95 protein-coding genes and 1 pseudogene (2 of these 96 only partly in view) are annotated in these 115343 nt (G+C 45.4%); 57 read left to right on the top strand and 39 right to left on the bottom strand.

The features are described from left to right. Positions 1-782 carry the 5' portion of an ABC transporter permease subunit gene (locus tag NZ043_RS01245; RefSeq protein WP_091028045.1) on the bottom strand. It extends 682 nt beyond the left edge of the window, so 782 of the gene's 1464 nt are visible here — the first part of the coding sequence; the start codon lies at positions 780-782; the stop codon falls past the left edge of the window. A 129-nt stretch (positions 783-911) separates the two neighbouring features. Between NZ043_RS01245 and NZ043_RS01240 the strand changes: the two genes are divergently transcribed. Beyond that, positions 912-2663 (top strand): ABC transporter ATP-binding protein, encoded by a 1752-nt coding sequence (locus NZ043_RS01240; protein WP_339310290.1) that lies wholly within the window; start codon positions 912-914, stop codon positions 2661-2663. Between the two features lie 111 nt (positions 2664-2774). On the opposite strand, the gene NZ043_RS01235 is transcribed toward NZ043_RS01240, so the two are convergent. The 3 genes from NZ043_RS01235 to NZ043_RS01225 form a co-directional block, all read right to left on the bottom strand. After that, positions 2775-3554, bottom strand: a complete 780-nt coding sequence (locus tag NZ043_RS01235; protein ID WP_091028047.1) for a hypothetical protein — start codon at positions 3552-3554, stop codon at positions 2775-2777. 114 nt (positions 3555-3668) lie between these two features. After that, positions 3669-4430 carry a LuxR C-terminal-related transcriptional regulator gene (locus NZ043_RS01230; protein WP_091028050.1) on the bottom strand — a complete coding sequence of 254 codons (762 nt, stop codon included), beginning with the start codon at positions 4428-4430 and terminating at the stop codon, positions 3669-3671. A 67-nt stretch (positions 4431-4497) separates the two neighbouring features. After that, positions 4498-5562: a suppressor of fused domain protein gene (locus tag NZ043_RS01225; protein WP_339310287.1), complete on the bottom strand. Its 1065-nt coding sequence runs from the start codon at positions 5560-5562 to the stop codon at positions 4498-4500. Positions 5563-5709: 147 nt separating this feature from the next. Between NZ043_RS01225 and NZ043_RS01220 the strand changes: the two genes are divergently transcribed. The 5 genes from NZ043_RS01220 to NZ043_RS01200 all read left to right on the top strand — a co-directional run bounded on the left by NZ043_RS01220 (position 5710) and on the right by NZ043_RS01200 (position 12490). Continuing rightward, on the top strand, positions 5710-6003 hold the full coding sequence (locus NZ043_RS01220) for an MbcA/ParS/Xre antitoxin family protein (RefSeq protein ID WP_289390025.1): 294 nt from the start codon (positions 5710-5712) through the stop codon (positions 6001-6003). Positions 6004-6294: 291 nt separating this feature from the next. After that, positions 6295-7752, top strand: coding sequence for a glycoside hydrolase family 1 protein (locus NZ043_RS01215; RefSeq protein ID WP_074096040.1), 1458 nt, complete (start codon positions 6295-6297; stop codon positions 7750-7752). Positions 7753-7938: 186 nt separating this feature from the next. Then, on the top strand, positions 7939-9369 hold the full coding sequence (locus NZ043_RS01210) for a glycoside hydrolase family 1 protein (RefSeq protein ID WP_339312615.1): 1431 nt from the start codon (positions 7939-7941) through the stop codon (positions 9367-9369). A gap of 233 nt (positions 9370-9602) precedes the next feature. Beyond that, positions 9603-10454 (top strand): PRD domain-containing protein, encoded by an 852-nt coding sequence (locus NZ043_RS01205; RefSeq protein ID WP_289390024.1) that lies wholly within the window; start codon positions 9603-9605, stop codon positions 10452-10454. Between the two features lie 128 nt (positions 10455-10582). Further along, positions 10583-12490, top strand: a complete 1908-nt coding sequence (locus NZ043_RS01200) for a beta-glucoside-specific PTS transporter subunit IIABC (protein ID WP_339310284.1) — start codon at positions 10583-10585, stop codon at positions 12488-12490. Between the two features lie 70 nt (positions 12491-12560). On the opposite strand, the gene NZ043_RS01195 is transcribed toward NZ043_RS01200, so the two are convergent. Continuing rightward, the gene (locus NZ043_RS01195; protein WP_339310282.1) at positions 12561-13466 is read right to left on the bottom strand and encodes a LysR family transcriptional regulator; all 906 of its coding nucleotides are present in this window, start codon (positions 13464-13466) and stop codon (positions 12561-12563) included. 184 nt (positions 13467-13650) lie between these two features. Here NZ043_RS01195 and NZ043_RS01190 point away from each other — a divergent pair, with 184 nt between their 5' ends. Both NZ043_RS01190 and NZ043_RS01185 read left to right on the top strand, forming a co-directional pair. Continuing rightward, positions 13651-14238 (top strand): ankyrin repeat domain-containing protein, encoded by a 588-nt coding sequence (locus NZ043_RS01190; protein WP_339310280.1) that lies wholly within the window; start codon positions 13651-13653, stop codon positions 14236-14238. Positions 14239-14288: 50 nt separating this feature from the next. Next, the gene (locus NZ043_RS01185; protein WP_339310278.1) at positions 14289-15632 is read left to right on the top strand and encodes a uracil/xanthine transporter; all 1344 of its coding nucleotides are present in this window, start codon (positions 14289-14291) and stop codon (positions 15630-15632) included. Positions 15633-15700: 68 nt separating this feature from the next. Here the strand turns inward: NZ043_RS01185 and NZ043_RS01180 are convergent, their stop codons facing one another. Further along, positions 15701-16078, bottom strand: coding sequence for a PilZ domain-containing protein (locus NZ043_RS01180; RefSeq protein ID WP_133385742.1), 378 nt, complete (start codon positions 16076-16078; stop codon positions 15701-15703). 188 nt (positions 16079-16266) lie between these two features. Here NZ043_RS01180 and NZ043_RS01175 point away from each other — a divergent pair, with 188 nt between their 5' ends. From NZ043_RS01175 to NZ043_RS01145, 7 genes are all read left to right on the top strand, one after another. Beyond that, positions 16267-16734, top strand: coding sequence for a DUF6386 family protein (locus tag NZ043_RS01175; RefSeq protein WP_206105776.1), 468 nt, complete (start codon positions 16267-16269; stop codon positions 16732-16734). A 28-nt stretch (positions 16735-16762) separates the two neighbouring features. Further along, positions 16763-17443 (top strand): hypothetical protein, encoded by a 681-nt coding sequence (locus NZ043_RS01170; RefSeq protein ID WP_133385740.1) that lies wholly within the window; start codon positions 16763-16765, stop codon positions 17441-17443. Positions 17444-17472: 29 nt separating this feature from the next. Continuing rightward, positions 17473-18120 (top strand): SMI1/KNR4 family protein, encoded by a 648-nt coding sequence (locus NZ043_RS01165; protein WP_133385739.1) that lies wholly within the window; start codon positions 17473-17475, stop codon positions 18118-18120. Between the two features lie 14 nt (positions 18121-18134). Continuing rightward, entirely contained in the window at positions 18135-18461 is a 327-nt protein-coding gene (locus tag NZ043_RS01160; protein WP_133385738.1) for a hypothetical protein, read from the top strand. A 104-nt stretch (positions 18462-18565) separates the two neighbouring features. After that, positions 18566-18751: a hypothetical protein gene (locus NZ043_RS01155; RefSeq protein ID WP_339310273.1), complete on the top strand. Its 186-nt coding sequence runs from the start codon at positions 18566-18568 to the stop codon at positions 18749-18751. Positions 18752-18931: 180 nt separating this feature from the next. Further along, a complete protein-coding gene (locus tag NZ043_RS01150; protein ID WP_133385736.1) occupies positions 18932-19480 on the top strand; it encodes a sigma-70 family RNA polymerase sigma factor in 549 nt (182 codons plus the stop codon). Then, positions 19470-20609: a DUF4179 domain-containing protein gene (locus NZ043_RS01145; RefSeq protein ID WP_133385735.1), complete on the top strand. Its 1140-nt coding sequence runs from the start codon at positions 19470-19472 to the stop codon at positions 20607-20609. The genes NZ043_RS01150 and NZ043_RS01145 overlap by 11 nt, the downstream gene beginning before the upstream one ends. A gap of 127 nt (positions 20610-20736) precedes the next feature. Here the strand turns inward: NZ043_RS01145 and NZ043_RS01140 are convergent, their stop codons facing one another. Further along, the gene (locus NZ043_RS01140; protein ID WP_133385734.1) at positions 20737-22722 is read right to left on the bottom strand and encodes a beta-galactosidase; all 1986 of its coding nucleotides are present in this window, start codon (positions 22720-22722) and stop codon (positions 20737-20739) included. Between the two features lie 114 nt (positions 22723-22836). On the opposite strand from NZ043_RS01140, the gene NZ043_RS01135 reads away from it, so the two are divergent. The 4 genes from NZ043_RS01135 to NZ043_RS01120 all read left to right on the top strand — a co-directional run bounded on the left by NZ043_RS01135 (position 22837) and on the right by NZ043_RS01120 (position 28207). Beyond that, the gene (locus NZ043_RS01135) at positions 22837-23679 is read left to right on the top strand and encodes an AraC family transcriptional regulator (protein WP_133385733.1); all 843 of its coding nucleotides are present in this window, start codon (positions 22837-22839) and stop codon (positions 23677-23679) included. A gap of 305 nt (positions 23680-23984) precedes the next feature. Then, on the top strand, positions 23985-25013 hold the full coding sequence (locus tag NZ043_RS01130) for a pectate lyase (protein ID WP_240768148.1): 1029 nt from the start codon (positions 23985-23987) through the stop codon (positions 25011-25013). 306 nt (positions 25014-25319) lie between these two features. Next, on the top strand, positions 25320-26798 hold the full coding sequence (locus NZ043_RS01125) for a methyl-accepting chemotaxis protein (RefSeq protein ID WP_165980242.1): 1479 nt from the start codon (positions 25320-25322) through the stop codon (positions 26796-26798). 185 nt (positions 26799-26983) lie between these two features. Beyond that, a complete protein-coding gene (locus tag NZ043_RS01120; RefSeq protein ID WP_133385730.1) occupies positions 26984-28207 on the top strand; it encodes a GNAT family N-acetyltransferase in 1224 nt (407 codons plus the stop codon). A 119-nt stretch (positions 28208-28326) separates the two neighbouring features. Here NZ043_RS01120 and NZ043_RS01115 read toward each other — a convergent pair whose 3' ends face one another. Both NZ043_RS01115 and NZ043_RS01110 read right to left on the bottom strand, forming a co-directional pair. Further along, a complete protein-coding gene (locus NZ043_RS01115) occupies positions 28327-28692 on the bottom strand; it encodes a VOC family protein (RefSeq protein ID WP_133385729.1) in 366 nt (121 codons plus the stop codon). A gap of 164 nt (positions 28693-28856) precedes the next feature. Beyond that, a complete protein-coding gene (locus NZ043_RS01110; protein WP_133386030.1) occupies positions 28857-30476 on the bottom strand; it encodes an alkaline phosphatase in 1620 nt (539 codons plus the stop codon). 754 nt (positions 30477-31230) lie between these two features. Between NZ043_RS01110 and NZ043_RS01105 the strand changes: the two genes are divergently transcribed. Together NZ043_RS01105 and NZ043_RS01100 are read left to right on the top strand one after the other, a co-directional pair. After that, positions 31231-33474: a carboxylesterase family protein gene (locus NZ043_RS01105; protein WP_133385728.1), complete on the top strand. Its 2244-nt coding sequence runs from the start codon at positions 31231-31233 to the stop codon at positions 33472-33474. A gap of 145 nt (positions 33475-33619) precedes the next feature. Then, a complete protein-coding gene (locus NZ043_RS01100) occupies positions 33620-33832 on the top strand; it encodes a hypothetical protein (protein WP_133385727.1) in 213 nt (70 codons plus the stop codon). Positions 33833-33966: 134 nt separating this feature from the next. Here NZ043_RS01100 and NZ043_RS01095 read toward each other — a convergent pair whose 3' ends face one another. Both NZ043_RS01095 and NZ043_RS01090 read right to left on the bottom strand, forming a co-directional pair. Beyond that, entirely contained in the window at positions 33967-35553 is a 1587-nt protein-coding gene (locus tag NZ043_RS01095) for a stalk domain-containing protein (protein WP_133385726.1), read from the bottom strand. Positions 35554-35782: 229 nt separating this feature from the next. Then, complete coding sequence (locus NZ043_RS01090) at positions 35783-36565, bottom strand: SDR family NAD(P)-dependent oxidoreductase (protein WP_091028098.1); 783 nt, start codon at positions 36563-36565, stop codon at positions 35783-35785. Between the two features lie 148 nt (positions 36566-36713). Here NZ043_RS01090 and NZ043_RS01085 point away from each other — a divergent pair, with 148 nt between their 5' ends. The 4 genes from NZ043_RS01085 to NZ043_RS01070 all read left to right on the top strand — a co-directional run bounded on the left by NZ043_RS01085 (position 36714) and on the right by NZ043_RS01070 (position 40848). After that, complete coding sequence (locus NZ043_RS01085; protein ID WP_091028101.1) at positions 36714-37607, top strand: LysR family transcriptional regulator; 894 nt, start codon at positions 36714-36716, stop codon at positions 37605-37607. A gap of 126 nt (positions 37608-37733) precedes the next feature. Beyond that, positions 37734-38693, top strand: coding sequence for an AraC family transcriptional regulator (locus NZ043_RS01080; protein WP_133385725.1), 960 nt, complete (start codon positions 37734-37736; stop codon positions 38691-38693). Positions 38694-39010: 317 nt separating this feature from the next. After that, a complete protein-coding gene (locus tag NZ043_RS01075) occupies positions 39011-40213 on the top strand; it encodes an MFS transporter (RefSeq protein ID WP_133385724.1) in 1203 nt (400 codons plus the stop codon). 191 nt (positions 40214-40404) lie between these two features. Next, positions 40405-40848: an Hsp20/alpha crystallin family protein gene (locus tag NZ043_RS01070; protein ID WP_133385723.1), complete on the top strand. Its 444-nt coding sequence runs from the start codon at positions 40405-40407 to the stop codon at positions 40846-40848. A 139-nt stretch (positions 40849-40987) separates the two neighbouring features. On the opposite strand, the gene NZ043_RS01065 is transcribed toward NZ043_RS01070, so the two are convergent. Together NZ043_RS01065 and NZ043_RS01060 are read right to left on the bottom strand one after the other, a co-directional pair. Next, positions 40988-41545 (bottom strand): DUF1697 domain-containing protein, encoded by a 558-nt coding sequence (locus tag NZ043_RS01065; protein ID WP_133385722.1) that lies wholly within the window; start codon positions 41543-41545, stop codon positions 40988-40990. 34 nt (positions 41546-41579) lie between these two features. Beyond that, positions 41580-42230: a hypothetical protein gene (locus NZ043_RS01060; RefSeq protein ID WP_091028114.1), complete on the bottom strand. Its 651-nt coding sequence runs from the start codon at positions 42228-42230 to the stop codon at positions 41580-41582. Positions 42231-42562: 332 nt separating this feature from the next. On the opposite strand from NZ043_RS01060, the gene NZ043_RS01055 reads away from it, so the two are divergent. Next, positions 42563-44197 carry a DUF1593 domain-containing protein gene (locus NZ043_RS01055; RefSeq protein ID WP_133385720.1) on the top strand — a complete coding sequence of 545 codons (1635 nt, stop codon included), beginning with the start codon at positions 42563-42565 and terminating at the stop codon, positions 44195-44197. An 85-nt stretch (positions 44198-44282) separates the two neighbouring features. On the opposite strand, the gene NZ043_RS01050 is transcribed toward NZ043_RS01055, so the two are convergent. Next, positions 44283-44846, bottom strand: coding sequence for a TetR/AcrR family transcriptional regulator (locus NZ043_RS01050; protein WP_047843882.1), 564 nt, complete (start codon positions 44844-44846; stop codon positions 44283-44285). Further along, positions 44839-46053 carry an MFS transporter gene (locus NZ043_RS01045; protein ID WP_133385719.1) on the bottom strand — a complete coding sequence of 405 codons (1215 nt, stop codon included), beginning with the start codon at positions 46051-46053 and terminating at the stop codon, positions 44839-44841. Before NZ043_RS01045 ends, NZ043_RS01050 begins: the two co-directional genes overlap by 8 nt. Before the next feature lie 219 nt (positions 46054-46272). Here NZ043_RS01045 and NZ043_RS01040 point away from each other — a divergent pair, with 219 nt between their 5' ends. Both NZ043_RS01040 and NZ043_RS01035 read left to right on the top strand, forming a co-directional pair. Next, positions 46273-47079, top strand: coding sequence for an alpha/beta hydrolase (locus tag NZ043_RS01040; protein WP_091028120.1), 807 nt, complete (start codon positions 46273-46275; stop codon positions 47077-47079). Positions 47080-47104: 25 nt separating this feature from the next. Next, positions 47105-48088 (top strand): sensor domain-containing diguanylate cyclase, encoded by a 984-nt coding sequence (locus NZ043_RS01035; protein ID WP_133385718.1) that lies wholly within the window; start codon positions 47105-47107, stop codon positions 48086-48088. Positions 48089-48222: 134 nt separating this feature from the next. Here NZ043_RS01035 and NZ043_RS01030 read toward each other — a convergent pair whose 3' ends face one another. Then, positions 48223-49710 carry a DUF5123 domain-containing protein gene (locus NZ043_RS01030; RefSeq protein ID WP_339310260.1) on the bottom strand — a complete coding sequence of 496 codons (1488 nt, stop codon included), beginning with the start codon at positions 49708-49710 and terminating at the stop codon, positions 48223-48225. A 102-nt stretch (positions 49711-49812) separates the two neighbouring features. Between NZ043_RS01030 and NZ043_RS01025 the strand changes: the two genes are divergently transcribed. Beyond that, positions 49813-50469: a DUF2625 domain-containing protein gene (locus NZ043_RS01025; protein WP_017687085.1), complete on the top strand. Its 657-nt coding sequence runs from the start codon at positions 49813-49815 to the stop codon at positions 50467-50469. A 153-nt stretch (positions 50470-50622) separates the two neighbouring features. Here the strand turns inward: NZ043_RS01025 and NZ043_RS01020 are convergent, their stop codons facing one another. After that, a complete protein-coding gene (locus NZ043_RS01020; RefSeq protein ID WP_339310257.1) occupies positions 50623-51963 on the bottom strand; it encodes an MFS transporter in 1341 nt (446 codons plus the stop codon). Positions 51964-52212: 249 nt separating this feature from the next. On the opposite strand from NZ043_RS01020, the gene NZ043_RS01015 reads away from it, so the two are divergent. Further along, a complete protein-coding gene (locus NZ043_RS01015; protein WP_339310255.1) occupies positions 52213-52596 on the top strand; it encodes a VOC family protein in 384 nt (127 codons plus the stop codon). Between the two features lie 63 nt (positions 52597-52659). Here the strand turns inward: NZ043_RS01015 and NZ043_RS01010 are convergent, their stop codons facing one another. Next, positions 52660-55311 (bottom strand): cation-translocating P-type ATPase, encoded by a 2652-nt coding sequence (locus NZ043_RS01010; RefSeq protein ID WP_339310253.1) that lies wholly within the window; start codon positions 55309-55311, stop codon positions 52660-52662. Between the two features lie 307 nt (positions 55312-55618). On the opposite strand from NZ043_RS01010, the gene hcp reads away from it, so the two are divergent. From hcp to NZ043_RS00970, 8 genes are all read left to right on the top strand, one after another. Next, positions 55619-56911 (top strand): hydroxylamine reductase, encoded by a 1293-nt coding sequence (hcp, locus tag NZ043_RS01005; RefSeq protein WP_091028135.1) that lies wholly within the window; start codon positions 55619-55621, stop codon positions 56909-56911. Between the two features lie 298 nt (positions 56912-57209). Continuing rightward, a complete protein-coding gene (locus NZ043_RS01000; protein WP_339310250.1) occupies positions 57210-58619 on the top strand; it encodes a PTS transporter subunit EIIC in 1410 nt (469 codons plus the stop codon). A gap of 226 nt (positions 58620-58845) precedes the next feature. Further along, entirely contained in the window at positions 58846-60471 is a 1626-nt protein-coding gene (locus NZ043_RS00995; RefSeq protein ID WP_133385713.1) for a helix-turn-helix domain-containing protein, read from the top strand. A 102-nt stretch (positions 60472-60573) separates the two neighbouring features. Further along, a complete protein-coding gene (locus NZ043_RS00990) occupies positions 60574-61590 on the top strand; it encodes an ABC transporter substrate-binding protein (RefSeq protein ID WP_249912063.1) in 1017 nt (338 codons plus the stop codon). Continuing rightward, positions 61591-62616 carry an NAD(P)/FAD-dependent oxidoreductase gene (locus NZ043_RS00985; protein ID WP_339310247.1) on the top strand — a complete coding sequence of 342 codons (1026 nt, stop codon included), beginning with the start codon at positions 61591-61593 and terminating at the stop codon, positions 62614-62616. It abuts the gene before it with no gap. 303 nt (positions 62617-62919) lie between these two features. After that, positions 62920-63657 (top strand): collagen-like protein, encoded by a 738-nt coding sequence (locus NZ043_RS00980; RefSeq protein ID WP_339312611.1) that lies wholly within the window; start codon positions 62920-62922, stop codon positions 63655-63657. A gap of 279 nt (positions 63658-63936) precedes the next feature. Further along, positions 63937-64143, top strand: a complete 207-nt coding sequence (locus NZ043_RS00975; RefSeq protein ID WP_143023550.1) for a hypothetical protein — start codon at positions 63937-63939, stop codon at positions 64141-64143. Positions 64144-64325: 182 nt separating this feature from the next. Continuing rightward, positions 64326-65096 carry a glucose 1-dehydrogenase gene (locus NZ043_RS00970; protein WP_091028148.1) on the top strand — a complete coding sequence of 257 codons (771 nt, stop codon included), beginning with the start codon at positions 64326-64328 and terminating at the stop codon, positions 65094-65096. 106 nt (positions 65097-65202) lie between these two features. Here the strand turns inward: NZ043_RS00970 and NZ043_RS00965 are convergent, their stop codons facing one another. Further along, the gene (locus NZ043_RS00965) at positions 65203-65835 is read right to left on the bottom strand and encodes a TetR/AcrR family transcriptional regulator (RefSeq protein WP_091028151.1); all 633 of its coding nucleotides are present in this window, start codon (positions 65833-65835) and stop codon (positions 65203-65205) included. A 164-nt stretch (positions 65836-65999) separates the two neighbouring features. On the opposite strand from NZ043_RS00965, the gene NZ043_RS00960 reads away from it, so the two are divergent. From NZ043_RS00960 to NZ043_RS00950, 3 genes are all read left to right on the top strand, one after another. Next, entirely contained in the window at positions 66000-66542 is a 543-nt protein-coding gene (locus tag NZ043_RS00960) for a CueP family metal-binding protein (RefSeq protein ID WP_249912067.1), read from the top strand. A gap of 182 nt (positions 66543-66724) precedes the next feature. Continuing rightward, complete coding sequence (locus NZ043_RS00955) at positions 66725-67726, top strand: iron-siderophore ABC transporter substrate-binding protein (RefSeq protein WP_091028155.1); 1002 nt, start codon at positions 66725-66727, stop codon at positions 67724-67726. After that, positions 67723-69771: an iron ABC transporter permease gene (locus NZ043_RS00950; RefSeq protein ID WP_091028157.1), complete on the top strand. Its 2049-nt coding sequence runs from the start codon at positions 67723-67725 to the stop codon at positions 69769-69771. The genes NZ043_RS00955 and NZ043_RS00950 overlap by 4 nt, the downstream gene beginning before the upstream one ends. 223 nt (positions 69772-69994) lie before the next feature. On the opposite strand, the gene NZ043_RS00945 is transcribed toward NZ043_RS00950, so the two are convergent. Together NZ043_RS00945 and NZ043_RS00940 are read right to left on the bottom strand one after the other, a co-directional pair. Continuing rightward, positions 69995-71167, bottom strand: a complete 1173-nt coding sequence (locus NZ043_RS00945) for an aminotransferase class I/II-fold pyridoxal phosphate-dependent enzyme (protein ID WP_339310242.1) — start codon at positions 71165-71167, stop codon at positions 69995-69997. Positions 71168-71261: 94 nt separating this feature from the next. Continuing rightward, a complete protein-coding gene (locus NZ043_RS00940) occupies positions 71262-73337 on the bottom strand; it encodes a methyl-accepting chemotaxis protein (RefSeq protein WP_339310240.1) in 2076 nt (691 codons plus the stop codon). Between the two features lie 257 nt (positions 73338-73594). On the opposite strand from NZ043_RS00940, the gene NZ043_RS00935 reads away from it, so the two are divergent. After that, complete coding sequence (locus NZ043_RS00935) at positions 73595-74623, top strand: hypothetical protein (protein WP_339310238.1); 1029 nt, start codon at positions 73595-73597, stop codon at positions 74621-74623. A 79-nt stretch (positions 74624-74702) separates the two neighbouring features. Here the strand turns inward: NZ043_RS00935 and NZ043_RS00930 are convergent, their stop codons facing one another. After that, positions 74703-75422: an SDR family NAD(P)-dependent oxidoreductase gene (locus tag NZ043_RS00930; RefSeq protein WP_249912069.1), complete on the bottom strand. Its 720-nt coding sequence runs from the start codon at positions 75420-75422 to the stop codon at positions 74703-74705. Between the two features lie 110 nt (positions 75423-75532). Beyond that, positions 75533-75895, bottom strand: coding sequence for a helix-turn-helix domain-containing protein (locus NZ043_RS00925; protein ID WP_091028164.1), 363 nt, complete (start codon positions 75893-75895; stop codon positions 75533-75535). A 204-nt stretch (positions 75896-76099) separates the two neighbouring features. Between NZ043_RS00925 and NZ043_RS00920 the strand changes: the two genes are divergently transcribed. Further along, positions 76100-76636, top strand: coding sequence for an NAD(P)H-dependent oxidoreductase (locus tag NZ043_RS00920; RefSeq protein WP_339312609.1), 537 nt, complete (start codon positions 76100-76102; stop codon positions 76634-76636). Between the two features lie 115 nt (positions 76637-76751). On the opposite strand, the gene NZ043_RS00915 is transcribed toward NZ043_RS00920, so the two are convergent. After that, entirely contained in the window at positions 76752-78815 is a 2064-nt protein-coding gene (locus tag NZ043_RS00915) for a family 43 glycosylhydrolase (protein ID WP_339310236.1), read from the bottom strand. 33 nt (positions 78816-78848) lie between these two features. After that, on the bottom strand, positions 78849-80783 hold the full coding sequence (locus NZ043_RS00910) for a carbohydrate-binding protein (RefSeq protein ID WP_339310234.1): 1935 nt from the start codon (positions 80781-80783) through the stop codon (positions 78849-78851). Between the two features lie 903 nt (positions 80784-81686). Here NZ043_RS00910 and NZ043_RS00905 point away from each other — a divergent pair. Together NZ043_RS00905 and NZ043_RS00900 are read left to right on the top strand one after the other, a co-directional pair. Then, the gene (locus NZ043_RS00905) at positions 81687-82046 is read left to right on the top strand and encodes a hypothetical protein (RefSeq protein WP_091028171.1); all 360 of its coding nucleotides are present in this window, start codon (positions 81687-81689) and stop codon (positions 82044-82046) included. Positions 82047-82079: 33 nt separating this feature from the next. Next, a complete protein-coding gene (locus NZ043_RS00900; RefSeq protein ID WP_339310232.1) occupies positions 82080-83675 on the top strand; it encodes an exosporium glycoprotein BclB-related protein in 1596 nt (531 codons plus the stop codon). Positions 83676-83855: 180 nt separating this feature from the next. On the opposite strand, the gene NZ043_RS00895 is transcribed toward NZ043_RS00900, so the two are convergent. Then, complete coding sequence (locus NZ043_RS00895; RefSeq protein ID WP_339310230.1) at positions 83856-85817, bottom strand: AraC family transcriptional regulator; 1962 nt, start codon at positions 85815-85817, stop codon at positions 83856-83858. Between the two features lie 330 nt (positions 85818-86147). Beyond that, complete coding sequence (locus tag NZ043_RS00890) at positions 86148-86501, bottom strand: DoxX family protein (RefSeq protein ID WP_133385702.1); 354 nt, start codon at positions 86499-86501, stop codon at positions 86148-86150. 140 nt (positions 86502-86641) lie between these two features. Between NZ043_RS00890 and NZ043_RS00885 the strand changes: the two genes are divergently transcribed. After that, on the top strand, positions 86642-87025 hold the full coding sequence (locus NZ043_RS00885) for a helix-turn-helix domain-containing protein (protein WP_133385701.1): 384 nt from the start codon (positions 86642-86644) through the stop codon (positions 87023-87025). A 24-nt stretch (positions 87026-87049) separates the two neighbouring features. Continuing rightward, positions 87050-88087 carry an FAD-dependent oxidoreductase gene (locus NZ043_RS00880; RefSeq protein ID WP_133385700.1) on the top strand — a complete coding sequence of 346 codons (1038 nt, stop codon included), beginning with the start codon at positions 87050-87052 and terminating at the stop codon, positions 88085-88087. 162 nt (positions 88088-88249) lie between these two features. On the opposite strand, the gene NZ043_RS00875 is transcribed toward NZ043_RS00880, so the two are convergent. Then, the gene (locus NZ043_RS00875; RefSeq protein WP_133385699.1) at positions 88250-89032 is read right to left on the bottom strand and encodes an ankyrin repeat domain-containing protein; all 783 of its coding nucleotides are present in this window, start codon (positions 89030-89032) and stop codon (positions 88250-88252) included. A gap of 73 nt (positions 89033-89105) precedes the next feature. After that, positions 89106-90086, bottom strand: coding sequence for a phosphotransferase (locus NZ043_RS00870; protein ID WP_133385698.1), 981 nt, complete (start codon positions 90084-90086; stop codon positions 89106-89108). A gap of 299 nt (positions 90087-90385) precedes the next feature. On the opposite strand from NZ043_RS00870, the gene NZ043_RS00865 reads away from it, so the two are divergent. Then, entirely contained in the window at positions 90386-92272 is a 1887-nt protein-coding gene (locus NZ043_RS00865) for an AraC family transcriptional regulator (RefSeq protein ID WP_339310228.1), read from the top strand. A 67-nt stretch (positions 92273-92339) separates the two neighbouring features. Next, entirely contained in the window at positions 92340-92927 is a 588-nt protein-coding gene (locus tag NZ043_RS00860) for a DUF1629 domain-containing protein (protein WP_133385697.1), read from the top strand. Between the two features lie 154 nt (positions 92928-93081). Here NZ043_RS00860 and NZ043_RS00855 read toward each other — a convergent pair whose 3' ends face one another. Beyond that, complete coding sequence (locus NZ043_RS00855; RefSeq protein ID WP_133385696.1) at positions 93082-93660, bottom strand: TetR/AcrR family transcriptional regulator; 579 nt, start codon at positions 93658-93660, stop codon at positions 93082-93084. 139 nt (positions 93661-93799) lie between these two features. Between NZ043_RS00855 and NZ043_RS00850 the strand changes: the two genes are divergently transcribed. Beyond that, positions 93800-94702 carry a CPBP family intramembrane glutamic endopeptidase gene (locus NZ043_RS00850; RefSeq protein ID WP_339310225.1) on the top strand — a complete coding sequence of 301 codons (903 nt, stop codon included), beginning with the start codon at positions 93800-93802 and terminating at the stop codon, positions 94700-94702. Between the two features lie 159 nt (positions 94703-94861). Here the strand turns inward: NZ043_RS00850 and NZ043_RS00845 are convergent. Beyond that, a pseudogene (locus tag NZ043_RS00845) lies at positions 94862-95011 on the bottom strand (sulfurtransferase); the annotation flags it as partial. A gap of 286 nt (positions 95012-95297) precedes the next feature. Here NZ043_RS00845 and NZ043_RS00840 point away from each other — a divergent pair. Further along, positions 95298-96857 carry an acetamidase/formamidase family protein gene (locus NZ043_RS00840; RefSeq protein ID WP_133385694.1) on the top strand — a complete coding sequence of 520 codons (1560 nt, stop codon included), beginning with the start codon at positions 95298-95300 and terminating at the stop codon, positions 96855-96857. Positions 96858-97212: 355 nt separating this feature from the next. Here the strand turns inward: NZ043_RS00840 and NZ043_RS00835 are convergent, their stop codons facing one another. Together NZ043_RS00835 and NZ043_RS00830 are read right to left on the bottom strand one after the other, a co-directional pair. Next, positions 97213-97659 carry an OsmC family protein gene (locus NZ043_RS00835; RefSeq protein ID WP_076332250.1) on the bottom strand — a complete coding sequence of 149 codons (447 nt, stop codon included), beginning with the start codon at positions 97657-97659 and terminating at the stop codon, positions 97213-97215. Positions 97660-98043: 384 nt separating this feature from the next. Then, positions 98044-103017 carry a discoidin domain-containing protein gene (locus tag NZ043_RS00830; RefSeq protein ID WP_133385693.1) on the bottom strand — a complete coding sequence of 1658 codons (4974 nt, stop codon included), beginning with the start codon at positions 103015-103017 and terminating at the stop codon, positions 98044-98046. Between the two features lie 697 nt (positions 103018-103714). On the opposite strand from NZ043_RS00830, the gene NZ043_RS00825 reads away from it, so the two are divergent. From NZ043_RS00825 to NZ043_RS00815, 3 genes are all read left to right on the top strand, one after another. Next, complete coding sequence (locus NZ043_RS00825; RefSeq protein WP_091028206.1) at positions 103715-104035, top strand: hypothetical protein; 321 nt, start codon at positions 103715-103717, stop codon at positions 104033-104035. Positions 104036-104425: 390 nt separating this feature from the next. Beyond that, a complete protein-coding gene (locus NZ043_RS00820; protein ID WP_133385692.1) occupies positions 104426-104737 on the top strand; it encodes a hypothetical protein in 312 nt (103 codons plus the stop codon). A gap of 11 nt (positions 104738-104748) precedes the next feature. After that, a complete protein-coding gene (locus tag NZ043_RS00815; protein WP_240768071.1) occupies positions 104749-105288 on the top strand; it encodes a DJ-1/PfpI family protein in 540 nt (179 codons plus the stop codon). A gap of 783 nt (positions 105289-106071) precedes the next feature. On the opposite strand, the gene NZ043_RS00810 is transcribed toward NZ043_RS00815, so the two are convergent. The 4 genes from NZ043_RS00810 to NZ043_RS00795 form a co-directional block, all read right to left on the bottom strand. Further along, the gene (locus NZ043_RS00810) at positions 106072-106218 is read right to left on the bottom strand and encodes a hypothetical protein (RefSeq protein WP_206105772.1); all 147 of its coding nucleotides are present in this window, start codon (positions 106216-106218) and stop codon (positions 106072-106074) included. 182 nt (positions 106219-106400) lie between these two features. Further along, the gene (locus tag NZ043_RS00805; protein WP_133385691.1) at positions 106401-108404 is read right to left on the bottom strand and encodes a hypothetical protein; all 2004 of its coding nucleotides are present in this window, start codon (positions 108402-108404) and stop codon (positions 106401-106403) included. A gap of 416 nt (positions 108405-108820) precedes the next feature. Continuing rightward, complete coding sequence (locus NZ043_RS00800; RefSeq protein WP_133385690.1) at positions 108821-109660, bottom strand: sulfurtransferase; 840 nt, start codon at positions 109658-109660, stop codon at positions 108821-108823. A gap of 63 nt (positions 109661-109723) precedes the next feature. Further along, a complete protein-coding gene (locus tag NZ043_RS00795; RefSeq protein WP_091028213.1) occupies positions 109724-110668 on the bottom strand; it encodes a DMT family transporter in 945 nt (314 codons plus the stop codon). Positions 110669-110889: 221 nt separating this feature from the next. Between NZ043_RS00795 and NZ043_RS00790 the strand changes: the two genes are divergently transcribed. From NZ043_RS00790 to NZ043_RS00780, 3 genes are all read left to right on the top strand, one after another. After that, positions 110890-111798, top strand: coding sequence for a polysaccharide deacetylase family protein (locus NZ043_RS00790; protein ID WP_256332208.1), 909 nt, complete (start codon positions 110890-110892; stop codon positions 111796-111798). Between the two features lie 37 nt (positions 111799-111835). Then, positions 111836-112489: a YkyA family protein gene (locus tag NZ043_RS00785; protein ID WP_133385688.1), complete on the top strand. Its 654-nt coding sequence runs from the start codon at positions 111836-111838 to the stop codon at positions 112487-112489. 142 nt (positions 112490-112631) lie between these two features. Continuing rightward, complete coding sequence (locus NZ043_RS00780; protein ID WP_133385687.1) at positions 112632-113522, top strand: hypothetical protein; 891 nt, start codon at positions 112632-112634, stop codon at positions 113520-113522. 259 nt (positions 113523-113781) lie between these two features. On the opposite strand, the gene NZ043_RS00775 is transcribed toward NZ043_RS00780, so the two are convergent. Then, positions 113782-114954, bottom strand: coding sequence for a mannitol-1-phosphate 5-dehydrogenase (locus tag NZ043_RS00775; protein WP_339310219.1), 1173 nt, complete (start codon positions 114952-114954; stop codon positions 113782-113784). Between the two features lie 47 nt (positions 114955-115001). Then, on the bottom strand, positions 115002-115343 hold the 3' portion of the coding sequence (locus NZ043_RS00770) for an HAD family hydrolase (RefSeq protein ID WP_091028223.1). The gene runs 327 nt beyond the window's last position; only the last 342 of its 669 coding nucleotides appear in the window; the start codon falls outside the window, past its right edge; it ends in the stop codon at positions 115002-115004.

Below are 115343 nucleotides of genomic sequence, written 5' to 3'. Positions count from 1 at the left end.
TCATTTCCTGCAAAAGACTTGCCAAGGTCGAAGAGAGCAACTCCCTTAATATTGTTCCAGAGCTGTGTAAGATAAGGCTGATCCAAGCCATACACCTGATTGAATGCTGCAATCTGTTCCTGCGTTGCTGTCTCTCCGAGAATGTTGGCTGCCGGGTTGAACGGAGACAGATACAAAATCGTAAATACGAGTGTTGCTACGCCCAGAATGACAAATACCGTCATCAGTATTCTTTCAAATATGTACTTTAGATAAGGATTTCCATACAAAAACAGGATGCCATACATCAGACAGCCGGGAATAATCGATATCGCGAAAAACCATGGTTTGTTAATCAGTGAGTGGAACGTATCAGCCATTGTAAGACGTTGATTTCCTTGTTCCTGAAGTATGCGGGATGTCCGCTCCTTCAACTCTGCCTGAACACTTTCTTCCAACCATTCCTCGGTCTGACGCTTGAATTCTCCCTCACTGACCTGCTGCTGGAAAAAACGATGTTTGCGACGCAGTTGTTCTTCCACTTCCAACTTCAGCTTGTTCCGGTAGGAAGAAGCGAGCAGTTCTTGCTCAGCTGCCTGCCTGGCAGCTACCCAGCCGTCATTTTTTCGATTCGAACGCCATATTAGAAACACGACCAGATTGATCGGTAATCCAAGAATGAACAGAACATATCGGTAGGAAGGATGAAGCAGCATTTTGCCATAAATAAAACTTAAATTGTGCACCAACCGCGAGAGTCTGCTGCCTTCTGCAAGATTCAAACCAAGCGTGCCTCCTTTCATTCAGGTTTAAATTGCATTATTCCGATTGATATAGTATATATTATTTATGGTCTAAACAATTGTCAAGGAATTAAATGGTATACATATGAGATGAGTGAATGTGAAAAATGGATGAGAGCTGGTGATGGCATGGAACCTTTACTGAAAGTTAATGATCTATCTGTCTCGTTTCACTCTGGAGAGAGTGAGTTTCAGGCAGTGCGAGAAGTGAGTTTTGAAGTACGAAAAGGCGAGACATTGGGCATTGTAGGAGAATCGGGCAGCGGAAAAAGTGTAACCGCACGTTCCATTATGAGGCTGCTTGCATCGCCGCCTTCGCAGATGAAAAATGGAGAGATTCTTTTTAAAGGGGTCGACTTGGCCAATAAAACGCAGAAAGAGATGGAAAGCATCCGTGGGCGTGATATTGGCATGATCTTTCAAGACCCGATGAGTTCTCTTAATCCGACCATTAAAGTGGGGAAACAGATCTCCGAGAGTCTCATCAAACACCAGAAGGTGTCCAAAAAGGAAGCCAAGAAACAGGCGATTGCCATGATGGAGCGGGTGGGGATAACTCGCAGCGAAATACGCTACAACCAGTATCCGCACGAATTCTCCGGAGGCATGCGCCAGCGGGTCATGATTGGTATTGCACTTGCTTGTCGTCCTGAATTGCTCATTGCCGATGAGCCGACAACCGCACTGGATGTTACAATTCAAGCTCAGATTCTGAATTTGATGAAAGATATGCAGGACCAACTGGGTACATCGATTATTCTGATCACGCATGATCTGGGCGTAGTGGCAGGCATGTGTGATCGGGTTGTTGTTATGAAAGAAGGACAGATTGTGGAAACCGGGACTACGACAGAGATTTTTGCTAATCCCAAACATCCGTATACGATTAGACTTCTGAATGCATTACCACGTCTGGATCAGAAGAAAAAGCCGAAACCGGTATCATTGGTCCCGAGAGATCTGGAGGATGATCAGCCGTTGCTTGAGGTGAAATCGCTCAGACAACATTTTAATCTGGGGAAAGGCAACACCTTAAAGGCTGTGAATGATATCAGTTTCCATATTCGTCAAGGAGAGACACTCGGCGTTGTAGGGGAATCCGGCAGCGGAAAATCAACCACGGGGCGTGCGATTCTGCGGTTGCATGAGCCAACAGGTGGAGATGTACTGTTTAAAGGAGTCCCGCTCAATCGTCTGTCAGCTTCAGAGATGAAAACGATGCGCAGACATATGCAGATTATTTTCCAAGACCCCTATGCATCTTTGAATCCCAAAATGAGGATTATGGATATCATTGGAGAAGCGCTTGATATTCATCAACTTGCAGGTACAGCATCTCAGCGGGAGAAGCGGGTGGAGGAACTACTGGAGATGGTGGGTCTTGATCCTACCCATGCGCAGCGTTATCCACATGAATTCTCGGGTGGACAGAGACAGCGGATCGGTATAGCGCGGGCTCTGGCTGTGGAGCCGGAATTCATCGTATGTGACGAACCATTGTCTGCACTGGATGTATCGATACAGGCTCAGATCGTACAATTGCTTGAAGAGTTACAGCAGCGACTCGGATTGACGTATCTCTTCATCGCGCATGACTTGTCTATGGTCAAACATATCAGTGATCGAGTGGCTGTCATGTATAATGGGAAAATTGTAGAGCTGGCCGAGAGTGAAGAACTCTATTCCAACCCGCAACATGCCTACACCAAGGCATTGCTGTCTGCTATTCCTGTGCCTGACCCGGCGGTAGAAGCGAAGAAAAAGAGACATGTTGTCAAAGAAACAACAAGAGAAAATGTTGAAGTAGAGGACCGTTATAATCTCGAACATTCCAAGTGGGTAGAAGTCACGGATGGACATTGGGTCGCAATATCTAGTTAGTTAGTGCAAGATATAGTCTTTTTCAAATACAAAAGAACCCCGACGATGATCTCCACAGATCGTTATCGGGGTTGAGTTATATCTTCGTATAATGGCAGTAATCAAAAGCGATTATTTGAATTGAACCGATTTTTTGATGGTATCAATCTCGGCTTTGGTCTTATCATCCATGTAAGTGAAGATGAAGTTGAAAGCATATCCTTCAATAATTGTACTATAGTAATCTTGAGTAACGGTTGAACCGTCACCTGGATCCATCGTGATTTGCATCAGATCCATCTCTTTACCACCGATGGTTTCCGTTGTCATTTCTTTATAATCGTAAGGGAACTGGCTATCCACCATGAATTTTTTGGTTGCTTCCAGGTAGTCTTTACCTGTACGAATGCCTTGCAACAAGCTTACTTTCTCAGCAATGGCCATAGCGGATGGGCCAACTTGACCTCCGTCCAATGGGTACTTTGAAGCCATAAGCAGATTCAATGTTTTGGTCTGGGACAGCTCAATTTGTTTTTTCTTCGTTTCATCATCACCAGCAATCGCTTCGGATGAAGCACTTGTCAGCTCATTCATGCCTGCAGCATCCTGAAACTCCCATGCTTCCGGGAATTTCAGAGATACGCCGAAATAGTCATTGGTGTAAGAACCTTTTTCCGTAGTCCCCAGCTCAACGTCTTGGGAATTATCAGTTTCCTTGGACTCTTCGCTTGCTGGTTCTGTGTTCTCTGTTTCTTCTGTATTCGCTGGTTCAGAATCAGTACCCGTCGTTGTTTCTGTCGGGGTAGGCTCTTCTGTTGCGGCTGTGTTATCTGCTTTGTCACCGCAAGCGGCGGCAACCAGCATAATCATAATGAGCATGGCGAATAAAGAAACTTTTTTTGGAATTGTCATATTACCCTCCTGAAATGTGTGTGTGTTTGTTTTTCTCTCTCTACATGTTACCTGTTTCCTAAATTGTAGCACAAACGTTCTCATATACTACCTATAGGAATCTATAGGGGTCTTCTATACATAAGACATTCGGCTGGCAATTGAAACAGCTTCTGTGCTGGATTGCACACCTAATTTGTTAAAAATCACTTTTTTGTGATGATTCACGGTGCATTCCTTGATCTTTAATTTCAAAGCAATGGCTTTTACCGTGAGGCCTCCGGCTATCATCTCCAGGATGGTTAACTGACGCTCGGTGAACTCCACTGCCGGTTTGTCGCACAGTTCAGCAGTCTGTTGACTCTGATAACAGTTCTGCATATATGCAGGAATCAACTTGGCAATAGCAATCAGTTCACCCTGCATATCCGCGTTAATGGTGGACACATCCAGATAACCAAAATGTTGTGATCCCATGGACAGAGGTGCGGCGTAACAATGCCAGCTTTGAAAATAAGGACTTTCATGCTGCTCGGGCAGCAGCAGTACAGGTTTATTGTTATCCATCGTTTCTGATATGGCGTTAACTCCACAGCTCTTTGCAGTGAAGAACATGCCCGGACGAATGGGGGAATGTTCTACTACAGCTTCAAGATCTGAACTGTAATCCATGGTGAGTAACACACCGTCCGTATCTGTGAGTAGAAAAAGATAAGTGCCCGTTAAATTCTCTTGGATAACCGAGATACTGTTCTGGAATGCATGAATCAGGAAATGATTGTTTTTACGAAGCCTGTCCAGACTGGATTTTGGTAAATAGTCGAACGGAGCCGTTCCTGCTGCATGCGAACAAGTCGGGGACTCTTCGTGTCTTGTAGAAAATCTAATGGCAGGCATGTTGTTCCTCCTTGCTGCACAGTCGTTAGATAGAAAGGTAGTTCTTATATCGAACTTGAGAATGTTCTCATCCAATCGTTTGAATGACGTGTCCTTCCTGGTCCTTGATTTCTGTTCTAACAATCTGAATGATAATATGATCCAATGAAGTTATCTCGAATGTTCCTTCAACCGGGCGAAGGTTCTTTGCCAGCTCCTCAACAATTTGTTTGTTCACCGTCAGGGTAACTTGTCTGTCCGATTCCAATACGGCTGGTTGTTCTCCTGCTTCAAACAGAATATTAGTATCAGGTCCGATCAAGGATAGAGAGGCACCTTTTGAAATTCGGCTACGAAGGATGGTGCCAACTAATACAGCTTGTTTGGCTCCGAGCTGGAGTTTGGCCGGAATCGCTTTTTGCAGCAATTTTTTGCGAGGAGACTCCCAGCCCAGTTGTTGTATGAATAAAAACGCTGTGCTGGACCCGTCCTGTTCAATTCCATCCTCAACCGCTTGTATAACCGAAGGAATATCTGCGTACGAATTTCTCATCAGATCAGTCACATATTTGGGCATGAACATGAAGGAGGCAGACAGGAATCCACGAGCATTCCAGCTTTGAATCATTTCCAGTTCCCGACTTGTAATGCCTACCATCTGAATAAATTGCACTGAACCATTAGGCGTAGAGATTGCGGGTAGATCCGGGTCTTCTATAAAGGAGAGCGCAGTCAGCAAAGTATCGGACTCCAGGCAGATGGGGCCATTAGCGTCCATGTAATCTCCTGGCTGAAAGATATTTCCACTGTTGAAGACGTATCGTCCTACATTCTGTAACAGATTCAGCGCCCAGGCTGGCGGTTCAGTTTCTTCTTCAGTGCGTGTAAGACGAAATGTGAGTTCGAATCCATACCCGCTTTTGGATGCATCCTGCATCTCTTTTTCATATAATTCAGAGAAACCATAGGTGACAAAATGCCAGTGAGGCATAGGTGTGTTCACTTCATAAACGCTAATGCCATCGAGTGGATCAGGACCACCGAGCATATACGGAAGGGCAGTGCCGTAGTGTTTTGGCTCTTGTTCCCCATACAATTCACGCATGGATTGATCAATCGCATCCCAACCAGCTGTGTTATCTTCATGAGTCATTATTGAATCCTCCTAGACTGTTCTTTCCCCCGAAAAACATTTAAAATTAAGTCTACCTGTTACTGAAGTGGTTTCAAGCGGCTTAAGGATGAATTGTGTTAAATAGGACCACAGGGTTACAAATGGCGATATGGGGAGTGAAATTACATGAGTATGAAAGGTATTTATTCAAGCGAGTTTGATCAGACAAGCTGGGACTCATTTTCCGAACTGTTTGAAGAACTTGGACAAAAGTTGGACCCCGCGTGGGTAGAACGTGCGCGATTACAAGGAATTCCGGCGGATATAAGTCGGGTGCTTTTGTGTGAAATGGGGGAGTACGCTTTTGAATGGATGGCGAAAGATATCCCGGCTTTAGGGGACCAAAGTCCCGCTGTTTACCTGGAAACGGAGGAAGGAGCGCAGGCATTAAGGGCAGCGATTATGCGTATGCCGCGTTGATTTTTTCGATGTTGAGAGTGTGCAAACGATTATATGATCCAGTGAAGTTGATTTTGCAAAATAGATATGTTACGCTTACATTACAAGAGCAAACACAACAGAATATGCAATAACATCTTTTGATGGATTGTAACTGTGAAGACAGGCAAAACCTAAACTGATGGTGAAATGAAGGCTCCTTTTTTTGGTGCTATTTTACCTTGAGTTTAGGTTTTTCTTGTTTTCTGCTCTAAATTACACAATGTTTTACCTGGAAAAACCAAAATAAATTTCGAAAAGAGGTTGTTGTTCATGACCACGGCAAAAAAAGGATTCCCCGAAAACTTCCTATGGGGCGGCGCTACAGCTGCCAATCAATTGGAGGGTGCATTCGATAAGGACGGCAAAGGCCTCTCCACAGCGGACATGATCGCTCATGTTCCCAAGGAGAAGCGTACAGGCGGACATGCCATGGAAATTTCCTCTTCCCGAATCGAAGAGATCCTCTCCGGCAAAATCGAAGAACGTTTCCCTAAACGTTTTGGTATTGATTTTTATCATCACTTTAGAGAAGATATTGCATTGTTCGCCGAAATGGGCTTCAAAGTATTCCGTTTGTCCATTCACTGGGCACGTATTTTCCCGAACGGTTATGATCAAGAGCCAAATGAAGCTGGTTTGAAATTCTATGATGAAGTATTCGACGAATTGTTGAAATATGGCATCGAGCCGCTCGTTACACTGTCTCACTATGAGACACCGCTTGGCTTGACGCAAAAATATAATGGCTGGGCTGGACGTGAAGTAATCCAGCACTATGTTCGATATGCAGAAACGGTGTTTAACCGTTATAAAAATAAAGTGAAATACTGGCTGACGTTTAATGAAATTAACGTCATGCTGTTCAGCCCATACACTGGCGGCGGCATTCTGATCGATAAAGTGGATAACAAGCTACAAACCACTTATCAAGCGCTGCATCATCAATTTGTAGCAAGTGCATTGGTAACGAAGCTTGCACACGAAATTATCCCTGGTTCCCAAGTGGGTTGTATGCTTGCTCGTATGGAAACCTATGCAGCAACATGTAATCCGGTAGATGTTCGTCTGGCTCAACACGAGAATCAGATCAACCTCTTCTTCACGGACATGCATGCTCGTGGTAAGTACCCGAACTACATGGCTCGTTATTTTGAAGAAAACGACATCGTGATCCAAAAAGAAGCAGGCGATGACGAGATCTTGCTGAACAATACCGTTGATTTCATCTCCTTCAGCTACTACATGTCCGTAACCAAATCTGCATCTGCAGACAAGGAAGAAACATCGGGTAACCTGACTGGCGGCGTGAAAAACCCTTATCTGGAAGCATCAGACTGGGGCTGGGAGATCGATCCGATCGGTCTGCGCGTAACCCTGAACAACTTCTGGGATCGTTATCAGAAACCATTGTTCATCGTAGAAAATGGTCTGGGCGCATATGACCGTGTTGAAGAAGACGGTTCGATCCATGACTCCTATCGAGTGGATTACCTGAAAAAACACATCGAACAAATGAAAGAAGCCATCAAAGACGGCGTTGATCTGATTGGATTTACAGCATGGGGCCCGATTGACCTTGTGAGCATGTCCACTTCCGAAATGTCCAAACGTTATGGTTTCATCTACGTGGATCTGGATGACGAAGGTAACGGAACTCTCAAACGTTCCAAAAAGGATTCATTCGACTGGTACAAAAACGTAATCTCCAGCAATGGTGAGCAACTGTAGAATTCTCGTTCCCAGGATTGTTACCGCATAAAAAGCGGGCAAAACCTAACGCGAAAGTTGGCATGGAAGGAATCTAATTTTCCTGATGGCCCTTTTAGTTGGAGATTGTCCGCTTTTTCCTGTCGGCAAAGGATAGAGTAGTGCATTTAGACAAAGAATGAAAATATCGTTAATTAGAGAGGAATGATTGATATGACTACACCATTTCCGAAAGACTTCCTATGGGGCGGCGCTGTAGCAGCCAACCAACTTGAAGGAGCTTATAATACAGATGGCAAAGGTCTGTCTGTTCAAGATGTAATGCCACACGGGATTACAACGCCTAGAACGGAAGCACCTACAGAAGATAACCTGAAACTGATCGGTATCGATTTCTACAACCGTTACAAAGAGGATGTTAAACTGTTTGCTGAAATGGGCTTCAAAGTGTTCCGTACATCCATCGCTTGGTCCCGTATCTTCCCTAAAGGTGATGAATTGGAACCAAACGAGAAAGGTCTGCAATTCTACGATGACCTGTTCGATGAGTGCCACAAATATGGCATTGAACCACTCGTAACGATCTCTCACTATGAGACACCGCTGCATCTGTCCAAAACGTATGATGGCTGGGTTAACCGTAAAATGATCGAGTTCTACGAGCGTTATGTAACAGTGCTTTTCAACCGTTTCAAAGGCAAAGTTAAATACTGGCTGACATTCAATGAGATTAACTCCATCCTGGAGGAGCCATTCATGAGCGGCGGGATCTATACGCCAAAAGCAGAACTGTCCAAACAGGATCTGTACCAAGCGATCCATCATGAATTGGTAGCAAGTGCGCTCGCAGTGAAACTGGGTCATGAAATTATGCCTGAAGCCAAAATCGGCTGTATGGTATTGAGCATGCCTACGTATCCGCTGACTCCTAACCCGGATGATGTGGTTGCAGCCATGCATGCTGAACAACGCAATGATATCTTTGCTGATATCCATGCCCGTGGTTATTATCCGAAATACATTAATCGTTATTTCAAAGCAAATAATATCAATATCAAGTTTGAAGATGGCGATGCCGAAATTCTGAAGCATACCGTAGACTTTATCTCGTTCAGTTATTATGTAAGTATCTGTGAGACAGGTGATCCTGAGAAACGTATCGAAGGCAAAGGAAACCTGTTCGCAGGTGTGCAAAACCCTTATCTCCAAGCGAGTGAGTGGGGCTGGCAAATCGATCCGCAAGGACTGCGCGTAACCTTGAACAAATACTGGGACCGTTATCAAAAACCATTGTTTATTGTCGAAAATGGTCTGGGTGCAGTAGATGAGCTGATCACGGACGAAAATGGCAATAAAACGGTGAACGATGATTACCGTATTCAATACTTGAATGACCATCTGGTACAGGTGGGCGAAGCTCTTGAGGATGGCGTAGAAGTGATGGGGTATACGTCATGGGGCTGTATTGACCTGGTAAGTGCTTCAACAGCAGAAATGAAGAAACGTTATGGTTTCATCTATGTAGACCGCAACAATGACGGTTCCGGAACATTGGATCGTTACAAGAAAAAATCATTCCATTGGTACAAAGAAGTTATTAGTACCAATGGCGCAAGTCTTAAGAACAACAACGCGTAAATGCTAGTTCTTAGAGCATAGTTCTACAAGCACCTTCATCTGTCACATTAACGCACATTAACCGCTTTCACAAAAACATTGTCATATGGATAATTATATGGTAAGATGGGCCTAAGGCTAATGAATACTGGATTGTTACTGTTCAATCAGGCAAAACCAGAGGCGGGGCATATTTCGTGACCTGCTTTGGTTTTGCCTTTTACTACTTTGACGGTGCAAGGTGATGTGAAGAAATGAAAATTGAGAAGGTGTTGAACAACAACGTAGTTACCGTAATTGATCCGGGAGGAAACGAACTGGTCGTTATGGGACGTGGAATTGCCTTCAAAAAGCATACTGGTGAATTGATAGACGAGAGTCTCGTCGAAAAAATATTCTCGCTTGAAAGTAAGGAAGTATCACAGAAACTTAAAACGCTTCTGTCTGATATCCCGGTTGAATATGTCGAGTGCTCGGATGAGATTATCCGTTATGCCGAGACGGTGTTAGGTGAGAAGCTGCATGAAAGCATCTACATTTCACTGACGGATCATATTCATTTTGCCATTGATCGACATCGTCAAGGATTGCAGATCCGTAACGCATTGTTCTGGGAGATCAAGCGCATGTACCGGAAGGAATATGCCATTGGACTCAAGGCGCTACAGATTATTGAGGAAACATTAGGGGTCCTGCTACCCGAAGACGAATGCGCATTCATTGCAATGCATCTGGTTAATGCCCAGATGAACGGTGAGATGAGGGAAACGATCAGTATTACAAACATTGTTAAGGACATACTTAACATCGTAAGACGTAGCTTTGTGATTGAACTTGATGAAGATTCATTGAGTTATTATCGATTTTTAACTCATCTGAAGTTCTTTGCCCAACGTGTGTTGCAAGGAACGGCGATTGAAGATAAAGAAGAAGATAATCCGCTTCATGACTTGGTGAGCAAGCAGTATCCGGAAGCACATGCATGTGCAGTAAGGATCAGTGATTATACGCGTAAGATCTATAATCGGGTGTTGTCCAAGGAAGAAATACTGTATCTGACCATTCATATTGAACGAGTTGTCAGAAATGAACAAACAATTGAATAAAGTTGGGATTGTTACTGCTAAAAAGGCAAAACCTAAACGTTGAATAATGATAAGCTTTTCTGCTTTGTCATTATTCAGTGTTTAGGTTTTTTTTTAACCTTCATTACACATAAAAGGAGCAAAACACAATGGATAAACAACAATTGTCCAAGGATATTTTGAAGCTTGTTGGTGGCGAAGAGAATATCGATCAAGTCACTCACTGTATGACAAGACTCAGATTTAACCTGAATGACAACCAAAAAGCGGACAAAGCGACGCTGAAAAATACACCAGGCGTTATGGGCGTGATGGAAAACGGTGGACAGTTCCAGGTTATCATTGGTAACGATGTGCCTATCGTGTATAACGCACTCGTTGGCAACATGTCCAAATCACCAACCGCAGATAATGCCTCATCCGGTGCTTCAACTGGAGAAAAGAAAAAGAGAAATCCAATAAGTGTGCTGTTCGACTTCATCTCAGGTATGTTTACACCAATTCTGCCTGCGATTACGGGTGCAGGTATGATCAAAGGGATCGTGGCCATCCTTGTCGCAGTTGGATGGTTGTCCGATACCAGTTCGACCTACATCATTTTGTCTGCAATCGGTGACGGTGCATTCTACTTCCTGCCAATCATTCTGGCGATTAGTGCTGCACGTAAGCTGGGTAGTAATATGTATATTGCTGCGGCGCTTGCTGCGGGTATTATGCACCCGACCATTACAGCATTGCTGGCCGATGGTCACAACTCATCCTTTATGGGGATTACAGTCATAGCGGCAACGTATTCTTCTACAGTTATTCCAATTGTTCTAGCAGTTTGGATTGCTTCATATGTAGAAAAAGCCGTTGATCGTGTTGTACATGCTTCACTTAAGTTACTCATTGTTCCAACAGTTACCCTGTTAATTATGGTTCCACTGACGTTGATGACTGTTGGACCACTGGGTACGGTTCTTGGTAATGGTTTGTCTGGTGGTATTTCATGGTTGTTCGACAATATGTCCATCTTCGCAAGTATTCTGATTGGTGGTACGATGTCACTGCTGATCATTACAGGTATGCACTATGCGTTGCTGCCAATCGTTGTAGGTTCAATGACAACACTGGGTTACGACTTTATTATTCCACTGATGTTTGCAGCTAACTTGGCACAAGGTGGTGCAGCATTTGGTGTAGGTCTCAGATCGAGAAATAGCAAAACCAAATCCCTTGCCTATTCCACAGGTCTTACGGCTATTATGGGGATTACGGAACCAGCGATGTATGGTATCAACATGAAGTTCAAAAAACCGTTTATTGCAGCGCTTATCGGTGGAGCTATCGCAGGTGCATTTATGGGGATCTTCAATGTTAAATCGTATGTTATTACAGGACTTGCGGGTCTGCCGAGTATTGCCGCATTTGTCAGTCCAGCAATTAGCACATTGATTTATGCTCTGGTTGGTGGTTTGATTGCCATCGTAGCAGCAGCAATCATTACGTATATCTTGGGCTTCCAAGAAGAAAATGCATCAGAGCCAGTAGCTGCACCAGCAGCTGAGCCAGCAACACCAGCAACAACTTCTGCTGCTGTAACTGAAGAAGCAAAAGCACAAGATGAGCAAGTATTTAGCCCGATCACAGGTGAAGTTAAACCGCTGAGCGAAGTGCCGGACCCTGCATTCTCTGAAGAGATTATGGGTAAAGGATTCGCGATTCAACCCTCTGAAGGTCGCGTCGTATCTCCGATCAACGGAACCGTGTTCTCGTTATCGAAGAGTGGACATGCCATTGGTCTGGTAAGTGATACAGGCGCAGAAATGTTGATTCATATCGGGATTGATACCGTGAAGTTGAAAGGTCAGTTCTTCTCTCCTAAAGTTCAAGCAGGTGCAAAGGTATCTGTAGGTGATGTACTGATGGAGTTTGACCGGGAACAGATCGAAAAAGCCGGTTACACAACCATTACACCAGTCATTATTACAAACATGCATCAGTATGAGTCCATTGAGTCTGCTGGTCGCACGACGATCAAAGAAAAAGACTTGTTGTTCACAGCTAAAGCTTAACCATAAAGATGAAACAGCAGCTTCACCGGAATGTAATCCGGTAAAGCTGCTGTTTTTTGCTTATAGCCTTTTACACCACGGGAAGCATACCCTGGACCAATTGCACAAAGTGTTGTGCAGGCTTGGACAGATAGCGGTTCTGCAGCCAGACCAGTGCCGAACCAACCGTGGAATGCTGATCCTGAATGCGATATACGTGAAATGGGTGCTCGTGATATAGCTGTAGTACCGTGTGAGGCACGATAGAACTGGCGAAGCCGAGTCGGACCAGCTCCAGCAACATATTAATGTCTGAGCACTCACCCATGATGGAGGGGGTAACCTGATGCTCCCGGAACTTGTCCAGAATCAACTCGAACATACCAAGTCCTTCTGTACTTGGAAGCAGTAGAGGGATACCTGTAAGCTGCTTGAAATAGGTCCGCATCTCCGCTCCAGGGGTCATCTCCGTTGGGCTATCCAGCGGTGTTGAAGAAATATAGAAGAGGGGCTCCTGTGGCAGGTGCAGCACCTCATAACGTTCGGTCTGGACAGGCATGCGTACACAAGCAAGTTCGACTTTGCCATCATCCAGAAGGCGGCATAATTGTGCGGACTCATTTTGCTGAATTTTATAAGTAACCTGTGGATGTGTAGTGCGGAACTGCTGAAGTGCTTGGGGGATCAGACGATCAGATATGGTATTAATGCCAATGGAGAGTTTGCCCCGTATGCCGTGACGGAAACTTTGCATCTCCATTAGAGCTTCCTCCATATATTTGGTCAAGGTGACCGCATAATCATAGAAGCTGCGACCCGCCTGCGTTAGCTCCATCATGCGCCCTTTGCGTTCAAATAGAATCACACCAAGCTCTTCTTCCATTAACTTAAGCTGCTGGCTTAAGGGCGGCTGAGCCATGTGAAGTCTCCGGGCTGCTGCTGTAATCTGTTTCTCCTCAGCAATGGCAATGAAATAGCGACATTGTTTGATATCCAAGTGGTTGTTCTCCTTCGCCTGCGATGTATATGTAATTCGTATGGAAAGCCAACAAAACATGTATTTTTAATATACTACGATCTTATGTTACTATACATTAGATTTGCATACCTGACTAACGGGACTTGGTTTTCATATAAAAATTGCTGCACGAGAAAGACCTTGAATTGGAGGATGAAACAACGTGGTTAGAACAATACATGATGCTGCTCTAGCGGGCCATACTGATGAGGTCATTCGATTTATCACACAACAGGGCAGCCGGTTGAATGAACGGGATGCATTGGGGCGAACACCTCTGATGGCAGCGGTGCACGGTAACAAGATAGACACGGCAAGGATGCTAGTGGACGCCGGAGCCGACATTAATCTTCGGGATGCACGATTGGACAACCTGCTGTTATACGCGAGTGCTGAGGGTATGTATGACATGGTCGAACTGGCCGTTGAAGCAGGTGCAGATACGAGGTTAACGAATCGTTTTGGTGGCACAGCCCTTATCCCAGCAGCGGATCGGGGCCATGTGGACATTGTGGAGCTTCTGCTGACACGCAGTGATGTGGATGTGAATCATATCAACAACCTGGGGTGGACAGCCTTGCTGGAAGCGGTCATTTTGGGAGATGGTGGGCCGCGTCACCAGCAGATTGTTGCCTTGCTTTTGCAATATGGTGCAGATCCAAAGATTGCGGATCGGGACGGGATTACACCGCTTGCACATGCGAGTCGGCATCGGTATGCCGAGATGGAACGACTATTAACCCAAGTCTGAAGAGACTTATACATTTATGATACAGAACAGTGAAAGGATATTCCGAACGAATGAACAGACATCAAGAGCATTTTTTACAAAAGAATATGAAGGACGTATCTTCACTGATTTTGGCAGGTATACAGTGGTTTTTCTTCCTGTTTACCAATACTGTTGTTGTGCCGCTATCCATTGGACATAATTTTCATCTGTCCCCGGATGCGATCGCTGCCTCCATGCAGCACGCATTTACCCTTACCGGAGCAGTGTGCATTCTTCAAGCTGTATTCGGTCATCGATATGCGATTATGGATGGTCCGTCAGGATTATGGTGGGGATTGACGCTAAGTTTGACGGTATCTGCTTCATCGGCCGGTATGAGTCTGGAGCGTATTGGCGGTGGACTGGCTGCAGGTTTTCTGTTAGCGGGACTAACGATGGTGATTCTGGGTTGGCTGGGAGCAGCGCAAGTGCTGCAAAAGCTGTTCACACCTATGGTGAAGAGTGCCATGTTGTTTCTAATGACGATTCAATTAACCATGAATTTTTTCAAAGGTATGATAGGATATACGGAGTTTGGTCGCTTCGATCTGCCTGTTGCCGCATTGTCCGTTGTCATTGCATTTTTGGTGGCATGGATTCAATTAAAGGGTAGGGGAAAACTGGGGAACTACGCGATCCTGATTGGGATTGTGGCAGGCTGGATCGCTTATAGTCTATTGTTTCCTGGACAACATGGAGGACAGCCTAATCAGGCCCCGGCTGGTCTCGAACTGTTTCCGTGGGGAGCACCCAGATGGGAACCCGGTATTGTCATTACTGCATTTTTCGTAGGGCTGGTGAATATGACGAATTCGATCACCACATTAAGTACAGTTGAGAAACTATACCGGACAGAAACAACAAGCCGTCAGTATAGGCATTCCTATGCGCTAACGGGTCTGTTCACGATGTTGTCAGCCTGTGTAGGTGTGCTGCCCTTTGGTTTATTTGCATCATCGATCGGGTTCCTGGAGAGTACTCGCATTCTGCGTCGTGCTGCCTTTATTATTGGAGCGGGGTTGTTATGTATGATGGGTCTTACACCTTCTGTGACAGCATTTTTTGCACAAATACCACCAAGCGTTGGCAGTGCTGTTCTGTTTGTGGCTTATCTTCAGATGTTCGGCACGGCACTAAGAACGCTTGAAGGTACAACGTTTAATTCTAAAACGATCTATCGTGTAGCGTTGCCGGTCCTCACGGGAGTTGCTGTAATGAATATTCCTGCTGAAGCATTTCAAACCTTGCCCATGTATCTTATTCCGATCATAAGCAATGGTCTCGTCATTGGGGTATTGGTCTCACTCGTTCTTGAAAAAACCGTGAACTGGTCCAAAATGGAACAACCAGCGACAGTTAGTAAAGCGGCATAAAGAGTTTCATCTTGCGACAGTCCAATTTGATTGGGCTGTTTTTTTGTTTTTGTTATCAGGCTATATGGCTATTTCACGATAATTTTGCCTTGGCCTGCAAGCATTCGCATCTCTCTGGAGAGGCGGTCCTGGTTTCCATCCTGCATTTCCAGTTGAACTCCATAGTGCCATGAGGTATTTTTTTCATGACCCCAGCGGAGAGTGCCTTCCATATATAGAGGGTCTTCAAAGAGCAGCATATTCATTCCAATCCGAATATCGTTATTCTCTACAGGAAGGGATAGCGGAAATGACAGCTGACAGCCGGATCGACTGATATCGCAGAGTTCGGCCTGAATGGGTTTGGCTGGTGCGTTAACACCGTTGATGCTGAGAATATAGATCTCAAAGTGAATCGGTTCCTTCAATGTGTAGCGAAAGGGTTCTTTTCTATTGTTAATTGACATGGCTTGGCTTCCTCCATCAGGTTCAAAAAAAGTCAGTTATGCTTATATCGACCATTTGGAGCGAGAAATGAAGAGTTGCGAAAGCAGAGATGGTCCATGGGTTCCTTTTACACGTGTATCAGGCTTGATATAATGATGGAATATATTTCTGAGGTCAGACCTGGATCAGATAGAAGGGACGTGTGAATATGAGAGGAACATTTCAAATGCTTACAGATACGGCAACATTGTGCCTGTATGATCTGGCAGCGTTAAAACATCGTGCCGAGGATACTTCGGACTGGTGGTCCATTCCAGTGGATGAGCTGGCTGAGGTGAATGCAGGTCATTGTCTGTTCCTGAATCTGGGTGCGGATGGAGTGTATGAGGTGGAATGGAGCCTGGAGGATGTAGAGGAGGATTCAGATCCAGATCACGGAGCGGAACGGGAAAAGGTGTATCATCTGCAAGTTCCGTCTGGGCACGTCTATCTGGGAGCGGCGGATAATGTCACTGGCGGTGAATTGGAGCCGGATGAGACGTGTGAAGGGGTTCTGTTTCAGTTAAAGCCGGGAAATTATGCGTGTATCGTCTCCAGAGAAGCTAGTCGGATCACCATTGTCATGACACCAAGTATTCAGGGAAATAACACGCTGGATGAATTGATCCGGATATAGTGTACAGATACAAACAGGAGGGATTCATATGCAGGATTGGAACGAGATAACGATGATGAATGCAGATGCCCTGCGTAAACGGATGAGAATACTCGCTGCTTTGGATATTATCTTTTCGGAGGAAGAATGGCTACGCGTTCATCATTATGAAGATAAACTTCAGCCAGGTGTGGCATGGGGAAGCATCAATAACGGCGCAGGGGATCATCTGCATGTCTTGTTTACGAACTTAGGCACGTTGATCAAAGGATTTGATCATGAGTCACCTTTAAGTCCGCATGCTCGTGAGGATGGTGAGATTTACCCGGGCATGTACGATGAAGTACCAGAGGCCTTGATGACTGTTCTGCGAGATCATGAGGAAACATTGGATATGGAGGATGTGACCATTTGCCTATGGCAGGAAGGGAACGACTTGTCATGGAAGGTTGGTAACTGGATTCAGCTGGCGATGACCGAGGAAGACGAAGTGGATGCCAGAGGTGGCGCAGAATTTTTACTTGGATATATAGAGAAGAACTCGGAAGATTACGTTGATTGGGCCAAAGGGTACTATGACTTGCCGGATCTGCCGTTGGAAGCCGTAGCTGAAATATATGAAGAAAAACCAGTGACCGCCAGCCTGATTAAGCAGTTGTGTCCTGAGCGAGATGTGGCAGCAGCACTGGATGAGTTACAGCAACGCGGGTACGCCGTGGAACAAACGTAATAGAGTAGCGAAGGGAGGAAAGGTAGATTATGTACACTGTACAACTGGAGCGGATGCGTGAAAAGTTGATCACTCTTCGAAGCCTGGACCCGGATCTGGACCTGTTTGGCGCAGAAAACCATGAATATGAAATGGAGCCTGTGTGGACGCAGGAGGATATCACGCAATTTGAACAGAAATGGCGAATTGAGTTGCCGGAGGAGTATAAGGCATGGCTTCTTCATATGGGAACGGGTGGTGCAGGACCTTATTATGGTCTGGAAAACCCGGATGACGGCGTATACGCTGTGCTTGGTTATGATGATGAGCTGAATGCAATCTCGGACCCTTTTCAATTCATGGAAGCATGGAACTGGAACTATGACTGGTTCGATGACAGCAAGGAAGAAGAGGAATGGGAGGCGCTGGAGCACGAATATTTTGATCCAAAATGGTCGGCAGGCATGCTGCGCATCAGTGATTTTGGTTGTGGCATCTCCATGAATCTGATTGTTAAGGGAGCCTCCCAAGGAGAGATCTGGGTTGATGACCGGGCTAACCGCAATGGAATCTATCCTGATCAGTATTGGGGCAATACGAATCGATTACATTTTCTGGACTGGTATGAGTTGTGGTTGGATCGTTCAATCCATCAAATGCATGAACAAAAGCAACAATCTGGAGCGAACGAAGTCTGAAGGAGGTTGTACATATGGGCTGGGAATATGGGATTAGGGCAACGGAGCCTGCGATTTTACCTGAAGTCGTGAAGCGTTTGGCAAGTTCATTAAAATTTACCGAAGTGTATAGTTTGGAACACCAAGCCAACGGCTTTGTATTGAAACGTGAAGATCCTTCCTGGCCTAGAGCACTTGAAGTGTGGATAGAAGAGGCTTCCGGGTTAGAAGAGATTGTGGATGGGGAGTTGTATATCTACTGTTTGTTCCATATCTGGGGTGAAGAAGGTCGGAGCTGGATGCATCAGATGGAGCGAGAAACCAGGCAGGTTGATGGTGGTTTAATCTGGTTTGAACTCTGATCGGTAAGAGGTTTGCCTGAAACATATATAATGAAGACTTTGACTATATTCGTTCCGCATTGGATCGTGCATTTCCCTTAACTGACCCGCGAACTGGAGAAGAGATGAAGGCACTTGATCCCTGCTGGGACAATCCGATTACGAAGGATGTGTGGGTGGGGATCTTATCAGAGCTGGATCAACAGGTGGTTGCAGAGCCAGAATTACGGAATTTTTTGAATCAGTTCACAGCTTGGGTGAGAAACCATCTGCAATTGGCTGACGGAATCGAAGTCACCGGCAACCTGTAAGTTAGTTGATCTTGAATTGTTCATGCGTGTGCGTAATTCTGTATACCGACGGCCGAAGTGCTATGTAATCAAGCTCCCTCATGATGATGGCGGAGCTTTTTTTGATGAACAAATATTAAAAACCGTTTGCTTCACTCACCCGTCTTATACTACAGAAAGAGAGAGAAGGAGGGATGCGGGATGGAAACAAAAGCAGGGATGAACCAGAGGATCTATGTACAGAGCGAAGATGAGACGGAATTTGTGCAATCCATTATGGAACATCAAGATACGCTCATGTCCATTGCCTATAGCTACCTGCGTAACCAGCAAGATGCGCTGGAAGCGGTACAGGAGATGACGTGCCGGGCTTGGATCAAGCGTCGGACGCTGAACAATGAGAAGGCGTTCAAGTCGTGGATCATTCGGATTCTGATCTATATCTGTATCGATGAGCAGAGGCGCCGCAAGCGGGCGACACCTCTGGCGAAGGAAGATCTGGAGGACAGCATTCCGGCATCTTGGATGATTAGCGTTGATGATAATCGAATCGCTATGGAATCTCTTTTGCAAAAGGTGAAACCGAAATATCGCCATGTATTATTGCTGAAATATTATAACGACATGACACTGACGGATATTGCCTCGATCCTCGGCAAACCAGAAGGGACGATCAAGACCTGGCAGCACAAGGGACTCCAGCAGTTGCGCAAGTTGATGAAGAACAGGAGGGATTGGCATGACCACTAACCGGGAGGAAAAAGCACTTCTTGCAGATGCATATCAGGTGAAGAGAGAGAAACAGCAATGGAATCCGGCGGATACGACTGTTGCCATTCAACGTGGTCTCGCGATGGCTAGAACAAAACGATCAGGTAGGACCGTTCGTATCAAATGGATCACGGCAATGCTGGTCACGGCTCTGGCTGCGGGTTGGTTTCTCTTAGGTCCGCTTGGGAGTTATGGTCAAGAGCAGGCAACATATACTGAGCCTGTGACCCATTGGGGAGTACTTGAACCCTTTCGTGAGTTGGCAACCGATGTGGAAAAAACCACGATAACATCAGCAATTAATAATGGGTATGTGCAACTTGTAGATCAGACGGTTACATCGGGCATATATGCGTTTACTGTGAATGCAGTTATGGCAGATGAGAATAGAATAACGGTATTGTATACTGCCAAAACGGATGCTTCGCAGGAGATGTATTCGACTGTCAATATGAAGGTGACGGACGCTTCGACAGGGTACTTGCTTGACAATGGCAGGGCAGGAGCTGTGCATTTTTCGAAGGATAAGCATACCTTATATGGCCGGAATACAATTGAGCGAAGTCGAAATAAACCCCTGCCTGAGCAAGTAAATATTCAGTTTCAGCTTTCCTCTGTTGTTCCAGATGGTGTGGAATATTCAGAAAATGGGGAAAAGGAACGGAAATATCAATTTTCCAAAAAACTGAATCTTTCTTTTGCGCTGGATCCCAAATTTTCTATCCCCAAAACGGAAATCATCAACGTTAATCGTACTTTTACCGTTGGGGGTCATGAAGTCATGTTGTCAGAAGTGGAATTATCACCGCTTGTGACTCAGGTTAGATTTGTTTTTGAGCCGGAGCAAGAGATCGATTACAAAACGAAGTTGTCAATCACTGAGGTAGTACAGCCTATTGAGATTATCACTGCTACTAAAGGCGGGAAGCAGACCAAGCTACCCATGGTAAGCGGGGGCGCAACAGGAGAAGGAATGGTGTATTCTTTCAGTAGCAATCTGCTGGACAATCCGGAGTCAATGATATTAATACTTCGTGGCAAACCAGATAAGGTCTATGATGATTTACAAGAAGCCAAGAAGGATGAACTGAAAATCAAAATCAAATAAGATGAAATAAGAGGCAGTCCTCTTATTCAGATTAGGTGGATGTTAGTGAAAGCAGAGAAGGGATGTCCCTCAAGGTCGTAAGCCTTGAGAAAAGACATCCCTTCTTAGGTATGAAAAACCGCTGATCTTATACAGTTAGAATATCTACTCCCAGAGCTGGAAGGGTCAACTTCTGATCCAACCTCGCGCTGGTCAACAAGCTGCGATAAGGAACGTCCAGCGTAATCTCTCGTTGCTCATTCGTCAAATTGATCAGAAACAGGAAGTTTTGCTCCCCCTTCGTTCGAATCGACAGCTCGACACCTTCCGGCAGCTGGATTTTGGGCGCCAATTCCTTTTCCTTCAATATGTCTTCAAACAGCTGATAGAAATACGATGGCTCGGGCCAAGTGCCGACATAATACACTTCACCTTCACCAAACTTATTGACAGTAACCGCCGGTACACCCTCGTAAAAGTCGTTGTCATACCAGGCGATCGGCTCTGCGCCTCGCAGTTCCAGTAAATCGCACCATTGCTTCGCAGCGAATGTCTTGCCCTCCGCGTTCCGTATCCGATGCTCACTGCTGCCGATGGCATCATATTCACTTACGACAACACCCCCCGCTTCTGCCAGTAGCCCCGGCAGAGGCAGCATCTCACATACATTCCTCATGTTCTTCACACCAGTCCGATTGGTGAGGACAACCGTCCCCCCTTTAGCTGCGAATCGCTCCAGTCGTTGTGCTACTTCTTCACTTAACAGGAAGAGGGAAGGGACAACGACCAGCTTGTACCCATCGAGCTCCTCGGTCCAATTGATAACGTCTGTACCTACGCCCATTTTTAGAAATGCATTATGCATTGAGGACAGGTTGTCTATATAGTGCATTCCTCCTTCCGCCTGCGGCTGAAGGGAAAGCGCCGTATGCTGATCATGCGAATGCAGAATCGCAACTTGGGTAACAATGGTCGAGTCGGCTAGCATTTCTCCTAACTGGTTCACCTCGCGAGTAAGCTCCGCGAACTCCCTGAACCTGCGTCCAGGAACATTGCTGTGGTCGATCAGCCCATGCCAGAATTGTTCGGCTCCGACGGTTGCACTCCGCCAGCGGAAATGGACGACCATATCTGCACCGCGAGCGATTGTCTGCCAGGAGCGAGCTCGGATCAGTCCAGGATACGGGGTGCGCTGAATCGGCATCCAGGCGCCCTGTGCTCCGCTGAGCTGTTCCATTACCCAGAAATTCCGGCGTTTGATACCGCGAACCAAGTCCAACGTAAGCGCTCCGTTCCTCGGAAACCGATCGCCATAATCGCGATACAGCTCATTCGGATAATAATCAACAGAGACGAAGTCCAATTCGTTGTGCATATCATAATAGTCCAGACTATTCGGATACTGCCACATGTTATGCGTCACAAATTGGCCTGGACAGTTACGGCGTAAAATCTCAAGCTGCCATCCCAGCAGATAGCCTACGCTGTCAGAACAAAATCGTTTGTACTCCAGAAGATAGGAAGGATTCATTGGTTTGCTGGCACCGAGTGGTGTTGTTACCTCAGCCCAGCTGCTGTACTCACCACTCCAGACGACCGTTCCCCACTCCCGGTTCAACTCCTCCAGATTGGAATAACGCTTTTGAAGCCAAGCGACAAATGAACGATTACATGTATCACAATGGCATTCCTGGTAGTGCATCTCGTTATCGATTTGCCAGCCTATGACGGCGGGATGCTTACTATAGCGCTGTGATATCGCTTCCACAAATTTGGAGCCCAGCATTCTCAAGGAAGGGCTGTTGTTGCAACGATGTCCACGCACACCTGGCCGAATGATGTGGCGTTGTTCATCCATGGGCAGCACATCCGGATAACGGGTTGTCATCCAGTTTGGCGGGGTATTGGTGGGGGTGCATAACACAATTTCCATGCCGCGCGAAGCGAATACTTCTATAGCCGCATCCAGCCATTTAAACTGATAATTACCCTCAGTCGGTTCCATTCGGCTCCAGGCGAACTCTGCCATTCGCACAACAGCAACCCCCGTCTGTTGCATAAGTATGGCATCTTTCTCCCATAACTCCGGGGTCCATTGCTCTGGATAATAATCAATTCCTATCTTAATTGTCATCCTGTGATCTCCTTTATTTATCAATATATTGCGATTATATGTTATATTAATTCGAGTGAATATCTTAAATAATTAATATGATATAACAATATTAAGATCAGGAGAGTTAGTCGTATGCCTCATCCCAATCGTAATTTCCCGGTGTTATCTGCCCGAGACAAGCTGCTCCCTTTTTATTTACTTGGCATCGGCCTGCATCATGAACAGGAGCATATCCGCCGAGACCAAGGCATTGAGGATTATCAGTGGATACAATGCCGCAGCGGTGTGGGTAAGCTCAAGCTAAGTGAAACGGAACATATCGTCAAGCCAGGTATGGGCATGCTGTTATTCCCTGGACAGAAGCACGAATACTATGCGCTATCCGACAGTTGGGAAGTCGACTGGATCATTTTCGATGGCAACGGGTCAGCAAACTTGTTTGAAACCGTGGGCATTGTCGACACATGCGTATACACGCTTGCACAGCCTGAATACCTTCTATCCCGAATGCGGGAGCTGCTGCAAGCTGCCTTAACACCACAAGAGCAGACATTAAGCAATTACGCCTGCTCCGCTGTCCTCTATACCTTATTGACAGAGATTATTCAACGCGTATCTGTCGAGGGCAGCGATACCGTCGGGCAGCAGTATGAGCGAATAAAGCCGGTTCTGGACTATATTGAACAGCATTATGCTGAAGAGATTACTTTGCCAACGCTGGCTGGATTGATCTGTGTCACACCAGAATATTTCTGTCATTTGTTTAAGAAGACGACAGGTCTTCGTCCCATCAGCTATGTTAATCAGGTAAGAGTCAACAAGAGCAAGGAACTGCTGCTCGACAATGTGCAGCGCGGGATGGAGGATATTGCTCGTCAAGTCGGTTTCGAATCGACCAGCTATTATGGAGCCATCTTCAAGAAGCTGGAACGACTTACACCTGGCGCCTTCCGACGCAGCTATCAGAAGTCGTGACATATTATTATCCGCAAACGAATGGTTTTTCGTCAGAGGCTTCAGGAACTGATCCGAGGGCAGATCAGTTCCTAGTTGTATCACATAGTACTCGTTAATAGAGCCGCTAATTAGCGGCTCTATTTTGTGTGAAAAAATGGCCTGGTTTTACGTTTTTTCACTATATCTGATCTGCTGTTGCATAAAAATGATAATAATTGTCTTTTTGCAATTTTTGTATTGTCACAGCCAAAGTTACACGATATAATCGAGTTGTCTTTGAGGATAATATTATAAAGGATGGTGAAATTTTGAAGAAATTTTCGATGCTTTTACTCGCTGTAACTCTATTGTTGTTAACTGTCTCCACAGCCCCGTCTACATATGGTGCGGCCAGTTATCCAAACACAGGTACGAATGGGTTGACTGGTTTTGCAGGCAGTGCCAAGAATGAAAATGGTGTGTCCAAGTCAGCTACGACAGGTGGCAAGAACGGCCAGGTGGTTTACGTTAGTAATCTTAATGACTTGAGAACACATATGGCAGGCTCTACAGCCAAGATTGTCGTCGTTGAACAGAATATTTCTTCCTCCACGTTACAAAAGGTTGAATTCGGAGCGAACAAGACACTTGTAGGTTCCTTTGGCAAACATACATTAACGAATATTCATTTCAGATCCACAAGCAGTTCAAGCAATGTGATTTTTCAGAATCTGACTTTTGAACACGCTTCCAATATTAATGCCAATGATGATATCCAGATGTATATCACTTCAGGCTCCAATTACTGGATTGATCATGTGACGTTTGCTGGTCACAGCTACAGCTCTGGCGGTAGTGATCTGGACAAACTTCTGTATATTGGCGATGGCGCCGACTATATTACGATTAGCAATTCCAAATTTGCGAACCATAAGTATGGCGTCATCTTGGGTCATCCGAATGATGGTAACAGCAGTTACAATGGAGTACCTCATGTGACGATGTCCAATAATTACTTCGAAAATTTATATGTACGTGGTCCTGGACTTTTAAGATATGGTTACTTCCATCTCAAAAACAACTATGCAAACAACTTTAATCAGGCCATCACAATTGGTGAAAAAGCACGGATTTATTCTGAAAACAACTACTTTGGTGCTGGCGCTGAAAAGGGTGGCATCTTAGATGACAAAGGAAAAGGTGAGTTTACGGATACGGGAAGTACACCAGCGCTTAATAGTCCGACTTCTCCTAAAACGAACTGGAGACCAAGCTCCAATTACAGTTATCAGGTAGAGAGTGCCAGCTATGCGCGTGAGTTCGTCACCAAGTATGCAGGTTCCTCCAATACAACACTTGTATTCGGAAAATAAGACCATGTATTCATGTTTATTAGCGTAACCAAGAAGCCTTTCTTGTACGTAACAGCGTATAAGAAGGGCTTTTTATGTTTTTTTTATATGGAAGCACATTAATTAAAAGTAAATATTTAAATTTATATCCGGAATACCGATATACATAATGTAGCGCTGCTTTCATGTTTGTGAAGTAACATTGTACTATGGCGGTGGCCTGAGCGTTGCGTCGAAATATGCACGGTAGAAAACCATAAAGAGGCCGGTGTGAGTGCGAGTATGCCCTACAATCGCAAGTTATTTTATCTAAAGGACGGGGTATGCATGAATCGTATTGACGAAATTATATGGAAACGGAACAAGATCATCAGCATCATTCTGTGGGTTGTATTAATTGTAGGATTTTCTGTAGCTTTAATTGAGCCCAAATTATTTATTTCCAACGGTGTTGTGATCTTGTATGGAATATGGCTCGCTTATGCAAACGCCAAAAAGAAGCACATCCATCTAATTCCTTGGGTGAACACTGTGCTGATCTCGTTGTGTGGGGTATTCGCCGGATGGGGAAGTGTTGAACCGCTGCTTGCCATTCTCATCTCTTCGATCCTGCTTATTTATCCAAATAAAAAATTATTTGTCATCGGATTTTCGGTTATGCTTGCGAACAACATTCTTCAACTTGTGATTATTCCTACAACGACTCAGGATCAGTTTGTGACTAATGCAATCAACGTAGGGCTGTTCGCCGTTACGGGCGGAATCATGTTCATGGTGTCCTATCTGAACCAAAAGCTCTTTCATGAAAGTGAAAAAAGATGGAGCGAGGTCGAAGCGTCGCGGACCCGGGTGGAAACGATGCTTGAACGGGTTAAGGAGTCTGTTGGCGGACTATCTCGTTATACGGATCAATTGAAGCAAAAGGTGGATTCAACAGGTTCCATTACCCATGAAGTGACCCTGGGATTCAGTGAAGTTGCCAAAGGCGTGGAGTTCCAGGCGACCAGTGTGGCCGACATTTCGGAATCCTTAGCTGTATCGGATCAGCATATTAAGGACGTTGCGTTGTATTCCCAACAGATGAAAGAGTTGTCTGCAAGTATGGCAACGAGCACGCAAACAGGAAGCGAACATATGGACCAACTGAATATTCAGATGCAAGATCTATATGAAACGATCAATACAACTGCAAATGATATGCGAAAGTTCAATGAGGAAAGTGAATCCATGACGCTTATGCTGAACAGCATAGCGGATATTGCAACTCAGACCAACCTGCTCGCACTTAATGCAGCCATTGAAGCGGCTCGTGCAGGCGAGCATGGACGCGGGTTTGCCGTTGTATCGGAGGAAGTACGCAAGCTGGCCGAGAGCTCGGGTAAGTCTGCGAATGATATTTCAACCATTCTGTCTCGATTAAAAGGACAAACGCAGGCACTGACAGATCGATTCGAACGTATTCGTCTATCGTTACAGCACGGAAGAGACAGTGTGCAAACGGCAGATGAAGTGTTCCGTACGATCAACAGCAACTCTCAGCATGTGTTGAATCAAGCGACAGATATTGAGATGAGTTCGGCTACAATGAAGGAATCTTCCACCAGAGTAGTGAATGAGGTTTCCGAGATTTCAAGTGTAACGGAGCAATCCAGTGCAGCGACAGAAGAGATTCTGGCGAGCATGGAAGAACAACGCAACCTGACACAGAAGATGGTGGAGAGTTTTGGAGAACTGGAGCAACTGATTGTGAACCTGAATGAGTTAGTCTCGGATCATCAGGCTTCTTCCGTTGAGAATAAACTTTAATATTAATTGTTGAGGGCCTGTCGGTGCGAATTTAGCGTACTGGACGGGCTTTTTTTTCATCTGCAAGACAGCTTGATGCCGACATTTTTTTCCTATACAGTGTGTTGTGTAGAGTATGAAGAGAGTAGAACTAAAAATGTAAATAGTAGTCAAAAGAAGACGTTACCTCATGGGGGAGTAAAAGCTTGAAGAATAAAAGAATGGAAGATAGCTCGGCCTACGATGACCTTACATATGAGCATAGGAATGATAATAGCGTTGCACGCGTGCATCTGTATGATCAGAATTCGTTTAAAGACATGGACTGGCCCAATACGGAGGATGGCAGATATGCCAGAGCTTATATGGAACCTATGATGCTGGACGGGACTCAAAGCTTTATGTCCAACGTGGAAACGACATTGTTGCTCGCCCGGATTGATGATCTTGTTGTTCCACTGACGGTGAATGATACAGAGTATGATAATGCTTACGTTTGTTCGCCATATACGCATTATGTGAGTTACGCCAAGCAAGAATTGACCATGTTGCAGAAGCCTGTGTTGGAAAAGGGTCTTTCTGTGCTGCTCAGTCTAATAGGTTGGGGAATGAAGCAATCGCAGATCAACAAAGTTGTGCATGTGAATAACTGGTTGTTGTCCACCAATCTGTATCCAGCCATGTCCGGTGAACAGGCAGAATGTTTACTTGCAGCGGTACAAGAGCGATACCCTGAGCATGTCATTGTGTTTCGCTCCTTGTGTCCGGGACTTCATCCCGATCTGACGGCGAGGCTAACGGAAGTGGGGTGTCGACTAATTCCGAGCCGACAAATCTACCTGTACCAAGCGCATGATCCGAATTTTGGCAACTCGAAGTCACGCTGGCTGTTGAAGCGGGATTTCGAGTTATTGGCCAAGCACGACTACGAATTCGTTTCCGAGTCAGATATGACGGATGCAGATATTCCGCGAATCGTTGAGCTGTACAAGCTGTTATACCTTGAAAAATACTCCTATCACAATCCGCAATTTACCGAGCGGTTCATTGCTGCTGCGATGGCATCAGGAACACTCAGACTCTATGGATTGCGAAAGGAAGGGCGCCTGAACGCGGTGATGGGTTATTTCTGCCGAAATGGAATCATGACAACGCCGCTGTTTGGTTACGACACAGCGGTGCCCCAATCCGTCGGACTATACCGCATGTTATCCGCTTGTCTGATCGCACAGGCTCGCGAGAACGGCCATCTGTTACATGAGAGCGCCGGGGCGGCGCAGTTTAAGCGCAATCGCGGTGCTGTGGCGGATTTTGAGTATTCGGCCGTGTATGAGCGCCACCTTCCATGGGGCAGACGCTGGTGCTGGCTGCTGCTTGATCGGTTGTTGAATCGCGTAGGTGTGCCGCTGATGCGCCGCATGAAGCTGTAAATAGATACAAAAATGTGCTTACGCTGCCCGATGCAGATATGAGCTTGCATCTGGTTTGACTGCACACTTGCACACCCAACCGGTCATCGTGATACGCACATTTGTGCGCAGTCGCCTAATTAGAAATGCTCTGCGAGTTGCACCTCGAAGCCGTCTGGATCTGTAATGTAAATAAACCGCAGATGCGGATTGGGCTGGATGGGGCCGCGCACAATCGGAATATTCAGCTCAGCCAGTCGTTCCATGGCTTCATCCAGCGAGTTCACCTCATAGCCGATCGACACGCCGGCCTCTGGTTTAAGAATGGACTCACTGCCCTCAATCAGTTCCAGCTTGGCTTCATTCTCCATGCCGAGCATGGCAATCTGCCGTCCACGGCTTTCGAATCTGCGCTGAATTGGAAGTCCGAGCATGTCGTGGTAGAACCCGAGTGAAGCTTCCAAATTACTGACCCTCAGCGTGATCCAGTTTAATTTGATCAACATGGGTGAATCTCTCCTTTTTCTTGCATGATATGTATTTTTGTTACGTTCATTATACGCTAGGCGTTAGCAGGAACCTACCCCTTATCAGTAAACAATAAAATAGCTGCCGAAATATTCGGCAGCCAAATGGTGTAATCTCTTGCAGTTCCGGTAGTGCTAACGAATTATTGAATCAGATCAATGGCCGTCTGTGGTACAAATGCCTCTACACCGTTATAGACAATGACACCCTCCAAAGTTGTCTTTTTGCCGTTTACTAGTGCAATATTTTTGTAGATTTGCAGTTCCAGCTTGGTATTGCCTTTTGTTACGAGGATCTTCGGATTTTTAGCGTCAGTCAGGTCCAGTTTGTACGTCGCACCTTTGGCTGTAAATGCCTGTTTGGCAGGTACAAACAATTGTTTGCTCACGCTGTCGAGATCCAGATCCAGTACTCGTGCCATATATTTGGCGACATCCGTGTTATCAATCACACCGAACGGACGGTCATTGTTCGGAGCATACGTGTACAGCACGACATCTCCACCTGTATGACCACCGGTTGTCCAGCCGATCCCTGCACGTTTGCTAATCATTGGACCAATTGCATAGTTAAGACTGCCTGGCTCGGCCGCTTTGATGGTGGCAATCTCTTCGGAAGTCAGGTCCGTAATGCCATAGTATTGTTTCATCACTGCTTTGATGTTTGTACGCTTCGCATTCAGCTTCGCTTCAACGCCTTCGCCTGTCAGCTTGGCCTTTTTCAAAGGTCCGATAAATGTGGACAACGGCTCTTTATCGTACGTGCCGCTAGTTGCGTTGTTACCAATGGTGAGTCCACCATTACCATGGTCCGTAACAGCCACAACGGCAGTCTCTCCATCCGCTTTGGCAAAATCCATGGCTACTTTTACGGCATCATCAAATGCCAGCACGTCACTGATAATACCAATCGGATCATTGGCATGAGCTGCCCAGTCCACTTTACTGCCTTCGACCATCAGGAAGAAGCCGTCATTGTCTTTGGACAGAACTTCAATGGCTTTGGATGTCATCTCGGCAAGGCTCGGCTGCTTGGCAGGATCACGGTCCATATTGTAAGCCATGCCTGCGGGTGCGAACATGCCCCATAATTTATTTGAATCGGATGCTTTCATTGCGGCTGGTGTAGTGATGTAATCGTAACCCAGTGCCTTGATGGACGAAACCAGATTTTCGCCGTCTTTACGTCCGGCCGGCTCAAGGTATTTGCTACCTCCACCCAACACAACATCCATGCCGTTGTAGACTTGTTGTTTGCTGAGTGCATCATAGTTTTTACGGTCCGGATAGTGAGAGGAGAAATCCGCTGGTGTGGCGTGCATAATCTCGGATGTAGCGATAATGCCAGTTGCTTTACCCGCCAGTTTGGATGCTTCCAGAACGGAAGCAACAGGTTTTCTTTCGTCTCCAGGAGCAATCGCCTTTTGCCCTGGCATCGTAGCCTTGTCCGGCAGTACACCAACAAATCCGGTATGAGATTTATAACCTGTTGCAAAAGCGGTTCCGGCAGGAGCTGAGTCGGCAATCGGCGCATCGGCGGAATGAGTCCGAACCATGCCGCTTGCCATGGAGTCCAGTGTCAGGGACGAGCCCTTATACCAACGAGCCAGAGCGGTAGCATCGTTAGCCATACCGTCAGGAATCAGAATAATCACATTTTTAATCGGTGATGCAGATGTCGTTGAGGTGGTGTTCTCCACAGCCCACGCTGCACTGCTTCCTCCGAGTGTAGCCGTAACAATTGTTGTCACCGCGAGCATCATTTTGGCTGCACGGACATTAAACCGGTTTAACATGAATGCATCCTCCTAGAATATATGTATAGTTGGTATCCCAAACCAAGTGTATACAACAATTGCTAAAATAACGTATGAAATGGATTAACTATATGTAAAATTTACGATTAGTGAAGGGTGCTGGAATTCCAGTGAACTGGACAAAATGAGGAGTTGACGAATTAAGAGACAGTATTTTAGATCATCATGATGTAAGTTGAGTTTAAACCCGTATGAGAATGCAGTTTTTATGTTGCCCTGTCAGAAGTCCTATGAAGACGATTAGAAAAAGATATTGCGAACGCTTACATTATGTGCTAACATCACCATAACAACAGGATTGTAACCGTGTTTAGGGCAATACCTGTGTCAGTTCATTCGTTGGTTCTTTGTTCATCAAACGATTGATTGCGTTTACATTTTCATATGGAATGAACCTCATTCCTCAGGGTTGTTACTGATTGCAGGCAAAACCTGAATTGAGGGCAATAGACCACGCTAAAGCGATGTCTGTTTGCCTTTGGTTCAGGTTTTTTTATATAAAAAAATGCCTGATGGCATGACCGCAAGCGCCGTAGCAGATATTTCGAGCAGAAAGGAGCGCAGCAGATATAATTTTTCATAAATAGAGATATAGACTCATCCAGACATTGGAATAATGATTCTTAGATACGCATCTCAAATGGACATTCCAATGAACTTATCCCATCACACACTATTCGACAGCGAGGAGATTTATGACATGAAAACCATTAAACGTTCGATTGCCGTAGCAACAATTCTGGGGTTATGTGTATCCGCTCTACCAGCTTATGCAGCAGGCAATACAGGACCTTCTTCTTCAGCAGCGATGGACAAGCTGATCCAATCTGAGCTTATTCGTGGCAGCGGTCAAGGCGTTAATGCGGCTTATCTGAACAAAAAAGCTACACGTATTCAGGCCGCAGTACTTTACTTGCGACTGGCCGGATTGGAGAAAGAAGCACTCGCTTATCAGGGATCGGAAACGTATGACGATGCGGCTCAGGCAGGCAAAGTGTTGAAACCGGTCGTTGGTTACTTGAAGCAGCATCCGTATGTGTCCGAGATCGTAACAGGAACGGAGAAGTTTGAACCTGATGCACCACTTACAGCGGAAGGTTATGCCGAAATGCTGCTGAAGGTGCTTGGATATGAAGCAGGTACGGATTACGAGCAGGGAGCGGCTTCCACCTATGCGGCTGGTAAAGGAATCAAGGTGCTTCAAGGGAAGGGCGCAAGTCAACTTACCAACCGCCTGATGGCAGAGGCAACCGCACAGGCTTTGCAGATACAGCTCAAGAATGGCAGTGGAACTTTGGAGCAGAACTGGTTGAAACATAAAGAAGCTGGGGCGTTCAAACCTCAAACGGTGCAACAGACCAAGTATGGCACAATTGATGGCAAAACCTATGAGCAATATGGCACGCTCGGTTGGCTCGGTGTTCCTTACGCGGCACCTCCAGTAGGGGAACTGCGCTGGAAAGCCCCGCAAGAACCGGAATCATGGACAGGAACGAGATCGGCTAAGGAATTTGCAGCGAACAGCTTGCAGATCTCCGGTAAAAATACAGTAGGTAGCGAGGATTCGTTGTATCTCAATATCTGGCGTCCCGACACAACCAGCTCGAAACTTCCGGTTATGGTGTTCCTGCACGGCGGCGGGAATATGACCGGATCAGGCAAAGATTTTCAGGGTGAACAGCTTGCACGGAGCACCAACAGCATTATCATCTCGGTGAACTACCGTTTGGGAGCTCTCGGATTCTTCGAGAATGCAGCGCTGAAAACAGGCAATGCCCTGGATGACTCAGGTAACTACGGTCTGCTCGACGCATTCCGTGCATTGGAGTGGGTACAGGATAATATCGAAGGTTTTGGCGGAGATACAGGCAATGTTACATTAGCCGGACAATCTGCTGGTGCACGTGATGTGCTGGCAACTCTGATCTCTCCACTCAGCAAAGGACTGTATCAAAAAGCAGTTGCTTTCAGCGGAGGATTGACGACAGCATCACCAGAAGAAGGCGCGCAAAAATCCGAGGATGTGCTTGTGAAGCTACTCGTGCAAGAGGGGAAAGCGGCTAATGCAGAAGAAGCCAAAACATGGATTGGCAAGCAATCTCAGGCACAGCTGGAGAGTTACCTGCGTGCACTGCCTGCGGACAAGCTGGTCACAGCATTTGGTGCAACCGCAATCCGTATGGAACCATTCCCGCATCTGTTCCGGGATGGCACAGTGATTCCAAAAGAAGGATTTGACGCCATCCAGAGCGGTAATTACACAAAAGTTCCTGTATTGCTCGGCAGCCTGGAAACGGAGTTCTCCGGATTTGCCTTCGGTGATCCAAACTTCTCTCCATCGATTACCGATGGAACCCTGTTTACCGATAAAACCAAGGCGGAACAATATGCTGCTGCGTTGAAATACGGTAGCGAAGCTTATGCAGGCTTTAATGCAGAGCGTGTAGCAGAACAATTGACAAGTGAAGCAGGTCTGCCACCGGTATATGCGTATCGTTTTGCATGGGGCACACAACCTGGGGTCATCTCTGAGCGTTTGCTCACATTACTGGGCGCACCACATGGTGCGGACATGGACTTTTATACAGGACACGCAGACGGAATTGCTGCCTACTTCCCTGAGGGGTACTTTAGCGATACAAACAAACCAGGACGTGATCAGTTGTCCGCCGCGATGGCAGCATACCTGAAGCAGTTCCTGTACACAGGCAATCCAGGTACGGGTGGATCACCTGAGCTAGCGGCATGGACAGCTTGGACGAAAGATGCCCAAGCCCCAATCATGCGTCTGGATGCAAGTAATACAACGGCAGAGATTGGCATGTCCACACAATATAATCAAGGCAAAGACGCCGTTATGGCAAAGATGAAAAAAGAATTGCCTGAAGAAACGTATAAACTGCTGACGGAAAAAGTGTTCGCAGGTCGTTTTTTCTGGGAATAAGGATCACCGGATAGGAAGGTATATATAGATAAATTGAAAGTCAAGGGAGCATGCTCTCTTGGCTTTTTATACTGTTCGTTATGCTTAAATATGGTATTGTTGTAAATATAAATTAATAGAATGTAGGGAAGGGGAAGCGTACATTATGGATGGAGCTAGTAATTTTGGTATTGCTGGGATTATAACGTTATTAATTTTCTTTATTATGATTGGTCTTGTATTATATCTGGTTTTCTATCTTGTGATGAAGAGGTCTGGCGTCAAAGAGGAAGTATCCGCATTAAGGATGGAAGTACGAGTGTTACAAGAGGAAGTAGAGCGGAACAGGCGGGAATTGGAAAATATGAAGCGTCGATAACCTTTGCAGCATTATATGTGGGTACGTGGAATAGCGCGTACAACAGTATGAGAGGACAGGGGCTCTACGCCCCTTCCTGCTCAATACAACGTGAAACCATTCATTTCACCCTTTGCATACAAAGGGTGCTCGAACTATTTCTTGGCAAAAAAACTAAGGGTTCCGGTACTTTCATCTGCACTCACAAACAGGCTTCGTCCGTTAACACGATGAATTCCCTCTGGTGATTCTCCGGCTGTAGGAATCAGACCCAGATAGTCCGGATTGACCGGATCAGCAAGATCAAAGAACAAAATGGCATCTGCCCGTTCGGAAGCTACCGCGGCATATGTTGTGCCGTCTACAGTAGCAACGGTCAGATTCTCCACTTCACTTCCCTTGTTGGGACTGCGATCATCCGGATACAAGCCTACCATAGCTGTTGCCTCGTCAATGAGGTTCTGGCTATCGTACATCCGCTGGCCTTGCAGATCCCAGACAGCAATATTACGTCCGCCTGCTTTTACACCATCCTCAAATTCATTCTTGCCCAAGTCCCCTTCATTAGCTGTCAGCAGGTATTTACCATCTGCCGAGAAAGCAATCCCATCCGGTTCATAACGAGCTGTCAATGTCTCTTTAAACTGAACGATACCATCATCTTTCAGATCCGCTTGATGTGAAGTGGTACCCAGAGCGAAGATTGAGCTAATTTTTTTTGTCTCCAGATCTACAATGGCAACAACATTGTTTTCCTGTAACGTGATGGCTGCTGTTTTACTATCTGGACTAATGGCAACATACTCTGGTTGTGGATCATGCGGATAGATGGCACCTTCTACATTGTCCAGAGATACTGGCAAGTTGGTGATTTCACCCTCCAATACGTTCCCGCCAGCAAAAGATACTACCATAATGCTACCCGGACGTTTGGTGTTGGCATAGTCAATTTCATCGGCAGCTTTATTCAGCTCTTCATCCTCTATCGCGATAACCGCATGCAGACCGTCAGGTGACAGTGCAATGGAGTCAGGACCAATGCCGAGTTCATACGTTTTGACGGTTTTGTAGGTTGTCAGATCCACAATGGCAAGCAATCCTTTGTTTGCTTCGCTATCTGTATCCCCTGTACGAATAACAGCAAGACCGTATTTGCCATCTTTGGACACGGTTACGCTCGTGACTTCAGCTTTGGCGGAGAGGTCATGGAAGCTTACCGTCTTCAATACGTTGATGTTTTTCAAGTCAGCAATGTCCAGCACGGAAATGCTGCCATTGTCTGCTTCGGTTACGAGCAGGCGCTGTCCATCTGGCGTAGAGGCTGATATTTCTGCTTTGCCACCGGGCATCTGAAACGATGCGGTCTGTTCAAAACCGGTTTTATTTTGATTCAGGATCAATTGATCCGTAATTAATTTTAGCGTTTGTGGAGTTACATACGTTGTACCTTTGGTGATGTAACTTTTACTGTCCAAAGGAGCTTTCACACCGTTGATGGTGGCTGAAGACGTTCCTATTGGAAGTTGTACTTTAGTATCTGCGATCTGGATATCAACACTGCGACTGCTTCCGTTCCATGTGACTGTACCCTGCATATTTTGGATGGCTGTACGCAGTACGATATGATCGTTGGCAGGTTTAGTTACGTCAGCGGCATGAATCATGGATGTGTAGCTGGTTGCTCCTGCGGTAAGAATGGCAGTCATCGACAGAACAGCAAGCCATTGATTTCTCTTTTTCAATGTTCCAGATCCCCTTTATCGTTTCGTGTGTAATGAGTTGTGCAATTGTTTTAGTATAGGGAGCTTATGTTAAGGAAAGGTAAGAGAAGTCTGCAATTTGTGTAAAATATGATGTTTTCCAGATATGAATGCAAACAAAAAGCCTATTGGCAGAATGATATCTGTCCAATAGGCTTTTACTTTACGTTAGTGTGGGGCAGAGCCCAGGAGATCTATACCTTTTGCTGGGTTAGAACCAGCGACTCAAGTCAGGATAACCGGTAGTCGCCCAAGCGCCATCCACGATCAGACTAGAACCCGATACATAACCCGCATCCTCACTCGCCAGGAACAAGGCAGGTCCTGTCATTTCCTCCGGCTGTGCAGCCCGTTTCATAGGAATGCGCTCCATATAAGCTTCTTTAATATCTGCATTGGAGAGCAGTTCCGCAGTTAAAGGTGTATCGATCAGGCCCGGAAGAATGGCATTCACGCGAATACCGTTGCGAGCCATTTCAAGCGCTCCGTTCTTGGTAAGCATTTCGACGCCAGCTTTGGCAGAAGCATAGGCCGATCCGGCATACATAGGTACCTGGGAGTTGAGAGAAGCTACGTTCACAATGGCTCCGCCACCATGTTTGGACATCTCAATCGCTTCGTGTTTCATGCTCAGGAAGACCCCCTTCATACATAGGTCCACGGTAAAGTCCCAGTCCTTCTCGGAGAGTTCAGTGATTACGCCTGCCCGGGATGCACCAGCCACATTAAAGGCCAGATCCAGCTTTCCGAACTGTTTAACCGAGGCTTGAACCATGTCCTCCACATCTGCTTCAACGGTCACATTGGCTTTAACTCCGACAAAACGTTCCCCAAGTTCGCCCTGAATGGCTTCCAAACGTTCCGTATTCAGGTCTGCGGCAAGTACAGAAGCCCCTTCTTGGACAAGTCGTCTGGCAATGGCGTAACCGATACCGGATGCACCGCCTGTAACAATCGCTACTTTACCTGCAAAACGGTTCTCAAACGTATTCATATGTAACACTCCTTTGTCTAATGAGATAACATGATTTCGCTTACATTTATCTTCCGTTCAAAGTATACTTAATTTTATGATTCATGTATATTTAACAAAAATGTAGTTAACTTAAATAAAATTAATGATAGAAGGATAGAGGTTGTCTATGAATTTGGAGCAAATGCAATATGTACTTGAAGTGGAAAAAACAAAATCGATTACGCTGGCTGCTTCGGCCCTGTCGGTAACACAATCCACCATCAGTCAGGCTATAACACGTCTGGAGAATGAGCTTGGCATGCCATTATTCAGTCGTTCCCGTAATGGTGCGTTTATGCTGGAGCAGGCCAAGCCAATTTTGGATAAAATGAAATCCGTCGTGGACATGGTACAAACGATCAGAGAGGATGCCCAATATATTGGGGAGTCCATCCGTGGAGAACTGCGATTGTCAGCCATACCCGGCGGTGTACCCGGTATTATACCTACGATCGCGAGTATGAAGAAGCGATATCCTGATTTGAAATTTGAACTTTCCGAGAGTGCTGCACGCAATATTATCAGAGATGTCCGTAACAAACAGGTGGATCTCGGCCTGATTGCCCTCTACCAAGACGATATGGAGCAGCACTTGGCAGGACTACACTTTGTACCGATTGATGAGGGCGTCATGCGTGCGTGCGTGAATCTTACGAACCGGTTGGCGGGTCAAAAATCAATCTCCTTGCACGAGCTGAAGAATGAGACGCTTGTGTTATTTAATGATGAGCTGGTGGATGATTTCATAGGTGAACTTTCACAAAGGGTGGGAGAAGTGGATGTACTTTTTCGAACCAACAATTCTGAAGTGGTCAATGCTGCGCTTGCTCAATTAAATGCTGTGACGATTGGGCATGAATACTCCTTCACACATGACAGAAGTGTACTGCATTATGACTTTACTACCCTTGAGATTGAGGGCATACAACGTGTTATTTCAATTGGCTGGGTCATGAGGGAGAGCAAATCCTCCAACCATATTATTCGACGTTTTCTGGATCGGTTTCAGTATAAAGGGTAACGATCTTGTCATGGGTCTGTTCGAACGGGAGAAAATACGCTAGAATTATAATTGAGAATCATTATCAATTAATTCAGGCTATCTTTACTGACGAGTCTGATCAAGTTATAGGCGAGGTGAATACCCATGCGCACGGATGATGCATTAGGCGTAGTATATCAGCATTACCTGACCCAGGAACCTTACAGTCAGCAAGATGAACACACGTATCTGCTCTCTCCCAAGGCGGGTAGCGGTAAGGTCAAAAGAGTGACAACATACAGTGGCATTGAGATTTTATATTCCCAGGTTGAATATCATCAGCCTTATCCAACGTATTTTGCATCCGAAACGCCCATTGTGGAATTGCAATTTGCCTTGTCAGGAGAGCGACATGTGGATATATCCGGTCAGGATTATTCATTATCGATAGGGCAAGGGGCCCTTATTTTTATGCATGATTTCGAAGCGTGGTTTCATCCTCCGGCAAGGGAGTTGTATACGTCCTTTTCGCTGGGGATTCCTGTTTCTCTGTTCAATTATGCGGCGGCGCAACTGGGCGGTTTCAAGTCGATTGCGTTTAATCAGGTGTTAGGGCGAAAAGTGTTCAAGCCGATTGTATTTCAATTGGATAACCGGATACGAACGATGATTGACAGTCTGATTGTAGAATTAAACAACAGTTATCGATCCTCCTTAATGATGGAAGCGACAGCCTTGGAAATCTTGAATCAATTTATGTTCCAACTGTTTGATCTGGTGCCAATCCCCGCGGGATTCTCCAGAGAGGACATCCGGAAGTTACATAGGGCACGGGAGATTATGGAGGCCTGTATGGTAGATCCTCCATCCTTGCTAGCATTGTCCAGACAAGTGGGTCTTAATGATTTTAAATTAAAAAAAGGATTCAAGGCACTTTTCGGAAGCACGGTCTTTGAATATTTGCGTCAGGTTCGTCTCGACAACGCCATGAAGTTGCTGCGCAATCAAAATAACAACGTCACCGAGGCCGCGATTGCGGTCGGTTACAGCAATGTCAGTGCCTTTTCACAGCAATTTTATCGCAAATTCGGCGTGAAGCCTTCCGAGATGAAAAAGATTTATTAAATAAGATGAACTGAAAGATTATACGAGAACGAAGAGTGCAGAACCAGTCTGGAGAAGCGGAGCGTTCGCCTTTATCAACGGATTTCTCCCTTTATATAGAAGGGAATCACGGAAATCCGGTGATAACACCGATCGGAAGATGGTACTGTAATCGTAGTGGTCTTGTGTAAAGTTTTAAGGGTTCATCTTTTTAAAAATAAGATTAATAAATCCGGCTTGCCGTGAATTGTTCCGTATAGAGGCAGTGGGGATTCTCTCAGCCTTGTATACTCCAGGTACAGTGGATACTGTACTGAAATATAGAGGAGTGTATGAGCATGAACCGAATCAGAGGAAGTATTTTTTTTAGCGTATTTGCAGCCATGCTGGGTCTGATGCTGATTGCACCCATCATGCCACCGCTTATTCGCGAGTTGGGCATGAAAGAAAGCCATTCCGGTCTTATTATCTCGCTTGGGTCCATTATGATGGCTGTTATGGCTCCGGTATGGGGCAGATGGAGTGATATAAGAGGAAGAAAACCAATCATATTGATTGGATTCATAGGCATGTCTGTGAGCTGTGCATTATTTGCACTGGCATTGTACGGGGGATTAAATGCATGGATCGGAGGGGGGCTCTTGTTAACCCTTCTGATTGTGACGCGCAGTCTGATCGGTATGTTTATTCCGGCTGTACTTTCTTCTGCCCAGGCCTATATGGGTGATGTGACAGAAGGGGAAGAGCGGGGAAGCGGGATGGCGATTATCAGCGCTGCGAATGGACTTGGCCTTGTATTTGGACCTGCGATTGCAGGAGCTTTTACCCTTATCGGTCTGCTCTGGCCGCTTTATTTTGGCATTTTTATAGCGATCGCTGCTTTTATTATCGCCTTGTTGTTAATCCCGGCAGCCAAACCGGTCCTTCAGGCAAAACCGCCTAAAGTCAACCCGTTCCAACGTGGTTTACGAATGTACCTTGCTGCAGGCTTGGTTACGATGATGGGCATCATGACATTGCAGGTTGTCGGAGGATTTTATTTTCAGGATCAACTGGCTCTATCCCCAGCGGCGACGGCCCGAATGGTTTCGTTTGGACTCATGTTCTCTGGAGCAGCGATGTTGATCATGCAGGTCATTCAGATGAAGTGGTTGAAATGGCAGCCACGCCCAATGATTTTGATAGGGTCCCTTTTCCTGATCGCAAGCATGATTCTGTTTTTGGTCTTCCATGTGTTATCCATGTATTATTTCTCATTCTTCCTGTTTGGTATGGGTTCGGGTCTGATGATGCCGGGGTTCATGGCAGGTGCTTCGCTGGCAGTTAGCAAAGAACAGCAGGGGGGTGCAGCGGGATTGGTAGCAGCGATTCAGGGGATATCCGCCGTCATTACGCCTTTGCTTACAACGACACTCTATCAAGTGGACAAACATGTCCCATTTATGCTCGTAGCTGTTCTGGTTGTCTTGTTGGCAATCATGATGCTGGGAATGCGGAAGAATCAATCCAATACTGTAGCGGACGCTATTCATTCGTTATAGTCAGACAAAGTCAGAAGGTCAAAAAAGGTCAAAATAAAAGAAAAAAGGATCTATTTTAAAATAGTGAACCATGATGAAATAAAATCGGTTTTTTTCGTCTTTTACGGACTTTGATCCTTATTTGCAAGGGTATTATAATAATCAATGTAAGCAACACCAATAAACCAACCACACAAAAGGAGCTGATTTTCATGTTTGATCTGATTCCGTTTCGTAAACGAAATGAAGACCCGTTCGGACACATGTTGAAATCCTTCAATGACATGGTTGAGAACTCATTCCTCTCCCCTTTTGGAACTGGCTCCCAGCCATTTCGCACTGACATTCGTGAGGAAGAAGACAAATACTGGGTAGAAGCTGAGCTTCCGGGCATTGCCAAAGAGAATATAGACATTCAGGTTGAAGGTAAAGAATTGATCATTCGTGCCAAACGCCATGACATGGTTGAACAGAAGGATGACTCCAATCGGATCATTCGGCAGGAGCGTCGTTCAGGTGAATTTATCCGGCGTTTCTATGTGGATCATATTGATGAGGAGAACATTAAGGCCAGATTGGAAGATGGTGTGCTGAAGCTTGAAATTCCGAAACGTCCTGGGGATGATCAATCTCGCAGACGAATTCAGATTAACTAATATACAGAGAAAAGATTTGTTCCCTAAGCTGGCAAAAAGCATGCAGGAGACATCCATAAGGATGTTTTCTGCATGCTTTATTTTTCATATGAATTGGACGAAATGAGACATAACTGAATATCCATTTTGCTGGTCCAATTTATTTCTCTGCTGCTGCTTGCATCAGGGCATATATCTTACGTGTGGTATTCACATTTCTTACTGTCATATAAGCATAGATTTTGGAACCCACAAGCTTGTTCATGCCACTTTTGGATGCATCTTCTCTGCTGACTGAATACAAAATGGCTCCAGGAACATAGATTTGTGTGCCGATTTCCGGTTTGATAGGCAGTTGGTCCAGCGCGGAGGGCTCATTGACCTCATCCCAGAGGAACATCACATCACTTTTGGCTGTGTCATCATTAACCCATTCTTCTGGCAGCGCCTGAATAACGCTATGGATTTCATCCATATTCCGCACCATTACCCTGATCTGTAAGCCAAAATCGGCGGCGATGGCCTGCTCTAACACATGGGATATCTCCACATTTGCATTGGCACGTTCCTGATGATCGGCAAAAATAATATTGCCAGAGTTGATGTAGGTAACAACATCCAGCATGCCTGCTTGTTCAAACGTTTCTTTCAGCTGCTTCATATTGATTTTATTGTTCCCGCCTACATTAATGCCTCGTAGCAAAGCCACATAGATCATATGGGCGCCCCTCCAATTCCTTCAATTTACCGTTTTAACATAATGACAGATATTCGAAAAGATGTGCAGTATACTCATCTCCCAACAGATCTTGCAATAAAGGTTCCACATGCTCCAGATACTCGGGCTTGGTTTCATAGGTTTCTTCATCTTTTACTTCTCCGGCATAGGTGCGCGCCGCCTCAATCAGGATGGCTAGTGCACTGAAAAAGTCTGACAGCGAATCAGCAACACGGTTTGGTTCTCCACCTGTAAAAGCGGCATATACGGGAGAGTTTGGTGCTTCCACATCTACAATTAACGGATCATCGTTAAAGTTTGCGATGACGACGTGATTTTTTGGCCAAGTGGAGGACTCCTCATAAGGTTCATTCATGCCAACCCAGCGGAACCCCAGTTGCTGACGAAGCAGATGTTCAGGTGCGACAAAGGAAATAAGTGCGGCATCACCGATTTCGACGGCGGCATTTTTCATTTTGAGTGTACCTTCCGCATCCGCATCCATCATTTCATAATGACTGTACAGATACTGAAGTTCTGGAGAAAGAGGTATTCGTGTATCCACTTCCGGCTGGTGATGTTGTTCGCGTGGACGCAGATCATGATTTTTGAAAAGTCCATAAGCTTCATTATATAAATCCTGCTGTTCCACAAAACGGCTCAAGGCCGCATCCAGTTGTTGCATGATGTCTGAGTCCTCCTAATAACATTGATATAATAACAGACCGATTCGTTTGATTCTTGGCTATAAGCATTATACTATATCAAAGATAAATTCAAAAAAATATTTGAATACGTTTACATTCATGAGAGGACATGATATACTTTCACTCAAATAAGGATTGTTACTGCTTCGGGCAGGCAAAACCTGAACATCACTATGCGTGGACTTTGTTCCATTCATAATGTTGTTCGGGTTTTTTTGCATTCTACGGTCCATATTAAGGATAGAAAAACAGAGGACGTACTTATTCCAACCCAACTAACATCATGCTGTACAGAAGAAAGGGGAGCATTATGAACAAGAGAAAATGGTTAAACGGTTTTGCCGCAGGTTGTCTCAGTATCATCCTGGTGATTAGTGGATGCGCATCCAAAGCGCCACAAACCGCGAGTGACACACCAAATCAGGCGACAGAACAGACAGAGAATGAAACCCAGGAACCTGCAAACAACCAAGCTGCCAAAGGCAGAACAGTGATTACAACCGACGGTGAAGTGGATGATATGAACTCGGTTATTCGTTTCCTCTTGTATTCGAATGAGATGGACCTTGCCGGAATTGTACTGACCAGTTCCGTGTATCATTATGCCGGAGACGAGGAAGCGGGAATCCAACCGTTCCGCTGGACAGGCACACAGTGGGTCTACGACATGATCGATGCCTATGGTGAGATTTATCCGAACTTGTCCAAACATGCTGATGGGTACCCGGAGCCGGAACAGCTTCGAGCGATGACCAAGATCGGTAATATTTCCGATAAAGGGGAGATGGAGAAGGAAACCGAAGGTTCCGAATTCCTCGAAACTCTTTTCCTCGACGATGATTCCCGGGATCTGATTGTTCAGACATGGGGTGGCACCAATACCACAGCCAGAGCGCTGAAATCGATTGAGGAACAGTACAAGGACACAGCTGAGTGGGATACGATTCGCAAAAAAGTCAGCGACAAACTGGTCCTCTACATCATCCTCGATCAGGATGACAGCTACAACGAATACATTGCGAAGAATTGGCCGGATATCCGCATTCTCAACGACCAATCAAACTTCTGGCATTTTGCCTATGCATGGAAGATGCATGCCGAAGAAGTGAACAGTAAACTTCATGGAGACTGGATGGTCAAGAATATCCTGAACGGACATGGCAAGCTGATGGATATGTATGCATCGATGGGTGATGGCAAAATGATCGAGGGCGAACTGGCCGAAGAACAACGGGGAAGTGCTGAATATCTGAAGAACAATCCGCAATATGACAAGTACGATTTTATATCTGAGGGTGACTCTCCATCCTTCTTTTATCTGATCGATAATGGGTTGCGTAGTATGGAAGACCCTTCCTACGGCGGTTGGGGTGGACGCTTTGGCGTTGTGAACGACAAGCTGTTTAGAAACAATGTGCTTGATTACGATCCATACACCAAACGATATGAAGCCGAATACTCTCTGATGAGATGGTTTGACGATATTCAGGATGATTTTGCAGCACGTGCAGACTGGGCAGTTGCAGACACTTACGAAGGTGCCAACCATAATCCGTCTTTAACGATTAAGGAAGGGCTGGATCTGAGTGTTAGTCCCGGGGAGGAAGTTACTCTTCACGCGGAAGGCACAGACCCGGATGGAGATCAACTGACGTATACGTGGTGGAGATATTTCGAAGCGGACACTTATGAGGATTCCAAAGTAACAATGAACAAAGTTCAGCCTGAAATGGCGGGTGATCTGCAGCTTGGATTGCATCGTGAACTTGCAAAGGATGAGCAGGTGGATACAATAAAATTGCAGGGCAGTGACACCGAAGCGGTGACATTTACCGTTCCTGACGATGCCAAATCGGGTGATACCCTTCATATTGTTGCCGAAGTACAGGATGATGGAGAGCATCAGTTGAAGCATTATCAACGTGTGATCCTAACCGTGAAATAAAGAAATAGAGGGGAAGTCCCAAAAGTCATCAACATGGCTGGTGGGACGCCCCTCTTATTTGTGTAGTCTGATCGTAATTGATCCTTTAACGCTGGATACCTGACCAGAAGACATTCCAGGTGATCGCCAAAGCTTGTTCATAGGATTGCCGTGTCTCATACACGAGCTGTACATCCAATCCATCCATCACGGTGACAAAAGCTACGGTGGCTTCTTCCGGACTCAGGCGTATATCGGAATGTCTGGTAAATACGGCTGCCAGCTCTTCCTTCAGTGTCCCGAGGTACGTTCGATACTGGGCCAGCACAAAATCATGCACCTCCAGCGGTGTGATAAAGGACAGGATATACATAAAAGCAACGTTTGGATGAGTCAGAAAGCGATTTTTGTGTTCATGCAAAAAGGCATATAACTGCTGATCCAGAGTTTGGGTAACAGATTCGCTGAAAAATTGGCGTACAAATTGTTGTTCCTCCTGCACAACTTCCTCATATAACTCCAGCAATAACGCTTTTTTGGATGAATAGTGATAAGCAAGGGATTGCTTGCGAATACCTGCCTCTTCGGCGATCTGCGCCATCTTGGTCCCCTCGTAACCCAGACGATTAAAATGTTGAATGGCAATTTCCTTGATTCGTTTTTTACTCAATGTCTACCTCCAGTTGGCGAGCTGTAAACCTCTGCTGTTTTTGGGAGTATACCAAATATAACAAGATATATACCACAAAAATGCCTACAGAGATAGCATACACCACCGTATAGGAAAATGCAGAAGCCACTACGCCCAGGATCAACGAGCCACCGCCAATCCCGAGGTCAAAAAAATTAAAGAAGGAAGCCATCGCATTTTCATGCTCATGTTCTTCTACAAGATTCACACACCAGGTCTGAATGGCCGGGAATATGGCACCAAAGCCAAAGCCGTATAACGCGCCGGCGATCAGGAATTGCACATCACTCTGGGCGATAATCAGAACCAGTAGCCCCGCGATTGCAAACACGGCAGAAGGTAACAACACGGAACCTGGTCCCCATCGATCAAACATTTTCCCCGAGAACAGTCGAACGGCGAAGCTGGCGATGGCGACGATGAAGAAAAACCAGGCTATATTCTCGAACCCTCTTTCGGCGGCGAATAAAGCCACAAAGGACATGATTGAACCCGCTGCAATACCAACGAGCATAATGAGAAGGGAAGGGAAGAGTACCTTCTTTTCAATCAGTTTCACCGAAGGGACATGAGTTTGCATAGACTCGCTACTACCTCCTGTTTTCGGCTTTCTGGATACAAACACTGTCATCAGGAGAGCTAACAGCAAAATGCACATACCTCCCATAAACAGGCTCTGGTAGTCGTACCTAAACAACAGGCTTGTTCCAATCAATGGACCGATGGATATGGCGACCGTTTCCCCTACGCCGAAATATCCCATGCCTTCTCCCCGGCGATCTCTTGGTATGTTTTCAGTGGCAATCGTTGCAAAATATGTTGTTGCCAAACCAAATCCGAATCCGTGGATTACTCGGAATACAAGAATCATCCAAATACCTGACGAAAGGTAGTATGCGCCTGTCATTAATGCACAGATAGTGATACCGATAATCAATAGATATTTTTTATCTATTCGAGCTGCCAAAACAGAAGTGAAGGGTCGAATCAAGATGGCAGAAAACATAAATACGCCGGTAACAAGCCCAATTTGGGAGGCTTCGCCACCAAGGCTTGAGACAAACAAAGGCAAGGTGGGAAGCAACATTTCAAATGCCATAAACAATAATGCGTTGGCTAACATGATAAATAGGAATGATCTTCCCCAGAGTTGCTGAGGTATAGAGCTATGTGTTGAAGTACTCATGGTTTTCCTCCGTAATGTTGATCTTTGTCGCGCGACATGTTGAACTGATTTTACCTGACGATGGTCAGATTGTAAAGCGTGTTTTCAGAGCAGGGGTTCATGACTTTTTGGTGGATGAGAGAAGTTATTAAACATTTTTAATCCATATCCCAACATTTTCCGGTATAATAATCAGATAAAATGATTCAAGTGAATACTACCTCGGAGAGGTGATATGCAATGACGGTTGATATACTTGTAAGAAATAATGTTAAGGTACTTGGCTCGGGTAGCCAAACGATTGTATTTGCTCATGGTTTTGGATGCGATCAGGATATGTGGCGTTACATTATTCCAGGTTTTATGGAGAACTACCGTGTGGTGTTGTTTGATTATGTTGGATCTGGCGAATCTCAAATTAACTATTATGATGCTGTCAAATATAGCAACCTTCAAGGATACGCCCAGGATGTGCTGGAAATTATGGAAGCGCTTGAGCTAAAGGACACCATATTTGTCGGGCATTCCGTCAGCAGTATGATTGGTATGCTGGCATCAATTCAGAACCCCAAATATTTCAAACAAATCATTATGTTGGGACCCTCCCCACGTTACGTGAATGATCTGCCGAATTATTATGGGGGTTTTGATCGGAATGATATCGATGAATTGCTTGAGATGATGCAGATGAATTTTATTGGGTGGGCGAGTTATCTGGCACCCATTGTGATGAATAATCCGGAACGGAAAGAGCTGACGGAAGAGTTGGAGAAAAGCTTCTGCTCCAGAGATCCGCATATTGCGAGACAATTTGCCGAGGTGACGTTTTTGTCAGACTGTCGAATTGATCTGGAGCAGGCAACTGTGCCAACATTGATTCTTCAGTGCTCCGATGACAGCATTGCCCCGGTAGAAGTAGGGGATTATTTACACGCTCATCTGAAGAATAGCAGGTTGCAACAGATGACGGCCAAGGGACATTATCCGCATCTAAGTCAACCGGAAGAAACCATCCGAATGATTAAGGATTATTTAACGAGCGCATAAAACGCGAAAGAAAGGCAGTTATTCCATGGATATACAATTAGATCTGGCTCCCTGTGGATACTTCTCTATCTCTGATTCGGGCGTCGTCCAGTCGATTAATCAAACTTTTCTTACGATGCTTGGCTATGAACGTGATGAGCTGATAGGGCAACATATTGAATCGACCATGTCGGTGAGCAACAAGGTGTTTTTCCATACGTATTTCTATCCCTATATCCAGTTATATGGACATGTGGACGAGATGTACTTCACGTTCCGTACCCGTGATCAGCAGGCTGTTCCTGTTCTGCTTAATGGTGTTCGCCAGACTCGTAACGGGGAAAGCGTGGTGGATTGTGTCGTTGTTGTCATGCGTAAGCGAATCGAACATGAGAAGGACATTCTGCATACCAAAACGAAACTACAGGAGCTGTATCAAGCGACGCAAGAAGCGAACAAGGAGCTTGAACGATTACACGAGGAATATAAGATCAAAGAGCAGGCACTCATTAAAGTGAATGATCAGTTGGAGACACTGGCCTCCACCGACCTGTTGACAGGATTGAAGAACCGCAGGTTCTTCCAGGAAAAAATGCTTGAAAGCTTGATGATGTTCCAGGAGAAACAACGTTATTTCTCCCTTCTTGTTGTGGACATTGATCATTTCAAAAGCATTAATGATACGTATGGGCATCCGATCGGAGATCTGGTGCTCGGTAATCTGGCAGGGCTGCTGCAATCGGTATCGCGAAGTACGGATGTGGTTGCACGTTACGGCGGGGAGGAATTTGTGATCATTCTTCCAGATTGTGAAGAGGAGCAGGCGATCGGTATCGCAGAACGATATCGTTCACAGGTTGCTTCAGCCGACTGGGGTGAATATAACATTACTGTGAGTATCGGTGCGGCCACTGTAGTAGAGGAAGATACGGAAAAGACCTTGTTCCAAAGAGCGGACAACGCCCTGTATGTCTCCAAAACCGGAGGACGAAACCGGGTGACACATGCAGCTCAGATGGTAAGAAGTTAAGGATTGGTTTGCATCAAAAAAAAGCGAAAAGGAGCCTGTGCACTGTGAGGGAGATGATCCCACATAGCACAGGCTCCTTTTATTTGTATGGAAATAGGCAGGGCTAATTCCGCTTGAGTAACATCAGATTAACTTTATCGCGGAGCAAGGTAACCATACGCCTTAGCCGGAGAGTTGGCCTGAGGACGAAAATCTTCGCTCAGTTCATCCATAAATGCCGGGTTCACATATATGGAGTGTGCATCATTGCCAGATCCCTTGATGTAGGCGGCGATGCCGGAGTAGGCTTTATTTTTCCAAACCCACAGGGCATCTCCCTGCTCACCTGGTGAGTAATAGACATTATGGTCAAACACATTGCCGGTATTGCTAGTGTATTCGTTGTATATCAGTACTTCCGAGCTGCTCGATACGAGAATGTTATGCATGAACGTATTGTTCTTTGTCCGTGACTGCATGAATAACTGTCCATTGCCAGCATTCAGGGTATCATTCCCCACAAGCGTATTGTACATAATCTTGCTATCCTCGGTAGCTCCTCGTTCCTCGTCATACCCTCCCATGGCAATGCCCGTCAATCTGTTGGAATAAATCAGGTTATCACGTACAGTAATGTTGCTGGTTGAACGTCCGGCATGCTCTGAGGCAATCTCAATTCCGATGTCGCTCAGGTATACCCGGTTCTGGTCGATGATATGATCTTTCCCGCCATCTACGTAGATGCCGCCCGCCGAGTTGGTATCATTGGGCAGGTCTGTACCGTAGGAGGGATTGTTATTGGATGTAATATCGTATACTTCGTTGCCTCGTACAATGCCGTTCCGAGCCTGATCGTACGTGTCGTCCTCGGACGTACCCTCGTACCCGATCAGATCAATACCAATATTGTCGGAATCATGGATGATATTGTCCTGTATGGCAAAGGTATCGACATTACCGTTGATTGCGAGTGATTCGCTTGAACCAAGTGTAAGATCATACAATTCATTATCCTTGATGATGATATTGCGTAATGCTTGAGGGTGCTCTGTGCCATAAATGGCAATACCGTGGGCATCCCTGCCCCGCAAATCGGGACCTTCAGGAGGTGCATAACTAGCAATCGCGTGTATGGTGTTGCCTAACAGCTGAATATGCTCACCTGCTCCGTGGACATAGATCCCGGTTGGAACTTGGCCCCCAAGTGTGGTTGTAAAATTACGAATTTCGAGATTCTGAATCGTGATATAACTGGCATTTTCAATTTCAATCAACCCTTCAATGCCCCGAACAGATAAACCTTTACCATCAATGATAACCTGCTCCTGAGGATAACTTGAAAATAGGGTTGGATTAGCGGAAGAATTACCGCTCTTGGTGATTTTGAATTTCTGATGATACACACCTTCACGCAAATAGATCGTGCTTCCTGGCGAAGCATGGTCGGCTGCGTGCTGCAACGTTTTCCACGGAGATTGAATCGTTCCTTTATTCGAGTCGTTTCCTTGGGGGGATATGTAATGGATGACCTGAGGATCAGACTTTTGAACAGAAGCGGGTTCCTTCATGGAAGATGTATGATTCTGACAACCGGATACGAGCACCATCAGAATCGGAATCATAAGTATAACTACGCGAATCAAATCGTTTCCCCCTTGAATTTAGCTTTGAAGATAGATTATAGCAGATTTGAACGGGTTAATAACCCATGATATGCTCTTATAAAATCAGCGAGGAGACTGCTCATGAATACATTAACGATAGCTGAATTAGTAGATCGGGAGAATCACGCATGGGAAGAACTCAAGGAACTCCTGGATAGTGGGCAAAATACATATGTGTATGTTCCAGCAAAACAAGAGGCTGGAGAGGATACCCTCTATCGTCTGCAAATAAGCACCAAATCCTATTTGGGGGCTGTTGCTTATGAGACAGAAGGTATTGTACTGGACCATGGCTGGATCACGCTGCTTGGTGCGGGTGGTGACAGTACATCGGGGAGTCTCACCAGTTGGAATGGTGTGAGTGAGCAACCTTGGGTAGATGTGCTGGAAGGTATGATGGTCGTTGCATATGATGCGGCAGGCGGTTTCTTCGGACTGGATACAGGCAAGTATGGCCGCACGGGACACATTTATTATTTTGCACCGGATACACTCGAATGGGAATCGACAGAACTGGCATATTCAGGTTTCATCAACTGGCTGGCGAATGGTGATCTGGAGCAGTTCTATCAGACCTTTCGCTGGAAAGGCTGGCAGGAAGATATGTCTCAACTACAGACAGGGCAAGTATTCGCGTATTATCCACCACTTTGGACGCAGGAAGGTGACGGCGAGAGCAGCAGTAAAGCCCCAATTAGCATAATGGAGGCCTGGAAGTTCGCACTGGACGGAAAATAGTTGGCATGCTGCTGTAGGAGGAAATAAGAAAAGTAACCTGTAAGTTCAAGTTCATTGAGTGATCCACTTTGAAAAAACGGCATTTCTGTTCCGAACTAAAACAGGCTCGCGCTTGGCGCGGGCCTGTTTGTTCTGAACTTTAAACCTCAATTATCAATTGTCCAATGTAACAGGTTCAATGCCTAAGCGTGAAGCTCTGCTATGCCAGACGGTCAGACCCAGTGAAACAACGCAGACGAGCAACAGACAAGCATACACCACATGATAAGCTTCCTCGACCGAGACTCCCGGAATGCTGTGTAGCAGCAGCCCACACACGGCTACAGACACCGAACCACCGAAGAACTGAATCAGTTGTAACATGCCCATACCGGAACCTATTTGCGCTTTGGGCAGCACTCGTGAGGCTTCATTATTCAATGAAGCCATGGAGGTAGAGAGTGCCGGGGAGAAAAAGAGATAACCACTGGTAATGATTAGGGCGGATTGATCCAGTCCGAGCATGAATAGGGCAAGCACAGCTGCGAGCAGGATGTGTCCGATGATCATAAATCGCATATTACCATAACGGTCGATCCAACGTCCGACGAAGCGGGTGCAGAATGCTGCAACAATGGCTCCAGGAGCAATCAGCAAACCAATGGCGAGCGAAGAGCGTCCATATAGATCAGCAAGCACAAGTGGCATCAAAAACAGATTGCCCAGATTTACCACCAGCACGCAGAATCCGATAAGGATTAAACGGGTGTATCCTGGTGTTTGGAACACTTGTGGATTTACAAACGGAAGACTTGCTTTCCGAATATACAAGAGGTGTGCAACAAGTGAAATAACACCAATGGCAAACCATAACCAGGACTGCTGGGTGATCGCGACGAGAAGTGTAGTTGCATTAATGACGGTTAGGATGGCGCCAATAACATCAAACGGCTGATCTGTTTTGACGGATTCACGTGGGAGAAAATAGAGTAATACAGGCAGGGCGAGCAGGACAAGCACGGTTATGGCAAAAAGTCCGTTCCAGCCCCAGTACTCGCTAATGAGTCCGCCTACAATGGGGCCAAGTCCAAAAGCCATGGCGCTACCTGATGAGATCAGTGCGATGGCAGCTCCGCGTCGTTCCACCGGAATGTAACGACTCGCAATGACGAGGCCCAGACCGGCCATCACCCCTGCACCCGCAGATTGCAGAATACGTGTCAGCAACAGGATCGCGAAGTTATGCGCGAACAATCCGAGCAATGAAGATAACCCCAGGATTAGGAGTCCAACCGTTAACAGTTTGCGTACCGGAATACGGTCTGACAATCGACTGTAAATCACCGTCGACAGGGCGTAACCAATCGAATAGCTTGAGATAACCCAAGACCCCAGATCTGATGTAATCTTAAGATCATGAATAATGACTGGCAAAGAAACATTGAACATGGTGGTGTTCATCACAACGATGAACAAGCAACACGTCCAGAGTGGCATGACAATTTTATCTTTCACGGTACCATTCCTGTCTTGGGTATGAATATGAATTCGGATTGAGCTTTGATGAAAATGTGATGAAAAGCAATATATCATTTTACACTTCATTTTAATATATGGCAATAATGTCATACTGTATATTGCGCAGTATAAGTGAGATTTAAGAGACGTGGAGTCGGAATTTATAGACTAGTTCCCTGAAATTGGGTAAGATGATGGTTGGATTACATAATCATGTTTTGAAGAGATTTTGAAGGAGACTACAGTATGACTCACTTATTATTAATGTCCCACAGCGTATTTCCGACTCTGGATATGAAGCGAACCGCGCAGTTTTATGAAGAAAAGATGGGCTTCCGGTTGGTCGAATATCTTGATGCCGCGGAACCCCATATCTGCCTGTATCGTGATCTTACCGAGATTATTTTAACCCAAAGCAATGGACAGAAGGTCATTCCCAACAGAGAATTATATGGGTATGGATATGACGCCTATTTTATTACCAAGAACCAGGAAGAGCTTCAACAGGAATTGATCAACGCCGATGTGAAAATCGAACGTGTCCTTAATCACACAGACTATAATAACAAGGAGTTTGTGATCGAGGATATTGATGGACGATGGATCGCTTTTGGCATTAAACAGGGATAATTAGATACAGAAACAGGCGCTCCGATAAGGGGCGCCTGTTTGTGTATACGATATCTGCAGAACTTATGCTGCAGTGACTTGCTTGCCGCGATTGCGAACCCACTTGATGACATCCATCAGAATGACGGCTGTAAGAGCGAGTCCGCCTGCAATGAAGAACTCATTCAAGCCGAATGTATCCGGGATGGCGAAGATGCCGCGAACACCTGGAATCAGTGTGATTGCATAGAGACAGAGACATACCAGAATGGAGCCAAGCACGAATTTATTGGTCATAAAGCCCACCTGGAAGATGGTTTGTGTGTTGGAACGTGCTGCAAATGTTTGCAGACTACGTGCCAGAATCAAGGTTGTGAATGCCATAGCCACACTGATTTCCTCCGAGATGCCAAGTCCGATATATTGGGACACAATAACAGCCGCACCAATAAGGACACCACGTGTAATCACAGCCTGCAGAGTTCCACCTGCGAAGATCCCCTCGTTAATATCACGCGGTTTGCGTCGCATGACATCCGGCTCGGGTTTCTCTGTACCCAAAGCAATGGCAGGCAGGGAGTCGTTCACCAGATTGATGAACAGCAGCTGTAGGGCCGTAAATGGATTAACCCAGCCGACGATCAAGGCAAACAAAATGGCGATAATCGCGCCGAGGTTACCGGCAAACAGGTAGGCGATGGCTTTTTTGATGTTATCAAATACCATCCGTCCAACACTGACCGCATTCACGATGGAGACAAAGTTATCATCCGTCAGAATCATGGCAGCCGCATCCTTGGCGACATCTGTTCCGCTACCCATCGCTACACCGATGTCGGCTTGTTTCAGCGCAGGCGCGTCGTTAACCCCATCTCCGGTCATGGCTGCAACTTTGCCTTTACGCTGCCATGCACGCACAATCCGGATTTTATTCTCAGGTGATACTCTGGCGTATACCGAGATGTGTTCAAGTTGTTGATCCAGTTCTTCATCGGACATTTTGTCCAGTTCGGCTCCGGTAATGGCGAGGTCATCCGGTTCGGCAAGGCCGATATCCACACCGATGGCCTGAGCCGTCGTTTTGTGATCTCCAGTGATCATGATGGTGCGAATGCCCGCTTTTTTGGACTCTTCAATAGAGCCGTATACCGCTTCACGCGGTGGGTCAATCATCGCTGTCAGGCCAACCAGTGTCAGATCATGCTCGTCATCAATGGTGACCTGGTTTTTGTCATCGAATTTTTTGTACGCATAGGCCAGCACACGGAAGGCGCGTTTGGAGAATGCCTCATTTTTCTCTTCAAACTGTGTGCGAATCTCGGGTGTGAGTGGCTGAACTTCTCCGTTGATAAACACATGGCTACAGCGACTGAACAGCACATCCGGTCCACCTTTGGTCAGCAAAGCCGTCTGTCCCTCGAAGGTATGCACCGTACTCATGAGCTTTCGATCCGAGTCAAAAGGAAGCTCAGCTTCACGCGGGAACTGGTCACGGATTTCATTGTAATCCTTGTTCACCCGGTTGCTGAAGGCAATGAGGGCCACTTCGGTTGGATCACCCAGTTCCTTGCCTTCTTGGTTAATATTCGAATCATTGCAGAGCACCGCAATATGTAACAAACGTCGTTCCTCTTCCGACCACTGATCGGGATCATCGGGGAATTCGTCTTTGGTGCCATGGGGAATGTAATAATCGACGACAGTCATCTTATTCTGAGTTAGTGTTCCTGTTTTATCTGTACAGATGATACTGGCAGAACCGAGCGCCTCCACGGCAGGCAGTCTGCGAATGATCGCATGTTGTTTGGCCATCTTATTTGTTCCAAGTGACAATACGATAGTCACAATGGAGGATAACGCCTCAGGAATGGCAGCAACCGCAACAGCTACGGCAAACATCAGTGCATTTACGATGGATGGCCCGATATTCTCCGTACCTTCGGTCAACCATACACGACCGGCTTCAATGCCAAAGATGAGAATCGACAAGCCGAGGATGAAAAAGCCCAGTTTTTTGCTGAAAGATTCCAACTTGCGCTGTAATGGCGTGTTTTTGGCTTCGGCATTTTCAATCAGTTCGGCAATTTTACCGATTTCGGTTTTGAGAGCCGTACCTGTAATGACAAGCATGCCCCGTCCATATACGACGAGTGAGCCACTGAAGGCCATATTGCGACGATCTCCAATAGGAGCTTCATCCGGGATGGTATCGGCGTGTTTCTCCGCAGCTTCCGATTCTCCGGTCAGCATGCCTTCGTTGATTTTCAAACTTCCTGATTCCAGGATACGCCCGTCTGCCGGGACATAATCACCTGCATCCAGCATAACAATATCACCGGGAACGAGTTCTCTTGCTGGAATGGTCTTTTTCTGCCCGTCACGAATGACCTTGGCTTCAGGAGCAGACATTTGTTTCAGCGCGTCGAGCGAGCTCTCGGCTTTTTTGGTCTGAACTACGCTGATTACCGCATTGAGCAAAATAACCAGGAATATGATCAACGATTCAATCAGGTGTCCAAGTACAACCTGTACAGCGGCTGCAATCAGCAGCACGATGACCATCGGATCTTTGAAATTTTCGAGGAACAATTTCCAGACTGGTGTTGCATCTTTACCTTTTAACTCGTTATATCCTTCCGTTTCAAGTCTCTTGGCAGCTTCGGATGTTGTGAGTCCCTTGGAGGAACTCTGCACATCCTGAAGGGTTTCCTCCGCACTGTGTCTGTAATGTTGCAATTGACCAGCTCCTTGAATATTAGATTTCTCTGTGTATTACCCTTACGGGCAAAATCTAGAATCGTTTCATTTCCGTATTTTTTAAAATTATGGATTTATACGTTTTTAGCTGTACACAGTATTTTTCATAATGATCCGAGATATGCCTTTTTTTGAATGTTATTATTTCCAGTTTGGATGATGGTCTAGAGAACTATATTTAGATGTTGGTCAGAAAGTGTGTGCACCATCACACTAGCTCATATCAGGGTCTGTTACGCTATTCCATAACGAACTGCGTTTAATCTAAGTTTGGAGGGGAATCCATATGTTTTGTTATCAATGCGAACAGACGCCGAGTGGCGGGTGTACTGTGGTAGGGGTATGCGGCAAAAACGAAACAATCGCAAGTTTGCAGGATACGATGATTTTTGCGTTAAAAGGCATTGCTGCTTATGCGACACATGCACGCCAGTTGGGATATTCTGATCCTGAGGTGGATCGGATTACACATGAGGCATTATATATGACATTAACGAACTCGAATTTTAATGTACAGGAACATCTGGAGATGGCGATGAAGGTAGGTAATGCAGCAATCCGCATTATGGATGTGTTGGATCGTGCGCACACGGACCGCTTTGGTGTACCGCAACCGATTACGGTTAGCCAGAACCAGATTGAAGGACAGTGCATTGTGGTGACGGGACATAATCTGTATGCATTGGAGGAGTTGCTGCGTCAAACTGAAGGGAAAGGAATCAACATCTATACCCACTCGGAAATGTTGCCTGCGCACGGTTATCCTGCGCTGAAGAAATACGCCCATCTCAAGGGTAATATCGGCAAAGCCTGGTACGATCAAAGAAGACTCTTCGAACAATTCCCGGGTGCTATTCTCGCAACAACGAACTGTGTTATGCCGATCAAAGGCACATATGCAGACCGCTTTTTCTCATACGAAGTGGCGGGTCTGGAGGGTGTTGCCAAAATTACAGAGGATGACTTCTCACCTCTAATTGAACGCGCATTGTCACTGCCTGCGGCTAATGTACAGTCCGAGCAAGTCTTAACGACAGGATACCATCATGAGACCGTGATTGGACTTGCGCCCGAGATTATTCAGGCGGTAAAAGACGGTCATATTCGTCGATTTTTCGTTATTGCAGGTTGTGATGCGCCAGGGAAAGGTGGCAACTACTATCGTGAACTCGCGACATCCTTGCCAAATGATACTGTAATTCTGACGACTTCCTGTGGTAAGTTCCGCTTCAACGATGTGGATTATGGTACGGTTGGAGACACGGGTATACCGCGTTATATCGACTTAGGTCAATGCAATAATTCCGGTTCTACGGTGAAAATTGCTATGGCTTTGGCGGATGCTTTTGGCTGTACCGTGAACGATTTGCCTGTCAGCATCGTCCTGTCCTGGTTTGAGCAAAAAGCAGTTGCGATCCTGCTCGGTCTGTTCAGCCTCGGCATTCAGGACATTCGGATAGGACCGAAACCGCCTGAGTTCATATCGGAAGGTGTCTTGGATGTACTCGTGGATATGTTTGGTCTCAAGTTAATTACAACGGCAGAAGAAGATATGAACGCGATGTTGGCACTGTCTTAGGATGAGGATGTATATTTACGTGCAACACCATCTGATGACTGCGAATGCCGGTTGTGAGTATGAAGAGTATGACTCATAAGTAAAGATGGATAAGAGCCTACATAAGAGTAGGCTTTTTTTGCTTTTTCGACCTTCATAGGTCAATATACCTTGTATAAATGAACATGCAATGTCAGGGAAATTAGTTTTTTTATCCTATTGAAGTTTTTTCATGGAAATGTGTATATAGATAGAGGCATATTAGATCATAACACATCACAAAACACGGGTTTACCGTAATATGAGGAGATCGTACATAATGCATGACACACAGATTGAAGATTGGTTGAAACTCGCAGGTGGCAAGGAGAACATCAAGCTTGTAGAACATGATAAGGGCACAACAACGCTGGTAATAAAGGACAGTACTCAATTGAACATGTCTATTCTTGCTTCCTCAGATGTTGTGGCAGATATTCGGATAACGGGTGAGCAGTGCCATCTGGCAATAAGAGATGAATCTTCACTTATCTACAATACGTTACTGGGTATGGACGCTTGGGAATCGACAAGGACAGCGTTGCAGGAAGCGGGACACACGAAGAAGAACAGATTCTCGATCTTACATTTTGTATCCGATGTGTTCAGGCCCTTGATGCCTGCAATTCTCGGAGCCGCTGTTATTAAAATTATAGTCGCCATTATTGCGTTAATGGATACGTACAGTTCTGCGGACTCTTCAGCATTGATGGACAGCCAGACCTTTACGATCTTCAGGATCATTGGAGACGGTGTATTTTATGTACTGCCTATATTGGTAGCAATCAGCACAGCGTATCGGTTGAAGAGCAACATCTATGTTGCTGCATCGATTGGCGGACTCATGTTTTATCCGGAGATGACGATGCTGATGTCAGGGGAAAAAGAGGTGCATTTCCTGGGTTTGCCACTGGTGTCCCAGCCTGCTTTTTACTCTACGCCCATCTGGGTCATTCTAACGATCTGTGTAGCCGCCTTCTTGGAAAGAGTTGTTGAACGATGTAGTCCAAAATTTTCCAAAGGGATGGTTGCTCCATTCCTGACGTTACTGATTCTTGTTCCGCTAGTATTGATGATTCTTGGTCCAGTCGGCACCTGGATTGATGAACATCTGCCGGAGGCATTGGATACACTAGTAACTAATGCTCCAGTGGTGTCGGTGATGTTACTGGGAGCGGTCTTCTCACTGATGTTAATTACGGGATTACACTACTGGATAATTGCCATCATCATTAATGAAATGGTTATGAATGGTGGTTCTATGGTGATTGCTGCCATGTTAGTGGCGATTGTAGGACAAGCAGGGGCTGCGCTTGCAAACGCTTTGCATTCGAAAGAGCCAGCATCCAGAAGACTTGCTTTCTGGGCAACGGGAACAGCCCTCCTTGGAGTTGTAGAGCCTGCATTGTATGCGGTCAACATGAGAAAAAGATCCTCTTTCTACGCTGCATTGCTGGGTGGAGCTGCGGGTGGACTGTATTTAGGACTGTTATCTGTCAAGGCATTTGCTATGGTGGGGAATCCGAGCTTGGTCAGCCTCCCTCTCTTCATCGAAGAGGGTAGCCTGAATCTGTTACACACATGCATTGGTGTGGTTATTGCTTTCGGTGTCTCAGGTGGACTGACGTATTGGATGGCAAGAAAAGGACAGAAACGGGGACAGGGGTCATCGAAGGCCAGCATTGAGTAATACGTAAAACGTACTTTTGAAAAAGTAGTGTTAAAGTTGTAAGAAAGAGCCTATACCTGATGGTACGGGCTCTTTTGAGTTTTATCTGAATAATACAAGTATGAAATGCTCAGTAGCTGTCCACCATTTTATTCAAGCCATAGCTTGTTGGTTATGGAGTTGTCATGTATTTTGATATAGTGAAACCTATAAATCTGGATTACTAATCCCTTTGAAAGGATAACCTATGTCTGACAACATGGAATGGATTGCGCAATGGAAGTCAACGAATGCACTAAGCAACGCATGGATAACAAAAGGCGAGCTGCATCACTTTCCCAGTCACACCTTGATATTTATCATTGATGGAAAAGCGATCTGGAATATAAATGGACACCGAGTTCACGTCTCCTATGGAGAATTAATTGCGCTTGAAGAGAACTCTGTAATGGAGGTCATTGAAGGTGGCAACCTGGATCTGGCAGGCTGGCATGTTCAGTTCGATACATATTCGGTGCTGCATGATCGACGGGAAGCTGAGAAGTTTGAATGGCGGTTACCGTCAGGAGAGGCGTATCAGAAAGTGCAACTGTCCGGTGGAGGTCTGGCAAGTATCATTCAGCATTGGAGTGAAGTACATACACAGGATCAGAGTGCAGAGAGGGTTGGCCATCAGCATTTGTTATATGAGTTGTTAAGTAATCTATATCGGAAACAGCCGGATAACGAGTTGAAGCCAGAACACGGTATACTTCGCTCCATTGACTATATGCAGCAGCATTATGATCAGGTCATTACACGTACACAGTTAGCTCAGATTGCCGGAATCAGTCCATGGCATTACTCCCGCAAATTTAGCGAGCGATATGGTAAGCCACCTCTGGATTATCTGGCACACTACCGGATCTACCGTGCGCAGGAAGAATTGATATTAACAGCTGCAACCTCACAGGATATTGCCAAAAAGACTGGATTTGAAGATGCTCATTATTTTAGCCGACGCTTCAAACAACTGACTGGCGTATCACCTAAGATATATAGGCAGACGATGACGCAGCGCAAGATCGTATCACTTTCTCCAATCTGTGCAGAAATTATGATTCATCTGGGTGTCATCCCCCATGCCGTAGTGGTCACCCCGATCCTGTTGTCCCCACATCATCATGAACAATTTACAGCGTATGGAGTAGAGATGCTGGAGGTAACACAGTATGAGGTGGAGATAGAACTTGTTCGACAAGTTCAACCGGAGATGTTGATAGGAAACGTATTGACGGAAGAGGTCAAAAGGGAGCTGCGCACAATTGCACCGATTCTAACTGGACTTCATCAAGATGTAGAACCAATGCTCGATCAATTGGCAGTCTGGTTTCTTAAAGAAGAAGAAGCTTATAGACTGCATCAGCAGATGAAACACGAAGTCAGCGTAGCTAAGCAACAGTTGCAACCCATCATCCAATCCGCGGCCACAGTCATGTTGCTGAGGGTAGAAGCGTTTGGTTATCGATATCTGGGTGGGCATTCACACGGGGTATCACACTTGTTATATGAACAGCTTGGATTAACACTGCCGCAAGCACTGGATTCAGGTACAGCCTGGTTTAATCCTTGTTCGCTTGAACTACTGACACAAGCCAATCCCGATTATGTGTTTGTGGAGAAGCGGATCATGCAGCACTTCAGCGCTGAAGAGAATATGAGGAAACTATGGGAGAGTCCGCAATGGAACGAGCTGAAGGCTGTGAAAAATAATCGGGTATTTTACGTAGATACTCACCTGTGGGTAGACGGTCACGGAATTACGGGTCACACTCTGATTCTAAATCAGATCGTTCGCCATCTTACGGAACCTTTTCATGAGAGAGCACAATAATCCAACCGAATACGCACGATATGCTATGGAAGCAACACTTCTTATTTGATACTATTTGATAATAATTATCATTATCAATGTACATAAGGGGCGAAGTATATCATGTCACGAAGATTTAAAGGGTTAGCCATCATGCTGTTGGTGATCAGTATGATGCTGGCGGCATGTTCCGGTGGAACTACTGAAGAGAACGCTACAGCTGGAACAGCAGGTACTCCAACTGAAGGAGCAACGAATACAACAGAAGAAACAGCGACTGAAAGTGGGACTAAGGTGGTGAAGGATCAGTTTGGAGAAGTAACGATTCCAACTCATCCTCAAAATCTGGTTGTGTTTGATTCGATCTATGCCGAGTATCTGATTGAAATGGGTGTTACACCTCAAATCGTTTTGTTAACTCCAGAAGTTGAAGCGGAATACCGCCCTGATTATTTGAAAGAACATGGAGTCCAGATCATTGAAGTTGAGCAATATCAATATAATTATGAGCAGTTGCTTGCGTTGTCACCGGATATGATCCTTGCAGCTGGCGAAGGTATGGAACAGGGCGTATATGATGAATTGTCCAAAATCGCTCCTACAGTGGCACTGGATGCCAACAGTGAAATGAAACGTGCTATGCCAAAGCTGGCTGCCATATTTGACAAGACCGAAGAATCTGCCAAAGTACTGGCTGAATTTGATGAGAAAGCCTCACAAGCGAAAGAGAAAATCGCGGCAGCCCTGGGAGACAAGACCGTATTGGTTCTCCGGGTAGAGCACAATCGTTACCGTTTCATGGGTCCCAAAGGAGGAAGCAGCAGTGTTTTCTTCTATGATATCCTGGGTCTGAATAGCCCTGAAGCGATCAAAGACTCTACAGATTGGTTTAGCCAGTTCTCACTGGAGTTTTTGCCTGAGATGAATCCGGATTATATTTTTCTGGAAGATAGAACCCTCGTAGGTTATGACACGAAGAAATCCATGGAAGATCTGAAAGCAAGCCAGGTGTGGTCGAATCTGGAGGCTGTGAAGAATGATCATGTCTTCCCGTTGAAGACAAGCCAATTCGTATCCGGTGTGGGTCCGATTGGATCTGTAAAATTGATGGACTATGTTGTTGAAAAGTTGGTGCCTTAAATGACAACGGAGACACAATTAGACATCTACGATATTACGATCATTGGTGGTGGGCCTGCTGGCATGTATGCCTCATTTTATAGTGGTATGAGAGCCATGCGTACCAAGATCATCGAAGCCAAGCAGGAACTGGGTGGATTCATGCGTACGTACCCGGAGAAGCTGATCTGGGATGTGGGCGGGATTGATCCGATTCGCTGTGAGAAGCTGATTGAATCGCTGGAGAGACAGGCGAGAACGTTCGATCCAACGATTGTATTTGGGCAGGAAATAGCCGAGCTTGAACGACGTGAGGATGGTGTATTTGTACTCATTTCCAAAACAGGCGAACGTCATTACACACGTACCATCCTGTTATGTGCGGGCAGAGGCATGACCCAGGTGCAAAAGCTGGATGTCGAGGGTGCCAATCGGTATGAGCTGACAAATCTGCACTATACCGTAACTGATCTATCTCGATTTGCCGGGAAGCGTGTTCTGATCTCAGGCGGCGGCGATTCCGCAGTCGACTGGGCGAATGAAATAGGCAAGATCGCAAGTGAAGTTACAGTAGCACACAGACGTCATGAATTTACCGGACATGAGTCGCCTGTTGCTCAGATGAAAGCTCAAGCCAACGTCATGACGCCATATACTATCTCTCGCTTATACGGTAAAGGTGATAAAATCGATCGTGTCGAGTTGGCCCATGTAGAAACCGATGAGATCACACATGTCGAAGTGGATGAAGTTGTTGTAAGCCATGGGTATGATCGTGATTTTGGTAACCTCGTGCAATGGGGGCTAGCGCGTGAAGACTACGGCGTATCTGTTGATCAGCGCATGCGTACCAACATTCCAGGCATATTCGGAGCAGGTGACTTTATCACTTATGGAAGCAAAGTCAGGCTGATCGCAGGTGCTTTTAACGATGCGGTGCTCGCCGTCAACAGCGCCAAGACGTATCTGGAACCTGCTGCTTCCGATATGGCAGGTGTATCCTCTCACAATGCCCGGTTCTATGAGAAAAACAAAGCACTATTGTAAAATAAGAAGAACCTGTGCGAAAGGGATAAGCATAGCAAAAGCCAGTCAAACATCGAGAATATCTCGTGTTCGACTGGCTTTTTTATCTGCATTTTATATTGAAAATGGGTCTATACATTCATGTTATAGACTGGATTCATAGACCGATTTTCTCATTATGGGCACTAAAATTTTCTAATTTATAGTTAATAGTCTATGCCCCTTGTGATGGATACACATAGTATGGGGAGAAATATCACGGAGGTGAGTTCATTGTTAAATCGTCATGGAAAACGCATTTGTAGACGTAAATTTAAACAAAGCATGCATTGTCGTGTTAAGGTTAAGGTGGTAAAGGTTAGACCTAAGGTTGTTGTTAATGCACCGCAAGGCGCTCAAGGAACTTCTGGACCAATAGGACCGATAGGTCCAAAAGGGGCAACTGGCGCTCAAGGGATACCGGGACCACAAGGACCGATAGGTCTCAGAGGAGCGACCGGTGCTCAAGGGATACCGGGACCACAAGGACTGCAAGGGATTCCGGGTATACAAGGGCCAGTCGGGCCAGCAGGCGCGCTCGGAGCAGTGGGTCCGGTAGGTCCCGTAGGTCCAGTAGGAGCAGTAGGAGCAACAGGTCCGGCCGGTCCAGTTGGGGCCGGAATATCCGATTTCCTAAGTGTTTTCCGAGCAGACCCTGGCACAGGCACAGACACAGTACCTGGCAACTCACCAATAACTTTAACCGGGGTTTTGGCTAATGTTGGAGGTGCATTCACTTTTGTGCCGCCGTCCTCAACGATAACAATCAATGAAACAGGAAGTTACTTGATCTCTTTTAGCATTCATAATCAGGGCAATGCGGATTTCAACCTCACGGTAAATGGAACGCCCATAACACCTGTGCCATTCACAGGTAATGGAGGTGGACCTATATCTGCTGAAGTTATTGTTACGGTTACAACGGTTCCGACGACGATCCAGCTGGTAAATGCGAATGCAACTCCTGCACAGTTGCATAACAATCTAAATACCACTGTGACCATTCTAAAACTGACTCCTTAATTCGGATTCTCAATATAGTCTATGTCAGCATAAAAATAAAAGTTTATGTGTTTTATCCAGTCAATAAGTCTATTTATTCAAAAAGATAGTCTGATTTATCGGGGGCTTGAGAGTGGCGGGACGATGACATTAAAGGGCATCGCCGCTACTCTCTCCGTTTTCGAAGCTAAGCTCCCCAAGTCTGGGTAAAAGAATCACGGTGCTAGTAGCTACCGAAGGTATGGGGGCACTAAGATTACGACCGTCTTTATGTTCAAGCTGGACAAGATACTTAAGCAAGTGGATAGTTACTTTTTAGCTCTGCATAAGGACGGATACGATTTTTTCATCCAAATTGATGAGGATGGCTATTCGGATGGAATGTTTGAAGAGTATGTCTTTGGTTATGGGGCACTGTACTTGCTTGCCAATTCAGTGAATGTAGATGGACAGATCCCATCGCCGGATTTTGGCAGTACTCGTAGATTGAAAATAAAACCAACATAAGTTGTCCATGTTGTTGATTAACATCTGGGGAATAAACAGATCCATACTTAGCTATCGGTTATCCCACAAAAGCCTGTCCATTTGCTGATTGAAAGAGCTTTCATTTCATCCGTATACTAAAGGTGTTAGCAGGTTGGGTGTCATAATGAGGCATTCATCGTAATAGGAAAGGATGATATGAAATGGGCAGATTAACTGGAAAAGTTGCAATTATAACCGGTGCCGCCAGTGGAATGGGATTGGCAGGTATTCAATTATTTGCAAGAGAAGGAGCCAAGGTAGTGGCTACCGATGTGGCGATCGAAGCTTTGGAGGAACAGGTTAAACAGATCGTAGCTGGTGGCGGGGAAGCCATTGCGTTGAAGCTGGATGTATCCAGTCCAGAGTCCTGGAACGCTGTTGTGGAAGAAACCGTATCGAAATTCGGAAAAATAGATATTCTGGTCAACAATGCCGGAATTCATATGGCCAAAGGCATTTTGGAAGCTGAGCTAGAGGATTGGGACAAGGTTATGTCCATTAATGGTACAGGTGTATGGCTCGGCATGAAGGCAGTCATTCCTTATATGCAGAAGAATGGACAAGGTTCCATCGTTAATACCTCTTCCATAGCAGCAATCATTGGTGGAATAGCAGATGCCCAGGGCGCAGCTTATAGTGCTTCCAAGGGATCTGTACGTTCATTGACCAAACACGGGGCACAGTGGTTTGCCAAAGACAATATTCGTGTGAACTCCGTACATCCGGGTGCTGTGTTTACAGGGATGGTGGAGAAAGCAGGCATCAAATCCCAGGTGGAGATGGGGGAGAATTACAAAAATCTTGCTCCACTGCCTCCACATGCTGGTGAATCTATGGATATTGCTTACGCCTACCTGTTTTTGGCATCTGATGAATCCAAATTCATTACAGGTGTTGAGTTGCCTGTAGATGGTGGCTGGATCAGCAACTAATTAAAATAAATGTTTCGACATGATAAAGAGGTACTGTATCTCAAGCTTCAGGGGAGACAGTACCTCTTTTTAAGAGCAGATCCCACTACAGAGTCATGGCATAACTTTATCTTGATGGACTCGTTGCAGAATGGAGATTAGACCGATAAATCTCTTGGGAACGGTTCATGCGTGTGAATTCCAACAGTTGTTCAGCCATATAGGAGGCGCTGTATTTGAAGTTGCTTTTCACCCAACTCGTAACTAAACCAAGAACGGCATTAGCCTGATAACAGGCGAGAAGTTCCTTATCCAACCGTGGATCAGGTGACAGATCGGTCACATCCTCCAGATACAAGTTCTTAAGTGTTATATAGAGTGTATCCCTGAAATCCAGTAGCACGTTAGAATTAACCAGCAATGTATAGAAGGAGGCATGAGCCAGCACATGGTCGAAAATTTGAATTGCTGAGGCGTTAAGGTCCTTAATATCGAAATCTCGGAAATGCTGATAGGGTGCTCGATAGGCTAATTTTAAATCGTCAATCACGTCATTTAACAATTCATCAAACAGGTCTTCTTTGTATACATAATGCTTGTAAAATGTGCTGCGGTTCAAATCGGCGGATTTGACAATATCGGTGATGGTTATACTGGCCAATGGCTTACGGGACATCCATTCCAGAAGGGCTGACTTCAGAGCATGTTTGGATTTGTGTACTCTTCGATCGGTGTCAGATACAGATGGAGACTTAAACATATACACAACCTCCCTTACTTATCAATGATACAGTGCACAGGCAGCAGATTACGCTTACTACAATACAAAAATGTGAATATATGGTGACTTTGGTGTCGTAAACTGTCCGTATCACTGTGTTCTACCTTATAATAAACCAAAACGGACGAGGAGATGGACTCCAGATGAAAAAACAAATATGGATCATTGCAGGTATTGCAGCTGTGATTGTAATCGGAACCTATCTGTTTGCAAGTAATACGGGCAAGGAAGAGGCGGGTACAGCCAATGCGCCCAACATCCGAAAATTGGTGGAAGATATCAGCACAGGAAAAGAGACACCCGAATCTGCCTCCATCAATGCCAAACAGTTAATCGTAACCGATCAAGATAAAAAGACCACTACATACGATTTGCCTGAAAATGAATTTTTCCTTTCCATTGCACCCTATGTGGATCAGACCCATCCCTGTGCAATTCATAGCTTGACCGGTTGTCAGGGGGAAATGAGCAATAAGGAATTCAGTGTTACCATTCACGATTCTCAAGGCAACACTTTTATGAAAGATGAAGTGATGAAGTCTGGTGCGAACGGATTTATGGATTTTTGGGTGCCTAGAGACAGAACCTATCTGATTCGTATTGTTCGAGATGGAAAGGTTGCGGAAACGCAATTGTCTACATACGAAAATGATAATACATGCATCACTACGATGCAGTTGAGTTAATGCAAACAGCAAACAGTAGAAGGGAAGGATGGCTTTTGAGCTCTCCCTTTCCTTTTTTATTTCATAAAAGAAAGGGAATAAGGTACTTTCCATTGACAAAAATCCATTCCTACGGCATAATCCAATAGTGATAATGATAATTGTTATCATATAAATACATATTAACAGGGGAGAATAGAGATATGAAAAAAGGGTTGAATGGACTGTTGATTATGCTGGCCTTTGTGCTGGTTTTGGCGGGCTGTGGTAAAACCACGACTACAACAGATACAAGTCAAGGTAGTGGCTCGGGTAGTGCTCCGGCTGAAGAGACAGCAGGTCCTGTTACTGTGAAGCATAAACGTGGAGAGCTTAAGCTGGACAAGCCAGCAGAACGTGTCGTTACGCTTGAATGGACATATACGGAAGATGTTGTTGCCCTGGGTGTTCAACCAGTAGGTAACGCAGATAACGCTAACTATAAAGTGTGGGTAACATCCGAAGCAGCACTGGATGACAGTGTAACGGATATCGGCACACGCAGTGAACCAAATCTGGAAGCTATTGCTGCATTGAAGCCAGATCTGATCATTGCTAATGCAGATAATAACACGGCGGTCTACGATCAGCTTAACGCGATTGCGCCAACGATTGAATATGATCCGTACGATGGTAACGGTTATGATTATGACAAAATGACAGAGATCTTTACTAACATTGCAACGGCTCTGGGCAAAGAAGACAAAGCAAAAGAAGTTCTTAGTGATCTCGATCAGCACTATGTAGAAGCCAAAGAAAAACTGGCTGCTGCGGGTAAAGAAAACTTCAATTTTGCGCTGACACAAGCGTTCACATATCAAAATGCAGTCAGCCTGCGTATGTTTACCGATAACTCGGTTGTGATTGGTACTTTGGACAAAATCGGACTGGTTAACGATTGGCAGCCGGACAAAGTTGAAAACTATGGCTTCTCTACAGTAGGCATTGAATCCTTAACCGATGTGAAGGACAGTAACTTCATTTATATTACACAACCAGACGATGACGTCTTTGGCACAGCCATGAAAGATAACTCGGTTTGGAACGGACTGAACTTTGTGAAGGAAAAACGCACATATCAACTCGATAGCACAACATGGACATTTGGTGGACCCATCTCCTCCAAAGTATTGGTTGATGGGGTAGTCGAGGCGATTACCAAATGAGTTCGGTTCAAGGATCTAAGCCAGCTATGAATTGGCGCACAATAAGCATATATGGGGGCGGTCTAACCGCTCTCATCGTGCTTTTTTTTGTAAGTCTGTGTTATGGAGAAGCATCCATTCCTTTGCATGTCGTTTGGGACGCTCTTACAGGCAGACAGGATTCATTAGAGCACAATATGGTCTGGGACTTGCGCATGCCGCGTACAGTGATCGGTATTCTTGCGGGTGGCGCACTGGCTGTTGCGGGCGCTTTGCTGCAAACGATTACTCGTAATCCACTGGCTGCTTCAGATACGCTGGGCATTAATGCGGGAGCATACTTTGTGGTGGTGCTGGGAGCTATCGCTTTTCCAAGTCTATTAAGTCAGTCGCCTTTTCTTTTCGCAGCCCTAGGTGGTTTGCTGGCAGCATTTGCGGCTTATTTCATGGGCGGCGGACGAACATCAAGCCCGGTTCGACTTGCGTTGTCCGGTATGATTGTATCGATGGTCCTTGGTTCATTTACGAGTGCATTACATATTTTTTTCTCCATGGAGACACAAGGGTTGTTCCTTTGGGGTTCAGGAACACTTGTCCAGAATGACTGGAGTGGTGTGTTTTATGCTTTGCCTTGGGTGGTTGGTATTACCCTTCTCGCGTTAATCCTGTCCAGACAGTGGGATATGCTGGAGTTGGATGAATCAACGGCCTCTTCCTTGGGACAAAAGGTTGCATTGGCTCGTGCAGGAGGGTTAATCCTCGCTGTATTGCTGGCCGCCGTGATTGTCAGTGTAATTGGACCGATTGGTTTCGTGGGATTGGTTGCACCTCATCTGGTTCGATTGAGTGGTGTACGTTCCAATCGATTACTTTTACCCGGTGTGTTCATATGGGGCGCAGCGCTCCTGGTTGGAGCAGATGTCCTCGCTAAGATGGTGCATAACTCCAGCATGGAACTGCCAACGGGTGCCGTTATGGCGATCATTGGTGCACCGTGGCTCATCTGGCTTGTTCTTACACGTATGAAGGCTGCAAACGGATCAGGCATGTCAACTTCAATGAGCACAGGAGGAGCTGCGCGTCGCTTTGCATTTGGCCCGATGGCTGTATTATTCTCAGTCATAACGGTCGTGCTTATCTTGCTCAGTACGATGTTTGGTGGTATGCGAATTCCGCTGGCCGATTGGTTACCAAGTCTGTTCCAATCGGATGGACTGTTCTCCGCGCTGATTCAGCTTCGGATTCCGCGTACTCTTGTTGCCGCAGGTGCAGGAGCTGCACTGGCAATCAGCGGTGTGCTCATTCAGATGGCGGTACGTAACCCGCTGGCAGATGCTTCAATTGTTGGTGTGTCCTCAGGTGCAGGGCTTGGAGCAATGATGGTCATCATCTTATGGCCGGGTCTTCCGATATACTTGCTGCCAATTGCGGCAATTATCGGTGCAGCCATTGCTGCAGTGGTTGTGTTCTCCCTCGCCTGGAAGAAAGGACTGAACCCTTCGGCGGTTGTGTTGCTGGGGATCGCGATGTCTGCCATTGCTGGAGCAGGTATTCAGATTCTGATTGTCCGTGGTGCGGTATACGGTAGCAGCGGATATATCTGGCTGACAGGAAGCACCTATGCTCGTACCTGGGAACAGGTGAGGGTTATCGGATTATTTTTAGTTATTCTGGTACCGGTGGCTTGGTGGCTGGCACGCAGATTCGAACTGCTGGTATTTGACGACAACAGTGCATCCGGGCTTGGTCTCGGAGTACGTCGCACACGATTATTGGCCATGACAGTTGGTGTATTACTTGCAGCAGGTGCGGTTGCTTGTGTAGGAACCGTTGGTTTTATCGGGCTGATTGCACCACATATGGTACGGCTACTGACGGGGAATAAGTTAAGACGATCCATGTTCCTATCCGCATTAGCGGGTGCAGTCATGCTGGTGCTCGCCGATACTATCGGTAGAACCGTCATGGCACCGACAGAGATTCCATCAGGCATACTCATTGCGATCATCGGAACACCGTACTTCCTGTATCTGATGTATCGTTCTAATTGGCGCAAGTCTGTATAAATCGTTGAAACAAGAAGCCTGCTCCCCGAGCAGGCTTCTTGCTATCACGTGGTACCATTCAGCTGCGATCTTAAATCACCCAATGAATGTTTAGTCCTCTGAAAATGAAAAAAATCCCCTTCACGTCTACGAGAAGTAGAGATCACGTTTTCAAACGTGAAACTCTTACTCCCTGTGGACCTTGAGGGGATTTTTGCTTGAGCACATTCGAATCGTACTCCCGTTAGCTGGATTTCAGAATCCCGCTGTCATCGACGGATTGTACGGCTTGCTGCAATATTTCATTATCCTGAACAAGCGCGAAGCGCACATACCCTTCACCTGAAGGACCAAAGGCACTGCCTGGGGTTGCAATGACACCCGCATGTGTGACCAGATCCATGGCAAATTGCTCTGAGCTGTCGTAGTGCGCCGGAATCCGGCTCCAGACGAACATCGTTGCTTCAGGTTTGGCAATCGGCCAACCGAGATTGCTGAAGCCCTCACAGAGGATGTCTCTACGCTGTTCATAAATAGCTCTGACCCGTTCAACCTCGGATTGATCACCGGTAATGGCTGCAATTGCTGCTTTTTGGATCGGTAGGAACATCCCGTAATCCATATTGGATTTCAGCTTTTTCAGCATGGAGACCATGGTTGTATTGCCCACACAGAAGCCGATTCGCGCTCCGGCCAGTCCGTACGTTTTTGACAGGGAATTGAACTCCACACCGACGTCCATGGCGCCAGGGAATGCAAGGAAGCTTCCACATGACTTTCCGTCAAATACGAGTTCACTGTACGCATTATCGTGGAGCACGATAATATCATACTTCTTGGCAAAGGCAATCAGGTCAAGATAGAACTGATCCGGTGCCATCGCGGTTGTTGGATTGTTGGGATAGGAGACCAGCATGAATTTCGCTCGATGAGCGATATCTTCCGGTATATCCTGAAGCTGAATAACATACCCGTTTTCTTCTTTTTGCGGCATATAATGCAGTTCTGCACCTGCCAGTAACGGCCCATCCGCGAAGACGGGATAACAGGGGTCAGGGACCAGCACGAGATCACCTTCATCGACAATTGAGAGGGATATATGTGCCAGCCCTTCCTGTGAACCGAGCAAGGAACAGATTTGTGTAGCCGGGTCTAACTCGACCTGATAGCGCTGCTTGTACCAATCGCTTGCAGCTTGCAGCAACTCACTCTGATCATTAACAGCATATATATAATTAGCCGGATCAGCTGCGGCCTCGCATAGTGCAGTTATAATATGCTGCGCAGGTGGGATATTCGGCGTACCCACACTGAGATCAATAACCGGCAGTCCGTTCTCCAGTCTGCGGCGCTTGATCTCCAGCAACCGGGTGAAAATTCCTTCGTTGAAATGATCCATTCGTTTAGCAAAGTTCATGATGATGATTCAGCCTCCAATCCTCTTCGTACGCATATTCATTAATAATAAATGGACAGCGACTAAAAGAGAAGAGCAGTGGAACGCTTGAGGATTATGACTTTACTTTAAACTGACTTAATTCGTCTTGCAGTTTGCCAGATAGCTGGTTCAACTGTTTCGACAGATCCGCTACCTGTTCGATACTATCCAGCTGTTCCTGCGTGCTGGCGCTTACTTCTTCCGTCGATGCCGAGTTCTCCTCTGTGGTAGAGGATATAATCTCCAGTGCCTGGAATATCTCATCTTTGTGCTTGTGTACATTGGAGGTATTGTTGGTAATCTGCATCATACGCTGCTGTAGATCTTTCAGGTCTTTGTTAATACTAAAGAATACATGTTTGGTATCTTCGACGGATTTGGCATTCTCCTCCGCAATCTTCATACCGCGCATGGTATGTTCAACCGACAGGGTTGTTTTCTCTTCAATAACATTTACCTTTTTGTTGATTTCCTCTGTTGCCTGAGCCGTCTGTTCTGCAAGTTTGCGGACCTCTTCGGCAACGACGGCAAATCCTCTTCCATGTTCGCCAGCACGTGCAGCTTCAATGGAGGCATTCAGTGCGAGCAGGTTCGTCTGAGAGGCAATCTGTTTGACTGTATCCACAAAACTGGATATTTCATTCCGACTCAGGTCAATCTCTTGGATAATAGAGGACATTGCTTGGGTGGACTGATGGTTTTCCTCGGACCATTTCGATAATTGTTCCACCACCGCCAGTCCTTGGCTGCTCTGATCAGCAGATGTCTGCACGACCGTTCCCATAGCCTGCGCATCGGTAGCAATTTCATCGATTTGGCTGGATAAAGAGCCTGTTTTGCGTAAAATATTTTCCGTTTCGATGGACTGATAATTCGTTGCATTGGCAATCTCGTTGATGGCTGTCGATGTGTCATTCATGGTCACAGCCGTTCGTGAGGAGATGGCTTGCAGATCATTCGACGACTGGTTCAGGATTTGCGCCGAGCTGCCGACCATTTGCAGCATGACCTGAATTTTCTGCACCATGGAATTCAAGCCTGTAGCGATCTGTCCAATTTCATTATTAGATTTGATATCCAGTTGGACAGTCAGGTCACCTTGTTCAATCTGTTTAATCTTAGCCAGCAGCTGTGGTATGGAGCGTAACAGACGGCGAAGGGTAATGTAACAGATAATCACAAGTAGAAGGGTGGCTGCAGCAAAACCGCCAAGCGTGATCCACGTGAACGTTTTTAATTCCGCGAGAACTTCTTCTTCGGATATGGTCAGACCAACGGACCATCCCGTATCCTTGCTGGTAGCGTAGCCGATATAACGACGTTCCCCATTGTCGTTCATAAGCTGTACGCCGTTTTCACCGGCAAGCATTTTCTTGCCGATGTTCCCCATGTCCCCCGTACTGTCCAGGATGTTCTCCTTCAATACCTTCTCTTGATCTGGATGGTACAGAATTTCCCCGCTCTTGGACAGCAACATGGAATAGCCCGTGCTTCCAAGGGAATAACTCTCCATAATTACCGGAATATCCTTGAATGCAATATCCGCTGCGGCAAAGCCGATCGTGTTGTTGTTGTCGTCTTTGATCGGATAAAAGATACCCATGAGTACATCGCCTGCTGCAATATCAATGTACGGATCGGAGAAATAAAGTCCGTCTGCGGCGGTAACCGGCTTGTAGTATGGACGCGACTGGATATCAAAGTCCGGTGCAGATACGACACCATCATTTTGAATCCAAAAGCCTTTTCCATCCAGACCCGCGATCCAGGCATCGGCAAACGAAGGCTCTGCCTTAACGATAGCGGCGAGTGTCGCCTGTGTTTCCGCAGCGTAGGTTGAACTTGCCGCATCCGCAGCAGATGCTGTTGTTTCTATGTATTGCTGAAATAATGTGTTGGTGGACATTTGCTTGACGAGTGCGCCCTTCTCCTTGAATAGTGCATCAAATTCACTAACAATGGCTTGTGTCTTGGTCTGGAGCATGGATTCCTGCTGTTTCACCAGAATGTTTCGTGTGCTTGCAAACATAAATGTTCCCAGCACGGCAAAGACAACTACGATAATGACCAGCAGCACAATGGACAACGTATTTGCCATACTGGATGTCCGTGCTCCCATTTTCCCCCACTTGTTCAACATGTTCGACATATTCCATCTCCCCAGATGATTAATAAAAAGCTCAAAACGCCTTAGTTATATGTCGGCATGATCTATAGTTTTATGTAGATTTCTGTCGAATAATCCTGAAAGCAACGGGAAGGAAAGGCATGAGTATAAGAACAGTAAATGGGAGGGATGAAAAAAGAGGAAAGGAATGAAAAAACGGGGATCGGTGGTGGTTCATCCAGGCGATCTTGTTTATAATGGAATGAATTGGAACTATGGGTGGAAAAGGGGGATTATCTGTGAGTGAGTTATGGCATGCATCAATACAGGGGGTTCCATGGAATGCCGAAAAGATGCACCAGGCGGTGCATCTGTTACGCCGCAGAGCAACGGTTCATTTTCGCGTTGGCGCGGATACATACGAGGACCTTGCCGAGCTCGATGCCAAAGTATTCTTTGCCCGGCCGGATCTGATCCTACACATATCACATATGGACCCTAAAGGGGTATATTCATCCGGATTTTTGGGGCGACTGGCACAGTTGAAACATGTGTCTGCCTTGCAGCTTGATCTTTCGCAGGCACAGGATTTGACGATTCTGGGTGCGATGGATCAACTGCAGTTTCTAAGATTGAATTCACCTGCAAAGGCGACTGGGCTCGATTTTATTAAACACTACACACGATTGACCTTTCTTGAACTGCGTGGCAAATTCAACGGATTTGCTTCCATTGCGGCATGCCTCCAACTGCATACGCTCATTCTGAACTGCGCGGTCGAAAGTGTTGATGTGTTGGCGGAACTGCCCGTCCTTCAGTATCTGTCCCTGGATCACTGTGAGTTAAAAGGGGGACTGGATGTATTGACACAGTCGACCATCTCAATGTTGAAGCTAAGCTCTGTTCGCAAACTGACGAGTATTCAGGGAATCGAACAGATGCGCGGGCTGGAATATCTGCATCTGTCCTTGCCCAAGCTGGAGCATTTATGCGACTTTTCCCATATGACCTCTCTCAGACAGCTCGAACTGGACTATATGAAATCGTTACGGGATATCAAACATCTATGGACAGCCCGTGCTCTGGAGTCTATTGAACTGAAAGAGATGAATACAGCGCTCAAGGCCGATTCTTTTGCTGGACTAACCGGGCTGGAGCATTTGCGCCAAATCGATTTTCGTTTTATTGATGTTAACAAAGGACGGATTGCAGCTATGCGTGATCACCTGGACAAGGCCGGAAAATCCCATTTGTTATATGAGAATATCCCTGAGCATGAACGCCTGAATTCCATAGGTATTGCGCACTTGTCGCATGTATTAATGTAAACAGGCTTTTGTCCAGCATGTGTATACAGAACGAACTCCAGTGAACGGACCGATTGAGGCGGGCAGATGTCATTTCTATCTAGGTGTTCGTATCCGTTAAGGCGGGGATGTTGATCTCTTTCACGCAGGCTGCTTTGGACAAGCTGATGATACATCGAACGATGGCGACCATATCCTGCAGGGGAATGCGGGTCCCATCATACTCGGCCAGTGCACGTTCCATCCCGTCTTCATACGGAATTTCTGCCGCCAGTTCTCCCGGGTTGATGCATGTCACCGCGATGCGGTCATTCCTCGTATGCTCTCTTAGAGCTTCCGTAATACCCCTTATGGCAAATTTGGAGGCGACAAAAGAAACCTGGCTGCTGCCTGCATTGCTCAAACCGGCTGTTGAACCGATCAGGATGATCTTCCCTGCTTCAGATTGGCGGAGCTGAGGCAGTAAAGCCTGTATACATACAATCGTAGAAGTCACATTCACATGGATCAGCTGACTGATATCTGCGGGTTCATCCTTATCAAACGTGTAGTGCTCTTCAAATCCTTCCTTTTCCCAGATCCCCACGTTATAAATAAGCACATCCAACGTCTCGCCTTGAAGTTGGCTGGCAACTTGCTCCGCGGCCTGAAGCTCGGAAAGATCAGCCTGAATCCATATTCGCTGGACGCCATCCTCCACGGACAGACTTTCCGGCTTGCTGCGAGAGACCACCCAGACCTTATCACCGGATTGCGGCACACCTCTGACAAATGCATCGCCTAATCCTTTGCTTGCACCAAAGACAATTATATTTTTCAAATAAAGCCCTCCTTATCGATTAAAAATTAATAATATTTACATTAATCTATATCTTACTATAGAGGTGATACATGGAACATGAAGTTTGAATGAGGTATGCTTCATCCTTGTCAAGATTCGGGATGGTTGTTCTCCAACAATACGATATCTTCGCCCCGTTGTTGCCTGAGAGCAATATTGTCCCTCCCCCAAGCACACATGACATCCACGATGGTGTTGGCGGTAACGCCATATTCTGTAAGTCCGTATTCCACTTTGGGAGGCATCTGTTGGTAGACATGTCTGGTGACAAGGCCGTCTCGCTCCAACTCGCGCAATTGTTGAATTAACACTTTTTGCGAAATGCCAGGGATGCTGCGCTCTAATACGCTCGTTCTCTTTACTCCGGACATCAATAAACAGATGATTAAGGCTTTCCATTTGCCACCTATAATTTCAAGCGTCGCTTCAATGCCCAGATTGTATTGTTTCATCCTGATTCACCTCAGTTTAAGTTTTACGTGTTTTATAGAGTGTAACTATTTATTTTCTCACGGTTCTAACATTGAAGTCCATACACACTTTGAGGTAACCAGCTTACTTCATTGTGTGTATTTTCTTTTGACTGGATGTGACTGATAATGGTCCATATTCAATTAAAGAAACCAACACCCTGGAAGGGAAGAAAGGAAATTATGATGAAAACACTTGTTATTCTGGCACATCCCGATATGCAAAGTTCAAGAGTCAATCGTCGCTGGAAGGAGGAGTTGTTGCAGCATACAGATGATATTGTTCTTCACGAATTATATTCGGCCTACCCCGATTGGAAGATTGATGTTTGCCGAGAACAAGAGTTGCTGGAGACGCATGATCATATGATGTTGCAGTTCCCGTTATATTGGTACAGTTACCCACCGCTGCTGAAAAAATGGTTTGATGACGTGTTCACTCATGGATGGGCGTACGGATCGAAAGGAAATCGATTGAAGGGAAAGCGGATGGGACTTGCAATGTCCATAGGGGATAAGCAGGAGAATTATGCGAAAGATGGTTCCATCGGTTACAGCGTAGAGGAACTTGTTGCACCTTTCGTAGCAAGCATGAATCATGTAGGGGTTAGGGCGCTGCCGCATTATGCAGTCTATGGTGCCTCGTTCCAGGCTACGGATGAAGAGATTAACCGAAGTGCTGAAGAATACATGCGTTATATAAAACAGTTCCGGGATTTTTAAAAGTTAAAAGCTGAAACTCTTCATAAGAAATGTACTGAAAAGGACCTGGCTCACATATGGTGAAGTCCAGGTCCTGATTAATAACCGAAAAATTAATAAACGAATAAAACCACATTTATTCTACGCGGAAATAATCGAAATCTGCATATCCTCCGGTAGACTTCGTTGCATAATTGAATAGTGCAAACCGGTATCCCATAAAGTGTGGCAGGGTGTAAGACATTTGAAGTGTATTGCCAATGGTTGTCCAGTTGCTGCCATTCAGGCTATAGGCAAAGTAGGCTTTGTCAGTTTGGTTCGTAAAATCACAGATGACGCGTAGATAGATTCTGTTCTGGTTTAATGGCACAGTTGCTACTTCAGTCATGATGCCAGAACTGGCATTAGCCATAACGATGGATTTGGTGCTGCCCGTCATTTTTACGCCGACAAAACCATATTTGGCCTGAAAAGCAGCGAGTCCAGCATAATCACCATCCTTCATGCCTGCTGTATCCAAAGCGGTCATCCCCGTACTTTTTGGACTAAAGGTTCGTTGTGTCAGCGTGTTGCGGGCTTCTAACAGGTTTTTGCTGATTTTGCCTGCAGTTAACCGCATGAAACCCGGCCGCTGGAGCAGGGACCAGTTGGCAGCATCAGGGTTATGATTCCACTGCCAGAAAGTAGCGAGACTGGATGTACCGAAAGATGAATTGCTCGTCAGGGAGACGTCATCCAGATAAAACGCCATCAGATCATTGGTCGGGTCCGGATTCGAGTTATACGGTGTTTCCACAAAAATAAAGCTTTGAGACAAGTCTGCATTCGACGGAACGGTATACGTACCTTGAATGGTACCCCACTGTCCGCGGGTTAACGTCGCACTGCCCATAATGGTAATTCCGGTATAACTTGCACCGTTCTGGATGCTAAGATTGAACGTTTTGGTTGCAGGACCAGTAGTGTATTTGATCTTTGCCGAAAAGGAGTATGTTCCTCCCGGTACCAGCTTGCCTGTAACCATCTGTTTGGCTCCGCCTGCTGTCTGTTGTCTGCCGCTGACGAGCAGGCTTTTTGTACCGCTGAATGCTTCGGCATTTGTTACGGTGATGTTCGCCGTATTGTTGCTGGTCCACGGCTGAATGCTGCTTTCCTCAAAACCGCCGTTCACTAACAGTTGCGTTACTGAGGGTGTGCCTGATGTGGTTGCGTTGAACTCATCGGACCCGTAGATTTTGGCAGCAGGCTGACCTTCAACGGGCATATTCATGTTAAGTGGAACCTTGCCGTTCACCCCAAACACAGGCCAGTTATCCGACCACGTCACTGGAACGAGATAGGGGATGCGTCCAATAGCCCCGCTATCACGAAACAGCAAGCCGTACCAAGCGCCGGATGCGGTATCCACGATGCCTCCTTGGGCGATTCCCGAGTCTCTGAGTACAACTTTACCTGTGTATGGACCTGTCAATGTGTTTGCACGATAGGCAAGCTGAATGCGACCATCACCCGAAGGCCAGGCAATCAGGAATACATAGTACATACCATTGATCTTCTGAATGTGTGCTCCTTCTGCCTTTACAATCATGTTGGAGCCGGCAACACTGCTTGCGTTTGGAATCAGGACCTGATTGAGCCCGCCGGATTTAACGGCCTTGGCATCAGGTGTCAGCTCAACGATACTGATGTTATCACTGCCATGAACAAGAAAGGTTCGATTCCCGTCAAACAAAAGGGAGGGGTCATGGTAATAACTGTTCAATGTGTAAGGTGTCCATGGCCCTGTTTCAATATTGCTGGTTTGGTAAATATACGTCTTGCCCGTGGAAAGCGAGCCAAAGGCCACATAATATATACCGTTGTTGTACCGCAAACTGCTCGCCCAGGAACCACGCCCATACTCGTTTTGTCCATTGTTCAGATTCTGTATATCCCCGTTTCCAAGCGTATCGTATACATAGTTTACGATGCTCCAGTTGACCAGATCATAAGACTTCATGACCGGGACTCCCGGATTCATATGCATCGTTGTGCTTGTCATATAAAATGCACTGCCCACCCGAATGACATCACTGTCAGGAACATCCGCGTAAATAACCGGATTGCTGAACGTTGCGGCTGAAGCAGCGGGACTTGTCAAAGGGAATGATGTTATAAGCAAAGGAAGAGCGAGTAGAAGAGCACTGATTTTTTTCCACATATTCTATCCTCCCAATCGATCATGTCCTATGAATTAAAGCGAGTACTCCAGATAATCAATGTAAGCATCCCAAGTGCCATTATCCGTTGTTACGACCAGCTTGATTTCCTGATTGCCTGTAGCGTGAGTGATGCCGGTGAGGGTTTGAACGGTCGGCTCCGTTCCCGTGAAGTAGAAAGAACCAGCGGTTACACCCCCGATGACCAGATCAACACGGGCTGTATTATTGTTGTTGGAAGCGCCGCGGACAGAGAATTGATGGGTTGGGAATGCAAAATATTGATTGTATGCTGCATAATCATTGTTCCCGTAAATAGCGACTCCATTAAAAGGGGAACTGATTACGCCAGCGTATTGGCCGCCAAGCGTCATATTCTCGGCTTCGTAACGGGTAACGTTTGGATTGGGATTAGGATTTGGGTTAGGGTTGCTGCCCGAACCGGATGTGAATTGCCAGTAGTCCAGTTTGAACAGATTTCCATTGCTCGAGCCTGTAAACACCAGATACAAACGATGTACGCCTGTAGCGTTGGTAACATTGGTCTCCATCTCGCGCCAAGTTTGCGAACCGCCAGTTGAACTTACGTTAAGTGTTCCAACTAGTGGGCCTGTCGGACTGTCCAGTCGAACCTCGATGTTGCCATTTCCGGTAGAAGCGACATTGGCCTTGAATTTGGAGGCTCCAGCTGAGCCAAAATCAACATTACCCACCGCGATCCAATCCCCATTATGAATGTTAGTGACATTCTGATTGGCTACAGGTCCACCGCTCGCTTGACTCGGTTCAGTGTTAATTCCTGCTTGCCAGCCAATGGTTTCGGCTTCCACCCGGACATACGGGTTGAGGTTAGTGGTCTGAGGTACACCTGTCATATTTCCTTGAACTTCCTGGATTGTTCCATCCGCATTATGTGTCAGTTTGTTGATATGTGTGGAACGGTATCCTTTGCCTTCACCGAGAAATGCTCGACTCACCGTTTGCGCATGGTACGCGACATACCATTCGTTGTTGAATTGAAACACGGCATGGTGGTTATTGCCGCCTACACCGAAGAACGTACCAGGATTTTTCAGAAAGTGTCCTTTATACGTGAAAGGTCCCATGGGGCTGTCGCTGACCATGTATCCGATCTCACCTTTTGGATATGCAGTAGGATGTGTTCCCGCGAAGTTGATGCAGTAGGAGTAATAATATTTGCCGTTATACTTGTGGATGCCGGAATCCTCGAACATATAAGGAGAATCAATAGTCACAGCACTGCCCACCACACTGGTCATGTCGGCACCGAGACGAATGACTCGAGCTGTTTTGGGATTAGCAATGGAAGCAGCGTTGGTATCATTCGGAATGCCGCCTCCAGCATACAAGTAAGCAGAGCCATCATCATCGACAAGGACAGCCGGATCAAAGAGCCAGGTTACGCCGGACATACCCGGTGTACTGTGAGTCAGGAGGGCACGACCAAGTGGATCGGACCACGGTCCAATGGGGGAATCGGCCGTGAGCACGCCAATACCTCCACCCGAGTTGGCAAAATACAGGAAAAACTTTTCTTTGCCAGCAATGGTTTTCTTCGCCATGGCAGGAGCCCAGGACTGGGTAGCCCATTTGGCAATCCCTTGTCCATTATTCGCATTATTCGCGCCCGCTACCGGGATGGAACCATGGTCTGTCCAGTTCACCATGTCAGCTGAAGAGATGACGTTAATTTTCCCGATTGTGCTGTACTGGTTCTCTCGGACAGAGCCGTCGCTGTTGTACAGATATGCATCACCTGTCATATAGACATAGACCCGATTATTATGGACGAGCACATAAGGATCGGCTCCCAGTTTATGATCGATGAGGGGATTGGAATTTCCAGGAAGTTTGGCAACGGCTGCATTGGCTGCATGGCTGGATTCAACGGGCAGGGTGACAAAGATTAGCAGACACGACAACAACAAAACTAGCGGTTTACGAATCATACGTTTCGCCTCCATAAGATTGGATTAGTTGGTGAGCTGAAATTCAGAATAGCTGAAATGGTGAAATGCCAAAAAATGAAGAGATGTTCCTCATGTCACCCCCTTCCTGAAATAATGGTTAGGTTGGCTGTTAGGTTAAATCTTCATGTTGTCATATATGGTTTAAGCCAGACGACCTGTGCACCGGGTACGTGGTCACGGCAGCAAGGGGAGAGGCTATAACCCGAAGTAAGCCTGCATCTGTGGGTGCGATTAGAAAAGCTATAATCTGTCAGGTTTCTTTTTGTAATCGCTTTCAATAGAATGGGTTAGAACTCTGAAATTTGACGAAGAAAGAGATTTGGTCACGTCTAAATGTAATTATTTTTCATATTTTCTTTTAAATGTTTATTAACTTGACGATATCATATCACAATTTTAAGATAATACAATCTTTTTCTATTTTCAGTAGAGAATGAAGAAGAACATTATTATTCTATGTGTTTAACATTGGGCTTGATGGTAAAAATACTATCTCGTATTCTATAAAACTACACTTTCAAGCATAGCTTTGCCCGGCCAACAATTAGATACGAGAAAAAGACGTCTTAAGCTGCGACCGTTTCCCTGGAATCTACCGGGGGAACGGTCATTTCGTTATTTTCTGAAATCGATCCTGGTTACATAACAAAATCTACTCTTACTTGCTGACCAACTTTGACATTGCATAATTTCTTCTCTTTGTTGTACATATCCCAGTTTTTGTATAGCTAAAGCCCTGTGCGTAAAAGGTTGTTAAGTGATAATGGTGGATTGCCCCCTGTGTTTTGTCCACACCGTTGATTGAGTGTTTGAATATTACTATCGAGTGAGCTTATGCCAAATACTGCTAGACTCAGAGGTTCATAAAGGTGGGATGGGAAAATGGCTATTTTGTCAACTGGGCCGATTGAAAACAATCTGGTTTCCGGGGTTAGACCGACCCAACAGGTAACGATTAGATTGGTAAGTCGGGCTGAGGTGGATTCTGTAACAGTATCCATTCAGGGGTATGTGCTAAGCACAACAAGAACGCTGTATGTGAGTGAAGTAATCATTATTGCCCCTAATGAAGCAGTGACCAGAAATTATTTTGCAGATTTAGATGCTTTTGAGTTTGTTTTTGGAACAGATGTGGAAGGCGTGGAGGAAGTAGAGATTTCAGTGTGGGGCAAACAAGCCTCTGGACAATTGGTTGATGCACACCGAGTGGTACAGCACGAAAAAACAGTTAATAACATCTAGCAGATCAAAATACCCAAAAGAGGAGATGTAGCGATGAGCTTTTTATCAACAGGGCCGATTGAAAATAATGCTGTTAGCGGTGTAAGACCGACTCAGACCGTTACTGTCAGAATTGATAACCGTAGTAATGCCACAGCCTCAACCGTACAGATACAAGGGTATTACATGGAAAGTGGAATAAGAGTACTGTACGTCAGTGAGTCTTTTGACATCGTACCCAATCAAGTAATAACCAACAACTATTATGCTAATTTTGATGCCTTCGAGTTCACTTTTTCAACACCAGCGACGGTTAATGATCCTGTTCAAGTATCAGTATGGGGTAAGAGCAGCACAGGCGCACTGGTAACTGCCCATCGTTTGGTTTCTTCCGAATTGCTGGGTGAAATTCCAAGCGTCACGGGAGTCACAGGTGCAACCGGAGTAACGGGAGCGACAGGTACAGCAGGGACAACTGGAGTGACAGGTGCAACAGGCGCACAAGGTACAGCGGGAACAACAGGAGCAACAGGAGCAACAGGCACGCCAGGTACAACAGGAGCAACAGGAGCAACAGGCACGCCAGGTACAACAGGAGCAACAGGAGCGACAGGCACGGCAGGTACAACGGGTGTAACGGGAGCAACAGGCACGGCAGGTACAACCGGAGTAACGGGAGCGACAGGCACAGCAGGTACAACGGGGGTAACGGGAGCGACAGGCACGGCAGGTACAACGGGTGTAACCGGAGCGACAGGTACAGCGGGCACAACGGGAGTAACAGGAGCAACAGGCACAGCAGGTACAACCGGAGTAACCGGAGCAACAGGCACAGCAGGTACAACGGGAGTAACCGGAGCAACAGGCACAGCAGGTACAACGGGTGTAACCGGAGCAACAGGCACAGCAGGTACAACGGGAGTAACGGGAGCAACAGGCACGCCAGGTACAACGGGAGTAACCGGAGCAACGGGTACAGCAGGTACAACCGGAGTAACGGGAGCAACAGGCACAGCAGGTACAACCGGAGTAACGGGAGCAACAGGCACAGCAGGTACAACGGGAGTAACCGGAGCAACAGGTACAGCAGGTACAACCGGAGCAACCGGGGCTACGGGTGCGACTGGTTCTGGAACAATTATTCCTTATGCATCAGGACTTCCAGTTGTCTTGACTACAGTTTTGGGTGGACTTTTGAATACCTCCAGTTTAGTTGGTTTTGGCAACAGTGCTACCGGAGTAAGTGTTAACGGAGGAATTATTGATCTCACAGGCGCTGCAGGCACATTGCTTAACTTTGCTTTCTCGGCATCTCGTGCAGGAACGATTACTTCACTGGCCGCTTATTTCAGCACGACAGCCGGACTTAGTTTGGTTGGATCTACAGTAACCTTAACTGCACAATTATTCAGATCCACTACACCTAATAACTCCTTTACAGCTGTACCGGGTGCATTGGTAACCTTAGCTCCTCCACTGACCGGCATTTTGGCACTGGGCACAATATCCAGCGGAGTGACAACAGGACTGAGTATTCCGGTATCTGCCGGTGACCGCCTGCTTATGGTGTTCTCAGCATCAGTAACAGCCGGAATTGATGTGGCTACAACCGTAGCTGGATATGCAAGCGGCGGCCTTACCATCACTTAACGGAAAATGGGCTATATAACAAGTTTAAAGACAGGGACCCTTGCCAACATGGTGAGAGGTCCCTGTTTATGTGTGTGCTTTTGTTTTCAAACTCTCTTCAAATGAAAGATAAGGACTATACAAAAACATAAAAAGAGGAGGATTGCTCCTCGCCTCGTACATACCGTGGCTTACTCAAATTCACTCTGTTTTGGTTAGGCTGTCTACGACAAATTTTAGTTGGGCTTCCAACGAAATTGGGTCACTAAACACGAAGCCACGGCTTTCCTCGCGATAAACGTGATTATTCTGGACAGCAGGGAGGTTATCCCAGATAGGACCTTCAAAAACGGAATCCCCACTCTCATCACCTGTCCATCCACTAATAAAGATATAATCTCCTGCATATTGTGGTAACAATTCAAGTGATAACTTGGCCCAACCTTTGCCGCTATCGATGGCTTCCTTCTGAATGATCGGCGGTGCCTTCAGGCCAAACTCGCCATAAATAATATCTCCACCTCTACCAAAGCTCCCGTAGGCATAAAATTCTTTGGCACTTCCCGTATCAAAAATCGAAACCGTGCGATCACCTACTGCTTGCTCCACGAGTGGTTTATATTCAGCGATTTTAGCATCCCACTCTGCAATCCAGGCCTTCGCTTGCTCTTCTCTACCAGTCATCTTGCCAAAATCCATCAATTGCTCCCGTAGAGGTATTCCATATTCAACAGCGACGGTCGGCGCAATTTTGGACAGCTTTTCGATCGTTTCAGGGTCATTCCAAACGACAATTAAATCCGGCTGCAACTCCATGATTTTCTCGTAGGGTACATCGTTACCGATGTTGACAACGTCATCGAGCTTTCCTTCTGTATAACTGTTAAAGGACTCATCACCAGTTCCAACAGGCTTAAGGCCAAGAGCTAGCAAATGACCGGTAAAGGCTCCTGCAACCATTACGACCCTTTGAGGTTTTTTGGGGATTTGTATTTCACCGTTAACCGCAGAATAGGTTTGCATCTCCGAGCTTCCGTTTGTGGTGTTACTGATATTACTCTCTGCACCTACAGTTGGGCTTTGCGTACTGCCAGTGCTTCCATTCGTGTTTGCTGGCCTGGAACATGCGCTAACTAATAGAGTTAGGCACAACAGTAGGGTAATTCCTACAGGTAGTTTGCTTCTATACATCCGTAAATCTCCTTTTTCGCTATGTTGATAATGATTATCATCTCTGATATCAATATAACGACGGAGTTTACGCGGAGCAATGGATGATCGAAGCCTAAGGATAGGACGATAAGAACCTTTTGTCACTTGTCCAGACTCATCCTTGAATTGCTTTGGTGTGACTCCCGTATGTTTTTTGAACATTCTTATAAAATAGGATACATCAGCATATCCAACGCTTGCAGCGACTTCTTGCAGAGATAACTCGGTTCTTTGCAACAGCATTACTGCTTTGTTCATCCTAATACCGATTAAGTAATCGATTAGACTTGCGCCAGTTTCACGTCGGAAGTACTTGGACAGATAAGGGACGCTGTAATGGAATGTATGAGCGAGGGTTTCCCGCGTCAGCGGCTTGGCGTAGTGCTCCTGCATATAGCGAATAAGCTGAGAAGCAAGGTTAGGCCTAACAATGCTTACCTGCTGTTGATCCATTTGTCTGAGCAACTCATATACAAATTGATAGAATAGTGTTTTGGTATGGAGTCGCTCCAAGCGTCCCGGTTTATTCCACTCGCCCAGCATTCGCTCAGTGATTTCGTAGAGGATGGCAGGATGATATGGAATAAAACCGTACTGGAGGTGGAATGGCAATGGTTGATCCGGTTGTTGAAGTGTATGCTGCTTGCCAGGTAGCGGTAAGGAGGCTTTGTAGAAAATCAGGTAATAATGAAAGGATGCGTTCGTTGGGATGATGTCCAGACGGGTGTTTTTACCCCCATGAAGCATATAAAATGGTTTGGTAGCATGCTCATTTCCGTCTAAGATCACAGTCGCATTGCCATTCGTTACGTACAGAAAGGCGCTGGCAGGGAACAGGTAAGGACGTACGCACTCGTCGGCCTGTATGACAATATGTCGTACATCCATGATTTTGAGCGATGAACAATTCCAGATGAGTATGTGCTCTTGTACATTCAAGGTTGCTTTCAATAGAGAGTTGTCTTCCTTCCATGAGCTGTTGAAGCCAGCCTTTTATGTGGTGAGGTTATTATATAATAATATTAGTGGCTTTTTGTCACTTTCCAGAACGTTCCCTGGTAGTACCGGATTCTTCTCATAACTTTTGAGTATAAAGGCGAAAAATTTTTGATGTCATGACCTCTCCATAATCTAAAGAAAATCGCCGATTTCTCCATGTGCATGATCTTTATTATGGCGGGATGTGGCACACAGGTCGATAGCGGTTCGTTCACCGGAAACCAGGCACCCGAAACATGGGGTTCGTATTGCACAGCGCATCGGATCGGTGTCCCGTTTCCTCTATAGTCTTCCAAAGGCTATGATCAATGCCAAAACTATAAAAAAGATATTTACGCCGAGCTCCCGGTACTCTTTACGCCGAATATGAAACAGCATTCCAAGCATTGTGACAACAGCCAAAGCGATCGCGGCGATCGGCGTAAGCACCGGAGTGATGTTCAGCGCCCACGGAAAAACAAGGCCAAGCGCTCCTAGTAGCTCCGCGATACCGATCAGAACAACTAGATTTTTCGGCACATTATTGACCCAGGCCCAGGTCTTTTTTGACGACTCGATACGAATGGTTTTCATCCATCCTGAATATACGAAACCTAGCGCCAATATGATTTGTACGATCCATAACGTTACATTCATCTTTTCCGATCCCCTCACTTGCTCGATTTTAATATCTGCCTCTATACTAAAGTGAGAAAGCCGAATCAGGAAGTAGGCACTTAAACCTAACCAGGTAACCAAAAGTAAACCTGGGTATGGTCAGAAAGTGAGGAAAAAGAATGACGGTGTATTGCAGATTCGGAACGGCCTTGGATATCCTCACGGGTAAATGGAAATCATTGATTCTTCTACGCCTGCTGAGCAACGGTACAATGCGGTTCAGCGAATTACAAAAAGCCATTCCAGATATCTCAAAAAAAATGCTGACCCAGCAGTTAAAAGAACTGGAGTATCACGATATTGTGCATCGGGAAGTGTATCCGCAAATTCCGCCTAAGGTCGAATACTCGATTACAGAGTACGGACAGCTCATGAAACCTGTGCTCCAGACAATGAGCAACTGGGGAGCCGGCCATATGCAGCATATGGAGAAGCTGTACGGCGAAGAAGACGAAAAAGGAGCAGACCCATCCGAACTTCGGAAAATCGATTCCTCGGGGTGATAGGGTGACAAGGGAGAGTTAGTTTTGAATAAACAAAAAATTGTGATTATTGGTGCAGGGATTGTTGGGGCGTGTCTGGCCTATCATCTAGCCAAACGAACTCAAGATGTAACCGTTATTGAACGGCACTCAGCCGCGGCACGTGAAGTCACGGAAAAATCATTTGCCTGGATACATACGACGCATAGAGTGGCTCCTGAATACTGGCATTTGTACGATGCAGCTGTGGAAGAATATCACACACTTCAGCAAGAGTTGTCCGAACTGAACATTCATTGGCATGGCGCACTAACTTGGGACACTCCGCCTCTAAGGGAGCAACACTTTCAAAAATTAAACCGGGAGCAGCTTGAGGCATTGGAGCCCAATCTGAAGGAATATCCGGATGAAGCCATGTTTGTCAGCGAAGAAGGTGCGGTGGACCCTATAGCGGTAACGGAGCTGTTGTTGAGCAAAGCGCAAGAGTACGGAGCAAAGATTCAGTTCGACACCAACGTTACACAGCTGAAGCAAGAGGGTTCCCGTCTGGTTGGTGTTCATACATCCAAGGGTTTTGTGGAGTCGGATGTTGTGGTCTTGGCGGCAGGAACAGGTACACCCGAACTTTGTAACCCGTTAGGTTGTCACGTGCCGGTAACTTCGTCACCTTCGATTCTGATTCGGATGAAAACTGCTAAAAAACTGATACACACATTAATATCCAATGCGCAATTTGAAGCGCGTCAACTGACAGATTATACGCTGCTGGCTGCGGAAGATTATATCGACGAGTCGGAGGAAAACGGACCACAGGCGGTCGGTAAGCGAGCTTACGACACATTGCGTCACAGTCTCAAGCACGGAAATCAACTGGAACTGGAGAGCATAAAGGTTGGATGGAGACCCATGCCTGAGGACGGTTATCCGATTGTGGGCTTCCATGATCACATTGATGGACTTTATCTGACGCTAATGCATTCTGCAATTACGCTGGCGCCGCTGATTGCTGATCTGGCTGCAAGTGAAATTATTGATGGCAAATCAAGAAATGAATTAGACCCTTGTCGCCTCTCACGGTTTTAGGATCACTCCACAACGAAAAGTACATCGCTCAAGTCGCGATGTACTTTTCGTTGTATATATTTGTTGGAGTCTTCTACACTTCCCCAGTAGCCACCGGATTCTCCTCATAACTAATCGCTGGCGATTGGCAATTCCATGCTAGCCATTTATCTACCTGTGAAACTAGCTAGCGGATTTGGCACCTTGACTTTCAAGCCACGGGATCAGCTCGGCTGAAAAATTACGTTTTGCTGTGTCCAGTGGAGTTGTTCCATCCCAGGTGGCTATCCAGTTCAGTTCGGCGCCGTGGTCAAGCAGGTATTCGGCTGTTTCTCTTTGACCTCCATGGCAAGCGCACCAGAAGGCAACGGTTACTGCATCGGGAGGAGAAGGGGAGGTGCTTGTTCCCCAAGGATAACGTTCCGGGAGTTGGGCTCCTTGGAAATGTTCTTGTATGGCGTCAATATTTCCAAGGGCGGCCGCATGCCAAAGGGCAAAGATCGCACCGCGCTCAACCAAGCGTCGTGCTGTATCCCATTGTGCGAAAGCAATAGCATCGTCCAGCGGTGTGCCACCGGCGATCACCGCGCCAGGCGCTTCCATGTCTGCGCCAGCATCAAGAAGGGCATCGAGCACTTGTACATCATTGGAGCTTGCAGCCCAATGCAAAGGTGTCTCGATGTTTGGACCAACCAAAGGAGCGTTCACTTCCGCACCAAACTTGGTCAATACTCTCACGGTATCCGCTCCATGAGGGAAGTGCCCCGGCCAATCCGTCACCACGTGCAGCAGCGTTCGAGCGATGCTAGAGTCTGAATCTACGTTGTCAGGCTTTCTTTCCAATATTCTTATCTTTGCCAATCCCGGATTCTCTTCCAGCAGTTGCTGTAACGATGGAATATCTCCTGTGTGAATGGCTTGAATAACGCTCACTGCAAGTTTTTCATCTTCGTAAATAAATTCCATGCTCAAACCTCCTTTCAGGCTTAAATCCATATTCATGTTTATAGTCTTATCACAGTTTGATTGAGCGGGATCATTAAACTTTTTGGCTAAGCATCTGAACTGCGCATCTGGCATGATACTCCGCGAGACCTTTAGCAAATTGCTGATCGGGGAATTGTCTGTGAAGCAGCTTCAATCCTCCTGATATCAAGGACAAATGATGGCAAAATCGATAAAATGTCATCCGCTCCGGGTCGAGATTGTTATTTTTTAAGTAGTGATAAAAGTCTCCAAATCGAAACTGGAGAAAGCTATGCTCATATTCGAGATCGAAGAATCCTGCGCCCTCAATATCAATAAGGCATGGTTGCATAGCATGATCTATCCATATATGATCCGGACCTAGCTCTCCATGAATGAAACTATAGAGATCTCTGGGTTGAATTGCTGCTTCCAATTCGTAAAGTTTCTCAAGCAGCCTTTCGTTATTTTTCCTGATATCTGTCATATGTTTGGATGCATAGGATAAGGCTGTTTCGGCATCCAACCGCTGAACTTGGTAGCAAGGCCAAGCCTTTTGGCTGTTATCGTTGGCGTTTCCATAAACGTTTCTTTGGATGTTATGCATATTAGACAACATATCCCTGATCCGTTGAAACAACTCATCCCGATCTTTGTGATTTTTATGCTGGAAATAGACTTCGGCTTTCTGTCCATCCACATACTCAACAAGAGCAAAATCATAAGAGTACCGGTCTTTATCGTTATTCAGATCATATAAGGTCGGCGTTCGGATTCCATGTTGAGCGAGAAAGCGAGTATTCAAAGAGAAAAGTTCGCTGCCATAGGAACTGTGGAAAGTGGGTTCATTCAAGATCTCTTCCTGAAAATAGTTGCTGGAAATATCCCAAACGTACAGCATACAAGTGAAACCATTCGTGCAGTCAATTTTGTAAATGACTTTTTGTGCACCGCCATGAATTCTTGCGCACTGCGTTATGAAGTAACTGGCACCAAATACTTTGTGCACATAATCCTGTAATTCCTCACGAGTAAGATGGTTGTTGGACATCATCGATTTATGCTCCGTTTCAACTGTATTTTTCCGGCCAGCAAACTAAATATATAGAATATTTTCCCAAAAATATAGACTGTTTCTTTTCAATCTGTTAAAGTGTTGATTAAGGTCTGTATATTCATATGTATATTAAAGAAAGGGGTCGGGTACTCACGTTAGTGGGTGATCCGGCCCCTATTTTGCATGCAAGTTGACTCTCTGTTGACTATATATGACCAATGATTTTAAGGAGCTGGGAAGCCATCTTACATTTCAATGAACATCTTTTACTATGGAACAAGGCATCTATTAAAATAATGGATATTCGCCATATAACTATGCAAAGGCAGGAGGGACTTTACTCCTATCGATTCCCTGCGAGCTGTTTCTTATACACGGTGCGTGGCAATGCTGTTATACAGTTGGATGGAGAAGATCATCAGGTCTCGCGATTCCATGTTTTGCATGGTGGGAAGGGCTGTTGCCTGAACATTTTGCCTGTTGAAGAGGTCCTTGAATATTATATGATTTATTACAAAGCCATCATCCCGCTACCTGAGCGTCAGGATATCCTGGTCTTGATGGAGCACCGTAATCCCTTCAAGCTTCAATATGGCTTTACACCTGATCAGCCTGTTTCCTTGTTAAGCAAAGTACAATACATGATGACAGCTTGGGAAGAGCAAGATGCACTGGAACAGTTCCATGTGAAGTCATTATTTTATCAATTTGTATACGAGTTATTATGGCAAATCCACAATGGGCGCGTGCCAACAATAAAGCCAGACCTGGTTGCACAAATGAAATATTATATGCAGGAACATTACGCTGAACCCATTACAATGGACTTGTTAGCAGAGCTTATGGACAGTAGTCCACGTCACTTATCAAGGCTATTCAAACGCCAGACTGGTCATAGTCCGATTGATTTTGTCATTCAAATCCGGATGAACAAAGCGAAGGAACTACTGCTTGCTACAGATGCTACTTTACAGGAAATTGCCAAGGCTGTTGGTTATCCAGATGGTTATTATCTTGCTAAAATATTTAAAAAATATATGGGTATTGCACCTATTCGTTATCGAAAGCAGCATGAAAGTCCTAATGTACCATCGAATGTGGCACGATTAGGCATTGTACAGGACCTAACTTCCTTATATATTGATAATGATTATCATAATCAGCATATATTTGAGGAGGAATTATTGATGTACAGGAGTAGAAAGACACCCTTGGCTATCACATTATTACTTTGTTTAACCCTATTGCTCAGCGCTTGTTCAACTGGTGGGACAGGAAGTCCTTCAGCCAATGAAGGTTCTCAGAAGCCAACGAATCAGATAGCGGCTAACAACGCTAACAATACAGATACACAATCTCAAATGAAGACCGTAACCACCATAAAAGGTGATATTGAAGTACCGGTTAATCCACAACGAGTGGTTGTCCTGTATCTAATGGGTGATTTGCTTGCTTTAGGCGTAAATCCTGTGGGGATTTCTTCTATAGAAGAAGGAGCGGCTTTTGCGAGCGAACTGGAAGGTGCCACCTCATTAGGAGCATTTAAACCGGACCCGGAAGCAGTAACTGCACTTAATCCCGATCTCATTATTGTTACCAATGAAGAAATATATGAAGGACTTAAAATGATTGCTCCTACAGTATATATTCCTTATGACCTGCCAGTAGAAGAACGTATGAATATGCTTGGAGAAATTCTGGGTAAAGAGGGACAAGCTCAGGAAATGTTAGATAACCTTCACAAAAAGGTTGAGCAAAGCAAGGAAAAACTTGAACAAGCAGGTATTTTGGATAAAACCGTCACAATTATGGAAAGCAACAAAGGTTCCATGGCTGTAATGACAGGCTTGGGTTATGGCCGGGGGTCGCAGATTATTTATCAGTATTTAGGGATGAAAGCACCTGAAGTCTTGCAACGTGAAATTGAAAATGCAAGAAACGATGCGACAAGCAAGGACGTTTCTTATGAAGTATTACCTGAATATGTGGGTGATTATATATTCCGTTCTTCCTTTGAAGGAATGGTTGATCTGTCAGACAATTCAATTTGGAATAACATCCCTGCAGTCAAAGAAGGACGTCTGATTGATATGAGCTTTGGTTTATTCTTCTACAATGATATTTATTCGTTAGACAAACAGCTTGATTTTATTGTGGATAACTTGCTTAAAACCGCGGAATAATTGGAGGGGCTATTTGACCCGTATACTTGATTGAAAAGCTCTTCATTCGAAAAGGAGACATCATTCTTTGAACTATTATTTTCTGGAATCTCAATATCCACGTAGAGGGTTTATTAGTGGCGGAACAACCTTCACTCCCGAATTAGATATGAATTATTTGGCGATGGAGAATCCGTTGCCAGAGGGGACAACAGCAGAGGTTGAGTTACTGACTACGGTGCGCAACCTAAATGTAGATTATTTTGAGACGATCACAGGAACGAGACATGTATCAGATCGTTTTAAAACGCTGTTGGAGGAGACGAAAACAAATACACAGTTTATTCCGACAACGGTGTGTTACCACGACGGTCGTGCGGTTGAAAAAACCTATTGGACAGCACATCAGCTTGATCGTTTGGATGTTTTCGATTATGAACGTTCGGAATATGGGCGCAAAGCGGTCATTGCTGCATCTGTACAACAGCCTCCACGTAAGATCGTCAAAGTTGTATCTCAAATCTGCCTTCATGAAGAGCAAATTGACGAGCATGAATTTTTTATGCTGGATTATATAAATATCTTCAAACCCATTGTTTCAAAAGATTTTTACGAAGTATGCCGAACACATAGGCTGAATCTGAACGTTACAGAGGTCGGAAATGTAAGCATCTAAAATGCTACATGAATATAATGAAAACACAGAGAAGCCCGCGCAAAACGTGGGCTCTTTAGTCTTTATTTTTCCTCGTTAGCCACCAGATTTCCTGTGTATTCTGCTTGGACCGTGCCAGCTGACTTAACTCCCCGATTATGAGTCAGGTTTTCCTCTAACGTATAATCCAATGGATGTAGTCTTGTATCATTTCTTTGCTTCGTGTTCGATTTATCTTATCCGGCTCTAGATACAAATTGAGAGCCATCCCATTCATAAAAGCATACAGTTTTTCTTGTTCCTTCTCTTCATCGGTTGTGCGCAGAAGTCCTTCATTTTTCAAGTACATAATGCAGTTCTTGATTGCGTTTTGCAGGTCCTCATAATTGGCGTCGAACCCTTTTTGCGTTTTTCCATAGCTTACAAATGCAAACCAAACCTCCATTTCCAATAATGTTTGTTCATCCGTCGGGACTAGTTCGAGCAAGTATTCAACAATTCTTTCTTGAGGCGCCAGTTCTCTTGCATTTAGATTTTTTAGTCGAGTAAGTACCTTTTCCTTAACTAACTCCATTGCAAACGCTAATAGGCTCTCTTGTTTTGAAAAGTAATGTCTTAAAGCGCCTTGTGATAATCCGGCCTCCTTTGCAATCGTTCTTGACGTTGCATGATGAATGCCTTTCTCACTAATGATTTTCCAAGTAGCTTCAGCGATAATATTCTTCATTTTCTCATGATCCACGATTTTTGGCATACACACAGAATATCATATTATTTAACTCAACTGAAATAAATAGACGATTAAGATGGAATGTGCTAGAGTTTATTTAACTCAACTGAAATAAAAAAGAAGGGGGCAAACGCGATATGCCACTCAAAGGAGTGCAATTGGAATGAATCAGCAATTCAAAGTAATGCTTACAGCATGGGGAAAGGCAACCGGCTTATTATGTATGATCATTATATTTGCTGCTGTATTGTGGTTAGTGTGGACCGGAAACTTGAATATAAGGTACACGGCTGATCGTGAGGAAGTGATTCCAATATGGCATAGTATGTTGCCGGCATTCCTTGGCATTTTTCTAATCCGTATGATTCCTTATAAAAGTCAATATCATCCGTATTTCCAACAAATGGAGAAACAGCACTTGGTCGTTCAATCGATTGTATTATTGCTGTCAGGCGTTTTATTTACGGTTTCTCTGATAACGATAGACCAGCAAGGATTACATTTCCAGCTATACTATTTGGCGTTCAAGTTGACGACACTATTGTTCATCCCGTTGATTTTATTGCTGATTTATCGCAAAATGACTGGCGGGCAACAAGACATCATCTCGGTAAAACCTCGCACTCGCAGACACGTCATCGCACCACTAATCGTTATTGTGGCCTGGTGTTATCTAAGGTTCTATTCCCCAATTGCACAACCAGAAGGAGCAATCGTACCAACCGATATGACAGAATTACTTCTCTTGATGTTGATTGGTTTTATGATCAATAGCGTATTGGAGGAAGTTTTTTATCGGGTATGGCTGCAGACCCGATTGGAGGCATTGCTTGGAAGATGGCCCGCCATACTACTAGTTTCAATACTATGGTCCATTTGGCATGTCGCCATTCAAGGAAATGGTCAGTGGGATATTGATGTGGCAACAGTAATTGCAAATCATGGGGTTACAGGTCTGTTTCTTGGTTATTTATGGGCCCGCTATCGTAAAATATGGGTGATCATCTTGATTCATGGACTCATGAATGCTTCTCCTCATTTTCTTTTGCAGATCCTGTTTCATTAAGCGAGAAAGGATTGGGTTGGATCAGTCTTCCCATGCAACGATGCCTCTATCTCTCCCGTATTCCCGGGTGACGCTCAGTCACTGAAAATGCACCGCCCCAGGCATCAGCTTGCATGGCGGTGTTTTTGTCTTGAGACACTGTAGACCGGTGCTACGTACCTACTCTTCCCCGGTAGCCACCGGATTTTCCTCATAACTAATCCAGTCACTCCATCCTCCGGGATACAACTTCAGATTCGAGAATTCCGCTTCTTCCAGTGCAATCACGTGCGGACAGGTGATTATGCCTGAACGGGAGTGTAGTAGTATTCCTGTGGCGGTATCGGATACATGAAATACATACATAATTTTCCTGTAACTTAATTTCGTTTGTTCCAATCTCTGAAGGAGGGTCCTCAGTTTACTAGAAGTATTTTAGTTTTACACGCCTTTCATATGATAAGTATATTGACATGTTGTTTATTTTTATAAGTTTATTCTTGATATTTAGCTCTATAATGTTATTTTTATTGACAAAAAATATTGTTGTAAATGTATTTATATGTTATTGTGTGTTTGTGTTAGAAAATATTACATAGTATAGAGGGGGAGCGTAATGTTTATTAACCGAACGATTAGGAAATTTGGGGTTTCAGTAGGGATTATAAGTATGTTTACATTTGCTCTACCTTCAGTGGGCTTTAGTATGCCACTGCAACCAACAACCCTTGATAAGGTAGAAGGTGATTATTATGTAACGTCTGCGATTGAGAACATTCGCTGGGGATCACTGCCTAATCGAGACAGCTCTCCGATTCTAACTGTGCCATCAGGAAGTGCTGTAACATTTGATACAGTATCGCATGAGGGATTGATAGAGGATCAAGGAAGAAATCCAGTGGAGTACTTCGGTAAATTCGGTATCTCACCCGATGGAGTGTTGGATGATGCGAAGGCAATTGCGGCTTCTGCGATTAAGCATGATTATGTAAAAGACGGACCTCATATTATCACTGGGCCGGTAGCGATTGAGGGAGCGGAGCCAGGAGATGTTCTTAAAGTAGAAGTCCTTTCGTTGCAGACTCGAGTTCCGTATGGTGTCATTTCTAACCGCCATGGTAAAGGTGCTCTTCCTAACGAATTTCCAGAAAACACAGGTCCACAAGAGGGAGCTAGCGCAACAAAACCGGAATTATATAATAATGTATCTATATTTACGCCTATTGAAGAAATCAACGGCAATTGGTATGGGGTATTACCAACAAAAGCTGGCAAGAATGTACGTTTCCCAATTAACCCGTTTCTAGGTGTTATGGGGGTTGCACCAAATACCAGCGAAGTTGTGAGTTCGATCCCACCTATTGAAACAGGAGGGAATATGGATATTAATGAGTTGGGTGTTGGTGCAACTATTTATTATCCGATTCAAGTTAAAGGCGGGCTATTCTATACTGGAGATCCACACTTTGCTCAAGGAGATGGAGAAGTAGCGTTAACTGCATTGGAAGCTTCCTTAAGGGGGACAGTTCGGTTAACGGTGTTAAAGAAAGGTGATCCATCACTACCACACAGTGGAGAATTCACGCAACCCTTTGCTGAAACCGAGGATTATTGGATTCCAATTGGACTGGACCCTGATTTGGATGAAGCCATGAAAGAATCAGTACGTGAATCGATTCAATTCTTATCCGATAAGCTTGATATGGATAGAAGTGTAGCTTATGCGTACCTATCAGCCGCAACGGATTATGAAGTATCTCAGGTCGTAGATCGAACGAAAGGGGTTCATGGACTCATTCGAAAGACCGATTTTCTTGAATATGTTGACGTTGCAATGAATGTAGGGGGTACGACAATCAAACCGGTTGTTCATAACGATGAGTTCTACGTACCGATTCGAACCATTTCCGAGCTATTGGGCGGTACAGTAGTATGGGATCATAAGACGCGTACAACTCAAATCAAATTAGGCACAAAAAATATAAGTGCTCAAATTGGTTCAGATGTGTATTCAATTAACGATAAACTAGTGTTCAATAGTAACGTACCAAAGCTTTTAAAAGGCGAAACCGTAGTTCCGGTTTCTGTTATTAATGAAATACTAGGTGCTTATGTAAACTGGACGACGATCGACAAGACGTTAACAGCTAATGTATCGTTAAGTAAAAAGCAATAATAGATTTCATTATTCAACCGTGGTGGACAGATGTCCATCACGGTTTTTTTTGTTTTTTTGTTATCATGAATCAAAAAAAGCTGCCACGTTATATCTACTTCGTACAGAAAGGCGCTTGCTGGAAACAAATAAGGAGAGTGTCGATCGCCAGTTCTATAGTATCTATGGTTGCTTTCAATGGAGAGTGTCTTTAATTCGAACAGGATATTTTCTCAAAGGGCCAAACGAAGTTTATAGCCGAGTTTATTAGGTTATGACCAGAAACCCGCGAAAAACGCGGGCTTTTGTTATATCTAAATATGTTATACGGTTAGCAATTCAATATCAGTCCGGTTTCACGGTAGTTAGAGGCTGCTTAGTTTTCGATGATAATTCTGTCCAACTTGAGATTAACCGGATGTGCCAACGTATCTCCAACCGGGCACTTGCTCTCCAGGAATTGTACAAATGCTTCAACCTGCTCTTGGGGAGAATCTGTTTTGATACGGAATGTATACCGAATATCGGAATAGCCCGGACGCACCTCTGATTTGTCGAAAAAGCCATCCAGGTCAATATCGCCTTCTACATCCACAAAGAAATCCTTGAGATTCACCCCGAATTTAGGCGCATATACCCTAGCTACGATCGACTGACATGCTCCCAGCGAGGCGAGTAAAGCTTCCACCGGATTCATGCCGGTATCGGTTCCACCCAAGTTTTTGGGCTCGTCGATAATAAACTCGAAGTTTCGAGATGTTACTTTCACTTGAACTCCGTTTTGCAGATGAGCAGATGCTTTAAACGTTTGGAGGGCAGCCATTTTGTAGTCTCCTTTAGTGGGTTTATTGTTACTGATTTTATTCATAGTTTTCCGCTATGATTATATTAGATTGGATAACTTGCGCTGTCAATCCTCAAATTCCCAATATTTTGATTTCGGGAACAGCGCAAAGAAGCATATGCTGGTCTCTAAAGTTGCTTAGGCGGATATTCAGTGTGTTTTACCGCCGTTCGTATTCGTGATTTGAAAATACGTATTTAATTCGAGATAACTGCTTATTACATTTAGAAGCGGGTGATTACCAAAAAACCACCCCTGTCCGCAAAATTGAGGGAGAGAGGTGGCTGGACGAACGATATTTAATTCCTTAGATTAATGATTTTTTAATGCTGCGTAAAATTGATGGTTTTTTAATTCAGCGTATCAATGGTACAGCTTCAATTCAGCAATAGACCACCACCACTCAGCATTGTCCGTAGTCAAAGCAATTTTGACATATCGTGCCTTTTGGTTCGTGAATGTCGCTGAGATTAAAGAATCTGTTCCCACAGCTTCTGAAACCGAATTCCAATGCTCGCCATCCGTTGAAGTGACGATTGTAAAACTGCGGGCATAGTCATTGGTACTGCTGCCTGAGTCCATAGTTAACCGGCTGAAATTCTGAATGCTTCCCAGATCGATCTGAATCCACTGGTCTGCTTGTTGTCCGGATGCAGAGGTCCAGCGTGAGTTCAGATCATCATCCAGCAGTGCACCAATGTCTTCAGACGTGGAAGCTGTAGCTGTCCAAGATGTCCGATCCAGTTCGGTAGGCAGCAGATCATCCTGTTCCCCGGGTGTCCATGGTGTCTGATCGGCAGTATAAACTGCGATTTCAGCTACAGACCACCAGTGAGAATCCGTTCCGGTCTGAACTATTTTGATATAGCGGGCCTCATGAGCAGGGAATGCTATGAAGAGCAAGGCATTTTTCCCTTCACCCGTAGCCACAGCTTTACCCCAATTCATGCCATCCAGAGAGGTGTATACTTCATAACCGCGAGCATAATCCTCACTGTTGTGTGCACTATCCAATACAATCCGGTTCACTGTCTCTGAATTGCCCAGATCCAGCTGAAGCCACTCACCGCCTGTTTGTGCCTGACCGGAAGTCCAGCGTGTTTGGTTCGAGCCATCCAGTATCGCCGTTGCAGCTTCCTCATCGGAAGACGCTGTGACGGACCATGCATCTGAAAGCAGACGTTTTTGTTTTCCTGTTCCATAGTGATTAACAAATAGCTCGGAGACCGACCACCATTGATCGGATTCACCCATCTGCATGATCTTCACATAACGAGCCTGCTGCTCAGGGAAGGTGATGGAGAGACGTCCTGACACGCCTTCGCCTCCAGCAATAGAGGTTCCCCAGTTTTGCCCGTCATCGGAAACGAAAATGCGATATTGCCGCGGATAGTCATCCTTCGCGTTCCCCGGGTCCAGCTCTACTGCGTCAAAAGCACTCGTTTCCCCAAGATCAATCGTAATCCACTGTCCGCTCGTTTGCCTTCGCCCGTTCGTCCATAATGTGTCTTTATTTCCATCAAGCATGTGAGCCGTGACATCCGTTCCTTGCGTGGAGGAAGCGGTCACGATCCAGTTTGACCGATCGGACAACGGAGCTGGATTTGGATACTCAGGGGTCTGAGGCAATTTTCCAAATCGGGCGAGCTTGAGTTCCGAGATGGACCACCAACTGTCTGTGGGAGCAGTCAATACAATTTTGATATAACGCGCCGTCTGCATACCCAAATCGACGGACAGGCTTGGAGATGAGCCTATTCCCTGTGCAATTGGCTTGCTCCAGTTTTCATCGTCCTTCGAAACGTAAACTTCATACCTGTGGGCATAATCACCTCCGCTGTTGCCGGAGTTCATGAAAAGTGTGTCCATCATCTGCTCGTTGCCCAGATCAATATGGAGCCAGTCTCCAGGCTGTTGCGTTTGTCCAGATGACCAGCGGGTAGTCAAATCTCCGTCAATCATGCGTTCGACTGCTTCCGAACTGGAAGAGGCGGTAATCGTCCATTCGCTGCGATCCAGATAGGTGACGCCTTGTGAGGCATCTGGCTGCTTGACTACTGTATGCTCCAATGGATTGACTTTCACTTGAGCTTTCGCATAGACGGTAGTTGAACCCAAAGCTCCGCTTGCATTATAAAAACGAACCGTTTTGGCGGTGTCTGACGGATTCCAGATTTGCGCCGTGTAGACACCGTTCTTTTCGTATACGGTTGCTGCGGGAGAATCTGCCCAAATATCCATGGTACGTGTTCCTGTGGATGCCATGCTATGCATGAACCAGTAGGCGTTAAAGACTTCGTTTTGCTGCATCTCTTTTGTATCCCACTTTGCAAGAGCAGTCTCCGGGTCCCCGATGGATTGGAATGGCCAGATGATGTGCTGCCATGTGTGCTCCTGCTGACCACCAAGATCCTTGATCAGACCGTTGTATAGTGCCGCGGTATTCTTCGGATCACGACCATAATAGGTCATCCACTCTGCGGGCGGCAGCCAGTGAATGCCGTAAATATGCTCGGCCTCGTTGGAGAAGTACGTGCCATACAGGTAAGCACTGCCGTATACATGCCCTACGGTAGCGTGTTTGTATCCTTCCAGCCAGTTGTCCCCATCGTAGTTGAACCAATATTGCTCGGCCGCTTTTTCCTCGGTGACGAAGCCCCAGATGCCCGCATCGCGATAGGCTTTGTTCCCCGTTACTTCGCCCCACATATATTGTCCGACCCAACTGAACAGAGCTTCACCTGCAGCTTCCTGATTGTTTCCGCTGCGATTGTCGGCATAACCGCCCGCCCAGGAATGACCTGAATAAGGATCAAAATTACGCATCCATGGGAATTGATCGTCTGTGTGTGAAGGATTGGCATAGTCCCGGATCAGCAGTTCAACCATATCGCCATAATCCTGTACAAAAGTTGGATCATACGTTGCCAGCACTGCAGATGCAAAGACGTAATAGCCATACGTAAAATGATGATCCGTCAGCCCGGTATTGACCCCGAACCCGCTTCCATAAGGGAAGATCGTTCCCCATTGCTCCGAGTAATAAAAATAATAGGAGTGCAGACGTTCATCCGGTGAAAAGGTGTACCAGTCGGTCAAAATGCTTCTTAACAGGGACAGGTAGTGGTCCCGACGTTCGTGATCACCAAGCTGATCGCTAATGAGCACACCGAGCGCAAGCGGATGAAGCTTTTTCCCCTGCCAGTAGGGATCTTCACTCATTAAATTGCCTGACGTATCTGCATCAAGCTGATCCAGATAACTGATTAATTGCGCGCGTGAGTATGTCGGATCATCCGGCTCCACAAATTGCGGAATAATGCCGTAGAAACGATCTTGTGTCGTAAAGCTGTTGCCTTCGCTCACTTTCATCATTCCACGAATAGAAGGATAAGCGAGCTCCGTGAGTGGAGTTGTTGCAAGTTTCCACTGGTGCGGGAACAAAGCCATTAATGTGTCGGCGGAAAAGTTGGCTCGCTTCGTTTGTGTAACGGAGTTAAAGGTCGTTGTAACTTGTGAAGTGCTCTCGTTATAGTCGTAATCGACCTTCGTATCCGTTACAAAAGCATAGGCGTGTTGGTAATAGTATGCTAATTCTGATGCAGATGGCAGGGTAGCGAGCGACAAATAATTTTCGCTTGATCCCAGCTTAATCTTAAGTGTATTGCCCAGCTTTATAAATGTGGTTCCTTCAGGTGCATAAAGACCATAGTTTCTTGTAAAAGTTTGCGGCGAAGGCGCTCTGTCCTGATTAGTGACTTCTACACCGATATGATCTCCTGTCCATGATTCCCCATCCTGCAACACAATCTCACGGTTTTGATCATCAAAGAGACGTGTAATGTTCGGTGAACGAATCAGGATGGTGTCCGGGTTCTCAAACGTGTTGTACAGGAAAGGGGAGCCTTTTACAAAGGTTGTATTGACCTTTGCCGTGTCATCATCACTCATGATGATGTTAGCGGAGTAATCCCCGTATCCTGCGATCTTGGTATTGACCTTGGCTGGGTTCATATCGCTTGTTGTCAGGATGAGGTCTGCTTCACCGTCTGCATCCATCGAGTTGCCATCAGCAGAAACGTATCCAGCACCAGGATTCAAAATATGAAGCCCCTGTTTGGTGTATCGATTTTTGAATGGGAGCGTGACCAGACTGTTTCCATCTCCTAAATCCGAGACGAGAATCGATTGCCACCAGTCATTGGATGGAATCGGGGCGGTGATGTCAGCTGTGCGATTTTTAGGGTTCTTCGGCTGCAGCATCGTGATGTCATTAATGGCATAACTGCCAGCGCCGACTTGTACCGAGCTCATCTCCGGGATAGACGGGATGGTGTAGACCGGTTTTTCATCTCCTTGAATATACTCATATACATCAAAGGCATAGAGTGAATAACCGTTGGTTGTACCTCGTCCAAGACCTGCGAGTTTGACATATCTGGCTTCTGAATATACAGGAATGTCATCCCGTCCTCCATTGCTGTGTAACTCCCGATACAGCGTAGTCCATTGCTTTGCGTCGTCGGATACCTGAATGTCGTAAGCACGTCCAAACGCATTTTCCCATTGCAGAGAAATTTCTCCGATTTCCTGACGTTGACCAAGGTCCACAACAATCCATTCCTGATCCTTGTATATGGAAGACCAGCGTGTACCTGGATCACCATCTGTCACATTGCGCGCTTCATAATCGCGCTTCTCCATTTTGGCCTTGTCTTCGGCGGAGCGGCTAGGTTCGTCAATCTCTTCCGACGACGCTATAACCGATTTACCAAGGGCAAGGTTTGCGGCAGTTGGTTTTGGAGGTGGGTTTGCTCCACCCGTTCCATACACATCGAACGCGTACAGAGAAATACCATAGGCTTGCTGCGACCGTTCATGACTGAACAAACGCACATATCGTGCATTGACGGAAACCTTCACTTCTGTCAGACCGCCTTGACCCTTCGTTGTGGAGTACACTTGCTTCCAGTTGACTTCGTCATCCGACACTTCAAGGTCGAAGGCGGAAGCATAGGCATTTTCCCACTCAATCGAGATGTTGGAGATGGAGGCAACTGCACCCAGATCAACATAGATCCACTGAGGGTCCTGTTGCCACACACTTTCCCATCGGGTATTTTTGTTGCCATCCACGGCATGATCGGCTGTATTTCCACCAAGGGATGAGGAGCTATACACCGGTCTGTTCAGGGATAAGAGATATGACCCTTCTGCAGCAGCGTTTGCTGCCTTGCTAGGCCATAGCGGCAAGCTGCTAACCAACAATAGCATGGATAACAGCAAGTTCACGCAGATGCTGCGTGTGTTTCGTTTGTTACTCGTTCGTCCCTTCATATCTTCTTCTCCTTTGTTAGTTCCTGCCTTTCAACCAGACAGAACTTTCTCTGTTTCCTAACAACCTGTTATATGTATTGTTCTGTTCTCCCGTGCCACATTTCTGAGGTAGATTTCAGGATGCATACATGGGATATGCGGATGTTCATTTGTTGTATATCGAACATTTTGTGTGGATTATAAAGATTTTTTAATCGTTTTCGTAGAAAAGGAGACATATGTCCTACATGAGGTAAGTGTGGTGTGCAACTATGAAATGCTGAATTGGGATTACGGTCCGATAGCAATAAAATGTTTTCTTTTCGTGTTATAGGAACAAACATCACAGGAATCAACTTGCGAAGAACTTCACTCGATTTTTGGGGAGAAACGCGACCAAATGACTTTATAAATTACGTGTAATAATGTAATGTCGATATGAGGGAGTGTGAAAAAATGGATATTCAAAAAGCTACGGAAGAAAAGCTTGAACGTAAAATGCAAATGGGAGTTCCGATTGATGAAACTATGCTTGAAGGTCTTATACAAAACTAAATATTGAAGAACAGCGAAAAAAAAATAAAAATCTCATTGAAAGCTCATTAATTTTTTCAGAGACGTCTCCAAATAGCCAACTTATTGAATAAAACTATTTATATTCGAATTCCCATCGAGGGTGTTCTAGCTATAGAACTAATGGATGGAATAAATACACTGGATGAAATATCGAATTTATAAAAAAAAGAATCACGATGTTGAGGTAGATATTATTGATTTTGTGGAACCTTTATTAGAGTTAAACCTGATTCATAAATTTAATGATGAAGTCTTGGTTGCTCTTAAGGCAAGTAACAATGAAGGCAGAATTAGAGAGAAGGTTGGTAGATTCTTCTTTAACAAATTGGCAGTTCTCATTTATTTAACTTTTTTTATTGCATCTTTAATTATTTTTACGTACAACCCTGAATTTCTTCCGTCTTATCAAGATTATTTTATTTTTAATGAGTCAGTTGGTTTAAGTTGCTTATTCTATTTTTAATATCATGAAGTTTAACGATTTTGCATGAATCTGCCCATTATTTTGCAGCAGTATCACTCGGGGTGCCAGTCAATTTTAAAATAAGTATAAGATGGTTTTGGATGGTTATTGAAGCCAACATGAACTCTTTGTGGTCGATTGAAAGGAAAAAAAAGATATTTGCCATTTCTAGCGGGTATGGCATGGGACTCAGTGATTCTTTTGCTTGCACTCGTGTTCCAGTACATCTATCAGCAGGATTTAATAATTGTAGGATACATGAGACTGATAGTTCTCATACAAATATATAAGTTTTTATGGCATCTTCTCATTTTCTTCAGAACTGATCTTTATTATGTTTTAATCACTATTACAAATTCTTCGAATCTGTTGGGACAAGCAGTTCTTTATTTGAAAAAAATCTATAGTAAAAGTGCTCGTATTGAATGGAGTAATTTAAAACAGAATGAACAAGCTATCTCAAGAGTATTTTCATTTATTTATTTAGTAGGTATACTTTCGGCAATATTGCTCTTTTCATTCTTTTCTATTCCGGGTTTTTTGATAGCGGTATCTGAAGCTATTACTAACCTAGCAAATAATTCTTGGCAGTCCTTATACTTTTGGGACGGTACAATTGTGATAGTTTTGGCCTTCTTCAATCTGGCTCTATGGATTGTGGGTGCTTACAACCGTTCTAAAGAGTTAAAAAAAGCAACTTGAACTAAAAATACATGAAAGCAGGTGTAAACATTAATACTCATGTCTTAATCTACGACGGGTTTGTAAATTTTGAAATAATGCTGGCAACTTATTTAATGAAAACTCAGGGGGAAATTATAACATTGGGTTTAAATTCCGATATGGTCAATTCTTATGAAGGCTTTATTGTTAAACCCCATAAAGATATAAAAGAAATTGATTTTGACGAAGTAGAAATACTGCTTATTCCAGGAGGAGATATTGGCGCAATAGAAGGAAATCATCAGCTAACATCACTTATCAAGAGACTGGATACTAACGGGAAATATATTGGTGCCATTTGCTCAGGAGTTGAACTTGTTAAACAAGCAGGGGTTTTAGAAGGAAAGGAATTTACTGAAAATAGAATAAACAATGACGAAACATACACAGTTAGTCAGAACATAATAACTGCAAAAGCCAACGGATATGTAGATTTTGCGATTGAGCTAGGCAAAATGTTAAATATTTATTCCGACGAAGATGATTATAATGAAACAATCAGATTTTTTAAATATTTTGAGAATAACTAGTTATATGAAATGAGTTCAATCGTTGTTATCTATGTAATGACCACCCTGAACTATAAACTCAGTTATTAATGGAGTTTCACCATGTACATTTAATTGCTGTGGGTCTATACCAAGATCAAGAATTAAATCTACTTCAGCACTCTTATCAAGTTGTGAACAAAGGTATAGTAGGCTGATTCCTTTAAAGTCGCACAAATTTGGATTCAGACCGTTGTTTAACATTAATTATTTAGATGGGCTAGGAGGTTGTGATCCTCGTTTAAAAAATTGGATCCGCACAATAGTGCGAGCCACCAAAAGTGTTACTTAAACATAATTTGTGCGGTGTTGTATGCTGTAGCATGTTAACTCTGTTATTTTTCTGTGAACTTTCTGCTATATTGAAGGAGGTGTGTCTCCCTCTCTCTATTTTCATCACACTAACAGTGGTTGTTGAGTATCGGACTTTATAGTCTTTATATATACTGTTGCTATTCACTACATTGTTCATAGCATCGTACACTTTTTTTACATACTGGTACATTTTTAGCTGGTGGTGTTACACGTTTATTAAAAGAGAAACGTGAACGATCTTCCAGTTTTACCACTTGCTAAGTTCTCGTTCAAGCTCATGTTCGACGGGGCTGTGGATGTATCTGAGATCATATAAACAAGCTCTCGATGAAGATCTTCATGTAATTATTTTAAGAGCGTCTGCGTTGTTTCCTCGTTGACTCCGAACATAGAAAAATACATCGCCGGGGCAGATAAGCCACCTGGCGATGTATTCAAATCGATATACTGCTATACGTCTTTGTCCGCTTCCGAATCACCTATAGCGACTGCATTACCTTCATAGCTAATCCAATCGCTCCAACTTCCGGAATACAGCTTCACATTTGGATTTACGGCCGAAGGGATTTTAAACTGCACGGGAAAATCGCCTTTCAACCGTTCTTTCTTCCTCGACGGCTCCCATAATTTGTTCCGCTATGAGTATGATAAGAGGTTAGTCATACTGATTTATGTGATTGGGTTATGGAGAGCGGGGATTCGTCATTCCTTTAAGCCTAATAAAAAAGCCCGAGTCCTTATTTGGAAACGGGCTTGGAGCACAGAATATCACCTCGTGTTTATCGTGAAATATAATAAGCACCCTTCAAATTAGAGTTACCTTCGAATACCAGCACGTTACCATCCACCTCGTACCAGCGTACCATTTGTCCTCCGGTCATGGTTGCATTCGGCGTTCCATAGACGGCAATGACATGCTTCAGTTTATTGATATCGAACAGAATATTTCGCAACGTACGGCCACCCGCATTGTATATAGAAGCTACATTTACGAGTAAGCCATCTTTGAAGATGAGATTAGTTCCATCATAATAATACCTGTTGGCTTCCGACAACGGCCTTGCGGCAGGTTTACCATTTTCCATTGAATAATAATTCCCTGAATCATTTTCGATGGCCTCGTACAGATCAGGGCGAGCGATAATATCTGCTTCTTTCAGATCCTTGGAAAAAACATGGAGCACTTTGTATTCGTAGCCCTTACCTAAAAGGGAATTCAAGAACCCCCCAGCCATGCCCAATTTTTCGTTCAGTGTCTCCAATGGTACGAAGGTCTGCCCAGCCCAGGTTAATACCGTTTTATCGGATTTGGAGACGGTCATTTGGTAATTACCACGATTGATCGTCAATCCGTTTGCAGTTTTGGACACTGTAGCATCCGCAGCCTTTGCAAAATCGTTCACTTCCACATACCAGCGGTTGTCCTTCGTCAGGAAAGGCCCTTGGCCGGCATAACGCATCGGTTTGCCGTTTACGAGCATTTGTGGTGGAGCTTGCATGGAGATCAGCTTCGATTGGTCACCCGTGTACCCACCTGTATCGGCTTGTACCAATTGAGAATTTTCCATATTACGGGTAACAATTCCTGTCGGCACATGCAGGTAGTAATCTTTCTTTTCGGCTTGGAATAAAAGAATTGAATTGCCTACTTCCTTATATACTCCACCGCCGATATCCGGAATTTCGGATACAACTTTTGCCGTTTTTGTATCGACGATTCTTATTGTTTTTTCTTTGGCTGTTTGCTGACGAATCAGAACGTAACGTTTGGACTTACTGAATCTTATGGAACTTGAAGCATCTGCACGAGATAATGGCTTGATTGCTGTACTTGTAGAAGTTCGATAACCTACCATGGTATTTTCGTTTTTTGGATTTTTATACGAGACATAGGTAAATGAACCGATTTTATTTTCATAAAAAATATTATTTGGCAGTACGGCAGGAATCTTACTTTTTGTTCGGGTTCCGTCTGCATTTAAAATGAATGTTTCTCCTATGTAATTATCATTCCCATGTGTTGTATAATTTCCTATTTTAGCGAGGACTTTTGGATCATTGGATATTTTTTTGTACTCGGTGTATCTTAAGGTTTGGTCGATTTCCTGTGGATATTCAGAAATACGCGCCAGCAGTTTGTTACTGAGCAGTGAATAGACTCGAATATTTCGTTCTTCATAGTTTATTTTTCCGTTACCTTCTTGCAAGGTATAGCCTCCAAAGTCATAATACATTCGAAACGGAGGTTGGCTTTTTCCGAAAGTTTGTACCTGATTCAAAACACTTAGAAGGTTGCGCTCGAGATCATATTTATAGATAACATGATTGCTTACTGACTCCTTTTCACCTTTTGCATTTGGTTGTTTGTCTGACGTTGAATCACAATAAATCGTAAAAGCTAGCGGACCTTTCTCTGTATTCATCACATATGTTCCAAAGTCCCAACCGCAGCCTGGATAAAATGTTTGCTTCAGCGCTGGATCATCTTTTTGGCGAGCGCTCTCCGCATATTGAGCGTCTTTCGATACAGCCAGCGCCTGCTTTGGAAATTCATGAAGTTCAGTCTCCACACGACCGTCATCAAAATAAAACTTTGTTATACGAACCTGTGGTATAACTCTGGATGCATCCTCCTCGTACTTGAATTCAAATTCGAATTCGGATTTGTATCGCTCTTGTGCTGCTTCTGCTTTTCCACCTGTAATCGGTAGCAACCCACTAAATAAAATCATAGCTACTACGATCAGAAACTTTGTGGCAAAGCGTACCCTACTCTCTTTCATACTCCATCTCCTTAAAATTGTATATTGGTCGCTAAATTACTCATTATAAGAGAATAAGGGGATAATACCAAGAAGGAAAAGTTTGGACGGTCTCTTTCTCGGATTGGTATTCGACGTGGGACCGAGTCGTAACAAGCGATATCGCCTCAATATCGTGCGCGAAAAATTCTCCTACTAATCGTCTATGGCAGTGTCAATGATCTCTGCAGAAACAGATCAGCCGATGACGCCCTTAAAGCAATCTTTTATACACGTTTCTCAAAGTCGGAAGCTGATCCTCACTCTTCAATTCCTACCAAAACCGCCGCTTATATTAAATGGGAACATGAAAATCACGATAAAATGCCGCCACGAGTCCTTAGACCCAGGCGGCATTTCCGCTTAGCTATTCCAAACATCCACAATGTATCAGAATCCTAAACTTCTTCCCCCGTAGCCACCGGATTCCCCTCATAACTAATCCAGTCGCTCCAACTCCCGGAATACAATTTCACATTCGTATATCCCGCTTCTTCCAGCGCAATCACGTTCGGGCAAGCCGACACGCCGGAGCCGCAGTACACGATAATCGCACCATCCTTGTCCAGATTATTGAAACGCTCTTCTAACACCCCAGTATCTGTCCAACGTCCATCCCAATCCAACACATCTTTCCAAAAATAATTCACCGCACCCGGAATATGTCCGGCCTTGGCATCAATGGGTTCCTCCAGACCCGCATAGCGGCGAGCATCACGGGAGTCGATTAACACGGAGCTGCCACTTGCCGAAGCCTGCTGAACGTCCTCAACACTTGCCAGCATGGCTGGCTGCACATTCACCTCAAAGGAAGACGGGATCTGAACTGGCACATCCGTTGTAACTGGAAACTTGGCATTTTTCCAAGCGGAGAAACCTTCGTCCATGATATACACCTGTTCATGACCGATGTAGCGCAGCAGCCACCACAATCGTGAGGCGTTCATGCCGCCCTGATCGTCATAAGCAACAATCCGACTATTGGAGCCGATGCCAGCTTTGGATAGACGACTTGCGAGCACAGCCGGATCAGGAAGCGGGTGACGTCCTCCGTGCGCAGAGACAGGAGAGGATAGATCTTTTTCCAAATCGAGATAGACAGCGCCTGGAATATGTCCAGCTTCATAGGCTTGTCTTCCAGCCTCTGGCTGACCGAGCAAGAATCGGCAATCTGCAATGACCACATCTGGTTCATACATTCTGGCGAGCAGCCAACGCATGGATACAATATTTTTCATCAAAATACACCGCCTTATGAGAGTGGTAGAGTCGTTTATAACTATGCATTACGAATGAATTCGTTATACCGTGGTAGGTTCAACAGGCCCTTTGCCAGCGATAGGAGCATCAGCAGGAATGGGTTGAGGTTTGGTTTTACCATATCGAATGAAGATCCATACCCCGAATATAATGACAACCCCGGCAGACATCTGTAATGCACTGAGGGATTCGCCGAGCAGCATCCAGGCCAGCAATGAAGAAAATACGGGTTCCCCCAGTACGCCCATGGATACCGTCGTGGCATTCATATATTGAAGCAGCCAGTTGAAGAGATAATGTCCAAAGATCGTTGGCACAATGGCGAGCAGCAGGAAGATTCCCCACTCTGACGCAGCGTAACCCCCAAACGGGTGGCCCATGATCAGATTATATACCGCCAGCGTGCAAGCAGCCACGAAGAATACCCAGAAGTTATACGAAAATGCACTAAGTCCCGCTCGCAAAAATTGACCCAGCAGCATATGGACAGCGACTGCAATTGTGCCAAGTAAAGACAGGATATCACCTTGCAGGGCAGTACCTGCCAACTGGAAATCTCCTGCGCCAATAACGATTGATCCAAACAGGGCGATGCCCATGCCGATGATCATCATGCGGTTAATTTTGGCTTTGAACAGCCATACCGAACCTGCCAGAATCAGTATAGGCTCCAGCGCAAGAATAACTGTGGAACTGGCAACACTGGTGAGCCGCAGCGAACCCATCCAGAGCAGGAAATGAAGGGCCAGCATCACACCGGATGCAAGCAGCAAGCCCCACTGCCGGAAGCTCAGCCGCATCATCTCATGTCTGTATTTCCAGACAAAAGGCAGCATTAGCAGGTTGGTCAGAAATAGACGGTACATGGCAATGACCGCAACATCTGCGGTAGACCAGCGTACAAAGATCGAAGAAAAAGAAATGGCAATAATGCCGACAAAGAATAACAGATAGATGGATCTGCCGGCACGGTTCAAGCTTGTCATGGGTGTAGCTCCTTCATGATTCTGATGGCGTAAATCACTTCATTATACAGGAGAAGGTAACCGCAGGAAAGATAAAGAGAACAAAGAGATAAGTAGATTGTAACCGGGCTTGTAACTATTCTGTCATTCTCCCGATCCATTTTTCTATTAATCTTCTATATAGAGACATGAAACGAGATAATATACCAATAATCGGGAAAAAATGAAAGTAAGGAAGTGGCATGAAAGTGAGAGTCCAACAAGAGAGAGCGGGAGAACGTGGAAGTATTCCGCCCAGCACAAGTCGCGCTAAAACACATAAACGAAGAAAAATCCGGTATGGAAGGATTAGCATAGCTCTAATGCTCCTGGTACTGTTCGTTACCGGTGTAACATATATATTCCTTGGCATGACGCATTGGATTAAAAGCGTTGTGGCGCCGCCTCCAATGACTGTAATCGAACAGCCCGCCAAGCTCGGCATGATACAAGTTACTCCGGATGCAAAGGAGGAGCCGGTACGGTTCCAGGGTCAGGTTCGCAAATTGGCATACATAACGTTTGATGATGGCCCAACTGAATATACGGAACAACTGCTGGATATTTTGAAGCAGCATGAGGCGAAGGCTACCTTTTTCATGATCGGACGTCAGTTAAACCAGCATCCAGAAGCAGTAAAACGGCTGTTGAAAGAAGGCAGTTACCCTGGACTCCACAGCATAACGCATAACTATAAAAAGCTGTATAAGAGTGGGAGCTCTGCGAACTTTGTGAAAGAGTTCAAGAAAGAGCAGAAGATGGTGCAAGACCTAATTGGTTTTACACCTCATCTTATTCGTGCACCTTATGGCAGCAGTCCACAGATCGGTGAAAAGTTCAGAGGTGACATTGCGGCGGCCGGGTTCAAAATGTGGGACTGGACGACAGATTCACTGGATTGGAATCTTCCCGGTCAGCCGGATAAGATTGTGGCCCGCGTGAGCAAAAGTGTACATCGGGATAAGGAAGTGATTCTGATGCATGAGCGGGAGCAGACGGTTCAGGCTTTGCCACGTATTCTGAAGCTGCTCGAAGATCGAGGTTACGAGTTCGAAGTATACGATCCGGATGCACATTGGATAGCGAATTTTAGCGGAGATACCCGCTTGTAGTATAACAACAAGATGATGCAAGAGAGGAAGGACTTGGGTGCTAACGAGTAAAAAAGTGGCGCTTGCGGCAGTTAGTGTATTGCTAATTCTGCTGGTAAGTGGTTGTGGAGATCCGCAGGAGCCTGCGGCAAATCAGGTAAACCAATTGGTGCTCAGCGGTCAGGAGATCGACCAGAGTTTGAACAAACTGAGTAGTCACGAGCAGGAAGATATGAACTTATACAAGTCTATTTTAGACAAAGGCAAGAACAAAAATAGTGATCTCGAAGCACTATTGGATCAGGCAGCAGGTCATATTCATGAACGAAGAACGTTGTTGAAACAGGCGGAAGAGGCCATGAAACTGACCAACGAGAAGACGGTGGCCTTGCGCAGTTCATTGGAAGAACTATCATTTGAAAAAGAAGAAACGTTGGCACAGGCTGAAAAGGTGCTGGATCAATATGAAGCAAGAGCACGTGCATTGGAGAATTTTGTCACTTCGTATCAGTTGAGTCTGAGTGCCGATGAGCAGTTGTATGATCTGATGAGAGAAAGTGCAGAACCTAATCTGGTTAAGATTAAGCGAGCCATTCGGGTACGAAATAGCGAATATGCGAAGCTTGCTGAATTCCGAAAGCAATTTAACCTCCAGACCAAAGCGTTTAACGGAGCCAATGCCAAACTGGTACAGATGGATCAAGCCAGTTAGGTAGAGGACTACAATAATCGTTCAGACATTTTGCATGATTGAGCTGCCTGTCTCCCGTGTAAGTACTAGTATACAGCCAAGCCAATGGATGAGAAGCAACATGGACAAGCATCATTGCGTATAAGCTAACGGAGGTGTTCATATGCGAAAAAGAAATACAATGAAAGTCAGTGCATCATTCCTGGTTTTACTTATGGGATTCTCGCTTGTGGCCTGTGGGAACAGTAATCCTGCTGCACAGCCACCAGTGAATAATACGGAAGAACAGTCACCAGCACCGGAGCAACAACCAAATGAAAGTGCTGCAATAGAAGCAGAAGGTATTCTGACTGGATGGGCTGATCCGCATACCGTTGAGATTCGAGTGAATGAGAAGCCGATGTCATTCCAGGTGAGTGAAGATCTGCAGAAGTCTCTGGATGATATTGATGACGAAGATTCCGTTCGCTTCAAATATGTAGAGAAAACGATTGATGCAACAACGAAACAGTTGGTACTTACAGAGATTGCAAAGATTGAATCGAGTGATGAGAATAACGGTTCCAATGCAGGCGGTACAGTAACGTCCGATCGTCCGAAGACATCAGAGCTGGAAGTGACGGTAGAAGGAATGACCGAAAAACGCCCAGTGACATTGGCACAAGCGAAAGGTTATTCACTTTATGTGTTTGAACCGATGGCTTTTGACGCGGAAGACCATGAATTAACAATGAAGATTGATCCGGATTATGAGATAGAGATTGAGAAGCTGCCGGCTAATTACAATCTGGATGCGCTAAAGATGGATGCCAAGGAAGAGTTGTCCGAGACCGGAGAAGTGAAACAATTAACGGCTGAACAACTCAGTAATGGGCCAATGAAGGATGCAAGATTGTACATGATGTCCCAGAATGATAAGAAAACAGAGTATTTTATTGTGAAAGAACTGGACGGCAATGGTTTCGTTTTCCACATCCAAGCACCTATTGGTGAACCTTCGGAAGGGTTCCTGCCCATGGCCTATGCATCTCTTAATTCCATCATGAATGAGTAGAAAATGAATGAGTCACACGGTTACGCCGAACGGCTAAGTAAATTAAAAAGATTACCTAAAAAGCGTGTTTCCTTGAGAGAGGAGATCGCTTTTTTATTAGCTACACTACCATATAGAGTGTACCGTGCCATGTAAAGACAAAGAGCCGGAAGGAACAGTGCCATGCATAGGTTCCTCCCGGCTTCTTCACCGTGTTTTATTCAGTTTGCGGGATCGAACCAATAACCTTGATAGGACTTGATAGGACTGATAGGCATATTCAGGTTAGTATCGTCGATTCCTTACGCCCTCTGAGTTCCTGATAGCTGGCGATTACATTCTGATGAACGGGATGTTCGTTGGGAATTCCCATGCGTTCACGGATAAAGGCGGAGACGCCATCTTCGCGAATCATGTGTTGTAGCTTCATGGCTTCCTCGTCGCGTTTGTCATTGAACAGCATTGCGGCTGCCATAGCAGAAGTTAAATGAGGAATGTCGATTCCGAATTCACTGGCCTGCATCGCTGGGCGAACAAGCCGATCATGAGGCGAGAGCTTGCGAAGGGGGGAACGTCCAACCCGGGTGACCTGATCCGTCAGGTTGGGATTGGCGAAGCGTTCCAGTATGGTGTCGATATATTTATTATGCTTCTGTGCGTTGAATCCGTGCTTCTGGATGAGCATCTCACCGGTCTCTTCCATAACATGGCGTACCTTGGCCCGCAGGGTGGAGTTGCTCATAACTTTCCGGATTGTCTTGAATCCTTCGAGATATCCGAAGTATGCGGCAACACAGTGGCTTGTATTCACCGTAAACATTTTACGCTCAATATAAGGTTCAAGGGAGTCCACATAGTGGACACCATCAATTTTCTTAAAACCATCCAGAAGTGCTGGACGATGAACGACCCATTCGTAAAAAGGTTCAACAGTGACCTGCAGCGGGTCCTTGTGGTTTTGGGCCGGAACAATCCGATCCACAGCTGCATTGGGGAAAGAAACATAACGTTCCGCTTTATTACGGGTTTTTTCATCCAGGAATGGATAGATGCGTTTCTTCAGCCGGGTGCTCCCACCTATAGCATTCTCGCAAGCGATAATATGCAGTGGCGCCTGGTTATTGTTTTTCATGCGAAGTTGAATGCCTTTGGCAATAGGCTCTGCGATATCTCCGAGAGCAGATACACCGACGGCGGTTGTGATCAGATCGGCTGAAGCGATCTCTTCAGCAACCAGATTCTGCTCACTTACGTTGATAGCCGTCACGTTGTTGACAATCGTTGTATCCTGTTCGCTGTTGGCAAGTGTAATCGGATATTCCTGTCTCTCTTGAAGCATGGAGATTTTCTTCGGGTTACGTGCGACAAAGCAGACTTCGTAGTCGGAAGCGGACAACATATGACCGATAAAACCGCGGCCTATATTGCCCGCACCAAAATGTACAGCTTTCATGTGTGAACTCCCCCTTTAAGGATTAAATCGCGAAATTCGTGCAGACCTTAGACGGTAGTGACGAGTGGCTTCGAAATCAAATCGTTAAATGAGAGGTCAGTCAAGCAAGACAGCCGTTGGTGAGGCATATCGAATTCCAGTGTTCCTGTGATGGTATTCGAGATGACTACGCAGTGCATACCAGCCGCAGCAGCTGCACGCGCGCCGTTAGGTGAATCCTCAATCGCTACGGCTTCGTCTGCAGTTACTCCAAGGGCTTCAAGCGCTTGAGTGTAGAGTTCCGGGTCAGGCTTCACATTTGCAACATCATCTGCCGTACGAATGACTTCAAAATAATCTTTCAGTTTCAGTTGTTCCAGATGCTGTTCAACCCAATCCCGTTTGGAGCT

The organism is Paenibacillus sp. FSL k6-2145 (assembly GCF_037976585.1).
Taxonomy (GTDB): Bacteria; Bacillota; Bacilli; order Paenibacillales; family Paenibacillaceae; genus Paenibacillus.
Note: the sequence above shows the minus strand (reverse complement) of the source record. Positions and strands in the feature narration are given on the sequence as shown.

What these genes read in the sequence shown, in the direction of transcription:
- NZ043_RS01240 (WP_339310290.1), top strand. Translation starts at nt 912, where the DNA reads ATGGAACCTTTACTGAAAGTTAATGATCTATCTGTCTCGTTTCACTCT.
- NZ043_RS01235 (WP_091028047.1), bottom strand. Translation starts at nt 3,554, where the DNA reads ATGACAATTCCAAAAAAAGTTTCTTTATTCGCCATGCTCATTATGATT.
- NZ043_RS01230 (WP_091028050.1), bottom strand. Translation starts at nt 4,430, where the DNA reads ATGCCTGCCATTAGATTTTCTACAAGACACGAAGAGTCCCCGACTTGT.
- NZ043_RS01225 (WP_339310287.1), bottom strand. Translation starts at nt 5,562, where the DNA reads ATGACTCATGAAGATAACACAGCTGGTTGGGATGCGATTGATCAATCC.
- NZ043_RS01220 (WP_289390025.1), top strand. Translation starts at nt 5,710, where the DNA reads ATGAGTATGAAAGGTATTTATTCAAGCGAGTTTGATCAGACAAGCTGG.
- NZ043_RS01215 (WP_074096040.1), top strand. Translation starts at nt 6,295, where the DNA reads ATGACCACGGCAAAAAAAGGATTCCCCGAAAACTTCCTATGGGGCGGC.
- NZ043_RS01205 (WP_289390024.1), top strand. Translation starts at nt 9,603, where the DNA reads ATGAAAATTGAGAAGGTGTTGAACAACAACGTAGTTACCGTAATTGAT.
- NZ043_RS01200 (WP_339310284.1), top strand. Translation starts at nt 10,583, where the DNA reads ATGGATAAACAACAATTGTCCAAGGATATTTTGAAGCTTGTTGGTGGC.
- NZ043_RS01185 (WP_339310278.1), top strand. Translation starts at nt 14,289, where the DNA reads ATGAACAGACATCAAGAGCATTTTTTACAAAAGAATATGAAGGACGTA.
- NZ043_RS01180 (WP_133385742.1), bottom strand. Translation starts at nt 16,078, where the DNA reads ATGTCAATTAACAATAGAAAAGAACCCTTTCGCTACACATTGAAGGAA.
- NZ043_RS01175 (WP_206105776.1), top strand. Translation starts at nt 16,267, where the DNA reads ATGAGAGGAACATTTCAAATGCTTACAGATACGGCAACATTGTGCCTG.
- NZ043_RS01170 (WP_133385740.1), top strand. Translation starts at nt 16,763, where the DNA reads ATGCAGGATTGGAACGAGATAACGATGATGAATGCAGATGCCCTGCGT.
- NZ043_RS01165 (WP_133385739.1), top strand. Translation starts at nt 17,473, where the DNA reads ATGTACACTGTACAACTGGAGCGGATGCGTGAAAAGTTGATCACTCTT.
- NZ043_RS01160 (WP_133385738.1), top strand. Translation starts at nt 18,135, where the DNA reads ATGGGCTGGGAATATGGGATTAGGGCAACGGAGCCTGCGATTTTACCT.
- NZ043_RS01155 (WP_339310273.1), top strand. Translation starts at nt 18,566, where the DNA reads ATGAAGGCACTTGATCCCTGCTGGGACAATCCGATTACGAAGGATGTG.
- NZ043_RS01150 (WP_133385736.1), top strand. Translation starts at nt 18,932, where the DNA reads ATGGAAACAAAAGCAGGGATGAACCAGAGGATCTATGTACAGAGCGAA.
- NZ043_RS01145 (WP_133385735.1), top strand. Translation starts at nt 19,470, where the DNA reads ATGACCACTAACCGGGAGGAAAAAGCACTTCTTGCAGATGCATATCAG.
- NZ043_RS01140 (WP_133385734.1), bottom strand. Translation starts at nt 22,722, where the DNA reads ATGACAATTAAGATAGGAATTGATTATTATCCAGAGCAATGGACCCCG.
- NZ043_RS01135 (WP_133385733.1), top strand. Translation starts at nt 22,837, where the DNA reads ATGCCTCATCCCAATCGTAATTTCCCGGTGTTATCTGCCCGAGACAAG.
- NZ043_RS01130 (WP_240768148.1), top strand. Translation starts at nt 23,985, where the DNA reads ATGCTTTTACTCGCTGTAACTCTATTGTTGTTAACTGTCTCCACAGCC.
- NZ043_RS01125 (WP_165980242.1), top strand. Translation starts at nt 25,320, where the DNA reads ATGAATCGTATTGACGAAATTATATGGAAACGGAACAAGATCATCAGC.
- NZ043_RS01115 (WP_133385729.1), bottom strand. Translation starts at nt 28,692, where the DNA reads ATGTTGATCAAATTAAACTGGATCACGCTGAGGGTCAGTAATTTGGAA.
- NZ043_RS01110 (WP_133386030.1), bottom strand. Translation starts at nt 30,476, where the DNA reads ATGATGCTCGCGGTGACAACAATTGTTACGGCTACACTCGGAGGAAGC.
- NZ043_RS01105 (WP_133385728.1), top strand. Translation starts at nt 31,231, where the DNA reads ATGAAAACCATTAAACGTTCGATTGCCGTAGCAACAATTCTGGGGTTA.
- NZ043_RS01100 (WP_133385727.1), top strand. Translation starts at nt 33,620, where the DNA reads ATGGATGGAGCTAGTAATTTTGGTATTGCTGGGATTATAACGTTATTA.
- NZ043_RS01090 (WP_091028098.1), bottom strand. Translation starts at nt 36,565, where the DNA reads ATGAATACGTTTGAGAACCGTTTTGCAGGTAAAGTAGCGATTGTTACA.
- NZ043_RS01085 (WP_091028101.1), top strand. Translation starts at nt 36,714, where the DNA reads ATGAATTTGGAGCAAATGCAATATGTACTTGAAGTGGAAAAAACAAAA.
- NZ043_RS01080 (WP_133385725.1), top strand. Translation starts at nt 37,734, where the DNA reads ATGCGCACGGATGATGCATTAGGCGTAGTATATCAGCATTACCTGACC.
- NZ043_RS01075 (WP_133385724.1), top strand. Translation starts at nt 39,011, where the DNA reads ATGAACCGAATCAGAGGAAGTATTTTTTTTAGCGTATTTGCAGCCATG.
- NZ043_RS01070 (WP_133385723.1), top strand. Translation starts at nt 40,405, where the DNA reads ATGTTTGATCTGATTCCGTTTCGTAAACGAAATGAAGACCCGTTCGGA.
- NZ043_RS01065 (WP_133385722.1), bottom strand. Translation starts at nt 41,545, where the DNA reads ATGATCTATGTGGCTTTGCTACGAGGCATTAATGTAGGCGGGAACAAT.
- NZ043_RS01060 (WP_091028114.1), bottom strand. Translation starts at nt 42,230, where the DNA reads ATGCAACAACTGGATGCGGCCTTGAGCCGTTTTGTGGAACAGCAGGAT.
- NZ043_RS01055 (WP_133385720.1), top strand. Translation starts at nt 42,563, where the DNA reads ATGAACAAGAGAAAATGGTTAAACGGTTTTGCCGCAGGTTGTCTCAGT.
- NZ043_RS01045 (WP_133385719.1), bottom strand. Translation starts at nt 46,053, where the DNA reads ATGAGTACTTCAACACATAGCTCTATACCTCAGCAACTCTGGGGAAGA.
- NZ043_RS01040 (WP_091028120.1), top strand. Translation starts at nt 46,273, where the DNA reads ATGACGGTTGATATACTTGTAAGAAATAATGTTAAGGTACTTGGCTCG.
- NZ043_RS01035 (WP_133385718.1), top strand. Translation starts at nt 47,105, where the DNA reads ATGGATATACAATTAGATCTGGCTCCCTGTGGATACTTCTCTATCTCT.
- NZ043_RS01025 (WP_017687085.1), top strand. Translation starts at nt 49,813, where the DNA reads ATGAATACATTAACGATAGCTGAATTAGTAGATCGGGAGAATCACGCA.
- NZ043_RS01015 (WP_339310255.1), top strand. Translation starts at nt 52,213, where the DNA reads ATGACTCACTTATTATTAATGTCCCACAGCGTATTTCCGACTCTGGAT.
- hcp (WP_091028135.1), top strand. Translation starts at nt 55,619, where the DNA reads ATGTTTTGTTATCAATGCGAACAGACGCCGAGTGGCGGGTGTACTGTG.
- NZ043_RS01000 (WP_339310250.1), top strand. Translation starts at nt 57,210, where the DNA reads ATGCATGACACACAGATTGAAGATTGGTTGAAACTCGCAGGTGGCAAG.
- NZ043_RS00995 (WP_133385713.1), top strand. Translation starts at nt 58,846, where the DNA reads ATGTCTGACAACATGGAATGGATTGCGCAATGGAAGTCAACGAATGCA.
- NZ043_RS00990 (WP_249912063.1), top strand. Translation starts at nt 60,574, where the DNA reads ATGTCACGAAGATTTAAAGGGTTAGCCATCATGCTGTTGGTGATCAGT.
- NZ043_RS00985 (WP_339310247.1), top strand. Translation starts at nt 61,591, where the DNA reads ATGACAACGGAGACACAATTAGACATCTACGATATTACGATCATTGGT.
- NZ043_RS00980 (WP_339312611.1), top strand. Translation starts at nt 62,920, where the DNA reads ATGCATTGTCGTGTTAAGGTTAAGGTGGTAAAGGTTAGACCTAAGGTT.
- NZ043_RS00970 (WP_091028148.1), top strand. Translation starts at nt 64,326, where the DNA reads ATGGGCAGATTAACTGGAAAAGTTGCAATTATAACCGGTGCCGCCAGT.
- NZ043_RS00965 (WP_091028151.1), bottom strand. Translation starts at nt 65,835, where the DNA reads ATGTTTAAGTCTCCATCTGTATCTGACACCGATCGAAGAGTACACAAA.
- NZ043_RS00960 (WP_249912067.1), top strand. Translation starts at nt 66,000, where the DNA reads ATGAAAAAACAAATATGGATCATTGCAGGTATTGCAGCTGTGATTGTA.
- NZ043_RS00955 (WP_091028155.1), top strand. Translation starts at nt 66,725, where the DNA reads ATGAAAAAAGGGTTGAATGGACTGTTGATTATGCTGGCCTTTGTGCTG.
- NZ043_RS00950 (WP_091028157.1), top strand. Translation starts at nt 67,723, where the DNA reads ATGAGTTCGGTTCAAGGATCTAAGCCAGCTATGAATTGGCGCACAATA.
- NZ043_RS00945 (WP_339310242.1), bottom strand. Translation starts at nt 71,167, where the DNA reads ATGAACTTTGCTAAACGAATGGATCATTTCAACGAAGGAATTTTCACC.
- NZ043_RS00940 (WP_339310240.1), bottom strand. Translation starts at nt 73,337, where the DNA reads ATGTCGAACATGTTGAACAAGTGGGGGAAAATGGGAGCACGGACATCC.
- NZ043_RS00925 (WP_091028164.1), bottom strand. Translation starts at nt 75,895, where the DNA reads ATGAAACAATACAATCTGGGCATTGAAGCGACGCTTGAAATTATAGGT.
- NZ043_RS00920 (WP_339312609.1), top strand. Translation starts at nt 76,100, where the DNA reads ATGAAAACACTTGTTATTCTGGCACATCCCGATATGCAAAGTTCAAGA.
- NZ043_RS00915 (WP_339310236.1), bottom strand. Translation starts at nt 78,815, where the DNA reads ATGTGGAAAAAAATCAGTGCTCTTCTACTCGCTCTTCCTTTGCTTATA.
- NZ043_RS00910 (WP_339310234.1), bottom strand. Translation starts at nt 80,783, where the DNA reads ATGATTCGTAAACCGCTAGTTTTGTTGTTGTCGTGTCTGCTAATCTTT.
- NZ043_RS00905 (WP_091028171.1), top strand. Translation starts at nt 81,687, where the DNA reads ATGGCTATTTTGTCAACTGGGCCGATTGAAAACAATCTGGTTTCCGGG.
- NZ043_RS00900 (WP_339310232.1), top strand. Translation starts at nt 82,080, where the DNA reads ATGAGCTTTTTATCAACAGGGCCGATTGAAAATAATGCTGTTAGCGGT.
- NZ043_RS00890 (WP_133385702.1), bottom strand. Translation starts at nt 86,501, where the DNA reads ATGAATGTAACGTTATGGATCGTACAAATCATATTGGCGCTAGGTTTC.
- NZ043_RS00885 (WP_133385701.1), top strand. Translation starts at nt 86,642, where the DNA reads ATGACGGTGTATTGCAGATTCGGAACGGCCTTGGATATCCTCACGGGT.
- NZ043_RS00875 (WP_133385699.1), bottom strand. Translation starts at nt 89,032, where the DNA reads ATGGAATTTATTTACGAAGATGAAAAACTTGCAGTGAGCGTTATTCAA.
- NZ043_RS00870 (WP_133385698.1), bottom strand. Translation starts at nt 90,086, where the DNA reads ATGATGTCCAACAACCATCTTACTCGTGAGGAATTACAGGATTATGTG.
- NZ043_RS00865 (WP_339310228.1), top strand. Translation starts at nt 90,386, where the DNA reads ATGGATATTCGCCATATAACTATGCAAAGGCAGGAGGGACTTTACTCC.
- NZ043_RS00855 (WP_133385696.1), bottom strand. Translation starts at nt 93,660, where the DNA reads ATGCCAAAAATCGTGGATCATGAGAAAATGAAGAATATTATCGCTGAA.
- NZ043_RS00850 (WP_339310225.1), top strand. Translation starts at nt 93,800, where the DNA reads ATGAATCAGCAATTCAAAGTAATGCTTACAGCATGGGGAAAGGCAACC.
- NZ043_RS00840 (WP_133385694.1), top strand. Translation starts at nt 95,298, where the DNA reads ATGTTTATTAACCGAACGATTAGGAAATTTGGGGTTTCAGTAGGGATT.
- NZ043_RS00835 (WP_076332250.1), bottom strand. Translation starts at nt 97,659, where the DNA reads ATGGCTGCCCTCCAAACGTTTAAAGCATCTGCTCATCTGCAAAACGGA.
- NZ043_RS00830 (WP_133385693.1), bottom strand. Translation starts at nt 103,017, where the DNA reads ATGAAGGGACGAACGAGTAACAAACGAAACACACGCAGCATCTGCGTG.
- NZ043_RS00825 (WP_091028206.1), top strand. Translation starts at nt 103,715, where the DNA reads ATGAAATATCGAATTTATAAAAAAAAGAATCACGATGTTGAGGTAGAT.
- NZ043_RS00815 (WP_240768071.1), top strand. Translation starts at nt 104,749, where the DNA reads ATGAAAGCAGGTGTAAACATTAATACTCATGTCTTAATCTACGACGGG.
- NZ043_RS00805 (WP_133385691.1), bottom strand. Translation starts at nt 108,404, where the DNA reads ATGAAAGAGAGTAGGGTACGCTTTGCCACAAAGTTTCTGATCGTAGTA.
- NZ043_RS00800 (WP_133385690.1), bottom strand. Translation starts at nt 109,660, where the DNA reads ATGAAAAATATTGTATCCATGCGTTGGCTGCTCGCCAGAATGTATGAA.
- NZ043_RS00795 (WP_091028213.1), bottom strand. Translation starts at nt 110,668, where the DNA reads ATGACAAGCTTGAACCGTGCCGGCAGATCCATCTATCTGTTATTCTTT.
- NZ043_RS00790 (WP_256332208.1), top strand. Translation starts at nt 110,890, where the DNA reads ATGAAAGTGAGAGTCCAACAAGAGAGAGCGGGAGAACGTGGAAGTATT.
- NZ043_RS00780 (WP_133385687.1), top strand. Translation starts at nt 112,632, where the DNA reads ATGCGAAAAAGAAATACAATGAAAGTCAGTGCATCATTCCTGGTTTTA.
- NZ043_RS00775 (WP_339310219.1), bottom strand. Translation starts at nt 114,954, where the DNA reads ATGAAAGCTGTACATTTTGGTGCGGGCAATATAGGCCGCGGTTTTATC.